The organism is Nonomuraea sp. NPDC049750, assembly GCF_040659625.1.
Lineage (GTDB): Bacteria > Actinomycetota > Actinomycetes > Streptosporangiales > Streptosporangiaceae > Nonomuraea.
The window spans coordinates 1-113,213 of record NZ_JBFANB010000036.1 but is presented as its reverse complement, the minus strand read 5'-3'; the positions used below and the strand labels follow the sequence as shown (position 1 = coordinate 113,213).

The window sequence follows — 113,213 nt, the reverse complement described above, 5'->3', positions numbered from 1 at the left end:
GAGTGACAACACCGACGTCCGCGTCGGTATCTACGCTTTGCGACGCATCGCTGACAACTCCCCGTCGGATCGCAACACAGTCCAGTTCATGCTCGGAGCGTTCATTCGCACCCATGCAGCCTGGCCGGTCGGCATGCCCGACGGCCCCGAGCATCCGACCACCGCAGTGGATCAACATCTACCCTGGCTGCATATCCGCGCCCCTGACATTCAGACCGCCATGGAGGTGCTGGGGAATCGTCCTACGTCGCCAGATACACGAAGACTCTACTTATCTCGCGTGGACCTACGCAGTGTCCAACTGGACGGTGCGCGCCTGATCGGCACACAGTTACGCCACGCCAATCTTGCGCGGGCCTGGCTACGCGGCATACGGCTGGATCATAGCGACCTCAAGTCGACTGACCTCCGGCAGACGAATCTAGAGAACGCCAGCCTCGTAGAGTCCAACCTCCGTGGTGCTCATCTGGAGGGTGCAAATCTGAGGGGAACCGACTTCAGTAGGGCTGATCTCCGCAGAGCTGATCTTCGCGGCACCAATCTCGCTGACGCCACACTGGTTGGCGCACTGGCCGACCCCACAACAGCCTGGCCTCTCGACTTCGACACCAACCACCTTCGCCGCGCTGGAATACGTCTCATCAACGACGAGGGCGAGCCGTCAAACACCGCAAACGAGTAGAGCTCGACAAGTCGGATTCCGTAGAAAGGACGGCAGATCTGTGGGCTGATAGCGCCACGAGCAGCCCGAGCGACCCCCGGCTTATACAAGAACACCCGCACCTGAATAGCGGGTGCCGCAGGTTCGAATCCTGCCGGGGGCACGCACCAAATCTTCGGCACTGGCACTCGCGACCTGCCATCAGCAGGCCGAACAGGCACCTCACCAACCGGTAGACCAGCGATAACAACCTTGCGATGGTCGCAGCCGCCGCTCTGATAGCGCAACTAAACCCCAGCTCGGAGCACGAAATCGTGTTTCCGAGCGGGACACCGTCCTGGCCGGGCTCATGGCTGTACCCGCCGTCCTCATCTCCTCCCCGCGGACTCGAGCGCGTGGCACCCACCAAGCCGGGACGCCCTGTCGACGGCACAGCGCGGTGGCCGGCACAGTCCCACGTGCCGACGCTGGTCACAGCCCGCATCTCCCGGCGGTGAGTGCGGTGATCGCGCACTCGGCGGCGTGCTGTGCCGCGAATGCGGAGGGGAAGGGGGCACAACTTCGGGAGCCGCGGCCGGCCGGTCCGCCGGTGATCCTCCACAGCCAGGCGGGGCGTGGGGGGTGACGATGCCAGACGGGCGCCGCCGCCGGGGGAGTGCTCCGAGCTGTCCGGACCAGTACGTCGTGTGTCACCCCGCGCCCCGCCGTGGTGGCGCAGTACCGGCGGCCGCTGTCGTGAACGGTCCAGTCCAGGGGTGTCGGGGTGGAGTCCGACACCTCCAGGAGGGTGTCCGCGAGGTCAGCCAGAATCCGATACAGCGCGGCTCGTACCACCTCGGTGTGGTCGCGGCCCCAGTGGCACGGGGACCGTTCGGCGACCTCCTGCGCGAGGGTGTGCGCGGCGAGTTCGCGCAACGGATCTCCGGCGCCGAGGTATCCCGGCGCCAGGACTGCGGCGGCGCCCCGTAGGAGGTCGTCCCGGGTCATCGCGGTGCCGCGGGCCAGCTTCCACAGGTCGGCCGGGCCGACACCGTCGACCGTGCGCCGGATGCAGAGGGCCGCCGTGTCGGAGGGGGCCGGGACCTCGGCGTTCAGGAGACCCGCCTGTACGTCCGTGGCCGCGTACACATCGCCCGGCTGGAGCGCGCCCGGAGGTACCGACCCCACCGCCTGAAGGACCCGCTCGTGGATGCGGCGTACGGGATGGGGCCCAGGAGGAGGCGCCGGTCGTCCGGCAAGTACGCACAGAGCGTCGGGCAGGTGCGCCGGCGCGACCCTCAGGGCGGCGCACGCCCGTGTCAGATGACCGGCCATGGTGATCAGTCGTCCAGCACGGCCAGGGCGTCGATCTCGACGAGCAGTCCCGGCGGAAGCCGCATGTACACGGTGGTGCGGGCGGGGAAGGGCGCGCCGACAGCCTCCGCGTACGCCTGGTTCATCTCGGCCAGATGGGCGGGCTCTGTGAGGTACACGCGCAGCATGACGACGTCCTCCCAGCCCGCGCCGGCCGCCTTGAGCACGGCATCGACGTTGCGCAGGGTCTGTGCGGTCTGATCGGCGACTGTGGCGCCGACGACCTCGCCGGTGTCCGGGTCGAAGGGGAGTTGCCCGGAGACCTGAAGGATGGGGCCCTTGCGGATGCCCTGGGACAGCGGGGCCCCCAGGATGGGGGCGTTCTCGGTGCTGATGACGGTTCTGGTCATGATGTTCCTCAGCTCCAGACCTGGCGTTCGCGGGTGCGGGGGCCGTCGATTTGGGTCCACTCGGTGTCGATGCGCATGGTCGCTCCGCGTTCGGCGTCGTACGGATCCCAGCCGGGGTCGCCGGTCCTGGCGAACCGGATCCAGGTCTCGTGTACGCGGGCGGCGAGGCCCGCGGGAGCCGTGCCGGGACCGAGCAGGGCGTTGGGGCCGTGCAGGTCGGGCCGGTCCGCGAGGTCGAAGACGAAGGGCAGCTCGACCGCGTGGGTGGCGCCGAGCTCTCCGTCCAGGGCCTGGGAGCGCCAGGCGAACTCGTAGGCGTAGGTGACGGACCCGGGATGGGCGGCGTGTGCGCCGGCCAGAGCGCGGCTGCCCGCGCCGAACAGGGCGTCGCCCATGATGGCGGAGCGCAGTTCCGCGAAGGACGCCTCGGGGCGCGACTCGCGGTATGCCTCGACGAGCCGTGCTGGATCCGGGTGCGAGCGCGCCGCCGCCTCGTCGACGTCGGAGGCGGTCGAGGTGGCGTACTTGCCCACCGGGACCAGGTAGAGGTTCCCCTCTTCGGTGTTGGTGCCGACGAGCAGGTCAACGTCGGCGCTCAAGCCGACGGCGACGGACGCGGCGGGTTGTGTGTCGAGGACCAGGCTGAACGGGCTGAGTCCGATCAGCGGGTCGCCGTGGGTGTCGGTCCGCAGATCGATGCCCGCGAGCCGGGAGGCGGCCTCGACCAGGCGTTCGTCGGAGACGTCGGCGAACGCGCCGGCGTGGGGCTCAATGCCCAGGGCCTCGGCCGCCGCCTTGGTGACGCGGGCGGCCTGCTCGGTGCTGAACGCGCCCAGGCCGCTGCCGCTCTGCACGATCGCCCGGTGGAACAGGCCCGCGGCATCGGAGGTGGCCAGGACGCCGCCGACGATGGTCGCCCCGGCCGACTGGCCGAAGAGGGTGACGTTGTGCGGGTCGCCGCCGAAGGCTGCGATGTTCTCCTGGACCCAGCGCAGCGCGGCGACCACGTCGAGCAGGCCGCGGTTGGCGGGCGCGCCGGGGAGGTCGAGGAACCCGGCGATGCCGAGCCGGTAGTTGAGAGTGACCAGGACGACGCCGTTGCGGGCGAACGCGGAGCCGTCGTACATTGTGGATCGCGTCGAGCCGGCGACGAACCCGCCGCCGTGGACGAACACCATGACCGGCAGCCCGGCACCGCCGGCGGCGGGCGCGAAGATGTTGACCGTGAGATAGTCCTCCCCGCGGCTCCAACCGGCGCCGAAATAGGGGGACATATCCACGCTGCCGAGCTTGCGTTCGGACTGCGGCGCGTTGGGCCCCGGCGCCGTGGCGTCCCGCACGTCCTCCCACGGCTCGTGCGGCCGCGGCGGCGCGAAACGGCCGGCGCCGCGAGGTGGGGCGGCATAGGGGATGTTCAGGAAGGTGAGGGCCGCGCCTTGGCGCAGACCACGGACGGCTCCCTGGGCGGTGGCGACGACGGGGTCAGGGCGGTGATTCACGGTGGTGCCTTTCCGGGGGCTCAGAACTGCTCGGTGTACGGGGCGAAGGGCGCCCAGCCCTTGATCGCGAACTTGCCCCCCTCGCGGATGACTTCAGCGGCACCATGGCCGCCCAGGTGCGCGGGAATGACGAGGGCGTTGTTGTCGACCGCCCAGCCCAGGAGCTTGTGGCGGGTGGCGCGGGCTTCGGCGGGGTCCTCGCAGAAGCAGCTGTTGGAATCGGGTTCGTGGATCTGGAGCGGGCTGTGCAGCAGGTCGCCGACGAACAGCGCCCGGTCCGGCCCGGACTCCAGCGTCAGCACCGACGAGCCCGGCGTGTGGCCAGGGGCGAGGTCGAGGCGCAGATTGCCGTCGATGCGGTGGCTGCCCTCCCAGAGCTGGGTCTGGCCGGCCTCGTGTACGGGGGCGACGCTGTCCTCGAAGACATTCTGGTTACCGCGGCCCAGCATGGGCTTGTGGTCGTTGGCAGGGTTCCAGAAGTCGAAGTCCGTCTTGGACATGAGATAGGTGGCGTTGGGGAACGTCGGCACCCAGGTCCGGCCATCAAGGTAGGTGTTCCAGCCGACGTGGTCGATGTGCAGGTGCGTGTTGATCACGATGTCGACGTCTTCAGGACGGACCCCGGCGCGGGCGAGATTGTCCAGGAAGGCGGTGTCCAACCGGTTCCACACGGGTGCGTACGGGCGATCCTTGTGGTTGCCGACGCCGGTGTCGACCAGGATGGTTCTTCCCTCGCTGCGCAGCACCCAGGTCTGGATCGCCGAGTTGACGATCCGGGTCTCGGCGTTCAGGAAGTGCGGCGCCAGCCAGGAACGGTGGGCCTCCCATGCCTGCGCCGGGCTCTTCGGGAAGAACGCCTCAGGCGTCATGTCAACAGGGCCGAAGTACTCCCAGACCCGGGTCAGCGTGACATCGCCCAGGGTGATGGTGTCCACGATTGTCTCCAGTTCGATCGGTTCCGCGTGCTCGGCCGCGGCATGGCTGAGCGGCCCCTCATGACGGGTTCAGGGGGTGCCGCGCTCCTGCGGGGCGGTGTGCCGGTGGTGCTGTGACCCCGGCGGAGGCGTCCCCGTCCTCAGGGGGTTACGCCTGCTCATCCATGGTGCGCCGGCCGTGGTGGACAGCGGTATGAGTCACCTGACTGCATCTGGGCACAACGCGGTGTGCCGACCCGCTCAGCAGGCGGCGCCGGCGGGTCAAAGGCTCGTGCGAGCGCCGTCAGAATCAGGTCGATACGGTTCAGATGGAGCAGCAGGCGCTCCTGCGGCGACAGTGGCCCGCGACGCGTACGCCGTTCACCGGAGAGCAGCGACAGCGCTCCGGCGATCTTGAGGCGTTCCGGGTGGGAGGCGGTGCGCCGCCGGCGTCGCGCGAGGCGGATCAGGCGCGTCACCCTCCCCTGCGTGCGGTCGGCCGCCGCGGTGACCCGGGTGGCGTACTCGTCGTCCTGCGGGAGGCGCCCGGCCACGACGGCCAGGTTCCGGGCGTGGTAGGCACAGGCTTCCAGCCGTTCCAGCAGGTGGCGAGCTCGATCACGACGGCCGCGCTGGGGATTGAACGGGTGGGTGAGCGGCAGACAGGCTTTGCGGAAGGACTCCAGCGCCCGGTCGAGATCATGGGACGCGCGTATCAGGCTCGTCGTGGTGCCGGTGCTCGGGCTCCGCGTCGTCGCGTCCAGCAGGCGGCTGAGGGCCAGCAGGAAGCGGACTAGTTCCTCGTCGCCGGCCCGGCGGACCGTGAGGGGCGCCACGACCACGGTGGCGAGGACGCCGCAGGCGACTCCCAGCGCGGTCTCCTGCACGCGCAGGACGAGCACGGTCGTCGAGAAGGTGTCCAGCAGCGCGAGCAGCATGCTCAGCATGCCGGTGATGAAGAACGTCACCGCCCAGTAGGCGTCTGCCGGCGTGTAGAAGGTCCCGAACATGCACGCCAGCAGCAGCACCAGAAGCAGCGGGCCGTACGGTCCGGCCAGGGTGGCCAGGCCGTAGCCGAACACCGCGCCGAGAACTGTGCCCGCCACTCGGCGCGCGCTTTGCAGGAGGACTTCGCCGGTGCTCTCGGTGTTGATGAACACGACCCACGTGGCCATGACGGCCCAGTACCAGTGGTCGGGTGACAACAGGTGACCACCGAGGATGGACAGCGTGGAGGCGGCGGTCACCCGGAGGGCCTGCCGGGTCGTTCCCCGCCTCCGGCCTTCGGGGCCCGCCTCGCGGCAGCGCCCGGCGGTCCGCGGTGCGGCGGGCTCGTACGGAGTCGCCCCGATCCTCGTCGGGGAGACGACGCGCGGGCCGGGAAGGCGCATGGCCGCGGCCAGTTCGTCGATCTCCCGAAGACAGTCCGGTAACAGGGCGGGTGCGTCACGTGGTGTGCGAGCCGCGCGGACGGCGAGTACGACGAGTCGCTGGGCGGCCACCTCCGCGCGTGTGACGTGCCGCAGGATCCAGCCGTCGGTGGCCTCGCCGACCGCGCGCTCACCGAGAAAGTCCCCGATCAGGAGCGCAGCCACGTGGAGCCGGTCCAGACGGCGCTCCAGCGACAGGCTCAGCGTGCCGGTGTCCTGCGCGGTGCTGAGCAGGACGGCCGTGTCTCGCAGGACGTCGCGCAGTCGCGCGTTGAAGGTGCGCCGCAGGCGGGCGAGAACACGGGACGACGTCATGAATCCCGTGCCGTAGAAAACGGCCACGACCGCACAGAACGCGACGACTACAGCCCCACCCATCGCCGGCAGCTCGCTCGCTCGTGCCCCGGCGAACTGCGCCAGGAAGAAGCCCATGAAACCGAAGACGCCCACGCCCTGCCCTCTGGCGCCGTACTGGCGGGCGCGGACGGCGAGGTAGATGAGCAGCAGGAACACGATTGCGGCCGTGACCGGGTACGGCCTCAGCACGGCTCCAGCGGCCAGGGCCGCGAGGGACACCGGAGCCCCTATCCCCAGCGTGATGAGCTGGTTGCGCGAATGCAGATCGCTGATGGCCAGCGAGGTCACCATCGCGGTGAACCCGCCGGCCAGCAACGCCGTGCCGGACTGCCCCAGGGCCGCCAGGACGGTCAGGGACGCGGCGGCGCCAAGGACGGCGCGCATCGCGGAGGCCAGCCGCATCAGCCCGGGGTCGGCGGCGGCGAAGCGCTCCCACAGCAACGCCGTCTTTCTTGCCCGCATGACGGTCTCCGTACATCCTTACGTGAGCGAACAGAGGTCCTCCGACGGCCGGGTCAGCTACGGCTGAACCCCGCCCACTCCTTGATCCGGAAATTTCCGCCGCTGCGCGCCACCTCTGCGGCGCCGTGGCCGGGAAGGTGCGCGGGCAGGATGAGGGCCTTGTGATCGGCGGCCCACTCCAGTTCGCGGCGCCGGGTCGCGAGCGCCTGCTTCTCGTCCTCCTCGAAGCAACTGTTGAACTCGGGGTGTTCGAGCTGCAGCGGGGTGTGGAGCAGGTCGCCGATGAACACCGCTCTGTCGTTTCCCGACTCCAGCCGGATTACGGACGAGCCGGGAGTATGTCCGGCGGCGAGGTCCAGCTTCAGGCCGGAGTCAAGGGTGTACGAGCCCTCCCACAGCTTCACCAGGCCCGCCTCATGCACCGGGAGCACACTGTCCTCCCAGACGTTCTGGTTACCCTGCCAGTACTTCGGCCGCACAGGGCCCGCGGGGTTCCAGAAGTCGAATTCGATCTTCGGGATCAGATAGGTGGCGTTGGGGAAGGTGGGCACCCAGTCACGGCCCTCGCGCCGGGTGTTCCAGCCGACGTGGTCGTTGTGCAGGTGGGTGTTGACAACGACGTCGACGTCCTCCGGCCTGACTCCCGCGCGGGACAGACGGCGCAGGAAGCCCGTGTCCATGTACTGCCACTGCTTGGCGTACGGACGGAACTTGTCGTTCCCGGCACCGGTGTCGATCAGGACCGTCCTGCCCCCGCTGCGCAGGACCCAGGTCTGCAAAGCGGAGTAGACCATGTCGGTGCCCGGCTCCCAGAAGTCCGGGCTCAGCCAGTCCTCGTTCTCCTCCCACAGTTCCTTCGGACTTCCGGGGAAGAACTGGCGTGAGGTCATGCCGACGGGTCCGCTGTACTCCATGACACGAGTGACGGTGACCTTGCCCAGCTCGATCGTCTCGACGCGGGTCCGGCTCTCGGAGGCTGCGGCGGAGGCGGTGGTCGGCCGGCCCAGCAGCCCGGCGGCGCCGATGCCCGCCGCGGCTCCGACAAAGCCGCGCCGGCTCAGGGAACGTGAAGTATTGATGCTGTTCATTTCCGCTCTCCGATGGAATCACTGGTCACGGCCTGCGTGTCCTCGCGAGCAAGGAACACCAGGACCGTGACAGGCCGCTTTCTGATGGTCGCGGCCGGATGCTCACCATCGTCCGCAATACGGGCGCGGGCCGGTATCAGTCACTCGACTGAAGAACCGCTGGCAGGGGCATCGGACGGCGGAATATCCCGGACGCCGCACGCGTTGATGACCCCGCGCGATCATTCGAGCACATCTCTGGAGCGTTCGTGGAAAACGGAAGAAGTGCCCGGAGAAAGAGCTCGGCAGACGATCTTGATCTGCCGATGGTGGGCCGGGAAACCGAGACCGCGGAAATCATGCGGCGGATCGCCGCTGACCGGTCCCGCGGCGAAGTCCTGATCCTCACGGGCGACCCCGGTGCCGGCAAGAGCATGCTGCTCGACTTCGCGGCCGGTCACGCGCGGCGCGAGGGCGGACGGGTGCTGCGAGCGGGCGGCAGCGAGTCTGAGGCCCATCTGGGATTCGCGGGCCTCCACCAACTGGTCCGCCCGGTGCTCGGCGAGCTCGACAGCCTGCCGCCGTGGCAGCGCTCCGCGCTCCGGACCGTCCTGGGGCTGGACCAGGGCACCGAGGCCCCAGACGGCGTGCTCACCGGATCGGCCGTTCTCACCTTGCTGTCGGACCTGGCGGAGCCGGCGCCGCTGCTCGTGGTGGTCGACGACGCCCAGTGGATCGACCGGGCATCGCTGGACGTTCTCTCCTTCGTGGCCAGGCGCATGGACGGCGAACCCGTCACGCTGCTGCTGGGTGCACGCGCCGAGGCTGCGGTGCCCGGGTTCGACAAGGGATTCGAGCGCCTGGAGATCGGCCCGCTGAGCGGAGGGGAGGCGAATCGCCTGCTCGACCGGCAGCCAGCGCCGCCCACCGGCCGAACCCGGGTACGGATCCTGCAGGAGTCGGCCGGCAACCCGCTGGCCCTGGTCGAACTCGCCCGCGCCGACGCGACCCGGCCTTCAGGCGGCGGCAGCGTGGCGGGCCCGCTGCCCGTCACCGATCGACTGGAGCGGATCTTCGCGGAGCAGGCGCGGTTCCTGCCGGAGGCGACCCGTCGCCCCCTTCTGCTGCTCGCGGCCGCTGACGCGACGGACGCGCCCACGGCCTCTCGCGGACTCCCCGAAGCCGGCGACAAGGCGTGGGAACCCGCGGAGCGAGCCGGTCTCGTACGCCAGGACGCCCCCTGGATCTCCTTCCGCCACCCGCTCATCCGCTCGGCCATCTACCATGCCGCCTCCTTCGAGGAACGCAGGCATGCGCATCTCGCTCTCGCGGAGCTGAGCGAGGAGCCCGACCGCCGGGCCTGGCACCTCGCCGCCGCGACCACGCGTCCCGACGAGGAGGTGTCGGCCGCCCTGCGGCAGACGGCCGGCCGGGCACGGCGCCGGGGTGGCTACGCGGCCGCCGCCGCCGCTCTGGAACGCGCGGCGGAGCTGAGCCCGCGCCGCGCGGACCAGGCGCGGCTGCTGACCGAGGCCGCCGACATGGCCGTCCTCACCGGTCAGCTCGGCTGGGTGGAACGGCTGGCCGCCGAGGTTCGCGAGCACAGTGACGACCCGTCACTGATCGGCAGTGCCGCGCTGGCCACCGGGCGGCTCAGGTCCCTGCGCCGGCCTCATGCGGCGGCCTTCGCCCTGCTGACCCGCGTCGCCGACGAGGCGGCGGCCGTTCACTCGCCCCGCGTGCTGGACGCGCTCGCCGCGGCCGCGGTGGTCCGCTACTACTCGGGCGAGGAGCCACAGCGGCAACGGATCGAGAGCCTGCTCTCCGCCGTGCCGGACCTCACCGCCAGGGGCCCCTTGCGCGCCTGGGTGCAGGCCGTCTCCGACCCCAACGGCGCGGGGGCCTCCCTGGCTCCGGCGCTGCCCGGACTCATCGCCGAGGCCAGGGACGACGCCGGCAGTCTGACCACGCTCGCCATCGTGGCGTGGATCCTGGACCAGACCGCCCTGGCCGCCAGGACCTTCGACGAGGCGTACGACCGGTGGCAGGCCCGTGGCTCGCTGCCGGACGGCCTGGGCTCCGCCGTCGGCTGGACCTACCTGGATCAGGGCCGATGGACCGAGGCCCGTTCGGTGGCCGCCGACATCTCGGCGGTGGCGTCAGCGGCCGGGCTGGACCACGCCGAGGCATGTGCGTACGCGCTGGACGCGACGGCGCTCGCGCTGCTCGGCGAGACTGGCGACGCGCGACACGGTGCCGAGCGGGCACTGGCCCTCGTCGACCCGATGGAGAGCCGCTCCATCGTGGTCTTCGCACGCCGGGCCCTGGGCCTGGCGGCCGTGGCCGAGGGCGACTACGACACCGCGTACGCGCAGTTCCGCTCCGCCTTCACCGGCGACGGCGATCCGGTTCACTATCACGTCTCCTACACCGTCCTGGCCGAACTCGCCGCGGCGGCCGTCCGCCTGGGGCGGCGGGAGGACCCCGCCGACCTGCTGGAGCGATCGGCGTGGCGCCTGGGTACCGGCATGTCGGTACGGATCACCGCACTGCTCAACCGAGGCCGCGCCCTGCTCGCCGAACGGGACCACGCGGAACCGTACTTCCAGGCGGCGCTGGCGGACGATGCGGGGGAGCAGTGGCCGTTCGAGCGGGCACAGACACGGCTGGACTACGGTGAGTGGCTCAGGCGGCAGCGTCGCATCGCCGAGGCCCGCCCGCTGCTGACCATGGCACTCGACACCTTCCAGCGGCTCGGCGCTCGGCCATGGATGGAGCGGGCGAAGGCGGAACTGCGCGCCGCCGGCATCGAGGCCGCCGACAGTGTGGCGCCCGGCGCTCTCACTGAGCTCAGTCCCCAGCAGCAGCAGATCGTCCAGCTTGCGGCCCGCGGCCTGACGAACCGTGAGATCGGAGAGAGAATGTACCTCTCGCCGCGCACGGTCGGCTCCCACCTCTACCGGGTGTTCCCCAAACTGGGCATCACCGCCCGCGCACAACTCCGCGACGTGGTCGAAGACGCCCTGTCGAGGGTCGGCGGCCAGGGCCGGGATCCGGTCTGACACATGCGTGGACCGGAATGCTGCTGCCTATGCTCAGCCGCAAGGGTCGCGCCGGCGTCGCCTACCGTTGTCCTCCAGCAACCGGCCGCACCCTCCGTCTGCCTGAAGGGTGTCAAACTGGGCCTAAGTGGTCTCGCCTGGAAGTCTCTCGGGGGTTGACTTCTGACTGATCGGCGACCTCATCGGCGAGTTCATGGTGAACGCCGGGGTGGCCGACGCGGTGGTCGATGGCGCCGTCCGCGACGTCCGGGCGCTGTCGGCGGTGGGCCTGACCGTTTACGCGCGGGCGGTCACCCCCGCTGGGCCTTTCAAGGACGGGCCTGGCACCATCGGCGTCCCGGTGGCGGTCGGCGGCGTGGTGGTGGCGGGGCCGGTGACGTGCTCGTCGGTGACGCCGACGGCGTCGTCGTCATCCCACGCCACCGCGTGAAGGAGGTCGTGGACGCGGTCGACGGGATCGTCGAGAAGGAGGAGGTGCTCCGGCGGTGCATCCTCGCCGCGCGCTTCGGGCATACGGCGGTGAGCCGATGACCGGTCCGACGACCACCGTGCCGCCGGCGTTCCGGATGGGGGGGAACTACGCCGCCAATCACGGCGCCCGGCCCTGACCCCGGCCCCTCCGGGAGCCGTCTCCCTCGCCATGGGCGAGCCGGACTTCCCGACGCCGCCGCCCGTGATCGAGGCCGCCGCGGCCGCCCTGCGCGCGGGACACACCCACTACGCCGACCAGAAGGGCCTGCCGGAGCTGCGCGCCGCGCTCGCCGCGAGGTTGCCAGGGTGCCCCGGCCGGACCTGGACCACGGACGACATCCTGGTCACCCACGGCGCAACGGCCGCGCTGGCGGCCGTTGCGCTCGCGATGATCGGCCCCGGCGACCGCGTGGTCATCCCCGAGCCCGCCTACTCGCTCTACGCCGACCTGGTCGTCCTGGCCGGGGGGACCGTGGACTTCGTTCCGCTCGCCCCGGACCTGCACTGGGACCTCGACGCCTTGGCCGAGGCCCTTCCCGGCGCCGCAATGTTGATTTTCTCGAATCCGTCGAACCCGACCGGTATCGTGCACTGCGAGCAGGAGCTCAAGGCCCTCGGGGATCTCCTTGACGGCTCTGGCATCCTGGTCGTCAGCGACGAGGCGTACCACCGGCTGGTTTACCCGGGGCATGTGATGACCTCGGCGCTGGAGGTCGAATCGCTGCGCGACCGCACGGTGTACGTACAGACGTTCTCCAAGACGTACGCGATGACCGGCTGGCGGGTGGGCTACCTGACCGGGCCGCGCGAGGTGGTGGACGCCGCCGCCCACGTGCACCGGACCCGCAACGGCTCGTTGAACACGGCGGTCCAGCACGCGGCCCTTGCTGCCCTTGAGCTGCCGGACGGCATCGTCGGACGCCATGGTCGAAAGGTACCGGCAGCGCCGCGAGCTCAGCGCTGATTTTGCTGGTGAGTAGTAGGAGCGTTTGCAGTGTCAGGCCCTGATCTCCTCGGCCAGCCCTCTGAGGGACTCGAGCGGGTGCTCGACTTCGATCCACGGCGGGGTGAGGTCGGTGGGCTCGAAGCGGGACCGTGCCCGCCCAGGACCTGCTGACCCCCCGTATCGACGGCCTGCTCTGCGAGCGGCGCCTCGCGATATGAGTCAGCAGGATGGGAGCGTCGCGGAAGGGGAAGCCGTGATGTGAGAGGGCGTTTGATTTGAGTAGATTGCGGCTTATGTTCTAGTAGGTGCCTCGCCAGGTTGGAGTGGTCTCGTCCGTTATACGCTTGATCAAATTGTTGATCGACGCGATGTGAATCACGGCTTGGGAACTGGCGGGTAGAGTCTCATATTATTCCGCGATCGGGGTTATCCCGAGCTGACGCTGTCGAGGTGGGGTGGCGGATGGCCCGGTCGGGATAATTCGGTGTCTTCGTGTCCTGTTCTGCCGGGGCCTCTGTCTGAGTGGGTGGAGCTCAGAGGGGAGGACATTCATGTACGTACGTGATCCGTTACGAGTAGTGGTGCCAGAGTCGCTGGGGGCGTACGCGGCCGGTTTCTGTGGAGCGTTGCAGCAGCAGAGCTATGCGGCGCACCCGGCGTGCGAACTGGTCCAGCTGATGGCGCATCTCAGCCGCTGGCTCGACGAGCGTCGGCTGCGGCCGGAAGACTTGACCGAGGAGGTCGCCGACCGGTTTCTGAGAGACCGACGGGGCGAGTACCGCAAGTTCCGCAGCAGGCGAGGGCTTGCACCGCTACTGGTTCATCTCCGGCAGATCGGCGTGGTGCCGCCGCCGGAGCCGGTGCCGCTGGACCTCCGCCCTGACGTGGCAATGCTGGTGCGGGAGTATCGGCAGTTTCTCGTGCATGAGCGTGGGCTGGCCAAGGTCTCCATCCGCCGCTACCTGATCGCTGTCCGCACCTTCCTGACGCTGCTGTCCAGCCCGTTGGACGGCGGGCTGGACCGGCTGTCGGCGGCCCAGGTCTCCCAGTTCGTGCTCGACCAGGCAGGACTGCGTAGCGTCCCCGACGCCAAGAGCATGGTGACCGCGTTGCGGTCGCTGCTGCGCTTCTTGTTCGTGACCGGCCGGATCAATCGGGACCTGGCTACGGCGGTGCCCACCGTTGCCAACCGCAGGCTGAGTTCTCTGCCCGGGCGGTTGCAACCTGGGCAAGCCGATCTGCTGCTGGCCAGTTGTGATCGCGACACCGCTCTCGGCCGCCGCGACTTCGCGATTTTGACCGCGCTGTCCCGGCTGGGACTGCGTGTCTGTGAGGTCGCCGCCATGCAACTCGGCGACATCGACTGGAGAAGGGGACAGATGGTCATCTCGTACGCCATGACGTGCGGGACCAGCCACTTGCCGAACTGGCCGCCGATCGGCCTGGCCGCCGCGAACCCGGCCCGGAAGGTGGCCGCGTGGTCCTGGTCGTAGTCGTCGCCGCTGGGCAGCAGCAGCAGGTCGGGACGGAGCCGGTCCATCCGCTCCTGTAGCAGGTCCACCAGCTCGCGCAGGCCGACGGTGTCCAGGCGCTCGGTGAGCTGGCGATCCCCGTAGGCGATCTCGTAGCCGAACCCGAGCAGCTCGCTCACCTTCTCGATCTCGGCCGTGCGCTGCGGGAACGTCGTCGGGCCCGCGAGGCCGTAGTGGCTCATGCCGTCGACGGCGAGGTAGAGCACGTGAACGTCGCAGCCGTCGTCCGCCAGCCTGGCGAGGAGGCCACCGCAGCCGAGCACCTCGTCATCGGCGTGCGGCGAGACCAGCAGAACACGGTCAAAGCGGCGCATAGCGCCCCCTGACGTCCTCGCGGGTCTCGTAGTAGTCCGCCGTGGTCCTGATGAGCTCGTCCAGGTTGACCGACGGCTTCCACCCCAGGGTGGTCGCCGCGCGCAGCGCCGGCATCTTCTCGAACGACTCCGCCTCGGCGTAGGCGTCGCCGTGCAGGCGCCGTCCGTCGGTGTGCGTGATGGGCGAGTCGCTGCCGAGCAGGTCGCGTACCCGCTCCGCGAGCCTGCCGATCGTCGTGCGATTGGCGGGGTTGCCGATGTTGATGATCGGCTCGCCGGCGTCGATCGCGGCGTCCATGTAGTCGAGGACGAAATGGGTGAGGTCGTCGGCGGCCGTGAACGCCCGCACCTGCTTCCCGTCGCCGAAGACGGTCAGGGGCCGCCCGGCGAGCGCCTGCTGCACGAAGGTGGGCATCACGAAACCCCCGGCGCGCGACTGCCGCTGCCCGGCGACGTTGAACGGGCGGATCACCACCGCCCGCAGCCCCCGGGCCATGCTGTTGACCGTCATCGCCTCGACCATGGCCTTGGCGACCCCGTACTCGATCCTGGCGTTGTAGGCCGTGGGCATCCGGAGGGGGTCCCGTTCGTCCAGGACGCCGCTGCGGCCGTAGACCTCCGCCGAGCTGAAGACGCACAGCGGGACGTCGGCCGCCAGGCACGCCTCGACGACGGCGCTCGAACTGGCCACGATGTCGTATCCCAGCGTGCCCGCCCGGGGCAGGATACCGGCGGGGCCGACGTGCGAGGCGGCATGGATCACACGGTCGACCTCGGCTGCGGCACCGGCAGGCAGGCCCGCGCCCTGGCCGCGCGCGGCTGGACGGTCACCGCCGTGGACTACGCCGCGCCCGCGGTGGCGGCGGCGCGGCGTCTCGATCCGGGCGCGTCGGTGACGTGGCGGACGGCCGACGTCACGGACCCGGCGAGCGTCGACCCCGGCGGCCGGCTCGGCGGCCCCGTCACGCTGGTGCTCGACAACGGCTGCCTGCACGGCATCCCATCCCGGCGGCGGCCCGGATGGGCCGCCACGGTCGAGACGCTCGCTGCACCCGGCGCCGATCTGCTGGTACGGGCCGCCGCCCCGCGCCGCCTCGGTGTCGGCCCGGCCGGGATCGACGCGACCGATCTCGCCGCGCTCCTCGGTGCGCGCTGGTCACCCCGGCCCGCACCGGACCCCGGCTGGTACCACTACCGCAGGCGGGCGTGATCGCGCTGCCCGGCCCGTGAACGGGCTGGCGGGGAAGCACCGGCCAGGTTCACCGGCTGCACCCAAGGAGCCGGATTCACCGGCCGCTCCCGGCCGCACCCGAGGCGCCGGGAAGCGCCGGGTCAGGTTGACCGGCCGCTACCGGCCGGACCCGAGGCGCGGAAGGTGCGCCGGTACGCCGACGGGACGACCCCCGCCTCCGCCGCCAAATGCCGCCGCAGTGAGGTGGCGGTGGCGAAGCCGACCTCGTGGGCGACCCGCTCCACCGGCAGGTCGCTGGACTCCAGCAGGTGCCGCGCCCGCCGCAGCCGCTGCTGGGTCAGCCAGCGGCCCGGGCTCAGACCGGTCTCCTGCCGGAAGCGCCGGGCGAAGGTACGGGTGCTCATCGAAGCGTGCGCGGCCAGCTCGTCCAGCGACAGGGGCAGCTCCAGCCGCCGCAGCGCCCAGTCGCGGGTCGGCCCGGTGCCGGCTTCGCTCGCCGGCGGCAGCGGCCGCTCGATGTACTGCGCCTGCCCGCCGTCCCGGTACGGCGGCACGACGCACTGGCGGGCGACCTGGTTGGCGACCTCGCTGCCGTGGTCCTGGCGCACCAGGTGCAGGCAGACGTCGACGCCGCTCGCCGCCCCCGCGGAGGTCAGCACGTCGCCGTGGTCGACGAAGAGCACCCCGGCGTCCAGCTCGACCCGGGGGAACAGCTCCTGGAAGATCTCGGTGAGCGCCCAGTGGGTGGTGGCCCGGCGCCCGTCCAGGAGACCGGCGGCGGCCAGCAGGAAGGCGCCGGTGCAGATGGACACCAGGCGGGTGCCGGGGCGGACGCGCGACAGGGCGGCGAGAGCCTGCTGGTCCGGGGCGGTGGGCGAGGTCACGGAGATCGCGCACGGAGGGATGATCACCGTGTCCGCCTCGGCCAGCACCTCGGGACCGTGCCCGGGGACGATCGTCAGGTCGGCATCGGTACGCACCGGCTGCCCGTCCACGCTCGCCGACAGCACCTCGTAGCGGCCGTCGGCGGAGCCCAGCACCCGGTGCGGGATGCCGAGCTCGAAGGGGTAGACGCCGTCGAGAGCGAGGACGACGACCTTGTGGGCATCGGGTCGCGGGGGCGGGGCCAGCGCGGCCGCGCGGCAGGCGAGCTCACGGAGCCGCTGAGGTGCGGGACGGGTGGAAGGATCGGCAGGCATGGCATGAATGTATCGGAGGCTGACCTTCTTGCCATCGACCCGGGCGCGACCGTACGGCCAGGATCGAGGCATGACGACGACGTACAGCAGTGCTGCCCCCACCATGCTCGCCCTGCACCAGACGGCCCTCGGCGGCCCGGAGGTGCTGCGGCTGACCGAGGTTCCGCGGCCCGTGCCCGGTGTCGGGGAGATCCTCGTGGCCGTGCACGCGGCGGGGCTCAACCCCACGGATTTCAAGCACCGCGCCATGAGTATTTTCCTGCCGCCCCCGCCGCTGACCCTCGGCTGGGACGTCTCCGGCACCGTGGTGGAGACCGGCCCGGGTGTCACGCTCTTCCAGCCCGGCGACGAGGTGTTCGGCATGTTGCCCTACCCGCACGGGGCGGGCTCCCACGCCGAGTACGTGGCCGGCCCCGCCCGCGCCTTCGCCGCCAAGCCCGCGGAGATCGACCACGTCCAGGCGGCCGCCCTGCCGCTCGCCGCGCTCACCGCCTGGCAGGCCCTCGTCGAGACGGCGGGCCTGCGGGCCGGGCAGCGGGTGCTGATCCACGCGGCGGCCGGCGGCGTCGGTCATCTCGCCGTGCAGATCGCCAAGGAGCGCGGCGCGCACGTCACCGGTACGGCCAGCGCCCCCAAGCACGACTTCCTGCGCGAGCTCGGCGCGGACGCCTGCGTCGACTACCGCGTCGAGGACTTCGCCGGCACCGAGGAGCGCTACGACGTCGTCCTCGACGCGCTCGGCGGGGAGACCACCACCCGTTCCGTGGACGTGCTCCGCCCCGGCGGCGTCCTCGTCTCCCTGCTGCGGGGCGCCGAGGACACCCGCGCCGCGGCCGAGAAAGCGGGGGTGCGCGCGGTCACCCTGATCGTCGAGCACGACCAGGCGGGGATGCGCGCCATCGCCGACCTCGCCGCCTGGGGCAGGCTCCGCGCGCACGTCTCCGGCACCTTCCCCCTCGCTGAGGGCGCCCGGGCCCACGCTCAGGGGGAGACGGGCCGCACGACGGGCAAGCTGGTCATCACCGTACGCTGAGGCGCAGACGTCGCGGGCCGTCCCTGAAGATCTCGAACGTCACGCCGGCGGCCGGTCGAGCTTGGCGGCCACGGCGTCAAGCACCCAGTCGAGGCCGGTCGCGAAGGACGTCTCGGCGTCCACGTCCATGCCGTCGTGCACGAACTTGGCCACGGCCGGGAAGCGGCCCGTGGCCAGCATCTTCGTCACGTGCGGGCCGCGGGCGTGCTGCCAGTCGCGCACGGGTTGACTCCTGGCGGCTGCCGGGATCGGAGACGAAGCGCGATGAGCTTGCGCGCGCCTACGGCGCCGATGGCTATGCGCTGGTGGAAGCGGTGTATGCGCCGTTCTCCCCGGCCTGGTTACGGAATCTGCCCGCGGTGCAGGCGCTGCAGGTCATGTTGATCCAAAACTATGTGCGCGTCACCGACCACAAGGGGCGGGAGGTGGTTCAGCGGCGGCGGCCCCTCGAAGACGGCGGAGAGGGACTGCCGCCGGTCAGAGTGCGGCTGACCTCCCCCTACGACACTGATGCCCGGTGGGCGGCCAAGGGCGACGACATGTTCTGGAACGGTTACAAGCTGCACGTCAGCGAGACGTGCCACACCCCCGCCGGCACGAACGGCAAGACGATCGTGCCGCCCAACCTGATCACGAACGTCGCCACCACGGACGCGACCGTGCCCAACAGCCAGATGACCGAGAAGATCCATCAGATGCTCGCGGCACGCAGGCTGCTGCCCGGCGAGCACTACCTCGATTCCGGCTACCCGTCTGCGAAACTCCTCGTCGATGCCCGCAAGAGGTTCGGGATCGCGCTCATCACCCCGGTTCTGCTGGATCACTCATCGCAAGCCCGCGCCGCCGCCGGCTACAACAGTGCGGCGTTCACCATCGGCTGGGACGCCGAACAGGTCACCTGCCCGCAAGGACGGGCGAGTTCCTCGTGGAGCCCGTGCGCCCAGCGCGACACCGAGGCGATCGTGGTCAAATTCAGCGGCGAGATCTGCCGGCCGTGCCCGGTTCGCTCCTTGTGCACCTCGGCCAAGAAGGGCGGACGCCAGCTCACCATCCGCGCCCGCCCCCTTCAACAAGCCCTTGACCAGGCACGTGCTGATCAGACCACCAAGGACTGGCAGGACAAATACAAGCTCCGCGCCGGAGTCGAAGGCACCATACGCCAGGCCGTCGCGGTCACCGGAGTCCGCCGAGCCCGCTACCGAGGCCTGGCGAAGGTTCACCTCGAACACGTCTTCTCCGCCGTGGCGCTCAACCTCATCCGCCTGGACGCCTGGTGGAACGGGAACCCGCTCGACCGGACCCGCACCAGCCACCTTGCCCGCCTCGAACTGGCAGAACTCGCTCTCGCAGCCTGAGGCGAGTTAACCAGCAGGGTCCGCGATCTCGGCGTACCAGGCGTCGCTCGCCGCCGTGGCCGGGCCGTGGACTGGTTGGGGCGAGCACGAGCCGTCCAGTGTGGTCGAAACCGAGGAGGCTGGTCGGCATCAGACAACTGCTCGACGAACTCGCCGCGACCCGAGCCGGGTTCCAGGCGCACATGACGGTCACCGGTGACTACCCCGCCCGAAGTCCGCGGGGTCAGCTACTTCTCCGACGCTTCCCTCCAGCAGCCCGCGGCCGGCGTTCCCACTCTCCTGTGCGGCCCGGCGACCCGAACCTCACGCACCAGACCGACGAGCGGGTCGACGTCCGGGCGCTGGAACACGCCGCCGAAATCCTCACGATGCTTCCTTTGGTTCTGGAGGCACCGGAAGCCGCGTGACAGTCGGTGGGCCGGCGCCCGGCCACCTCCCGTCCGCTCAGCAGGGGGAGCCGTTTGTCAACTCGGTGACTTGGTTGCGGGGGCCCGCGAAGATCACGCCGACGATGTCGGAGTTGGACTCGGCCGGGGTGGCGAGCTCGGCCAGGTACGCCTCGTAAGTGCGGGCCCGGAGGCCAGTTGCTCCCGCTCGCCGGCGAAGCGGTAGAGGCGGGTCGGCTAGGCCGGGTCCGCGGTCAGGATGGGCACCGGCGCCGGTGCCGAGGACGGTCGCCGCGTTGACCGTCTGGTTGGTGGGTAGCGCGGCTCGGGTGACGAGCTTCCGGGACGTGGGGCCCTACCGCTGAGATGCGTGCCAGAACCCAGGTCACAGGTTGTCGACGAGCCCCTCGAGATCCCGCTCGCCGTCACGGGTCTGCACGCCCGCGGCCAGCTGCTTCCGGGCGATCTCGACCATGTCCTCGGTGAACAGTGAGTACAGGAAGGCGTTTTCGACGACGTAGGCCGTGTTGGGGGCGGGCGGGGTCGCGGCCCTGACGGTGGCCTTGATCGCGGCGACGACCTCGGGGCGTACTCCCGCGATCCGGCGGGCCAGGGTGTCGACGAAGGAGTCGATCTCGTCGGCGGGCAGAGCCCGGTTCACCAGGCCGTAGCGCTCGGCCACTTCGGCGCCGACGAGCTGGCCACCGATGAGCAGTTCCAGGGCCCGGGCCGGGCCGAGCAGGCGGGTCATGTTCACCGTGCCACCGCCCCCGGGAAGGATCGCCAGGGTGGACTCGGGCTGGGCCTGACCCGATTTGCCGATCGCGGCGAACCGCATGTCGAGGGACATCAGGAACTCGTTGCCGGCGCCCCGGGCGAAACCGGCCACCTTGCCGATGGTGACCTGCGGGAGGTCGCGGACCTCGGCTCCCATGGCTTGGAGGATGTTCAGGCCGTCGGGGATCACGGCGCCCGGCGCGGCGTCGATCGCGGCCTGGGTGGCGGCGGGCAGGGCCTCCGGGTCGGTGAGGTAGGCCATGTCGCCGTGAGCGCTGAAGAACTCCGGATCGGCGCTCTGAAACACGATCACCCGCACGTCCGCATCGGTGCGCACCTGATGTGCGAACCCACGCAGTGACGGCAGCAGCACGCCGTCCATCAGATTGAGAGGCGGATGGTCGAGCGACACGGTGGCCACACCGTCCGCGACGGTGATCTCGAGGCCTGCCCAGCTGTGGTAGTCCATGGTGACTCCTTCTCGATGATGCCGGATGTGAGTCCCGGCTCCCAAGACCATATGTGGCAATCACTGAGGCGAACCATGCCCGCACAGCTCAGATGATTGATTATCTGCCTCATCTGCGTCTGATCAAGGTGCTAACGTCGACGTTATGGATCCACTGACCGACGCCCTGGCGATCTCGGGCGTCAAAGGGGCACTGAGCACCCGTGTCGAAGCAGGCGGCCGATGGGCGATCACCCTGGACGACTATCCCGGGGCGGCCCTGCATGCCGTGACCGCAGGCAGTACCTGGCTCACGGTCGCCGGACACGAACCGGTGGAACTAGCGGCCGGCGACGTGGTCCTGCTGCCCGCCGACACCCCGCACGGCCTCACCGACGACCCCACGGACACGGGCAGCGCCAGACGCGGTCGATGCGAGCATGTGGCCGCTCGCGGGCGCGGCACCGGTGAGGTGATCAGCCTCGGGTCGCAGCCCGCGACCACGCGGATCGTCACCATTCACTACGACTGCGACCCGGCCGCGCTCACCCAGATCCTGACCCTGTTACCAGGTCTCGTGCACGTGCGGGCCGAGGCGGGGACGCCCGGGCTGACCGACACGGTGCGCATGCTCGCCCGGGAACTCGCCCAACCGCAGCTCGCCACGCCTGCCGTACTGAAAAGCCTCATCGACATCATGCTCGTGCAGATGCTGCGCGCCTGGCTCGCGGTGAATCCTCCTGAGTGCTTCGGCACCTGGCTGGGTGCCCTCTACGACCCCGTCATCGGCAAAGCGCTACGGCACCTGCACGCGAATCCGGCCATCCCCTGGACGACCTCGACGCTCGCAAAAGCCATCTCGGTCTCCCGTGCGACCCTCGCCCGCCGCTTCCCGGCAGCCACGGGATACACCCCCGCGGCGTACCTGGCGAACTGGCGCATGGATCTGGCCGCCGTGCAGCTACGCGACAGTCATGGCTCCCTCGAGACCATCGCCGAGGCGGTCGGTTACAGATCGGTACCGGCATTCACCCGCGCCTTCACCCGAGCCCACGGACGCACGCCCGGGCGCTACCGCAGCGAGACACGCAGCCACAACGGTACGGCCTTCCAGTTGGAGACGCCCGCCCCGTCGAGCCTGACGATCAGTCATGACCTCATGAAAACGCCGGCCGGAGAGCCGCCCCCTTGATCATCTTCGGGCATTCGACTGCGCCCGACCCGATGGGGATCCTTCCGCCAACCAGGGCTTCCGCCTGTGGCCGCCGCGGGTCATACGCTGCCCAACCTGGGTCGCCGTGGGTCGCGAAGGCGACCCAGGCGCCGTGCACGCGGGCTGCGAGCCCGGCAGGCGCCGGGTCGGGACCGAGCAGACCGGCGTCGCCGTGCAGCCACGGTTCATCGGCGATGTCGAAGACGAAGCGCAGCTCGACCGTGTGGGTGGCACCCAGCCGCCAACCCAAAGCCGTCGAGCGGTAGCCGAACGAGTAGGCGTGGGTGCGGCCACCAGACAGCCGGGCGTGGGCCTCGGTCATCCGCGCGGTGCCGGCCAGGAAGAGGTCTTCGCCCAGCACCGCGGAGCGCAGCACGCCCGGGGTCGCCCCCGGCCGGGCCGCCCGTTGGGCGGCGACGACGGCGGCGGGGTCCGCGTCGACCTTCGCCGCGACGGCGAGCAGATCGTCGTCCGTCGAAGATTCCAGCTTGCCCTGCGGTACCAGGTAGAGGTGGCCCTCCTCGGTGTTGGTGCCGATGAGCAGGTCGATCTCTCCCGCCGGCCCCTCCGCCAGGGTGTCGGCCGGCTGCATGGGCAGGACCAGGGAGAACGGGCTCAGCTCGACGAGTGGGTCCGTGGCCGTCGCGGTCCGCAGGTCGATCCCCGCGAGATCCGGCAGGACCTCGAGGAACCTGTCGTCCGGGATCTCGGCGAAGGCCTCCGCGGTGGGCGGCACGCCCAGCGACCGCGCGGCCACGGCCGTGACCCGTTGCGCCTGCTCGGGGGTGAAGGCGCCGGTACCGCTGCCGCTCTGGACGATCGCGCGCCGGAACAGCCCCTTGGCCTCCGGCGTCGCCAGCAGGGCTCCGATGATGGTGGCTCCCGCGGACTGGCCAAACAGCGTGACGTTCCCGGGATCGCCACCGAACCCGGCAATCGTGTCCCGCACCCAGCCGAGCGCGGCGAGGACGTCGAGCAGCCCGCGGTTGGCGGGGGCACCCTTCAGGTCGAGGAAGCCGGGGATGCCGACGCGGTAGTTCACCGTCACCAGCACCACGCCGTCGCGGGCGAACGCCCGGCCGTCGTAGAGCGCGGCGCGGGTGGAGCCGGTGACGAACCCGCCGCCGTGCACGAAGACCATGACCGGCCGCTTCCCGCCGTCGGTGCCGGGAGTCCGGACGTCGACGGTCAGGTACTCCTCGCCGCGCACCCAGCCCGGGCCGAAGTAGGGGATCATGTCGAGCCGCCCGAAGTCGCGGGTCGGCTGCGGCGCGGTCGGCGAAGGCGCGGTGGCGTCCCGGACACCGAACCAGCCCGGGTGGACACCGGGGGCGCGAATCGGCCGGCGCCCGTGGGGGCCGCCGCATACGGGACGGCGCGGTCGAGCTCGCCGAAGCGGTCACGAACACCGCGCACGACGCCCGCCGGGGTCTCGACGATCGGATCTGCCTGCTGGGACACGGGAAACGCTTCCTCTCTCGGGCTGTTGCGGAGCCGAGCGACGAAGGGGTGGAGCCGACCGGCCCCAACCGGGCTCAAGCGATGCGGGAGAAGCCCGCCCACTCCTTGATGGCGAACTTCGACCCGTCACGCTCGACCACGGCACCGCCCTGGCCGCCGAGGTGAGCTGGGAAGACCAGCGTGTTGTCCTCGGCCGCGCGGCCGAGGAGCTTGTGGCGGGTCGCCCGGGTCCCGGCCGGGTCCTCGCAGAAGCAGGAGTTCGTCTCCGGCTCGAGGAGCTGCAGCGGGTTGTGCACCAGATCGCCGACGAACAGGACGCAGTCGCCGCGCGACTCCAGGGTCAGCACGGACGACCCGGGGTGTGGCCGGGCGCGAGATCCAGCCGGAGGTTCCGGTCGATCCGGTACGAGCCGTCCCACAGGTGGGTCAGCCCGGCCTCGTGCACCGGGGCGACGCTGTCCTCGAAGACGTTCTGGTTGCCGCGACCCAGCCACGGTTCGTGGTTGTTGGCCGGGCTCCAGAAGTCCAGATCACAATGGGCCCAGTAGCCGCCGGCCTCGCCGGCGGGGGGTGCGGTCATCGCGTCAATCCCTTCAGGCGGGCGGCGGCACGCTGCTGACCTGCGATCCACGCGTCCTCGATGTGAGTGCCGGGGACGTGAACGTACTTCATGGTCGTGGCCAGCCAGGCGTGTCCGAGGACGGCCTGGATGGCCAGCAGGTCCATCCCGCCCAGGTAGAGCTGCGAGGCGCAGAAATGCCGCAGGACATGCGGCGTGACGGGGTCGGGCCAGTCCGGCAGGTAGCGTTCGGCGGTGACTGCGAGCGCCGCCCGGAGCGTCTCATCGCCGACCCGGGCGGCGCTGCCGTCGGTGTTCTTGCGTTCCGAGGGCAGCAGCGGGACCCCGGGCCGGGCGTGGTCGTCGCCGAACTGACCTCACACGTCCTCGATGAACCACCGCAGGGTGGCTGCGGCGTTGTTGATCAGCGGGACCATCCGCTCGCGCGGACCGGAGCCACGGGCTCCCTTGCCGTGACGGACGTGCAGCTTGCCGAAGTGGCCCAGGTTCCACTTGATGTCGGATAGGTCGAGCTTGCAGGCCTCGTTGACTCGCAGCCCGACCTCGCTCATCAGCTTGGCGGCGGTGTAGTTGCGGGCGGCCGGCGCGAACTTGCGGCAGCTGGTCAGCTCTTCGCGCCACCCGGCGAACAGCTGGCCCACCTGGTCGGCGGTGGGCGGGATGCGCAGCCGGGCCTCCTGACGGCCGCGGGGCCGGTTCATCTCATCGATCGGGCATTCGACGACACGGCCGGTCATCTGGCGAATCTCGATCTTGTGCCGCAGATCAAGGAACAAGAAGTAGGTCTTGATGGCCTGCGCTTGCGCCTGGCGGCACCGCGCAGCACCTTGCCGAAGTACACGTCGGCGTCGGTGGGCTCCATCTCCCACAGCGACCGCCCGAACCATGCGCGCACCTGCTCCAGGTGCATCACGTCCGAGGCGATCGTGCCGTCCGACAACCCTGCCGCCACTCGGGCCAGTACGAACCCGGCCAGCACATCGGTCTCCAGTGCCTCCAGGTCCTCGGCAGTGGCCGGGGCACGGGCCACCCGAAGATCCTTAACTACTGCCAGCGCCAACTCCGGCCACCTCGCCTTCACCATCACAGCAAGACGAACGACCTGGACGATAGACCTTCAGAAACCCTGAAATCTCATCAACACCCGAAGAAGCCGGAGCACCAGCAGATAAGCCCAGGTCCTGCGGCTAGAGAGACCCAAGAGGCTCAGACGAACTCAAGAGATATTACACAGTCGGCTTCTGACCATCCCGCGTGATTGATCGATCACCGCCGTGGGACGGGTCGTTCCGCGGGCCCGGTCAGCGCTTGGCTTTGGCGAAGCGGCTGGTGGCGTCTCGTGGCGGGGAGAACGGCAGGAACGCGAGCTTGATCTCGCGGTCGGGGTCGCCGTTGGCATGCATCACGACGTCGATGCGGCCGTCGTTGTCGTGGGCACCGCGCCGTTTGTAGTTGGGGTGGGCTTCGATGGCGGCCGTGGCGGACTGGACGGTCGCCGTCACGTCCTTGGTCCGAATGAACATCAGCAGGGCGGCCTTGGATCGCGCCACACCAGAAAGCCGAGCAGAGCCCCGGCCGGCCCACCGGACGACTGATCTTCACCGCCCTGGAACGCATCCGGCTCATCTCCGCCACCGCCACCAGCCCACCCCAGGTCCTGATCCCTGACCTTCTGCAACACCGGCTGCTGGAGTTGCTGAACGTCGATCCCACCCGATCACGCTGGCTGATGTTGTAATCATGATCCAGACGATCAGCCAGCGACAGCATTCACCTACCTGCGAAGAATCGGGCTAGGGCGCCACGCCGTTCGCCCACTCGGACGCGTGGTCCTGGACGAACTCGTCGAAGGAGCGGGGCGGGCCGCCGGTCAGGTCCAGCACCGCGGTGCTGACCAGGTCGTCCCGGCCGGCGCTGAGGCCGGCGTCCACGGCGGCAAGGGCGGCGGCGAATTCGGCCGGCATGCCGGCGGCCCGGTAGCCGGCCGCCAGCTCGTCGGTTTCGACGGGCAGCACCTGAATCGGCCTGCCGGTGCGGGCGGTGATGATCGCCGCCGCGTCCCGGTAGCTCAACGCTTTCGGCCCGGTGAGCAGGTAGTCGCGCCGGTCGCCCGGCCCATCACTGAGCCACTCACCCCGCCTCTCACTGGGCCACTCACCCTGCCCTTCACTGGGCCTCTCGCTGGACCCGTCATCGGGGTTGGTCAGCAGGGCGGAGGCGGCGGCCGCGATGTCGCGCGCGTCGATCCAGCCCAGCCGGCCGCCACCGGCGGCGGTGTGGATCTCGCCGTGCCGCCGGAGCCGCTCGCCCAGCGGATGCGGGCGCAGGAAGTTCTGCATGAACCCGGACGCGCGCAGCACGACCCACCCGGACCGGGTCCGTACCCGTGCGGCCAGCTCAAGCGCGCCGGGGGCGTTCGGCAGCACGATGGCCGAGCCGAGGAGCACCACGCGGCGCACGCCGAGCCGCTCCGCCTCGTCCAGGAACGGCTCGACCAGCGGCATCGGATTCACGGCGTTCACCGGAGGCACCAGATAGACGCGGTCCATCGCGTGCAGCGCGGCCCGATGCGTGCCCGGGTCGTTCCAGTCGAACCGGACCGCGTCAGGATCCCCGGCAGATGGGTTGCGAGCGGCCACCCGGACCGGTACGCCCTTGCCCCGCAGCAGCTCCGCCAGCACGCTGCCGGTCTTCCCGGTGCCGCCGGTGACCAGCACGCCGCTCATCGGGCGGCCCCCGAGCGCAGCGAGCCGAGCAACTCGGGCAGCGTCCCGGTCGCCGAGGCGGCGGCCAGCGGGCTCCAGTAGTCCCGGTAGTGCGTGATCAGGCCATCACGGACCGTGATCACGGAGATGTAGTCCATGCGGTAGGGCTCGCCGGTGCGCACCGTGTACCCGTGCGTGGTGAACTCCACCACGATGGTGTCCGGCCGTTGCGTGTGATGCACGGTCACTACAGGTATCTCCCGTACGTCCATCCGTTCCGGATATCCGGCCAGATAGTCACGGACGGCCTCCCGCCCCGCCAGCCGCCGCGGCGCGTCCCCCGCAGCGAACGGGAACTCGCCGGTGCCCTGCTCCGCCCACAGATCGGCGATGGCATCCATGTCCTTGGCCAGCAGCAGATCCAGCAGTCGGCGGATCGTCTCCTCAGGAGTGCGTGGCATGTTCGTCCTCCGGTGTCCCGTGAAATGTGGTCATGCCAGCCTGGCCGCGGATCCGGGCGCCGCGGAACGGACGGGTAAGCCCCGGACCCCTGGTCCGTGGCTAAGGCGGCCGCCACTGTGGCAGCCTGGACGGGTGAGCAGAGCTGAACTGGCCGACTTTCTCCGTCGCCGGCGGGAGGCGCTGCGCCCAGACCAGCTGCCGGCCACGGCCGTCCACCCGCCAGGCCGCCGCGCCCGCCGTACTCCCGGCCTGCGCCGCGAAGAGGTGGCCACGCTGGCCGGGGTCTCCACCAGCTACTACGAACGACTTGAGCAGGCCCGCGCTCCGCATCCGTCCCCGCAGGTCATAGCCGCGCTGGGCACGGCACTGCGGCTCACCGACGCCGAGCGCGAGCACCTGGCGCGGCTGGCCGGGCAGGCCCCGCCCGCCCCGGAGACCGGCCGGGCGCCGGTGCCCGCCTTCGCCCGCGAGCTGCTGGACCGGCTCGGGCCGGTGCCCGCCTACCTCACCGACGAACGCCAGGACATTGTGGCCTGGAACAACGCGGCAGCCGACCTGATCACCGACTTCGGATCGCTGCCCGCTGGGGAACGCAACGCCGTGCGGCTGTCCATCCGGCTGAACGGCACCCTCTGCTCGGCCGCCGACGGCTCGCAGGGCGAATACGCCCGGCAGACCGCCGCCCAGCTGCGCGCGGCCAGCGCCCGGTACCCGGCCGAACGCGTACTTGGCGAGCTGGTCAACGAGTTCGCCGCGCACAGCCCCGACTTCGCCGCCAGCTGGCGCAACCACGAGGTACGCCCCATACCGACGCTGCGCAAGCACCTGCACCACCCCAAGCTGGGCGCCCTGGAGCTGGACTGCCAGACTCTGCTGCTGCCCGGCACCGATCTGCGGATGGTGATCTACACCGCGCGACCGGGCAGCCCCAGCGCCGCCGCGCTCGCCCGGCTCGCCGCACGCGACACGTAGATCGAAGTCACGCTGTGAGATCGATCGGAATCCGGCGCAAGCCTCCTCCGTAAGCGGGAGTCAACAAAGACTCACTGACCAGTGGAAACCCCCGTTGACGCCGGATTTCGTTCCACATCGGGTATCCAGCCGAGATGCGGCCAGAACGGCCATGACCCGATCTTGGCACACCTTTCGGCCGGTAGGCGTACGTACGGTCAGCGGTCAACCGTGATCAGTTTGAGTCGCCACCGTATAGTTGCCGGTTATCCAGAGTCGACTGGTTGACGACGCGGACGAGGGCGTTGATGTCGGCGCGTAGCCGGGACAGCTCGTCCTGGTCTTCCTTGCGGAGTTCCTTGAGCTTGGCCACCTGCTCACGCAGGCGTTCGCGCGCTCCACCCGAGCACGGCCAGAAGGAAGACCAGCGGAACCGCGATCACAAGCTTCGTCATGGCTGCCATGATGGCCCGGTGGCGATCGCGCGGCAGAGCCGGTCCGCGTCCCACGCGGGTTCTCCCAGGTCGAGCCGGTCCGGCGCCCGGAACCCGTCCAGCGCCAGGTGAACGTGGCGCCGCCACAGGGACGGGGCGGCGTGCCGGGTGGCCTCGGCTACCGTGCTGCTCGCCCACAACAGCAGGAAGAGGTCGGCGCCGGTGACGTCCGGGCGGACGACGCCGGCCGCCTGCGCCCGCCCCAGCACCCGTTGCGCGAGCGCGCAGATCTCGCTGTGCGCGGTCTCGGTGCGGTCGTCGCCGGGGAAGCGTCGCGCCAGGAAGTCGGCGAACGCCCGGTCCCCGGCCTGGGCCGTACACAGGACTTCGAGCAGGCCGCGGAAGGCCTGCCACGGCTCCTCCAGGCCGAGCGCGGCCTCCACCTCCTCGATCACGTGGCGCAGCTTCGGCTCGAGCACCGCGCACAGCAGGTCCAGGCGCGTCGGGAAGTGCCGGTAGAGGGTGCCGACCACCAGGCCCGCCTCGCGCGCGATGCCGTCGAGGGCGGCCTGCGCGCCCTGCCCGGCGAACGCGCGCCGGGCACACTCGAGCAGCCGCTCGCGGTTGCGGCGGGCATCCCGGCGAGCGGGCAGCGGGTTCCCCGTGGCAGGCATGAGGTCACCGTAGCAAAGTGCGACACGTCTCAACTTTGAGGGTGCTCTCATCTTCGCTACAGTGAGCAGCACCCAAAAGATGAGAGCATGCTCATTTTTCGAGACAAGGAGAGCGACATGGCGAAGCTCGGCGGGAAGGTCGCGGTGATCACCGGCGCAACCTCTGGGCTGGCACTGGCGACGGCGAAGCTGTTCGTCCAGGAGGGCGCGCACGTGGTCATCACCGGCCGCCGCCAGGACCGGCTGGACGCGGCGGTGGCCGCCATCGGCCACGGCGTGACCGGCGTGCTCGGCGACGTCGGCCAGATCTCCGACGCGGCCCGCCTGGCCGAGGTCGTGGCGGTCGAAGCGGGCCGGGTGGACGTGCTCATCGCCAGCGCCGGCGTCTGGACGTGGAACGAGCACATCGGCGACGTGACCGAGCAGTCGTTCGACGCCGTGTTCGGGGTGAACGTGCGCGGGACGTTCTTCACCGTGCAGAAACTGCTGCCATTGCTGTCCGACGGCGCCTCGATCGTGCTCATCGGGTCGGGCGCCGCGGACAAGGGCGATCCGGGAACGACCGTCTACGCCGCGAGCAAGGCGGCGCTGCGGTCGTTCGCCCGGACCTGGACCACCGACTTGAAGCAGCGCGGAATCCGGGTCAACGTCCTCAGCCCCGCCGCGATCGACACCGCCGCGTTCGCGGACCTCCCGCCGGGGTTCAAGGAGCAGATTGCCTCGCGGGTGCCCATCGGCCGCCTCGGTGACGAGCACGAGATCGCCACCGCGGCGCTCTTCCTGGCCTCCGCGGACTCGAGCTTCGTCACCGGCATCGACCTGCCCGTCGACGGCGGGATCGGCCAGGTCTGACCACCGGCAAGGCGCTGAAGGTCAAGAGGCGGGGCTCCGTCCATACCCCCCGCGGGCCCGGGCTCCACCGCCGGCCCCTGCTCCGGCACCGCTCCCGCACCGCCTCGGCCAGGCGGTCGCGGCTCGTCTGGACGAGGGCCAGTACCAAGTACGAGAGAAAGGGGCAGTGTCCTGCCCTACCTGAGAGATCGCTGATCAGTGAGTACGGCGGCGAGGTGCCAGGACCTCGGTGACCCTGGCGATGGCTTCGGCGCCGGGTTTGACGTAGCGCATGGCGGTGCGGGGGTTCTTGTGCCGGGTCTTGCCCATGATGAGCGGCTCTGTCGCTGATCTTGGGACGGGTTGGGGATCATGTTCGGATCAGGATCCGCTTCCGCAGGAGATCGAAGTTGGCTCTCTCGTAGCCCTGCCGCTTGACCAGCTTCACTCGCGTGTTCTGCCCTCGGCCTGTCCGGAGTTCCACGGAACCGACAGGCCGGCGATGATGGCGTCCAGGTCGTAGCGCAGGCCGTGGGCGAAACGGTGCAGGTGGGGCAGGTCCTCTTCAGGAACTGCGTCGATCCAGGCGGGCAGACGGTCACCGCGAAGGTCGCGCATCATGGTGGCGAAGCTGCGGACATGGCGAAAGTGGCATCCAGTTCGGGGCAGGCCTCGCGGACCTGCTGAAGGTCGGGCGCGTCGTCGGGACGAAGATTGTCGGGATGAGTCACGATCCAGGCTGTGATCTTGCGGGGTTTGGGCGTGGGCCTGGGTGGCGGCGGCGCGATACTGCCCTTGCGCAGCAGCCGGATGTAGCGGTCGACCGGGCTCGCACTGCCCTGGTATCCCTGTGCCCGGATCTCACAAAACAGCAGGCTCGCGTTGTGACACCCCTGGCTGAACCGCTCATACAAATACGGCTTGTAGGCATCCAGCAGCGTGGTCCGGTGCGTAGCGGCGACCAGCAGCTCCTCCAGGCCAGCCGCGCGGGCGTAGCGGCGTACGGCGTAGTAGTCGAGATTCAGATCCCGGCTGATGCCCCTGAGCGAACGGCCCTGAGCCACCAGCTCCTGAACCTCGGCATATCGCCTGGTCGTCCGAGCCACCAGGGCTCGCTCGTGGCCGTGAACGTCCAGATAGCCGTCCGGCGGCTCGGGCGGGACCGCGAGCTCGCCACCGTTGCCGGGCAGCTCGGCATACGCCTGCTTGACGCAGCCGTGGTGCGCACCGACCGTCTTCTCCACGGCTTCGGTCAGGTTGTTCCACACGGTACTGGTGGGCCGCTGACGAGGTGCCTGCTGTGCAGGTCCTTCTTCAGCGACCCCCAGCCCGAACGACGCGTGCGACTTATCACCGCACGTCGCTCTCCAGTGACTACTCCGTGAGTGCTGGGACAGGGTTCTTGCCGTGGATGTCCGCGTGGCAGTTTCCGCAGACCACGAGGGTGAAGGGTGTCAATATTCTGTTCATGGTCGTGAGCTGCCGGTTTGTCTCGGCTTCCTGGTCGGAGCAGTGGCCTGGGTCAGGCATGCTCGAGGCTCGTGACGCTCCGTCTCTTCTATATGATCTTCTGCCGCATCGTGGGTTGGCTGACGCTGCTGCACCGTAGCGACGCGTCCAAGAACATGGAGATCCTCGTCCTGCGGCACGAGGTCACCGTGCTGCGCCGTCAGGTTCACCGTCCAAGACTGTCATGGGCGGACCGAGCAGTGCTGTCCGCGCTGGCCCGAGGACTGCCAACGGTGCTGCGTGCCCACCGACTGGTAACACCAGAGACGCTGCTGCGCTGGCACCGGCGTCTGATCGCACGCCACTGGACCTACCCGCACCGGAGGATAGGACGGCCAGCGACCGATCCAGCGGTCGTGGCGTTGATCCAGCAGTTGGCACGGGAAAATCCTCGCTGGGGTTACGAGCGCATCCGAGGCGAACTGCGGCATCTGGGCCATCAGGTGAGCGGTGCGACGATCCGCCGGGTCCTGAAACGGGCGCGCCTGGGTCCGGCGCCGCGACGTACCGACGACCGCTGGCGCGATTTCGTCCGCGCCCACGCCGCGAGCACGCTGGTCTGTGATTTCTTCGCGGTGGACACCGTCATGCTGCGCCGGCTGTACGTCTTCTTCGTGATGGAGGTCGGCACCCGGTTCGTGCACGTGCTCGGCGTGACCGCCCACCCCGATGGCGCATGGGTTACCCAGCAAGCCCGTAGCCTTCTCGTCACTCTGGACCACCGGGCCGGCACGTTCCGGTTTCTGATTCGGGATCGGGACACGAAGTTCACCCGCAGCTTCGATGAGGTGTTCACCGGCGACGACATTCAGGTGCTGAAGATCCCACCTCTGGCGCCTCGCGCGAATGCGTTCGCCGAGCGATGGGTACGGACGACGCGCACGGAGTGCACCGATAGGCTGCTGATCTTCGGCGAGCGGCACCTTCGTACCGCGCTGGACGAATATGTCGATCACTACAATCGGCACCGGCCGCACCGCTCTCTCGGGCTTCGAGCCCCCACCGATGACTCCGACGTGATCCCGCTACCGGTGGGCCGGATCGAGCGCCGCCAAGTCCTCGGCGGGCTGATCAACGATTACCAGCGAACTGGCTGACCAACGAGGCGCCATCAAGAATGCGCAGGTCAGCACCTTGGACCTAGTTTTGACACCCTTCAGGGCGAGCACGGATGGAGCACGCAAGCGCTAGACGAAAATTCTAGAACGCATCCGATCCCGCATAACAGCAGGTCAGGACATGATCAAAGCGCGCCCTGCAGGATTCGAACCTGCGACCGTCGGATGAGAAGTCCGCCGCGCCGAACCCGCCGGTCAGCCGGCCGTACCGGGCGACAACTGCGCCTCTATGGCGGTCACGGCGTGGGCGCGGTGCGCGGCCAGCACGAGCACCACGGCCTCCGCGTCGCGGCGGCGCAGGAGGTCGAGCGTGGCGCGGTGCTCCTCGATGACCCGTTGCCTGTTGGGCTCCTCGCCGTAGTACAGGGACCGGTAGGCGTCGGTGGAGTCCCACAGCGTCCTGATCAGCCGGACCAGCCGCGGCAGCCCCGACCACTCGAAGATCGTCATGTGAAAGCGGCGGTTGGCCTCGGCCATCTCCAGCACGTCACCCGCCGCCGCGGCCCGCTCGACCTCGGCCTGCGCGCGTTCGGCCGCCGCCAGCCCGGCGTCGGTGAGGCGTTCGACCGCGCGGCGGACCGCCTCGGCCTCCAGCAGCTCGCGGATCAGGTAGACCTCGCGCAGGTCGTCGAGCGAGAGCCGCTGCACGCAGTAGCCGCGATGCGCCTTGTACGTGACCAGCCCCTCGCCCTCCAGGGTCTTGAGCGCCTCGCGCAGCGGGACCCGGCTGACGTCGAACTCCTCGGCCAGCGCCTCCTGCCTGATCGGGTCGCCTGGACGCAGCCGGCCGGTGGTGATCGCCCGCCTGAGCTCCTCCAGGACGAACTGCTGGGCCGTGGGCGGCCTGCGGTGCCCTTCTACCGAGGTCATTGCCCCAATATCTCACGGACCCAGTCCGCGTCCTGCCCGAGTGAGGGCGGCGGGAGGCGGTACTCCGGCGGCGTCGCGCCGAGCCCGATGGGGTTGGCCACCTGATCACCGGCCAGGGGCTCCAGCCCGAGCTCGGCGGCGAAGGCGAACGCCGCGTCCAGAGTGTTGATCGGCCCGCACGGCACCCCGGCCGGGGTGAGCGCGGCGAACCACTCGTCGGCCGTACGCGTCCCGAGGGTCCGGTCGAGCTCGGCCACGAGCTCTTCCCGGTCGGCGACCCGGCCGGTGTTGGCGGCGAACCGGGGGTCGTCGGCCAGGTCGGCCCGGCCCAGCACCTCGCACAGGGCGCGGAACTGCCGGTCGTTGCCCGCCGCGATGACGATCGGCCGGTCGGCGGCCTGGAACACCTCGTACGGCACGATGCTGGGATGCCGGTTCCCCATGGCCTTCGGCACCACCCCGGCGGCGGCGTACCCGGAGGCGTGGTTGGTCAGGGCCGACAGCAGCGACGACAGGAGCGACACCGAGACCCGTTGTCCCTGCCCGGTGGCGTCGCGGTGGCGCAGCGCGGCCAGCACGCCGAGCCCCGCGTGCAACCCGGTGATCACGTCGACGAGGGCCACGCCCGCCTTCGTGCCTGGGCCGTCCGGCTCGCCCGTCACGCTCATCAGCCCGCCGACGGCCTGCGCGATCAGGTCATACCCGGGCAAGTCCGCGCCCTTGCCCGCGCCGAACCCGGTGATCGAGCAGTAGACCAGACCTGGGTTAACCTCCCTGAGCGCATCATGGCCGAGGCCCAGCCGGTCCATGGTGCCCGGCTTGAAGTTCTCGACGAGCACGTCGGCGCGGGCGGCCAGCGCGCGGGCCACCTCCAGGTCGGCCGGGTCGCGCAGGTCGAGGGCGATCGAGCGCTTGTTGCGGTTGACGGCCAGGAAGTAGGTCGCCACTCCCCCGGCGTGCGGCGGCCCCCACGAGCGGGTGTCGTCGCCGGCGCCGGGGCGTTCCACCTTGACGACGTCGGCGCCGAGGTCGGCCAGCAGCATGGTCGCGTACGGACCGGCCAGCACCCGGCTGAAGTCGGCGACCAGCAGCCCGGAGAGAGCGCCGCCGCTGTGCTCGCCGGTTCGCCCGGTTCGCCCACTCACGCCGGGGCGCCCAGGTAGACGGTCACGGTCTGGGTGAAGAACTCGCGGGCCGCGCGCCCCTGCTCCCTGGGCCCGAAGCCGCTGAGCTTGCGCCCGCCGAACGGCACCCAGGGGAAGGTGCCCGCCGACTCGGAGTTGATGTGCAGCACGCCGACCTCAAGGTGTTCGACGGCTTGGAGGGCGGCGCCGAGGTCCCTGGTGAAGATCGCCGCCGACAGGCCGTGCTCGCTCCGGTTGGCCAGCCGCAGCGCCTCCTCTGGACCCGAGGCCCGAACGGCGCCCACAACGGGCCCGAACAGTTCCCTGCTCCACACGTCCACGTCCGTGCCCGGCAGCGCGAGCACCGTCGGGGGCGTGAACCAGCCGGCCGCGAGGTCGCCGTCGGTGTACGGCCGGGCGCCCGCCAGCACCGTGGCCCCCTGCCCGAGCGCGTCGCGCACGCCCGCCGCCACCCGGTCCCTGGCCGCGGCGCTGACCAGCGGGCCCATGTCCACCCCGGCGCCGAGCGGATCCCCGACGACCAGCTCCTCCGCCTTGGCGGCCACCTTGCGCAGCAGCTCGTCGGCGACGGACTCCTCGACCACCAGCCGGGAGGTCGCCGTGCACTTCTGCCCGGTGGACCGGAACGCGCCCATACACACCTGCTCGGCGGCGTGGTCGAGGTCGGCGTCGGCCAGGACGACGGCGGCGTTCTTGCCGCCCATCTCGGTCTGCACCGGTTTGGCCAGCTCACCGCAGCGCGCGATGACGGCCCGGCCGACCTCGGTGGAGCCGGTGAAGGAGACCACGTCCACGCCTGGGTGATCGATGACGGCCGCGCCCACCTCCGCCTCGCCGTACACGAGGTTGAGCACGCCCGCAGGCAGGCCCGCCTCGACCAGCGCGCCTGCCAGGCGGGCGGCGAGCAGCGGGACGAGCGAGGACGGCTTCCAGACGACCGTGTTGCCGTAGGTGAGCGCGGGCGCCAGCTTCCAGGCGGGGATCGCGATCGGGAAGTTGAACGGGGTGATCACCCCGGCGACGCCGACCGGTTTGCGCATGACGAGAAGGTTCTCGCCGCGGCGCGGGGAGGCGTAGATCTCGCCGCTCTCCCTGTCGGCCTCGGCGGCGTAGTACCGCAGGATCCTGGCCGCGCCGCGTACCTCCGCCACGCCCTCGGGCAGGGTCTTGCCCTCTTCGCGGCTCAGCTCCCGCCCCCACTCCTCGGCTGACTCCTCGACCAGGGCGGCGGCCGCGGTGAGGACGGCCGCGCGTTCGTGGTGCGGGGTGGCCCGCCAGCCGGGCGCGGCGTCGCGGGCCGCGCGGATCGCCTGCTCCACCTGCTCGGGCCCGGCGGCCCGGCCGCGGGCGACGATCTCGTCCGGGCGGGCGGGGTTGGTGTCGGCGAACTCCGCGCCGGATCCCTCGATCCAGCGACCGTCCACGAGGTTCAGGATGTCCATGGTCAACGCACCCTAACTGTGTCATATTGGATAATCAATATTGGATCCAAAATACGGAGCTGGGACATGCATCCTTCCGCCCTCTTCGCCATCGACGGCCTGCTCACCGACGAGGAGCGCGACATCCGCCAGGCCGTCCGGCAGGTGTGCGACCGGGAGATCCGGCCGTACGTCGCCGACTGGTTCGAGGCGGGCGCGCTGCCCGCCCGCGAGCTGGCCCGCTCGCTCGGCTCCGTCGGCGTCCTCGGCATGCACCTGGACGGGTACGGCTGCGCGGGCCTCGGCGCCGTCGCCTACGGCCTGGCCTGCCTGGAGCTGGAGGCGGCCGACTCCGGGCTGCGCAGCCTGGTGTCGGTGCAGGGGTCGCTGGCCATGTACGCGATCTGGAAGTACGGCAGCGAGGAGCAGAAGCGGGAGTGGCTGCCCGCGATGGCGGCCGGTGAGCGCATCGGCTGCTTCGGCCTGACCGAGCCCGACTTCGGCTCCGACCCGGCGGGCATGCGGACCACGGCCGAGCGGGACGGCTCCGATTGGGTGCTGAACGGCACCAAGATGTGGATCACCAACGGCTCGGTGTCCGACGTGGCCGTGGTCTGGGCGCGGGCCGAGGACGGCATCCGCGGCTTCCTGGTGCCGGCGGGCACGCCGGGCTTCGCCGTACACGATCTCAAGCGGAAGGTCTCCCTGCGCGCGAGCGTGACGAGCGAGCTGGTGCTGGATGGTGTACGGCTTCCGGAAGAGGCGATGCTGCCCGGCGCCCGCGGCCTGTCCGGGCCGCTCGGCTGCCTGAACGAGGCCCGGTTCGGCATCGTGTTCGGGGCGATGGGCGCGGCGCTCGACTGCCTGGAGACCGCGCTCGCCTACGCGGCCGAGCGGGAGATCTTCGCCCGGCCGCTCGCCTCCTTCCAGCTCACCCAGGAGAAGCTCGCCGACATGGCGCTGGAGCTGGGCAAGGGCCTGCTGCTGGCGGTGCATCTGGGGCGGCTGAAGGAGCGGGGCGAGCTCACCCCCGAGCAGGTGAGCGCCGGCAAGCTGAACAACGTGCGCGAGGCCCTCGACATCGCCCGGACGTGCCGCACGCTGCTCGGCGCGAGCGGCATCACCCTGGAGTACCCGGTGATCAGGCACGCGGTCAACCTGGAGTCCGTGCTGACCTATGAGGGCACCTCGGAGATCCACACGCTGGTCCTGGGCAAGGCGCTGACCGGCGTGCCCGCCTTCCACTGACGCCTTCAGAATGACTGACGGGCTCAGAAGGTCTGCCAGGTCGAGGCGGTGACCTGGCAGAGCCTGCCCTTGTGCACCCGCATCTCGGACGCGGTCACGTCCAGGCTGACCACCGCGAGCGTCTCCCAGCGCTGGTCGAGCGGGAGCGCCGGGTCGGCGTGCGCGCACACGGGCGCCACCGGCGCGTGACAGGTCATCGCCCGCGCCCTGGCCGTGACGTCCGGGTCGCCCAGCTCGCCGGTCCGTTCCTCCAGGTGTTCGAGCCTGGCGTACGTGGCCGGCCGCTCGGTGCCCAGCCGCTCCCCCGCGCTCAGCGCGCCGTCCAGGAAGTGGTTGGCGTGCAGCAGTACGCCGGCGGTGTCCGCCTCGACGACCGCGACGCCGTCCGGGCAGATCTCCAGCGACCTGGCCCCCTCCGCCGTGACCACGGTGATGACCGTGGACGCCGACGTCTTCGCCGACCTGGCGATCTCGGTGGCCTGCTCCAGGGTGGCGGCCTCGTCGAGGATCCGGCGCGCGACCACATGCACGGGCACGCCGACGTTCGCGTGGTCCGACTCGTGGCGCAGGATGTTGAAGTGCGCGCCCAGGCCCGCGCTGTTCACGCCGATCTTGGCCAGCACCCCGAACTCGGTGAAGGTGCGTACCTTGTGCCCTTCGCGCGGCTCGTACGCCCACAGCACCGGCGCGTCGCGCAGGTGGTCGTGCCAGTCCCAGGTCTGCGTCGTGCGCGGGGGCAGCCCGCCGCCGAGCACGACGGCGGTGGAGCACTCGCCCTCCCCGTCGTGGCGCAGCGCGGCCAGGATCTCGGTCCGCGCGTTGACGACGGCCACCTGCCAGTCCGCCAGGCCGCAGCCCGCCGCGATGCCGCCGATCTCCTCCGCCAGCTCCGGCGCCCACGCGGCCGTGCTGTCGAGTGCCCGCTCGCCGAGCTCTCTGACCCGCCCATGGCTTGCGCCGCTCACCTCGAACAGCCGCAGATAGCCGTCGAGGTTGGCATGTACGGCCTCGCGCCAGCGGGCGCCGAACTGCCGTCCCCGTCCCGCCGCGTCGAGGCAGGTGGAGGTGTAGGTGGGAAACGTGGTCATCTGGGGGTTACCTCGTCCATCAGTGCCGCGACGGCGGCGTCCGCGTCGCGGTGGACGCGGTGTCGCTGCTCGTCGTCCTTGTCCTGGCTCAGCTTGAACACGCTCTGCTCGGCCGTGACCCGCACCCGGAAGGCCGCCACGCCGGGCACGAGCTGGGCGAAGCGCTCCTCGGAGGCCGGGGTGGGGCGCCAACTGGGCGTCCGTGCCGACTCCAGCTCCGCCACCGTGCGCCGTACCACTTCCAGGGGCTCGGGGTGCGGCTCGATCAGGCCGGTCAGGTGGACGGCCGCGTAGTCCCACGTCGGTACGGCGGGATCGACCGCGTAGCTGGTCGGCGAGACGTAGCCGTGCGCGGCGGAGAAAACCACCAACGCCTCGGGCGCCACGGGCCTAGTGGCGGACGGCGCGGGCCCGTTGCTAGCGACAGGCGGGTCCCAGGCGTGCCACTGCGGGTTGACCCTGGCCATGTGGCCGAGCAGCGTCGCGCCCACGAACGTGGACTCGCCGCCGCTCTCCACGATGACGGGCACGTGGCTGGCCACGGGCACGCCGCCGGTCGCGGTGATCACGAGCGCGAACGGGTGCGTCCGCACCAGCCGCGCCACGTGCGCGTGGTCCGGCGCCGCGAAACGCGGGAAGCTGTACATTCCTCCTACTCCACGCTGCTCAGGATGGCGTCCCAGGCGACCTCCGACGCCAGGGCGCCCAGCCCGGCGGGCTTGAGGCCGCCCAGGTCCACCTCGTCGGTGGTCAGCGCGAACAGCACGTCGCCGTCGTTCTGGGTGTGGAACGGCTGGATGCCCCGGTGCATCGAGCCGTGTACCTGGCGGCTCAGCTGGGTGAGCTCGATGTCGGCCAGCCGTACGTTGGTCACCAGGACCGTCAGCGTGGTGTTGCCCATGACGGCCGGAGCGTCCGACGCGATCGCGTAGTCCACACTCGGGTGGCGCCTGGTGCCCTCGTCGGCGTGGTAGTTGCCGCGCAGGATCGTCCCGTCACGGCCGACGACCACGCCCACCGAGTTGACCACGGTCGCCACCAGGACCTTGACCGCCCCGAAGGTGCCGAAGGCGGCGCCCTGCCCGGCGAACTCGGCCCTGGCGAAGTCGACCTTGCCCGCGCTGGCGCTGCGTCCGGCGCCGCACCGCCCCACCGGGAACTCACCCTCGACGGCGGCGCGCAGGGCGGCGCGGCCCAGCGGCCCGTCGGGGTGTACGGCGTTGTCGCGCGTGGAGAAGTCGTAGATCACCGCGCCCGAGACGAGCTGCAGCTCGTCCCATTTGGTCTGGTTGCTCCGGCGGGCCAGCAGTTCCTCGCTCACCCCGGCCACGGCCGACATCCCGTACACCGATCCGCCGGTCAGGCAGATGGCGTGGTTGTAGTCGTAGCCGCCGCTCAGGCCCACCGCGCCGCCGCGGGCGTCCACGGCGGTCCGCGCGCCCGCCGGGACGTGCACGACGGTGCAGCCGGTGGGGCCCTCGCCGTACTCCGCCGTGCCGACGAACACACCGGGCAGGTCGAACGCGACCGAGCCGCGCCCCGGGCTGGGCTGCGGGGTCAGCGGGAGGTCGGAGTTACCGGGCACGCCGGCGGCGAAGGCCGACACGGGAGCGAGGGTCACAGGGACTCCAGGAGTTGTCGCGAGTACGGATGTTCGGGGGCGGAGTAGAAGGTGGCGGCGTCGGCGGTCTCGACGACCTCGCCGCCGCGCATGACGGCGATCCGGTCGGCCACGTAGCGGACGGCGCCGAGGTCGTGGGAGATGAACAGCGCGGCGAAGCCGTACTCCGCCTGCAGGTCCTTGAGCAGGTTGAGGATCTGCACCTGGACGGAGACGTCCAGGGCGCTGACGGCCTCGTCGAAGACGATGAAGCTCGGCCGGGTGATCAGCGCGCGGGCGATGGACACCCGCTGCCGCTGGCCGCCGGACAGCTCGTGCGGGTAGCGGTCGGCGAAGCCGGGCTCCAGGCCGACCTGTTCGAGCGCCTCGGGTGCCAGCTCACCGGCGGACTTTCCCAGTACGGCGAGTGGCTCGGCGACGCTCTGCCCGATGCGCATCCTGGGGTTCAGCGACCAGTGCGGGTGCTGGAGCACGGCCTGCATCCGCCCGGCCAGGTCCTTGCGCCGCCGGGGGAAGGGGCGGCCGTCGAACCTGACCGTCCCGGTGGTGGGCCCTTGCAAGCCGAGCGCGACCCGGCTGGTGGTCGTCTTGCCCGAGCCGGACTCGCCGACCAGGCCGAGCGTCTCGCCCTCGGCGACGGAGAGCGAGACGCCGCGCATGGCGTCCAGCCGGGTACGGCGCAGCGGCGGGCCCGTGGTGAAGGAGACCGTGACGTCGGTGAGATCGAGGATCACGCGATCACCTCCAGCTCGGCGGCCCGGTGGCAGAGCACGTCCTTGGCCCCGACGCGAACCGGCTCGGGGCGTTCGGTGGCGCAGCGGTCCTCGGCGAAGGGGCAGCGGGGCGCGAACGCGCAGCCGGGCGAGGGACCGGTCAGGACCGGCGGGCGGCCCGGCACCGGCTCCAGCCGTACCCCGGGAACGGCCACAGCGGGAGCCGACCTGGCCAGGGCGGCGGTGTAGGGGTGCACGGGATCGCCGAGCACGTCGGCCGCCGGGCCGCTCTCCACGACGCGCCCGGCGTACATGACCGCCACGCGGTCGCACCTGCGGGCCACGGCCGGCAGGTCGTGGCTGAGCCAGACGATGCTCGTGCCCGCCTGCCGGGCCAGCGCGAACACCACGTTCAGCACCTCTTCGCGCACCTGGCTGTCGAGCGAGGCGGTCGGCTCGTCGGCGACCAGCAGTTCGGGCGAGGCGGCCATGGCCAGCGCGATCGCCACTCGCTGAGCCATGCCGCCGGACAGCTGGTGGGGGTAGGCGGCGGCCACGCGCGGGTCATCGAGCTTGACCCGCCCCAGGTGAAACGCCACCTGAGCCTGAAGACCCGCACGCCCGTCCGCCCCCTCGGAGCCGTCGCGCCCGTCGCGGCCGGGTGCGCGGAGGACGAGCCGGAGTTGGGCGCCGACCCGCATGGTCGGGTCGAGCGAGGCGATCGGGTCCTGGAAGACGAAGCCGAGCCGCTGCCTGCGCAGCCGCCGCAACGCGGTGGGCGGCAGGTCCAGCACCGGCTCGCCGGCCACGCGCACCGTGCCGGCGGCCACCACCGCCTGGCGGGGCAGCAGGCGGCCGATCGCCGCGCCGAGTGTGGACTTGCCCGACCCGCTCTCGCCCACCACCCCGACGGCCTCGCCCGCCGCCACGCGCAGGTCGGCGCCGTCGAGGGCGCGGGCCGTCCCGTAGTCGACCTCCAGGCCGTCCACTTCGAGCAGCGCGCTCATATCAGTGACCTCGTCTCCCTCGGTTCGAACCGGTCGCGCAGCCCGTCGCCCAGCACGTTGATGGACAGGATGGCGAGCACCAGCACGACGCCGGGCCCGATGATCAGCCAGGGAGCGGCCATCATGTAGGTGCCACCCTGGCGGATCAGCACCCCGAGCGACGCCTGCGGCGGTTGCACGCCGAAGCCGAGGAAGCTCAGGCCGCCCTCGACCGAGATGCCGACCGACAGCGCGTAGGTGCCCTGGACCGCGATCGTGCCCGCCACGTTCGGGAGTACGTGGCGGCCGAGGATGCGGGGCAGTCCCGCGCCGCTGATGGCCGCCGCGGTCACGTAGTCGCGTTCGGCCACGGCGACGGCGGCGGCGCGTACGAGCCGGGTCATCAGCGGGATCGTGACCAGCACGATGCTGGCCACCGCGGCGAGCTGGCCGGGCCCGGCGACGGCCGCCACCAGGATCGCCAGGACGATGGCGGGGAAGGAGTAGAGCAGCTCCACCACCCGCATGATCAGCTCGTTCAGGTAGCCGCCCCGGTATCCGGCCAGGATGCCGAAGCCCGCGCTGAGCGCGGCGGTCACCAGGACGGCGGCCGAGGAGAGCAGCAGCGTGGTGCCGACACCCTCCATGACGCGCGGCAGCATCGAGCGGCCCAGGTTGTCGGTGCCCAGCCACCAGCCGGGGCCCGGCGGCCGCAGGCGCGGGCCCACGATCGCGTCGGGGTCTCCACCGGCGTGTACGAGCGAGCCGAGCGCGACCAGGACGAGCAGCAGCAGGCAGCCCAGACCGGTCAGCGACAACGGATCGAGCCGCTGTCTTGGCCGCCTCCTCTTCACACCCACCGTCTCCTTCTCGCCAGCCGTCTCCTTCTCGCCAGCCGTCTCCTTCATGCGCGTCTCCCGAGCCTCGGGTCGACCAGCCCGACGAGCAGGTCTATCAGGACGTTCATCACGATGAACACGGTGGCCGCCAGAAGCACGCCCGCCTGCACGACCGCGTAGTCCCTGCGCCCCACCGCCTGGACGACGTACGAGCCGATGCCCGGCAGGTTGAACAGGTACTCCACGATCAGCGCGCCGCCGAGGAGGTAGGCGGTGATCGTCGCGGTGAGCGTCAGCACGGGCCCCGCCGCGTTGCGCAGGATGTGGTGCCGGACGATGAACCACGGTGTCTCGCCCCGGGCGACGGCGGCCGTGACGTGCGGCTCGACCAGCACGTTCAGCACGGCGTCGCGGGTGGTCCTGGCCGTCGCCGAGATGGCGAAGATCGACAGCACCGCGGCGGGCAGCAGGTAGCCGCTGGTCTGCAGGCCGTACCGGGAGACCACGAACACCACCAGGCTGCCCAGCGCGAACTCGGGGACGCTCACCCCCAGCCCGCTCAGCAGCCGCCCCGCCGCGCCGCCGCCTCCCGGGCGGGCGCGCAGCGCGGTCAGCACGCCGAGCGGCACCCCCGCCAGTACGGCGGCGGCGACGGCGAACAGCGTGAGCTGCCCCGTCACGGGCAGCCGGGCCCACAGCTCGGCCGCGACCGGCTGCCTGCTGATCATCGAGGTGCCGAAGTCCCCGGTGCCGACCGCCGCCAGCCAGTGCCCGTACTGGGCGAACACCGACTGGTCGAGCCCGTACCTGGCGGCCAGTTCGGCCTTCTGCGCGGGCGTGGCGAACGGGCCCAGGATCGTCTCGGCGAACCCGCCCGGCATCAGCCGCAGCGCCGCGAAGATCAGGACGGAGATGCCGAGGAGGGTGACGGCCGAGCTCAGCGCCCGGCCCGCCCACCACAGCAGGAGCCGCATCGTCAGCCCTTCTTGACCCGGGCGTCGGCGACCAGCCGGAGCAGGTTGCCGTAGCCCTCGGTGGCGTACAGGCTCGGGCTGACCCCGTCGGCGCGATAGGCGATCGTGGCCGGGCGGGTGACCAGCGGGATCATCTGCGCGTCGGTGTCCACCTTGGCGCACACCGCGGCCAGTGCCTTGTCGCGCTCGGCGCCCGACGGGGTCTCCGTCGCGGCGGTGATCAGCGAGTTGAGGTCCTTGTCGGCCTGCATGAAGCCCGCGTTGAAGCCGGCGACGTCGGGGTTCCACCAGGTGGTGACCATGCCGGGGTCGGCGTATCCGGCGAACCACGACAGCGCGGCGTCGAACGTCGCGGGCACCTTGCCGTACACCTTGCCCGCCCAGCTCGCCTCGTCCATCTGCTCGATCTTGACGGTGACGCCGGCCTGCTGGAGGTTCTGCTGGATCACCTGGGCGACGGCGGGGGCCGGCTCGGTGGAGTAGATGCTGAGCGTGAACGACAGGTTCGCGATGTCGGCCTGGGCGAGCAGTTCCTTGGCCTTCGCGGCGCCGCCCGCCGTGGCCGAGGGCAGCGTGGCCGGGTCGCAGGCGCCGGGCAGGCCGGCCGGGGTGACGCCGGTGGGCTTGCCCTGGCCGCCGAGGGCCACTTCGGCCATCTGCTTGCGGTCCAGCGCCATGTTCAGCGCCTGGCGGACCCGGGGGTCGGCGAACTTGGGGTTCTTGGAGTTGAGCATCAGGTAGTAGAAGTCGGTGGTGGCCTGGGTGGCGACCTTGACGTTCGCGGCGCCGGCCAGCATCGCGGCGGAGTCGACGTTGCCCAGGGCGGCCAGGGCGGAGCTGCCGTTCTGCACCGCGGCGACGCGGGCGGCCTCCTCGGGCGCGATCGTGACGGTCAGGCTGTCGGCGGCTGGCTTTCCCTTGTCCCAGTAATGCTCATTGCGGGCGAAATTCCAGGACACGTCCTGGCGGTGCGCCTGCACCTTGAACGGCCCGGTGCCCAGCATCTCCTTGGCCGGGTCGAGCGTCTTCGCCTCGATCTCCTTCATCGGCAGGATCGCGGCGGGCACATTGGCGAGCGCCGCCAGGAACGGCGTGTACGGCTTGGTCAGCGTGACCTTGACGGTGGCCGCGTCGACCTTGGTCACCTTCTCGACCGGGCCGAGCTGCCCCCGCCACACCGACTTGGCGGCCAGCAGCCGCTTCAGGCTGCCCACCACGTCGTCGGCGGTCATCTGCCTGCCGTTGGAGAAGGCGACGCCCTTACGCAGGTGGAACACGTACGTGGTCGGGGTGGGGTTGTCCCAGCTCTCGGCGAGCCGCGGCTGCGGGCTGAAGTCGGGCCCCACGGTGACCAGCGTCTCGTAGACCAGCGACATCAGCTGCCAGGAGGTGGCCACGTCGGCGAGCTGCGGGTCGAGCCCGGTCGCCGCGCCGCTGTCGATGTGCACCGCGACGTTGAGCGCGCCGCCCGCGGGCAGCTTGCCGTCTGCCACGGCCAGGTAGCCGGGGGCGGCGGCCGAGCCGGTCGCCGCGGTGCCCGGCGGGGCCGCTTCCGTGCCGCCGCCGCAGGCGGAGGTGGCCAACACGACCGCCGCGACGCTACCGGCCAGTCTGTATCGCATGACGCCTCATCTCTAGTGGCAGGAGCCCTGGCTGCTCGGCGGGACGTCGAGCGTGGGGTTGCGATCGAAGAACCCGACGGGCTTCAGGGTGAATCCGCACGTGTCGACGGGCATGATCGGCCAGTCCTCGGTACGGGGGAAATGGGTCAGCCCGAACGTGTGCCACAGCACGATGTCCTGGCCGTCGATGTCGCGGTCCGCGGCCGTGTACGCGGGCAGCCCGGCGCCACCCGGATGCTGATTGACCAGGTCACCGGCCGGATAACGCTCCTGCGGATGGTACCTGGTGACCCAGAGGTGGCTGGTGGCGAACTCCGCCCTGGCGCGGATCGAGGAGTTCTCGTGGGCGAGCAGGGTGGGCAGGCCCTCGGGGTACAGCGCGTAGCCGACGGGGTCGCCCAGGCGGTTGGTCACCTCCGGGTTGACCACGTGCCAGGTCCGGCCCATGGCCAGGTCCGCGTCGCGCCTGCCCTCCGCTTCGGTGCGCAGCCTGGTGGCCTTGCGGCCGAAGGCGTTGCCGTACGGGTTGCGTTCGTCCATGGGCAGGCGTACGACCTCCACCTCGTCCACCGCGTTCGCCGGGCCGTCGACCATCATGTCCAGCCGCGCGGAGAACAGGTGCTGGTGGTAGGGCGCCGCCAGCCCCGGCGCGACCTGCGAGCCGTACGGCGCGGCCCGCTCGTCGTAGGCGCCGGTGAACACGATGCCGGTGGCCTTGACCTCCAGCTCGATGGTGCCGTCGAGGTAGAGGTACCAGTAGAAGCCGTAGTCGTAGTTGCCGACGGTGACGAAGAAGGAGATCACCAGCCGCCGCTGCCGGCGTGTCTCGCGGGAGTCGTTGGCCGGGTCGGTGTGCTTCCACAGCACGCCGTAGTCCTCCTCGTGCATGCAGATCGCGTTCGGCAGCACCTTGGGCGAGCCGTCGCCGCCGGTGACGGTGACGTCGAAGTAGGTGATCTCGCCCAGGCAGTCGCAGCCCAGCTCCAGCGCGTTGGCCAGCTTGCCGAGCTGGTATTCGCCGGTGTCGAAGTAGTTCTGCCAGAAGCGGACCGGGCTCGGGTCCCCGTAGGGCACCAGCATCTCGGCCACCGACGCCCGGTAGACGATGGGCCGGCCGTCGAAGCCGATCTGGTGCAGGACCAGGCCCTCGCGCATGTCGTAGCCGAGGCGGACGTTCCACTTCTCCCAGGTGACGAGGTTGCCGTCGATGCCGAAGCTGGGGCCCTCCGGCTGGGTGATGTGGATCGGGCGCTGGCTGGTGCGGTGCTCGCGCTCCAGGTGGTAATCGCCCGCCTCGGCGGGGATGGGCAGCACGCCGGTGTCGACGATCTCGATCATTACGCCCTTGAGCAGGTCGACGAAGGCCACCAGGCCGTCGATCGGGTGCGCCCAGGGCAGGCTCTCCTCGGTCGGGCGCAGGTGGGCCAGCACGCGGGCGATCCGCCTGCCCTCCTCGCCCGGCAGGCCGTAGCTGCCCGCAGACAGGGCGGCGAGCCACACCAGGGCCGTGTCGTCCAGGCCGCGCCGGGCCAGCGCCGCGGCCCACCCGGCATCGGCGCCGAGCACTCGCCTGACCAGCTCGTGCTCCTCATCCAGCATGGGGACCTGGCCGTCGGTGATCGGGTCGATCGGCCGGCGCTCCACCACGTGTCCCTCGCTGAGCGAGACGACGACGTCCTGGGCCTGCTCGCTCGCCAGGTCGAGCACGAGGGCGCGGGCCCGCCGGGCAGCGGGCGCGTCGCCGAGCACGTCCTCCTTCGGGGGCTCCTCGATCCCGAGGTAGGCCACCCGGCCGGTGGCGGCCAGCACTCCGTCGTCCGCCATGATCCGCTTGGCGTCCTCGATCTCCTGCGCACTGAGCGGGTCGAGCGGATGCGACCGCTCCCCGACCCCGAGAACCCGCCGTCCAGCTGCCATCCGGCTTTCCGCCCCTTTCTTGCCGGAACGTTCCGGCATGCGGGCCAACATACTTCCGCCTCAGGACGAGGACAAGACCTTTCGCCAGGTCGATACGTGGCGGAAACAGATCAACGGTGGCGCTAGCATCGGGGCGTGCGCGCAGACGAGCCGGCCACCATCCTCACGGTCGCCAAGACGGCAGGGGTCTCCAAGACGACCGCGTCCGACGCGCTCCGGGGTTCCGGCCGGGTGTCGGAGGAGACCAGGGCCAGGGTGATGGAGGCCGCCGACGCCCTCGGCTACGTACCCAACGGGTCGGCCCGGCACCTGCGCCGCGCGAGCACCGGCACCATCGGCCTGCACGTGCCGGAGGTGCTCACCCGCTCGTCCTACTACATGTCGTTCGTGTTCGGGGTCGTGCAGGGGGCCGCCGACAACGACTACGACGTCACGCTGATCACCTCGGGCCGCCGCACCCCGCGCGTCGACGGCCTCGTGCTCGGCGACCCCCTGGGGGACGACCCGATCGTGGCCAAGCTCATGGACACTGGCCTGCCCACGGTCACCTGCGAACGCTTCACCGGCACCGGCCGGGCCGACGGCGTGGTCCGCTCCGAACACGCCGAGATGCTGGGCCGCCTGATGGACCACCTGCGCGCCTCCGGCGCGACCCGTCCCGCGCTCATCGTGGCCGGCGACGTGAGCGACTGGGCCGCCTCCGTACACCGGGGCTTCCGCGACTGGTGCGTCCGGCACGACGTGGACCCGCTCGTCCGTACGGTCCCCTTCGACTGCTCGGCGGGCGAGGTCCACGAGGCCGCCCGCGAGCTGCTGGCACTGGAACCGCGCATCGACGCGCTGGTGTGCGGGCCCGCCGGTTCGGCCACGGATCTGCTACCGCTCCTGCGCGAGGAGGGCCGCGACCTTCTCCGCCGTGAGGAGGGTCGCGAGCTGCTCCGCTGTGAAGACGACAGCGACCTGCGTCGCGAGGGGGGGCGCCACCTGCTGCTCGCGTCGTGCGTCGACAGCCCCGCCATGCAGCTGGCCGACCCGCCCATCACCGCCATCGACCTGCGCCCCAGAGAGGCGGGCGTACGGTGCGCGGAGCTGCTGTTCGACCTGCTGTCGGGCACGGCTTCGGTGGGGACGGAGCGGATCCACCCCATCGAGCTCACCCTGCGAGCCTCCACGCGGGGTTCATGATGACGCGCCTTCGGCATCGTGGACGACCAGGGCGAGCTGGACCCGGTTGTCCAGAGCCGCCTTGGTGAGGATGCGCGAGATGTAGCCCTTGACCGTGCCGACGCTCATGTGCAGCTCAGCGGCGATGACCGCGTTGGGCTTGCCCTGCCCCACCGCCAGCGCGACCTCACGCTCCCGCTCGCTGAGCCGGGCCAGCACCGTCCGGGCGTCGGCACGGCGACGGCTCTCCTCCTCGGGCACCAGGTGGGCGATCAGCCGCCGGGTGACGCTCGGGGACAGGATCGGCTCGCCGTCCACGACCCGGCGGATGGCATCGACGATCCCCTCCGGCGGGGTGTCCTTGAGCAGGAACCCGCCGGCCCCCGCCCGCAGCGCCTTGAACACGTGCTCGTCGGCGTCGAACGTGGTGAGCACGACCACCTCGGGCGCCTGGGGCCGGCTACGCAGCCGCCGGGTCGCCTCGATGCCGTCGAGGCCGGGCATCCGGATGTCCATCAGCACCACGTCGGGAGCGTGCGCGTCGACCGCGGCCACCACCTCCCCGCCATCGGCCACCGCCCCCACCACCTGGAGGTCGGCCGCGCCTTTGAGCATCAACGCCAGACCGGCGCGGACGAGCGCGTCGTCGTCGACGATCAGCACGCGAATCGACGACCGGGACGGCTGCGGTGGCACCGCCTGCGGTTCTTGCGTGGGTTGCTGAACGGACGGCTGCTGCGGCGATTGCTGCGCTGGTGGCTGCTGCGGAAGTGGCGGCTCGTTCACACGGGCCATGGTAACCAGGCCACCAGCCGGAACCCCCCGCCCGCCACTGGCCCGCACGCCAACCGCCCACCCGCCAACTCCGCCCGCTCCGCCAACCCGGCCAGCCCCGCCCCCGCCCCGGTCGTCCCGAGGCCGGCGTTCCCCACACCCGGATCTGATGAAGCCGTTCCGCCGGGCGGCGAATTGTGCACCTCGACTCGCAGCTCGGCGCCCGCCGTACCGGAGATGACGACCGTGACCGGCTGGCCGGGCGCGTGCTTGCGCGCGTTCGTGAGCCCTTCCTGGACGATGCGGTAAGCGGCGCGCCCGGTGACCTCCGGCAGGTCGGCCAGCCGGAGCCCGTGATCGCGCAGCTCGACCCGCATCCCGGCGCTCCGGGACTCCGCCACGAGCGGCGTGAGATCCGGGCGGCCGGGCGACAGCGAGCCGTCATCGGACGGGGGCGCCTCGCGAAGCACCGAGATCACCGCTCGCAGCTCCTCCAGCGCCAGCCGCGCGCTCGACCGGATCACCCCCGCCGCGTCGGCCACCTCCCCCGGCGTGGCGTCCGCGTTGAACTCCAGCGCCCCCGCGTGCACCGCCAGCAACGACAGCCGGTGGGCGAGGACGTCGTGCATCTCCCGCGCGATGCCGATCCGCTCGGCCCGGCGCGCCTCTTCGGCGCGCAACCGCTGGTCGGCCTCGGCCCGGCGGGCCCGCTCGGCCAGCGACAGCACCAGCTCCCGCCGGGTGCGCGCCAGCATCCCCCAGCCGGTCAGCGCCCCGCCGAACAGCACCCCCACCAACGCCCACACCGGATAGGGCGCCAGCCCCGGCGGCCGCCAGGCGAACCTGCCCAGCGTCGCGGCCACCCCCGCCACCCCCACCGCGATAGCGGCGGGCGGCTTCCGGTAGAGGGCCACGATCAGCGTGGCGATCCCGGCCGCCACCGAGGCGGCCGCGGCGGGCACCGACAGCGCGATGACGGCCAGCCCCACGCTCACCGGCCACCTGCGGCACAACCACAGCCCCGCGCAGGCCAGAGCGCCGCCCGCCACGTCGGCCACCAGATACCAGCCCGGTGTGCCGCCCGTCAGATCACCCCAGACGACCCCGACCGCGCCGGCGAGGGCGAGCATGAACCCACCCGCCCCGACCGCCCAGTCGCGCCGCGACCGAATCCAGCCGGGCCGTACGTCTTCCGCACCGGCCACGAACATGACCGCTGATGCTAGCCCGCCACCGACCCGTGCGTAAGCAACCAAAGTCACTGCCGGAAGACGACCAAGGCTGCCATGGAGCGGTCTTCCGGTAGCAGCGGTGATCACCCGTCGCGCGGCACCGTGGCCGCATGACCACAACAGACTCCAGCGGACGCCGCCGATGGGCCGCGCTGCTGCTCGCGGTGATCACTCCGCTCGTCGCCGAGCTCACGCTGGGCAACCCGCCTCTGAGCCAGATCTGGCTGATGCTCCTGTGGGTGCCGATCTACGGCGCGGGCACCGTGCTGATCCGCGAGCTGGTACGCCGGCGCGGCGCGGGCTGGCTCTCGATCCTGCTGCTCGGGCTCGCGTACGGCATCGTCGAGGAGGGCCTGGCGTTGCAGGCGCTCAGCAGCCCCACCCTGTACGGCGTCGCCGGGTGGGCGCCCAGGATCCTCGGGCTGAACAGCGCGTACACCGAGCTCAACCTCCCCTACCACGCCGTGTTCAGTGTGGCGCTGCCGATCCTGCTGGTCGACCTGGTGTTCCCGGGCATGCGGGACCGGCCGTACCTGAAGCGGACCGGGCTGGTGGTGACCGGGGTGGTGTTCGTGCTGGGCGCGGCGCTGCTGCGGTTGAGCGTGACGGGCTTCATCGACCCCGGCTACCAGGCGCCGCTCCCGGTGGTGGCGGGCTGCCTGGCGGCCGTGGCCCTGCTCGCGGTGCTGGCACTGCGCGTCGTCCCCCGCGCCTCGCACTCATCGGCGCCGACCGCCGGTACGGGCGCGGTGCCCGGTTCGTGGGCAGTGGCGGCTTTCGGGGGCCTCGTCGCGTTCGGCTATCTGGCGCTCCTGTTCCCCTTCGGCGGCGCCACGCAGCCCGCCTTCACCCGGGGCAACTGGGTGATGGTGCCGATGCTGGCCGCCGCGGCCCTCGCGGTGCTCGCGTGGTGGCTGGTCCGCCGCTGGACGACGAGCGGCGCGTGGACGGACCGGCACAGCCTCGCGCTGGCCGGCGGGGCGCTGGTGGCGCACACCGCCTTCGGAGTGCTGGCCAACGCCGCGACCCTCACCGAGCGGGCCGAACTGACGGCGCTCGGACTGGTCATGATCGGCCTGCTGGCACTGCTCGGCCGCCGCTCACGGGTCAGCCGGACAGCTCCCACAGCTGGATGATCTTGTCTTCCGCGACGGTGGCGAACAGGTGCCCGTCGGGGCTGAAGGCCGCCGCGGTGGACCACCGGCCGTGCGGGACCCGCAGGATCTCCCATACCTCCGTGCCGTCCCCGACGTCCCAGAGCCGGACGTCGGAACCGTATCCGGCGGCGGCCAGCAGGGTGCCGTCGGGGCTGAACGCGACGCGCCGGGCCGGCTCGCGCAGCGTGACGAGGGCTGCACCAGAGCCTGCGTCCCAGACGCGGGTGACGTCGGAGCCCGCGGTGGCCAGCAGCGTGCCGTCCGGGCTGAACGCCACATCACGCGTCCACGAGAACAGCTCGGTAGCCGATGCGTGCAGCCGCAGCAGCGCTATGCCGGTCTCCGAGTCCCAGATCTCCGCCTCCCAGGTCCGGTCGCGTCCCCAGGAGCTGGAGGAGGCGGTGGCCAGGCGGGTTCCGTCGGGGCTGAAGGCGAGGCCGTGAGGGCCGCCGACGTGCGCGATGCGCAGGAGTTCGGTGCCGTCCGTCACGTCCCAGATGCGGGTGGCGGCCTCGGTGTCGCTGACGGCCAGGCGGGCGCTGTCAGGGCTGAAGGCCATCGCCTGTACGCCGCCTTCGTTGCCGAGTTCCACGAGCTCGGCGCCGGTGGCGAGGTCGGCGATCCAGATCTTGCCGGCGATGGCGTCGTAGTCCCTGAGGCCCAGGCGTTCCCTGGTGAAGGCGATCAACCGGCCGTCGGGACTGATCGCCGCCATCGGTCCCGTGTCCAGCAGGCGGGCGATCAGGCGGCCGCTGTGACGGAAGACGCGCTCGGGGCCGCCGGTCAGGTCCGCCAGCGTGGTCGTGCCCCCGCCGGTCCAGGTCAGGCGGGTGCCGTCCGGGCTGAACGCGAGGCCGCTGACCTTCCGAGGGGTCTCGATCGTACGCAAGGGCACGGGGGTGACCATCCGGCCGGCGCGGCGGGGCACGGACGGTCGGGGCGTGATGGCCTGCCGGGGGGCGGTAACCGGCGTCCCACGCCCGGCGAGATGGTCGTGGAACTCGGCGTGCCGGAACTGGTAGAGCGGCCCGACCGCGCGCAGCAGCCCGAGGCGGTGCGCGTCGTCCAGGAACGCCATCAACCGCCGCGGCAGCCGCCCCTGCCGGGCCAGGCGGAAGGCGGCCAGCTCGTAGACCGGCCAGGCGTGGTGCTTGCCTGACACGAGTCCGTATGTCATGCCGACCATGGCCGCGACCAGGGTCGCGACCGCCATCTCGCCCGCGGATCCGTCTGTCGCCCAGATCAGGGCCGCGCCAATGATCGCGCCGAGCGCCCCTCCGGCGAGCAGCCGTACGCGGTTGAGCCTGCGGTCCGCGCGCCAGCTCGTGAGCGGCGTACTGGCCTGCCTGTCCATCACCGGGATCTCGGCCCACTCGGCCACCGCGTCCGTCATGAAGACGAGCAGCATCCCCGGTCCGAACACCACCGCCCCGACGTATGCCTCCACCAGCGAATCCGTGAGCGCGGCGCCCGTGACGAGATCGACCACCGCCTGCACGACGCCGCCCAGCAGCGCGGCCCCGAGCGCTATCCCGCTGGCTATCGAGAAGCTGGACAGCAGCTTGTTGAGCAGTGGGAAGATCCGCCGCCTGATCCGCAGGTCGGCGTAGCCGGGCCGGTCATACACCCAAGACGGGTTGTCAGACCTCTCCCGATACATGGCGATGATCCCCAGACCGCCGATGAGGAACCACCACGTGAAGGTATCCAGCGCCAGTGTGGCGAGTACCCCTCCCCAGGCCACGCTCGCCACCAGCACCAAGAACATGACTCCCGGACCCGGGGGCGGCCGGCGCATGGTCAAGGCCGCGAGCCGCCACCAGGCGAAGTCCCGGACCCCGATGCTCTTGCCGCCCAAAGGCACGGCCTCGGCCTCGACGGGGGTGCGGTCGAGCAGTGTGGCCAGGTAGCTGAGCCATTGGGTGACCTGTTCGGGCTGGTAGGCGCGGCTGGGCCGGAACAGGTCGGCCTCGTCCTTCCGCGCGGGAGGCCGGGCCTCGATGAGCGCCGGTACGAGCCGGTCGAACAGGTGGGCGCGCAGCTCGGCCGCGGTGGCGAAGCGGGCGGGGTCGAGCAGCCGGGACGGATCGGCGGCCGGTCTGTAGACGGTGCGCAGCAGCCACAGCCCCAAAGGGCTGGACACAGTCTCGGAGAGCGGCGTCGGCCCGTCGTCGCGCAGCCGGTCGAGCAGAGCTGCCCAGCCGGGATGCGGAGGGGTCCGTACGAAGGTGCCGTCCAAGTAGTCGGCGGCGGCAACGGCCGACATGGGCTCCGCCTCGACCACGGCGGCCAGGCCCAGCGCCTGCGCCGCGGCGGTGTACTCGGTGGTACGGCTGGTGAGGACGAGCTGGGTCTCCGCGGGGAGCGTCTTGTTGAGCTCGGCCAGCGCCCCGGGTAACGAGGCGGCCGGCATCTCGTCCAGCCCGTCGAGGACCGGCACGATCTTGCCGTCGCGGAAGAGCCGGCGTGCCATGTCCTTGCCGTACGCGGGCAGCGCCGGATAGGTCTGCTCCAGCCGGTCGGCCAGCCAATCCTCGAAATACGGATACTCCTTGACGTCCCAGCCGTTCATCGTCAGCAGCACCGGCACCGAGCCGTCCTGACTCTTCAGCAACTCCCGTACGAGCTGGATCGCCAGCGTCGTCTTGCCCGCGCCGGGGCCGCCCAGCACGACCAGGCGGCGGCCTGACGCGCGGAACCGGTCGGCCAGCCCTTTGATCTTGTCGCCCGATCCCGACCAGGTGATCTCCCCTCCGATGCGCGGGCCGGCGATGAAGCGTGCCTCGTCGCGCAGGTTCCACCGTACGGGCATCGGGTCCAGCCCCAGCCCGAGCACCCGGTCGGCCTCGTTGCTCCACTGGTCCTTCACCAGCTTCCTGAGCATGGCGAGCGCGGGCTCCACCGGCGTGACCTGGGCGACCTCCCCGACGTCAAGTGCGCCTCTCACGACGACCAGGCCGATCAGGCCGGTCAGGCCCCAGATGAACGGCTTCCACCACCACGCGTCTACTTCGACGGTGTCGGTCGCCATGCCGCCCACCAGGCCCAGCGCGACGCCCGCGGTCGCCCGCGTGATCCGCGACACCGTCCCACGACCGCCCATGCGCACAAGCATCGGGGCTGGAGCCCGCCTGGATCAACAGGGTTGGCAGCGCCGAGGACGTCCGCGACCTCCTCGGCGCTACCCGAAGCGAAGCTCGCTATCCGAAGGTGAGGCCGGGAGCCTCGGAAAGCGCCTTCGGGTTCGAGGAGGAGCCGATCTCCAGCTGAAAGGTGCCCGGCTCGACGACCCAGCGGCCCGCCGCGACGTCCCAGTGTTCGAAGGCGCGCCGCCGGACGGTCACCGTCACCGCGACCTCCTCACCGGGGGCCGCGTCGACCGTGGCGAACCCGGCCAGCCAGCGCCGGGGACGCTCGACGGCGCTGCCGGGGCGGCTCGCGTACACCTGCACGACCTCACGCCCGGGCCTGTCACCGGCGTTGCGCACGCGAACGGTGACCTCGCCCGCCGCGCCATCATCGACGTGGCGGACCTCTGCGGCGCCGTATTCCCAGGTCGTGTAGCCGAGGCCGTGGCCGAAGGGGTACAGGGCCTCGATCTGGCCGCGGTAACCGATCGCCGGCCCCTCCTCGTAGGCGAGCACGCCGTCGACCGGTTGCGTGGCGGAGTGGTCGCCCTCGTGGAGGGGCCATGAGGTGGGCAGCCGCCCGCCGGGCTCCACCCGGCCGAGCAGCACGTCGGCCAGCGCGTTGCCGTACTCCTGCCCGGGGAACCACGTGAGCAGGACCCCGGCGACCTCCTCGTGCCAGGGCAGCAGGACGGGGGCGCCGGAGTTGACCACGACGATCGTGCGCGGGTTGGCGGCGGCGACGCGGCGGACGAGTTCGTCCTGCCGCCCCGGCAGCGCGAGGCTCGTCCGATCGAACCCCTCGCTCTCGACCTCCTCGTTGGTGCCCACGACCACCACGGCGACGTCGGCGGCGCGGGCCAGCGCGACGGCCCGCTCGATCTCCTCCTCGTCCGTGCCGTGCGGCGTCTGCAGGTTGAGCTGGAGCGCGGGGCCGGGCAGCCCGCCTTCCGTACGCTCGCGATCATGTACCAGCGTGACCTCGACGCTCTCGCCCGCCGCGAGCCGGACGGGGTGGGTCCGCTGCGGCGGCGTCAGCATGGCCTCGACCATGTCCGCGCCCGGCGGCAGCGTGAGCACGGCGTCGTAGGCCTCCTCCCCCGCGACGAGGAGCCGGTGCCGGCCGAGGCCGGCGGAGCCGATCAGGTACGTACCCGCCTCCGTGGCCCTGATCAGGGCACGGACCTCGATCGCGGCGAGCCGCTCCGGCACGACCCCCTCCGGGTAGGAGCCCATCACCCAGTTGAACGCGCCCCCATCGCGCCGCTCCACCGCGAGCACGGAACCGTCCCCGTCGAGGTATCTCACCTCAGCACCGTGATCCGTACCGTCGGGCAGGCAGAGCCAGGGGGCCCGCGCGATCGGCGTACGGGTGTGCGCGACGACGCCGATGGCGTGCGTCACCTCGACACCGTCGCCTACCGCCGCCCGCAGGCCGTCCAGCGGGGAGACCGTGTAAGGCGGGAACACGGTGGCGCTCCCACCGCCCAGGGTCCTGGCGACCTCCGCGTTGGGCCCCAGGACGGCGATCCCGCGCAGCTCGGCGGGGGCGAGCGGCAGCGCCCCACCCTCGTTACGAACCAGCACGAACCCGGCGGCCGCCGCAGCACGCACCTCCGCCGCGACCCGCTCCTCCGTGTACGCCGCGCCGGCAGCGGTGCCGGCGGTGTCGGCGGTGTCGGCGGTGTCGTTGTCCAGGGCGCCGACCCGGGCGGCCAGGTGGAGGATGCGCAGCACCTTCTCGTCGACGGCCGACTCCGGAACCGTGCCCGCCCGTACCGCCGCCACCAGCGCCTCGCCCCACGGGCCCGACGGCCCGGGCATCACCAGGTCGAGCGCCGCGTTGCCGGCCGCCGCCGTCGAACGGGTGGCGAACCAGTCGGACATCACGACTCCGTCGAACCCCCACTCGTCCCGCAGGACGTCCTGCAGCAGCGGGTTCTCGGTCATGGTCGCGCCGTTCACGCCGTTGTAGGCGGCCATCACCGCCCACACCTCGCCCTCCCGGACGATGGCCTCGAAGGGCGCCAGGTAGAGCTCGCGCAGCGTCCGCTCGTCCACCCGGGCGTCGAGGGTCATCCGCTGGGTCTCGGAGTCGTTGGCGACGAAGTGCTTGACCGTCGCGCCCACTCCCCCGCCCTGCACGCCCCGTACGTACGCGACGCCGATCCTGGCCGTCAGCAGCGGGTCCTCGCTGAAGCACTCGAAGTGGCGCCCGCCGTACGGGGACCTGTGCAGGTTGACCGTGGGGGCGAGCAGGACGTCCACCCCCTTGCGCCGCGACTCGGCGGCCAGCAGTCGGCCGATCGCCTCGACGCGGGTCTCGTCCCAGGTGGCGGCGAGGGCGGTGGGCGAGGGCACGTTCACGGAGGTGTCGCGCTCGTCCCAGATCTCGCCGCGGACACCGGCCGGGCCGTCCGAGACGACCAGCCGGCGCAGGCCGACGGCCGGTTCGGGGTGAAGCGACCAGAAGTCGGCGCCGGTGAGCAGCCTCACCTTCCGCTCCAGGGGTAGGGCGGCGACAAGGCTTTCCAGCTTCATGAGGGGGTCCCTGAGGTCGGGGGTGACGGCGTGGGGGTACGTCTTTCACTCCCATTACTGATACGTAGAAGTGAGACGTATCCGTAAACGTAGCCGCAGCCCCGAGAGGAGCACAAGAGTCCGGCATTTGGTTACATGGGTATAATTGTTATATGCCAGCAACTAACGAGCCCGTCGCCACCCTCCAGGAGACCGGGCCACCCGGCCCGGACCGCCGGCGGCGGCTGCTCATCCTCGCGATCTGCTGTCTGAGCCTGTTCATCGTGGGCCTGGACAATACGATCGTGAACGTCGCGCTGCCCGCCATCCAGCGTGACCTGCACGCCTCCGTCTCCGGCCTGCAGTGGATCATCGTCGCCTACACGGTCGTCCTGGCCGGCCTGCTCATGCTCTCCGGCTCGACCGCGGACCGGTTCGGGCGACGCCGCACCTTCCAGACCGGCCTGGCGCTGTTCACGCTGGGCTCCCTGCTGTGCTCGCTCGCGCCGAGCCTCGGCTGGCTGGTCGCCGCGCGAGCGCTGCAGGCGGTCGGCGGCTCCATGCTCAACCCGGTCGCCATGTCGATCATCACGAACACGTTCACCGATCCGCGGGAGCGGGCGCGCGCCATCGGCGTGTGGGGTGGCGTGGTCGGGATCAGCATGGCCCTGGGGCCCGTGATCGGCGGGGCGCTGGTGGATTGGGGCACCTGGCAGACGATCTTCTGGATCAACATTCCCGTGGGGCTGGCCGCGCTCGTCCTGTGCGCCTTGTTCGTGCCCGAATCGCGAGCCCCGCGGGCCCGCCCGATGGATCCCGTCGGGCAGCTCCTGGTCATCGTGCTCCTGGCCGGGCTGACCTACGGTGTCATCGAGGCGCCGTCCGCCGGGTGGGGCTCGGGGCAGACCATCGCCTTCTGCGGGGCGGCCGCGCTGGCACTGGCGCTGCTCATCCCGTACGAGCTGCGCCGGGCGCAACCACTGATCAACCCGAGGTTCTTCCGCAGCGTCCCCTTCGCGGGGGCGACGGTCATCGCGATCTGCGCGTTCGCCTCGCTCGGCGGGTTCCTCTTCCTCAACACCCTCTACCTGCAGGACGTCCTCGGCTACTCGGCGCTGCACGCGGGTCTGCTGACCCTGCCGATGGCCGGGCTGACGGTGGTGTGCGCGCCGCTGTCCGGGCGGATCGTCGGCGGCGCCGGGCCGCGCGTGCCGCTGATCGTCGCCGGCGGCGCCATGTCCGTGAGCGCGCTGATCCTGACCGGGCTCACCGCCGACACCCCGACGTGGCAGCTCATAGCCTCGTACGTGGTCTTCGGGCTCGGCTTCGGCATGGTCAACGCCCCGATCACGAACACCGCCGTCTCCGGCATGCCGAGCGCCCAGGCCGGGGTCGCCGCCGCCGTGGCCTCCACCAGCCGCCAGATCGGCCAGGCACTCGGCGTCGCGGTGCTCGGATCATTGGTCGCCGCCGCCGTTCAGGGGCCATGGCGTACGGGTTTCCCGCAGGCCAGCCACATCGGCTGGTGGATCTGCACGGCATCCGGCGCGGTCGTGCTGGTGCTCGGTATCCTCACCACGAGCCGCTGGGCCAGGCGCACCGCCGAGCACACGACGGAGCGGCTGACCCACAGGATGGCGGGCACCGTATGAGCGACGCGACGAACGACGGCGGTATCGGCGAGGCCGCGCAGGACGCCGTCGCCCGTTCCTGGGCGGCCATGTGCTTCCTCGTCCTGAAGCAGGAAAACCGCCGCAAGGAGGTCGCCGACACGCTCGGCATGAGCTTCTTCCGGGCCAAGGCGCTACGCCGCCTGCTGGGCGGCCCGCTCACCATGCGCGAGCTGACCGCCCGCCTGGGCACGGAGAAGCCGTACACCACGCTGGTCGTGGACAACCTGGAGCAGGCGGGCTACGTCGAGCGCAGCGTGCATCCCGACGATCGCCGCTCCAAGCTCGTCACCCTCACCCCGGACGGCGTCGCCGCCGCCGAACAGGCCGAACGCATCCTGGCCCGGCCACCGCGCGCCCTGCTGGCGCTGGAGCCGGCGGAACTGGCCGCCCTCGACCGGATCATGGCCAAACTTCAGTCACCCGCCGAGGTGCCGAGCGAACAAGCGCCCTGAGACGGCCGGAAGCGCCCTGCTCGGCCGGATTGCGGACAATCCACGCCGAACAGGGCGCCATCGTGCTCAGGGACAGGTCGGCTCGCCGCTCTGCGCGGGTACGTTCACCCCGCTCCAGGCCGCCTTGACGACGTTGAACTCGACACAGCCGGTGAACAGCGTCTTGGCCGCCCGCAGCGTGGCCACGCGGGCCTTGGCGTGCGTCCACGGCGCCGTCTTCATGTTCAGGCCGGTCTGGAAGATCTGGCCCGCCTTGCGGGCGCCGACGCCGGTGATGGCCGCGCCGCCGTCACACCGGGTGCTGGCCGGCTTTCCGCTCGGGTTCGTGCCCTCGGCCAGCAGGTAGAACCAGTGGTTCTGCGGTCCGGCCGCCGCGTGCACCTCGGTGCTCGGGATGGAGGAGCTGTAGCAGTTCGGGTCGCCCTCCGCCGACGGGTTGTACATGTTCCTGATCTCGCCGCTGCCCACCAGGTTGACCTCCTCGCCGACCAGGTAGTCGGGCGGGTCGAGGCTGGCCGGCTCGTTGGCGTACGCCTCGGTCAGCGCGCCGAAGATGTCACCCGTCGACTCGTTCAGGCCGCCGGCCTCGTTGCCGCTGCCGCTGCTGCCGCCGGAGAACTGGAAGATGCCGTGGCCGAACTCGTGCCCGACGACGTCCATCGAGGTGGCCTGCCTGGTGCTCGCGGAGTTGCGGCCGAAGGAGGCGTACGACCCGTTCCAGAAGGCGTTGGCGTCGTTCAGCCCGACCCTCGCGGGGTAGCCGCGGCCCGAGCCGTTGATGCCGTTGCGACCGAGCCACTCGCTGAGCATGCTCCATTCGTGCTGGACCGCGAACAGCGCGTCGACGCAGGCCGTCTCCAGGTTCGTGCCGCTGCCGTTGCCCCAGCTGTCGGTCGTCTTGGTGTACACCGAGCCGTTCTGGCCACCGCACTGGACGCCGGTGCGCGTGGGGTCGACCATCCGGTACGACGGGGACGTGGCGATGGTGACCGGATTGCCGTTGTAGTAGCTGTTGCCGGTGCCGTCGACCACCTGGTCCCACTTGTCGATGACCTGGCCGTCACGCGCGTCCACGTACACGTGCATGATGCTCGACTGGTCGGCGGTGGCGGCCACGACCTCCCACGCCAGGCGTGGCGTGGACGTGGCGGCGTGCACCACGAGAGTCGGCGTGCTGATCGAGGTGGCCTTGGGCGCCACGTTGCGGGCCGTGTCCGCCGCCGCCTGCGCGGCGATCGTCGGCTTGGTGTCCAGGGCGATCTTCGCCTGCTGGCCGGTGTCGATCGTGCTGACGGCCTTGCCGGCCTTGTCGGTCGTGACGACTACCTCGCCGCCGTAGACGGGCAGGCCGGCGTAGGTACGCGTGTACGTGAGGTGCTGTATGCCGTTGACGCCGGCGATGCTCGACGACAGGGAGAAGGCGTCCTGGTCGGCGGCCAGAAGCTGCGTCCGGTTGGACGCGATGACGCTCTGCGCGGTCGCCACCGCGGTGCCGCGTTCCGAGGGTGAGGGTGGGTCGGCCGCCTGGGCGTTCGCGCTTGTGACGCCCGCCGGTGCGGTGATGGTCAGGGCTAACGCGAGTATGGCGGCAGCGCCCAACCTGAGCTTGGGGTTCACGCTCGTGGCTCCTCAGGGGGGTGGAGTGGACGAGCCCCGGCCGGCTGGGGTCGCACTCAGACTCGCATCGCGAGTGACCTAAGTGATACCTCCCAATTTGCCCATAACGCCGTGGTATGGGGCGCAGCGCGCGCGGTCAGGTGGCGTCATCCAGCTGTTCGGCCACCCGCTCCAGGCCGTCCTTGATGAGCCGCCCATAGTCGTCGTCGCCAAGCACTCCGATCCCGGCTCGGGCCTGCTGGAGGTGCTCACGGGCGCGAGCGAGATCGCCCAGCTTGCGATAGCACTCACTCAAGTTCAGGTGCAACGACGGATACAGGCCCGCCACCGGAAGCGCCACCCCGACCTGCGCCACCTGCTCATCGGTGACCCGATCGGCGGCGGCGAGCGCCCGCAGATCCCACATCAGCTCCTGGCGCACGTCGTCCTGCACATCGGCCATCGAGTGGGCGAGAACGCAGACATGCAGCGGATCGCCTTGCTCACCACCGATGTCATCCCAGATCTGCGCGAACAGCTCGCGAGCGGCGTCAGGCTGACCTCGGTGGTGATGTAACTCCACCCCCTGGCCGATCCGGGCCATCGTCGGGTCGGCGGTCATCAGCGTCTCCTTCACTGGTCGGCAAGCAGCGGCCAGCCTACTCAGTCGTCGTGGGCGATGTGCATGAGCTGCCGCCACAGCAGCACGACGAACACCGCCGAGCCGGCGAAGGCGAACCAGAAGGGCGCCGCGACACCGAAGCGGGTGGCCAGGACACCGCCGATCAACGTGCCGACCACCAGACCGGCGTAGACGCAGATGGTGTAGACGCTGCCCACCCGGCCCTGGAGTTCGTGCGGGACCGCGCGCTGGCGGACGGTGGTCGAGGTCGTGCCCCAGATGAAGGCGTGCGCGCCGAAGGCCAGGAAGATGGCTCCGGCTACCCACGGTGAATGGGTCAGGGCCAGGCCCAGGTGGGTGAGGGTCTCGATGATGAGTCCGATCCGCATCAGGGCGCCGAGACTCACTCTACGGGTGATGGTCCCGTACAGGCCGGTGCCGATCAGGCCGCCGATAGCGCCGACGGTGGTCATCAGGCCGAACCCCATCGCGCCCAGACCGAGCTGTTCCTGGGTGTAGAGGACGAGAACCGACCAGGCCGCGCCGAACGTGAAGTTGAAGATCAGGATGGTGAGCGCCAGCGTGCGGACCGGCGCGTGCCGCATGGTCCAGGTGAACCCGGCGATGAGTTCCCGTACGGTATCGGGCTTGGGGCCGTCGGCCTGTCGGCCGTGCGGCGGCAAGGTGATCCGCGAGACCAGGACGATCCCCGCCATCACCAGGAGCAGCTGGCTCGCGAATGGCCAGGTGAAGCCCAGGCCGAACAGCGCCGCGCCGATCGGCGGCCCGGCGAGCTGATTGAGCGTGATGAACCCCGTGCCCAGGCGGGCGTTGGCGATGACGAGATCGTCCTTGCCGACCATCATGGGCGTCAGCGTGGCCGTCGCGTTGTCGGCGAACACCTCGGCGATGGATCGGAGCGTGAGCGCCGCCAGTGCCGTCGCCACGGTCACGGTGCCGGTCACCAGGAGCGCGACCAGCACCGTTAGCACCATGACCCGTACCGCGTTCGCGACGAGCACGATCCTGCGCCGGTCGCGCCGATCCGACAGCACGCCCGCGTACAGGCCGAACAGCAACGGCGGCGCCCAGCCCACCAGGGCCGACAGCGAGATCAGCAGCGGGTCGCGAGTCAACGTCGCGATCAGCAGCGGGCCCGCGGCCGCCGCGACCCCGTCACCGAGATTCGTCAGCCAGCTCGAGGCCAGCAACCACCGAAACCCTGTCCCCAGCCGGGCAGGCAGGACCCTCTCCACCACAGTGACCACGAGCGCAAAACCATACGTTTCGCGGGGATTTACGGCAACGCGTTTTCGCGTCTACGCGCTACGACGCGAGGAGCCGGCCGCTCTCTCTCGGACCCCGAGTCAGGCGGACTCGCGGATCACCAGGCTCGCGGTCTCCGTCCGGGGGGACTGCGGGGAGCGCGCGCCGTCAGCCCGCAGGATCATCTCCGTCAGGTGCTCGGCCACCGTCTGAGTGTGCTGGTCGACCGTGGTCAGGGGCGGCACGGCGAAGGGCGCGAGCGGGATGTCGTCCACGCCGATCACCGCGAGGTCGCCGGGGGCGGCCAGGCCCGCCGCCCGCATCCCGGCCAACAGCGCGAACGCGGTCTCGTCGTTGTAGGCGCAGACGCCGTCGACGCCCGCCTCGTGCCAGCCGCGCGCCACCTCCGCGGCCGTGGCCGTGTCGAGCGGCACATCGCGTACGTCCGGCGGCTCCAGCCCCAGCTCGGCGCAGGCTTGGCGGACGCCGCCGAGACGCAGGTGGTAGAAGTCGCGGACGCGTGGATCGTCCGGCGCCGCGTAGCCGATGCGGCGGCGGCCGGTGGCGGCGATATGTCCGGCCTGAAGGCGGCCGATCTCGGTCTGCGGCAGCGTCAGGACGTTCTCGCCGCCGCCGTCGAGCCGGGTGCTGACCACCTTGATGCCGGCCGCCCGCAGGCTCGCCCGGTCTTCGGGGGAGATGGCGGTGAACGCGACGATGGCGGTCGGCTCCAGCTCGCGGGCGAGCGCCGTCACGGGCAGGCGGCGTTCGCGCCGGGTGATCGCGGTCAGGCCGTGTCGTTCGAGGTCGTCGGTGAGGTGCTCGACGAGCTGGGCGAGCGTGGCGCCGAGCGGCACGTCGGACAGCACGATCAGCACGAGGTCGCTGCGGCCCCGGCGCAGGGTGCGCGCGGCGGCGGAGGGGGCGTAGCCGAGTTTGTCGACCGCCGCGAAGATCCGGCTCCGGGTCTCCTCGGAGATCTTCTGGTGCGGCACGTTGTTGAGCACATAGCTGACCGTGGTCTGCGAGACCCCGGCTTCCCTGGCCACATCGATCGAGGTGATCCGGCGCTGCCTGGCTGCCATCCGACCCCTCCAGTACGGCTCCGGGCTGAATCGTAACAGTGGTGCCGACGGGGACCGTCCGGGCGTATCTGAGTCAGTTATCCAACTAACTATGGACAAGCACTCTGCGGACGCACTAGGGTTTTTCTCAGTCAGCCAACTAACTAAGGACTACATCATGATCGTTGTCACGGGCGCCACGGGTAACGTCGGACGCGAACTCGTCAGCGTCCTCGCCGCCGCGGGCGAGCAGGTCACGGCCGTGTCCCGCCAGTCCGCCCAGTTCGCCGAGGGTGTACGGCACATCCGGGCCGACCTGAACGACCCCACGAGCCTCCGCTCCGCGCTGGAAGGCGCCGACGCGCTCTTCCTCCTCGTGGCCGGAGACGACCCGCACGGGATCCTGAAGGAGGCCGCGGACGTCAAGCGGGTCGTCCTGCTCTCCTCGCAAGGAGCGGGCACCCGTCCCGAGGTCTACCGGCACCCGGCCCTGTTCGAGCAGGCGGTGCGCGAGTCGGGGCTGGACTTCACGATCCTGCGGCCCGGCGGCTTCGACTCCAACGCCTACGCCTGGGCCGAGTCCGTCCGGACGCGGCGCACCGCCGCCGCGCCCTTCGGGGACGTCGGGCTGCCGACCATCGACCCGGCCGACATCGCCGCGGTCGCGGCCGCGGTCCTGCGGGAGTCCGGGCACTCCGGCCGTACCTATGAGCTGACCGGACCCGCGCTGGTCACCCCGCGCGAGCGGGCGGCGGCGCTCGGCGCGGCGCTCGGCGAGCCGGTGCGGTTCGTGGAGCAGACCCGCGAGGAGGCACGCGCGCAGATGCTCCAGGTGATGCCCGAGCCCGTCGTCGAGGGCACGCTCGCCATCCTGGGCCAGCCGACCGCGGCCGAGCAGACCGTCAGCCCCGACGTCGAGCGCGTGCTCGGCCGCGCGCCGCGTACCTTCGCCGACTGGGCCGCGCGCAACCTCCCCGCCTTCCGATGAGCCCGACCCCCGGCCTTCCGAACCTACCGGCAGGTGCCACTCGCCTGCCGGCAGGCGCTCCTCACCTTCCGGGAGATACGGCTCGCCGCCTTCCGGTGGGCGTCGCGGGTTTCCTCGCCGAGCCGCACGTCGCCACCCTGACCACCCTGCGTCCCGACGGCTCGCCGCATGTGGTCGCGGTGCGCTTCACCTGGGACGAGGCGGCGGGGCTGGCCCGAGTCCTGACCGTCGGCAGCACCCGGAAAGCCAGAAACCTCGCCGGGCAGGGCGGCCGTGTGGCGCTCTGCCAGGCGGTGGGGTTCCGGTGGGTGACGCTCGAGGGCCTCGCCACTGTGCACGACGTACCCCATCGGGTGTCCGAGGGCGTCAGGCGCTATGCCGAGCGATACGGAGCCCCGCCACCCCATCCACCTGGCCGCGTGGTCATTGAGATCGCGGTCGATCGCATCACCCAACTCAACCTTGGCTAAGGACAGAATCATGGCTTTTCACCGCGTTCTCGACTCGACCCTGCACTACCGCGAGTCCGGCACCGGGGCGCCGATCGTCTTCCTGCACGGCAACCCGACCTCGTCCCACCTGTGGCGAGAGGTCATGCCGGCCGTGGGACCCGGTCGGCTCCTGGCCCCCGACCTGATCGGCATGGGTGAGTCGGGCAAACCCGATATCGACTACACCTTCGCCGATCACGCCCGTTACCTGGACGCCTGGTTCGACGCGCTGGACCTCCAGGACGTGGTGCTGGTCGGGCATGACTGGGGTGGCGCCCTGGCCTTCGACTGGGCCACGCGGCACCCGGGGCGGGTGCGCGGCATCGCGTTCACCGAGACCATCGTCAAGCCGATGACCTGGGAGGAGTTCCCCGAGGGCGGCCGCGAGCTGTTCCGGGCGATCAAGACCGAGGGCGTCGGCGAGGCGATGATCCTGGACGACAACGCCTTCCTCGAGCAGGGATTGCCGGGCACCGTCGCCACACCGATCTCCCAGGGAGACCTCGACGTCTACGGCAAGCCGTACCCGACACGCGAGAGCAGGCGGCCGCTCCTGCAGTGGCCGCGCGCGATGCCGCTGGGCGGCGAGCCCGCCGACGTCGTGGCCAGGGTCGAGGCGTACGACCGGTGGCTGGCGGCCAGTACGGACGTGCCCAAGCTGCTGCTCACGTTCGCACCCGGGCCGGGAGCGATGATGCACGAGGACATGATCGCGTGGTGCGCGGCCAACATGGCCGCCCTGGAGATCGAACACTCCGAGGAGGTCGCCGGCCACCACACCCCGGAGGACCACCCCGTCCTGATCGGCACGGCCATCTCGGCCTGGGCGGACCGGCACGGCCTCCGCTGACCAGAGCCACGGTCACCCGACGGCCTCTTCGCCGTCGGCAGGCGAGGGAGATGGAGTGTTTCTCTCATGGGAGAGCTTCTCGTGTCGAGATTCATCACATGAAGTCGGGTGACTGGGGTACGAGGCCAGATGGTGTGCAGTCTCGGCTCATGACAGACATTGACCGGATCGATCACTCGGTCCTGTACACCACGGACATGGACGCCACCGCCGCCACCTACGAGGCATTGGGCTTCACCCTGAGCCCGCTGTCGATGCACATGGGTTCCCATCGTCCCGGCGGCGAGCGCGAGCCCATGGGCGCCGGTAACCGGTGCGCCCTGTTCGGCGGCAACTACCTGGAACTACTCGGCCTGTTCGGCGACGGAAGCATCGATCCGTGGAACATCCGCTCGCTGATCGCTCAGTACGAGGGCCTGCACGGCAACTCGTTCGGCTGCGCCGACGCGGCCGTGACCGAAGAGCGGCTGCGCGCGGCCGGGCTTTCCTCCTCGGGTGTCCTGCCCCTGCAGCGCGAGGTGGAGACCCCGGACGGCACCGCGACGGCACGATTCCAGGCCATCCACCTGGAGAGGGCGCTCACGCCCGAGGGGCTGGTCCACGCCGCCTGCCATCTGACGCCCGAACTCATCCACCAGTCCCGCTACCTGCGCCACGCCAACGGAGCCACCCATCTGGAGAGCGTCCTGCTGGTGGTGGACGACAGTGACCTGGCCGCCACCGTGCAACGGTATGCCCGCATCCTGGATGTGACGCCGGTCGCCGACGGGCCGCGCCAGGTGCTGCGGCTCGCGCTCGGGCAGATGGAGATCGTCCCGGTCTCCGGCTTCGCCGAGGTGCTGCCCGGCGAGGGCGTTCCGGCCCTGCCGTACATGGCCGGACAGACGGTGGCGGTCGCCGATCTCGCCGCCGCCCGCACACTGGTGGAGGGCAACGGCTTCGCCACGCGGGACCTGCCGGGCGGCGGGTTCTTCGTCGGCGCGGCCCAGGCACGCGGCGCCGCGCTAGCCTTCCGCGAGGTGCGGTCATGAGCCTCACCGCCACGCTAGCCTTCCGCGAGGTGCCGTCATGAGCCTCACCGCCACGCTAGCCTTCCGTGAGGTGCGGCCATGATCCTCACCGGCGCGTTCGCCGGCATCCGGTACGGCAGGGCCGACCGGCTGTCGGCGCCACAGGCCGCACCGGACCTTGGTGACGTGCCTGAGGCTCTGCTGCCTGGGCGGGCCGCGCCGCAGCCGGCCTCCCGCCTGGCGCACGTCATGGGCCCCGGCAGCGGGCTCGAGCAGGACGAGGACTGCCTGTCGTTGAACGTCTGGGCTCCGGGCGGCAGCGGGCTTCCCGTCCTGGTGTGGCTGCATGGCGGCGGGTTCACCAGCGGCTCGGGCGGCGAGGCGTGGTACGACGGTGCGCTGCTGGCCCGGCGCGGCGAGATGGTGGTGATCACGGTCACCTATCGGCTGGGCGCTCTGGGATACCTGTACCGGCCCGGCGGTCAGGCCAACCTCGGCCTGCTCGACCAGATGCTGGCGCTGCGGTGGGTGCGGCGGAACGTCGCTCGCTTCGGCGGAGATCCGGACCGCGTGACGCTGGCCGGCCAGTCCGCCGGTGCGATGTCGGCGCTGGCCATGCTGCGCCATCCGGACTGCGGCGAGCTGTTTCAGCGGGTCATCCTGCAGAGTCTGCCCGCGGGTGTACGCCCCTACGACCTCGAACAGGCCACGTCCATCGCCGATCTCTTCCTCGAGGTGCTGGGCGCCGATGTCATGACGGCGCCGACCGCGTCGATCCTGGCCGCCCAAAGCGAGGTCGCCCGGCGCACCGCCAGGCCGGGTGAGGTCACTCCGCCCTTCCAACTGGTCGAGGACCCGGCGCTGACCGCCGCTCCCCGGGACATCCCCACATTGATCGGAACCACCCGGGATGAGGCCAGGGCGTTCTTCCCCGGCCCGGCGGAAGAGGAGACCGATCGGCTGTTCCGCCACGGCAGCCTGGAGCTGGCGGCGGCCATGACCACCGCCCACGCCTACCAGTTCGACTGGTCTCCCGCCGGTAGCGCGCTCGGGGCCTGCCACTGCGTCGAGTTGCCGTTCGTGTTCGGCGGCCTGCGGGCGTGGCGACACGCGCCGATGCTGGCCGGGGCCGACCCGGCCGACCTGGAACGCCTGGTCAAGCAGGTCCAGCGGCCCTGGATCGCCTTCATCCACCGCGAGTCACCCGGCTGGCGTCGCTACGACCAGGGCTCGTTCGTGCATCACTTCGCATAGTCGCACCGACCCGTTTGCTGCTGCGGATGATCGGCGCGCTCTCCAACTGCCGGACGCCCGGCAGGGTGCCGATCCCGGTCTCCAGGTACTCGTAGAGAGCGGGCACATCCCGGCAGGCCGCGAATACCAGCAGGTTCGTCGTGCCGGTGGTCGCCGCCACGAAGGCGACCTCGGGGTGCCCGGCCACCGCCTCGGCCGTCTGCCGTAGCGCGGATGGCTCAACGGTCAGCCACAGCATCGCGATCGTGTCGTATCCCAGAAGCAACGGGTCGATGTCCACGTCGAAGAAGACCGCCCCGGCCCGGCGCAGGTACTCCAGCCTGCGCCGGGCCGTCATCTCCGAGGCCCCGATCGCCTTGGCCAGCTCGGCATATCCCGCCCGCCCGTCCTGGGCGAGCACCGCAAGCAGTTGCTCGTCCTCCTCGCCCGACACGACGGCCTTCCCGGACAAGTCGCCTGGTCCGGGTACCAGCGCCGCGATCTGCCCGGAGGTGAGCGCGTCGGCCCGTCCGTGCCACCCGGTCGGACCGCCGGCGAACACCCGCAACACGCAATGGGCACTGACCCCGGTGACCTGCGGCGTACGTGGCAGCTGTCCGAGGAGCAGAGCGTCTCGTCGCCGCCGATCCCGCGCCTGGACGACACAGACGATCTGCGTGCCGCCCGAGGTCAGGCTCACCCATGAGGTGTCGTCCCTGCGCGCCAGCGCATCGGCGATCGCCGTGGCAGCCTCCGGTAGAGCCTGGATCCGCAATACCCACTCCACCCAGCCCAGCCGCTGCGCCACCGGCTGCCCCACCACCCGCAACGCACCGGCCGAACGGAGCCGCCGATACCGTCGGGCCACCGTCTGATCCGACACCTCCAGCACGGCCGCGATCTGCCTGAACGCCGCACGTCCATCGACGTGCAGCGCGTGAACGATCGCTCGATCAAGCTCATCCAGGACAACTGGTTCCACCCAGACAGGCTAAATGTCCAGGCGATGCCGCTGCGGCCGCCTCAGGAGGCAGCCGCCAGAGCCGCGCGTGGTTCACGGTACGGCGTATTGGTCGTGCGCGGCATAAAGCTCAGTCCATTCCTCGTCAGTGCCGGTGTCGCGTCCAGCCATCGCTCGCCGTCGTACAGCGAGACCGTCCCCTCCAGGACGAAGAACGACTCGGAAAAGGTCCGGTGAAAGTGGGCGCCGGGACCGTTCGGGATCGCGGCCATGTCCCAGCGGTAGAGACCGAATTGGCCATCGGTGCTCGCACCGGCCGCCAGATAACCGACCCGGGATTTGACTCCGATCGTCAGGTCCGGCGGCGCGTCGGCTGTCACCTCACATCGCGCGAGGCTACGTCGTCCTATCCATGAACCGTCCTATCCATGAACCGAACCCGAAGGAGTGAACCGACCATGGAACCCGTCAAGGTCGCGATCATTTACTACAGCGCCACAGGCACCGTGCACGCTCTGGCGCAAGCCGTCGCCGAGGGCGCGGAGAAGGCCGGCGCCCACGTACGGCTGCGCAGGGTCGCCGAAACGGCCCCGCCGGAGGCGATCAGCGCCAATCCGCTCTGGGTCCAGCACCGCCAGGACACTGCCGACGTCACCGAGGCCGGCCACGACGATCTGGAGTGGGCCGACGCGGTGCTGTTCGGCACCCCCAGCCGCTTCGGCAACCCGGCCAGCCAGCTCAGGCAGTTCATCGACACCACCGGTCCCCTGTGGTTTCAGGGCAAGCTCGTGGACAAGGTGTACTCGGCTTTCACCGCTTCCAACACCGCCCACGGTGGTCAGGAATCCACCCTCCTGGCGCTGGGGAACACCTTCTATCACTGGGGCGGCATCATCGTGCCCCCCGGCTACGCCGACCCCATCCAGTTCCAGTCGGGCAATCCCTATGGCACCTCCCATGTGGGCGGCGATGGCCCGCCCAGTGAGGTGATCTTGCAGGCGGCTCGCTTCCAGGCCCGCCGCGTCGTCGACACCGCGGCCTCACTCAAGGCCGGCCGCGCCGCCTGATCCGGCACGGGATTGATGAATGGAGGATGCGATGACTTCGAACGAGTCCGAGATTAGGGCGCTCTTGGAGAGCCGAGTCGATGCCTGCCAGACAAAGGACATTGACCGTCTCATGTCACATTACTCTTCTGACATTGTTTATTACGATGTCGTGCCGCCGCTCCAGTCCGCGGGATCCGATCAGGTCCGCGGCAACTTTGTGCGTTGGTTCGACGAATACGATGGCCTACGGACTGGAAACGCACGACCTTTCCATTGCGACGGGGGCGGATATCGCGTTCGCGCCGGGGTTCGAGCCGGCCTGACCGTTTGGCCGGAAGGGGGCGCCGCACTGGCTGCGGCGCCCCAGGACACGACAAGAACGCGTCAGCCTGTCGTCCAGGGCCGGAGCTTCTCAGGGTTCCGCACTCCCCACATGTGCTTGATCCGGTCACCCGCGACCTCGAACGCCATTACCGCCACGGTGACGTCGTCCAGCTGAAGCACCAGACCGGGCTGACCGTTGACCGTACGCTCCAGAAGCGTCAGACCGGGTGCCAGGTCGGCGATTTCGACGCAGTAGCGCGCCACCTGCTCGCTGCCCTCGATCGGGTGGAGCCTGGCGCTGACGAGGCCGCCGCCGTCGGCGATCGCCGTGGCGTCGGGGTCGAGCAGGCCGATGAGGGCGTCGATGTCCTTGGCTTCCCAGGCCTGCTTGAAGTCCCTGACGATGCCGGCCCGCTGGGCCGCCGGAGTCGAGGGAGTCTGCGCGGCGCCGATGCGGCGGCGGGCCGAAGTGGCCAGCTGGCGACAGGCCGCCGGGGTACGGCCGACGATCTCGGCCACCTCAGCGAAGGAGTAGCGGAAGACATCGTGCAGGACGAGCGCGACGCGCTCGGCCGGGGTCATCGACTCCAGCACGACCAGGAAGGCCATGGTGATCGACTCGTCGAGGGTGACACGGTCCACCGGGTCGGCCGACCGCCCGGTGATCCACTCCGTGGGGTCGGGCAGCGGCTCGGGGATCCATTCGCCCACGTAGCGTTCGCGCCTCGCGCGTGCCGAGCCGAGCAGGTCCAGGCAGATGCGGCTGGCGACCGTCGTCAGCCAGCCGCTGGGGGATTCGATGGCGTCCTGCTGCGGCTGGGTCATGGCGTACCAGCGGGCGTAGGTCTCCTGTACGACATCCTCGGCATCGGCCAAGGAGCCCAGGAGGCGGTAGGCGAGATTGATCAGCTTGCGCCGCTCGCTCATGATCGTGCTCAGGCCCGGATCGAGCCGGCCGCCTCCTGGCTCGGGTGGGGTGGTCATGGTGTCGCCGACTTTCCGTTGTCCCATGTGTTCTCCCCAGTACGACGAGACAACACCACGGAATGTGAGGCGGCGCGCTAGCCGGCGATCTCGACGTTGTGCCGCCGGTCGCGCAGTCGCTGGACGGCCTCGGCCGGCGCGCCCGCGTCCACCACGATGACGTCGAACTTCTCCAGCGGCGCCACCCGGTGCAGCGCCACCCGGTCGAGCTTGGTGTGGTCCACCGCGAGGACGCAGCGCGTCCCCGCGGCCACCATGGCCCGCTTCACCAGCACGATCTCCTGCTCCTGGTGGAAGGCGTGCCGGTCGGAGATGGCCGAGGTGGAGACGATCACCATGTCGGTGTTCATGGCCTGGACGGAGTCGACGCATCCGACGCCCAGGAACGAGTCGTGCGTCGGATGGTATTCGCCGCCCAGCGCCATGAGCCGGATGCCGGGCACGGGGGCGAGCAGCTTGATGGCCTCGAGGAAGTTCGTCACCACGGTCAGGGGGGCCACCTCGTTGAGATGGCGGGCGACGGCCAGCGCGGTCGTGGAGTCGTCGATCATGACCGAGCTGCCCGGCTCGATCAGCCCCACCACGTGACGGGCGACCGCCTCCTTCTCCTCGGTCTGGGCCGTCAGCCGGTAGGCGATGTTGCTCTCGAAGACGCTCGACGCCTGCGCGCTCGCGCCGCCGCGGTATTTGCGCACCATGCCCTGGAACTCGAGCTCGTCGAGGTCGCGGTGGACGGTCATCACGCTCACGCGGAACACCTCCGCGAGCTCGCTCACCGAGGCGGAGCCGTGCCGCATGAGATGCTCCGCCATCGCCTGGCGCCTGACGACTCCCCTGTCCGAGTGCTGACGTGATTTCACCCGCGCCCTCCCGGTCTAGATGACAGAACGATGACAGCGCGATGGCAGCTGTGATGACAGCGCATCGTAGCGCGGCGCGCACCCTTGACACCCCTGCGGAACGGCTCGTAGTCTCCTCGCACCTTCACAACTTCACACGTTTTAACGTTAGATGTAACTCATTAAAACGTTCGCATCCCTCGGGAGCCCCCCAATCCCGTCAGACCGAGGAGACAGTGCTATGACCGAGCTACGCGACGCCAGGCTGAGCCGCGTTCAGTTCTTCCGCATGATGGGCGGTCTCGCGGTCGCCGCCGCGGCGACCGCGTGTTCGACCAAGCCACAGACCACCGGCTCCACCGGCCAGGGGCAGGCCTCCGCCGTCGAGCTGCGGTTCGTCGGCGTGGCCGACCAGAAGGCGCCGATGGACGAGCTGGTGGCGGCCTACAAGCAGGCCAAGCCGGGCGTCACCCTGGCCACCTCGTTCGCGCCGACCGACCAGGTGCAGACCTCGCTGCGTACGCAGCTCGGCGCGGGCAACGCGCCCGACGTGCACGTGGTCTACCCGGGCAGCGGCAGCGCAATGTCGATGGACCAGATCGCCGGGGCCGGACTGCTGGCCGACCTGTCCGACCAGTCGTGGACGCAGACGATCCCAACCGGTTTCAAGCCCGCCTTCCAGAAGGACGGCAAGACTTACATCTACTCGGCCGGTTCCTCGGTCATCGGCGCGATCTACAACAAGAAGGTGTTCCAGGAGGCGGGCGTGGACGCGCCGCCGACCACCTGGACGGAGTTCCTGGCGGTCTGCGACAAGCTGAAGAAGGCCGGCAAGACGCCGATCGCCCTGGGCGCGCAGACGCCGTGGGTCACCCAGCTCATCACCTACGCCCTCGTCCCCTCGACCGTGTACGCCAAGGACCCCACCTTCGACGACAAGCAGGCGGCGGGGCAGACCAGCTTCGCCAAGTCCGGCTGGCGCGAGGCGATGGAGATGTACCTGGAGCTGCAGAAGCGCGGCTTCTTCAACGACAAGCCGAACGGCACCACCTTCGAGCAGCAGATCTCGATGGTGGCCACCGGCAAGGCGGGCATGGCCATCCAGGTCTCCGCGGTGCTGCCGGACTTCCGCAAGTCGGCGGGCAGCCCCGACGACCTGTCGATGTTCCCGGTCCCCGGCGCGGACGTGGCGGACCAGGTGTGGATCCCGGCCGGCGTGGTGGTCGGCCTCGGTGCCGCGGCCAAGGGCAAGAACCTGGCCGAGGCCAAGGCGTTCATCGACTTCCTCGGCAAGCAGGAGAACATCAACCGCTGGGCCAAGGCGATCGCGGCCATCCCGCTCACCCAGGACGCCTCCTCCACCATCGACCCCGCCGTGCAGTCGTTCCTGCCCTTCACCAAGGACCGGGCCGTGCCGTTCATGGACCAGCGCTGGCCCAACGCCGAGGTGCAGCCGGTCCACTTCGCGGTGATCCAGGACCTGCTCGCCGGCAAGATCAAGATTGACGACGCGCTACGGAAGATGGACGAGGCCTACGCCAAATGACCATGACAGCGACGCCCGTCGGACGATCCACCGCCGCGGCCGGCAAGCCGCGGCGGCGGTTCGCCGCGCTCTCGCCCTCGTGGCTGTTCGCGGCGCCCGCCCTGGTGGTGTACGCCGTCGTCGTGCTCTATCCCAGCCTGGCGGGCATGCTGTACGCCTTCACCGACTGGAGCGGCATCGGCGCGGACAAGTCCTTCGTCGGGCTGGCGAACTTCCAGACGCTCCTGCGCGACGACCAGGCGATGGACTCGATCGGCAACACGCTGCTGCTGACCGTGGCGATCGTCGTCGTGCAGAACGCGGTGGGGCTGCTGCTCGCGCTCGGCGTGCACGCCAAGCTGAAGAGCCGGGCGTTGCTGCGGGTGATCTTCTTCGCGCCGGTCGTCGTCAGCCCCGTCATGGTGGCCTTCCTGTGGAAGTACATCTACAACCCCGACCCGTCCGCCGGGCTCAACGGGCTGCTCGGCCTCAAGATCGACTGGCTCGGCGACCCGTCGCTCGCGCTGTGGTCGATCGCGGCCACGGTCGTGTGGCAGTACGCCGGCTACTCGATGGTCATCTTCCTGGCCGGGCTGGAGGGCGTGCCGAAGGAGCTGCACGAGGCGGCGATGATCGACGGCGCGAGCACCCTGCAACGCTTCCGGTACGTCACCTGGCCGCTGCTCGCCCCGGCTCTGACGATCAATCTGATGCTCTCCACGATCGGCGGTCTCAAGCTGTTCGACCAGGTCTTCGCGGCGACCAACGGCGGCCCCGGCTACGCCACCGAGACGCTGTCGACCGTGCTGTACAAGCAGGCGTTCGTGTTCGGCAAGTTCGGCTACAGCACCGCGATCGCCCTGGTGCTCGCGCTGTTCGTGGCCGCGGTGTCGCTCGTGCAGGTCTACTACCTGCGCGGCCGGGAGGTGGCCCAGTGAGGCGGACGTTCCTGCTGGAGCTCGTCATGATCGTGGTGGCGGTGGCGTTCCTCTTCCCGGTGTACGCGCTGATCACCCTGTCGCTGAAGGACCCGGCGCAGATCTCGCAGACGCCGCTGGCGCTGCCCGCCCCGCCCACGACGGACAACTTCACCAAGGCATGGTCGGCGGCCGCGCTCGGCCCGTCCCTGATGAACAGCACCGTGATCACCGCGGTCAGCCTGGTCGCGCTGATCGCCCTAGGCTCCTTCGCCGCCTACTACCTGGCCAGGGCCAAGAGCCACCTGGGCTACGGGCTGTACGTGCTGTTCCTGCTGGGCATCGTGCTGCCCTTCCAGCTCGGGATGATCCCGCTCTACCAACTGGTGACCGACCTGGGGCTGATCGGCACGCACGCGGGAATGATCCTGTTCTACACGGGGATCCAGTTGCCGTTCACGGTGTTCCTCTACACCGGGTTCATCCGCGCGCTGCCCCGCGAGTACGCCAGCGCCGCCCAGATCGACGGCGCCTCGCATCTGACCGCGTTCACCAGGGTCGTCTTCCCGCTGCTGCGGCCGATCACCGGCACGGTGCTGATCCTCAACGCCGTCTTCATCTGGAACGACTTCTTCACTCCCCTGCTCTACCTGGGCGGCTCGGGGTTCGAGACGGTGCCGGTGAGCGTCTTCGCCTTCGTCGGCCAGTACGTCTCCGACCACGGCCTCGTCTTCGCCGGGCTGGTGCTCGGGGCGCTGCCGATCGTGGTGATCTTCCTCCTCCTGCAGCGCTACGTGATCAAGGGCTTCTCCAGCGGGCTCAAGGGCTGAGGCAAGCTCACCCGGAGACCACCTGACCGCCCTGCACGACGTGGCGGATGTGCTTGGGCTCGGCGAGCACCCCGAGGTCCCGCAGGGGGTCGCCGTCGAGCACGAGCAGGTCCGCCCGCGCGCCCACCGCGAGCGTGCCGATCTCGCCGGCCAGCCCGACGAGGTCGGCCGCGTTGACCGTGGCGGCGCGCAGCACGTCGATCGGCTGCTGCACCTCGCCACGCAGCCGGAACTCGTGGTTCTGGTGCCGGTGCATGCCGCCCAGCAGGTCGCTGCCGTAGGCCAGCCGCACGCCCGCGCGGGCGGCGCGCTCCAGCGCCCGGAGCCCGGCGCCGAGCACCTCGTCGACCTTGCGCCAGCTGGACTCCGGCAGGCCGAAGGCCATGCCCTCCTCCTTGAGCGCCCAGTACGTCACGAGCGTGGGCACCAGGTAGGCGTCGTGCCGCAGGAACAGCTCCACGCTGTGGTCGTCGAGCAGGTTGCCGTGCTCGATCGAGCGCACCCCCGCCTCCAGGGCGCGGTTGACCGCGCGGGCCGTGTAGGCGTGCGCGGCGACATAGCGGTTGGCGGCCTCGGCCTCCTCGACGATCGCGCGCAGCTCGTCCATGGAGTACTGGGTCGAGTCGATGCGGTCGGTGGGCGAGGCGACACCGCCGGAGGCCATGACCTTGATGTGGTGGGCGCCCTTGCGCAGCTCGTCGCGCGCGGCGGTGCGCACGGCGTCCACCCCGTCGGCGACCCGGCCGAGACCGGCGCAGCAGGACTGGTCGACGCCCCCGTTCTGGCCCCGGCCGCGCTGGTCGCCGTGGCCGCCGGTCTGGCTCAGCCCCTTGCCGCAGAACAGCAGCCGCGGCCCGCGGATCAGGCCCTCCTCCTGGGCGTCGCACAGCCCGTAGTCGGCTCCCGAGGCGTCCCGGACCGTGGTGAAGCCGCGGTCGAGCATCTGCCCCATCAGGCGGGCGCTGTGCGCGGCGACGTAGGAGGGCGACATGGCGGGCAGCCCGCCCAGGTCGGCGGTCGCGGCGGTCACGTGCACGTGCGCGTCGATCAGCCCGGGTACGACCACACCGCCGGCCACGTCGATCACCCGCGTGCCCGCGGTGCCGACCAGTCCCGGGCCCGCCTCGACGATGCGGCCCTCCTCCAGGCGCAGGTCACCTTCGGCGTAGTCACCGGCGACCACGTCGAGCATGAGGGCGTTACGCAGCAGCAGACTCACTTCATACCTCTCAGATTCTCTCGGTTGCAGCCTCTCTCGGTTGCAGCCTCACTCGGCGGTTCCATGCACGGCGGCGCGCAGGGCGGGCACCGCGAGCGGCGCCAGGGACGCGGCCACGGCGACCGACTCCTCGTCGTAGCTGCCCTCGGCGTCCAGGATGTTCAGCACCCCGAGCACCTCGTCGCCGTCCATCACGGGCACGTTGACGATGGCCCCGCAGCCCAGGCTCTCGATCAGCTCGTGGTCGGCGAACACCTCCCGCACGGCGGCCCGGTCCGGGCCGAAGTACGGCTCCCCCGCCTCGATGCACCGGGCCAGCCAGCCCCGGGCCACCTCGCCGGTCTTTTCCCTGACGGTCTTCTCCCCGCCCACGGGATAGCGCTCGGGGTCGCTGCTGTGGACGCGCCGCAGCGCCTGCCGTTCGGGGATCCAGGCCAGGACCGTGAACAGCCGCACCCCCACTGACTCCCGGACTTTGTCCTCCACATCCCTCAGGTCGGTCATTTCGCCATCTCCCCCGCTGTGTCGGCGGGATCGCCCCGCTCGGTCAGGTCTTCGAGTGACCGTCCGGCCGTGGACAGGCCGAAGACGATCACGCAGATCACCCCGGCCACCAGCACGGCCGTGGTGAGGCCGAACACGCCGGCGAAGCCCAGGCTCGCGGCCGACAGGCCGATGATCGTGGGCGCGAGAATGCTGCCGACGCGGCCGAACGCGCTGGACAAGCCGGTGCCGGTGGCCCGGATCCAGGTCGGGAACACCTCGGGCGTGTAGGAGTAGACGCCCGCGTACGTCCCGTTGAGGAAGAAGGACAGCACCGCGCCCGCGATCGTGATGGCGACCGGCGAGTCCATCTGGGACAGCCAGAACGCGCTGATCGCCGAGCCCGCGAGGTAGAGCGCGATGGTGTTCTTGCGGTCCAGCCGCTCCGAGAGCCAGGCGGCGGAGAAGTAGCCGGGGATCTGCGCCAGATAGATGATGATCGAGAATTCGAAGCTCTTGGTCACCGTGATGCCGCGCCCCACGAGCAGGGTCGGGATCCAGGAGAAGAACCCGTAGTAGGAGAAGGTGATCACGAACCAGATCAGCCAGATGACGGCGGTCCGCTTGGCCATGGCCGGGCTCCACAGGAACCGCAGCGCGCTGATCAGGTTCACCTTCGGCGTCACGGTCGCGACCTGGGCGGTGGTGGCGGGCACGGGCGGGAGAACCTGCCCGGTGGCTCGCTCGACGCGACGTTCGAGGTCGACGACCACCGCCTCGGCCTCCGCGTGGCGGCCCTGCTGGAGCAGGAAGCGCGGCGATTCGGGCAGCGAGCGCCGCCACCACAGCAGCATCACGATCGGCACCGCGGTGATCAGCTGCGCGACGCGCCAGCCGTCGTCCATCGTGGGGACCACGAAGCGGCCGATCAGCGCGGCCATGACGAAGCCGAAGGAGAAGAACCCGGCCAGCGCGCCGATGAACCAGCCGCGCCGCTTGGCCGGGACGAACTCCGACAGGAACGGCGCGATGATCGCGCTCTCGGCGCCGGCTCCCGCCCCGGCGAGGATCCTGGAGCCCAGGAATGCCTCGTAGTTGGGGGCGAACGCGGCGACCACGGAGAAGACCGCGTAGAACGCCAGCGCGTACATCATGACCTTCTTGCGGCCGATGCGGTCGCCGAGCAGGCCCGCGATGGCCGCTCCGAACAGGAACCCGAACGGGCTCGCGGACCCGATCAGCCCGAGCTGGCCGTCGTCGAGCCCCCATTCCGCGCGGGCGCTGGGCAGCAGGAAGGCGACCACGGCGGAGTCCATGCCGTCGAAGGTGTAGCCGAGTCCGCCTATGAGCAGAAGGAGATAGTGCGGACGGCTCAGTGGGAGCCGGTCCAGACGGGCCAACAAGGTCATGCCAACGCACCTTCCCAAGGTCACAGCCCTGTAGAACGATTGCCTGGCAACGTATAGTGCAAATAGCGGCAATTGCAATGTTCTTTGCGCATTGTCCATGTTGCGAACGCGTAGCATGGCTCCTCACCCCACGGGAGAGGATCAGTTGGCAGAGCACGTCACGGACAGCTTTCAGGACTGGCTGCGCGACCGGGTGCCCGAGCGCGGGCTGCGCCCCAAGGCGGCCGCGCTGCTGGAGGTGCTCCTCTCGCAGCCGCGCCGGGCCTCCTTCGGCGCGGCCGTCGAGCTGGCCCAGCTCGCGGGCGTGAACGTGGCGACCGTGACCCGCACCGCGCAGGCGCTCGGCTTCGCCGGATGGCCCGCGCTCCAGCAGGAGTTGCGTGCCCGCTACCTGTCCTCGCTCAGCGCGCCCCAGGTCGCGGCCGAGCACAGCGGCGCCGGCTCGCCCAGCTCCCGCTCACTCCGGCGCGACCTGGACAGCCTCGCGCTGCTCAACAGGCGCCTGGACGAAGGCGTGCTGCGTACCATCGCCGAGGCCGTCGCCGCCGCGGGCCGCACGGTGATCGTCGCGGACGGCAGCTACGCGGCGGTCGGCATGGCGCTCGCGCACAACGCCCGGCTGGCCGGCTACCCGGTCGCGGCTGTGACGAGCGGGGACGCCGAGCTGGCCAACTCCGTCGCTGCTATCGGCCCGGGTGACGTGCTGATCGCCATCAGCTTCTGGCGGCTGTACGAGAGCACCGTGCTGGCCGCCAACGAGGCGCGCGCCCGTGGCGTCCGCGTCTTCGCCTTGACGGACGCGGCCAGCCCCGCCCTGGCCAACGCCGCCGAGGAGGTGGTGATGGTCCCGGCCGAGGGGGTGGCGTTCTTCCCGTCGCTGACCGCGGGTATGGCCGTCGCGCAGGCGCTGGTCACGCAGCTGGCCACCGTGGACCCGGCCCGGACGGCCGCCTCGATCGAGACGGCCGAGGGCATGTGGTCGAAGTTCGGCCTCCTGCACCGACGCCCTGCACCACCCGCCCCCGTCGACCAGCACAACGACGAACCCGGCGACCAGCCTGGCGCGGGCCCGTAGCGGGCCCGGCCCGTACTAAGAGGCCGCCACCGACTTGCGCGGCAGCAGGATGAAGGCGCCCAGGTAGAGGACGGCGGCCACGATGAGCAGGCCCTTGTAGCCGATCACCAGCGCCAGGTATTCCAGGCAGCCGCCCACCATGGCCCCCAGGAGGTTCGCGCCGAAGGACGTCGTGGCGTCCGCCGAGTCGGAGAAGCGCTTGGCGAAGACCACGTTCGCCGCGAAGATCGGCAGGAACGCCACCGTCACCGCCGCCACCGCCCGCAGGGGCAGTGGCAGCGACAGCAGCCACGTGTTCGGCACCAGCCAGGCCAGTAGCAGGCCGCCGAACAGCACCCCGTACATGACCGGCAGTGGCGGTGTGCGGAAGCGGCGGGTGATCTCCACGGCGGCCAGCACGGCGACGAGCACCCCGGCGAACACGATCGCGTTGACCACCCACGTCGTGCCGAACAGCAGCGCGAAGCCCGTCACGCTCTTGGTCTCCAGCAGCAGGAACGCCACTCCGAGCAGGAACAGGTCGGCGTAGGGGCGCATCCGCCGGTAGGGCCCGGCGACGACGCGGACGGCGATCAGGCTGACCGCGAGGATCAGGCCGAGCGTGATGAGGTAGAGGGACGGGATGTCGCCGTCCTTCAGGTAGAGGAACGGCCGGTCGTCACCGGTGGGCGGCGGGGTGCCCGCGGCGGCGCCCGCCCACTCCCCCGCGCACCGCTGCGCCGACGCCGTCGCGCCCGCCGTGATCACGGCCTGCTGGCCCGCCGTGCTGACCACGTCGACGCACGGCTTGTGGCCGAAGGCGTTCTGCACGGTCGAGGCGAGCCGGTCGACGAGCCAGCTCTCGCGGTAGTAGTTGTACATCGAGAAGGTCCCGGTGGGCTTGAGGTGCGCCCGGGCGGCCTGCATGGCCTCCTCGGTGAACAGGTAGCTCTCCAGCCGCAGCGAGCTGGCCCCCGACACGAGCGTGAGCGAGTCGGGCAGGGCGAACAGGATCAGGTCGTACTTGTCGCCGGTCCGCTCCAGGAAGGCGCGGCCGTCGGTGACGTGGGTGGTCACCCGGGGATCGTCGTAGGGCTTGTCGGGGTGCAGGGAACCGCCGAGTTCGCGAAGCTTGGGGTCGATCTCGACGGCGTCGACGTGGGTGGCGCCCTTGGCCAGGGCGATCGCCACGTCCGTGCCGCTGCCCGCGCCGACGATGAGCACGTTCTTGGGCGGGGTGCTCGCCCGCTCGTACGGCAGGCCGTACTGGCGCTCCCACTGCAGCCGGGCGGCGGCGGGCACCGCCTGCTGGTGCGGGATGCCGTTCACGGAGATGTCGGTGACGGGCACGCCGAGCTGCTGGAACTGCTTGTAGGTGACCTTGTAGTACGGCGACCAGAACGCCCCGGCCGTCAGCGTCTCGGCCAGCAGCAGCCCCACGACCGCCAGCGACGGCACGGTGACGAGCCCCAGGTAGATGATCCGCGGCCGGGGCACCAGCAGCACGCCGTAGGCGGCGGCCGCGATCAGTCCCCAGAACACCGGCGGCGCGCTCAGGAACGACAACGCGGTGAAGACCGCGATCCCCGACAGGCTGCCGATCAGGTCGTAGCGGTAGGCCTCCAGGCGGGGCAGCTCGGGAAAGCAGCGCCCGACCAGCTCGGCCGGGCCCATCAGCACGAGCGCCGCCGCGCAGAAGATCACCGGCAGGATCAGCCACGCGGGCGGCCCCGTGGTCTGCAGGCTGGTCCAGTAGAGGACGCCCTCGGTGTTGCGGTCGACGGTCACCGGAAAGGTCAGCACGACGAAGACCAGGCCGAACAGGATGACCGGCGAATAGTACGGCTGCCGCCGCGCCCGCCCAACGCGCAGGAACCCCAGCCCGATGCCGAGGAACGACCCGAGAAGCACGAAATTGGTGAAATAGCTGAGATGCACGATGTTCGATCCGGTCCACCGGATCAGCGCCAGCTCCAGGAAGAGCATGAACGCACTGGCGAGAATGAGCCTCGGCCGCACCGCCAGCCAGTGATCGCCGTCCTCGCCCGCAACCGTCTTTTGTGCCTGGAGCGTCATGCCGCCTCACGCTAGTGAACGGACCGAGAACAAGGAAGCCTGACAGCGGGAATGAATATCGTCCCCTTGGCGGCTTTTACGGCATTTCAGCAGGTCAAAGCCCATGAGATGTGCTGGACACGCCCGAACAGATGAAGGAATCTTGGGAGGTTCATTTCCCTCCGAACATTCCGGTGGTGCCCATGCGCGTTCTGATCCAGCTGCGCCCCTCCCTCGATCTGGTCGCGGCGGTCGCCGATCCCGGCCAGACCGCCACCACGGCCGATGTCGCGGACGGTCTGCCCGGAGTCGAGCTCGACAACGCCTTCACGCCCGTGCCCCTCCCCCGGCCCGTCCCGCCGCCCGGCGGCGACCCGCTGTCACTCAACCAGCCGCTGGACTTCTCCCTGGCGGCCGAGGACGCCTCGGTGCTGGTTCGCGGCACGATCTCCGACGACGAACTCCTGACCCGCGTGACCCTCCTGCCCACCCTCCGGCCCGACGTCGTGGGCGTCTACGCCGATCCGGTCGTCGAGTCCTCGCTCACCTGCGGCGGCGACGCGCCGTTCGGCGACTGGCACGACGTCGAACGACTGCTCAACGTCCCCGGACTGCACGCCGAGGGGCTGGACGGCTCCGGGGTGACCCTGGCCGTGCTCGACACCGGCATCAACGCCGCCCACGTCGCCAGGCAGCTCGGCCGGGGCGTCACGCTCGACGCCCAGCGGAGCTGGAACCCCACGGGCGTCGACGGCCGGGCGGGCGAGTTCGAGGTCGCTCATGGCACGATGTGCGCCTTCGACACGCTCATCGGCGCGCCGCAGGCGTCGCTGATCGACATCCCGGTGCTTCGCTCCACCCGTCCGGGCGGCTCGGCGCTCGACGGGCTGCTGTCGGACGCCGTGGCCGCGTTCGCGCACCTGCGCATGGTGCTCGAGGCGCAGCCCGAGGCGTCGAGGGCGCTGGTGATCAGCAACTCGTGGGGGTCATTCTCCCCTGAGTGGGATTTCCCCGTCGGCCATCCGGGCAACTACTCCGACAACGCGGCGCATCCGTTCAACCTGATGATCTCCAGCCTCGACAGCGCGGGCGCCGACGTGCTGTTCGCGGCCGGCAACTGCGGGCGCGAGTGCCGCGACGGCCGGTGCGCCTACCCGAACCGGCCGATCACCGGCGCGAACTCCCATCCCAGGGCCCTGTCGATCGGCGGCGTCGACGTGAGCGGCACCCGGGTCGGCTACTCCTCGCAGGGGCCGGGGCGGCTGACCGCCCGCAAGCCCGACATCTGCGCTTACACCCATTTCTCTGGGTCCAAGGCGTTCGGCGATGCCGAGCCCGATTCGGGTACCTCGGCCGCGACTCCGGTCGCCGCCGGGCTGGTCGCGGCGATCCGTACGCGCTGGCCCGCCTCGCGGCTGCGGCCCGCGCAGTTGCGCGCGCTGCTCCGCCGTACGGGCGAGGACCGCAGCGAGGTGGGCTTCGACTACGACTACGGCTACGGGATCGTCGACACCGCCGGGATCATCGCCGCGCTCCAGCGCCGGGCCAGAAGCATGTCCTGACGGGTGCCGTGATGGCGGCGACCGCGCCCGCCGCCAGCTCAGGCTCGGCTCAGGCGTTCTCCTGGTTGAACACCCGCGTCCCGATCGTGACGCTGACCAGGGCGAAGACCACGGTCACCGCCACCCCGACGCCGACCGTGCCGGTGGCGTAATGTCCGGCGAACAGCTCACGCAGCGCCTCCAGGACATACCGGAACGGGCTGATGTGCGAGAGCGCGTCCAGCCAGCCGGGCGCCATCGACATGGGCAGGAACGCGCCCGACAGCAGGACCAGCGGCAGCACCGCGGTGCTCATCACCGGCGCGAAGAGCTGGTCATTGAGCGTCAGCGCGACCGCGTACGACAGCGCCGCCAGGCTGAGCCCGAGCACGACCACCAGCACGAGCCCGGCCACCACTCCCGCGGCCGGGGCGCGCAGGCCGAAGGCGTAGCCGACCGCGACCAGCAGCACGGCCTGGATGATGAGCGTGACCGCGTTGTTGAGCACCCGGCCGAGCAGCAGGGCCAGGCGGCTGGCCGGGGTGACGCGCATGCGCTCCAGCACGCCCGAACGTTTCTCGAAGACCACGCCGAACCCGGCCATGCCGGTGCTCATCAGGCCGAGCTGGATGATCAGGCCCGGCACCAGCGTCTCCCAGGTGCCGATCGTGGCGAAGATGGGCCCGAACAGCACGAGGAAGACCAGCGGTTGGATGACGCCGAAGACGATGGCGATCTTCTGCCGCAGCGTGGCGCGCAGGTTGTGACGGAACAGCAGATAGGTCTCGCGCAGCATCAGACGCCCGCCTCCTCGCGCAGGGACCTGCCGGTGATGTCCAGGAACACGTCGTCGAGCGTGCGCCCGCCGGTCTTGAGCTCGGCCGGCGCGCCCTCGGCCACGATGCGGCCGTGGTCGATGATCAGCAGCCGGTCGCACAGGGCGTCGGCCTCGTCGAGGTAGTGCGTGGTCAGGAAGACCGTCACGCCCTGCTCGGCGCGCAGCGCCCGGATGTGCTCCCACAGGTTGGCCCGGCTCTGCGGGTCGAGCCCGGTCGTCGGCTCGTCCAGGAACAGCAGCACGGGCCGGTGCAGCAGGCCGAACGCTATGTCGAAGCGGCGCCGCTGGCCGCCGGACAGGGCGCCGCCGGGTCTGGACTCCAGGCCGGTCAGGTCGAGCCGGGCCAGCACCTCGCGCACCCGGGGCCCGGCTTCGTCGCGGGACAGGCCGTACAGCATGGCCTGGAGTTCGAGCTCCTCCCCGAGCGGGGCGGCCGGGTTGACCCCTCCGCCCTGCGACACGTAACCGATGCGGCGGCGCACCTCGCGGGCGTCGCCCAGCAGGTCGTGGCCCGCCACCGTGGCGGTGCCCGACGTGGGCTGGAGCAGCGTGGTCAGCATGCGCATGGTCGTGGTCTTTCCGGCGCCGTTGGGCCCGAGGAAGCCGACGATCTCGCCTGGCTCCACCGATATGTCCACACCCTTGACGGCTTCGACGCCGCCTTTGAAGGTCTTGCGCAGACCTACGGTCTTGATCATTTTCATCGCCTCCAAAAATAGAGTAGCCACAAGTTTGGTATGACTGCAATATTGGTAGCATGGAGGCATGGATGAGGGGCTGCGCGAGCGGAAGAAGCGGGAGACCAGGCAGCGCATCGCCGACATGGCGATGGGGCTGTTCATGGTCCACGGGTTCGACAACGTCACCGTCGCGCAGGTGGCGAAGGCCGCCGACGTGTCGGTCAACACGGTGTTCAACTACTTCGGCACGAAGGAGGACCTGTTCGCCGACCGGCAGAGCGAGGTGGTGGACCTGTCGAGCAAGGTGGTCCGCGAGCGGCGGCCCGGCGAGAGCGTCGTGGCGGCCTTCCGGCGCGACTTCCTCGACGCGCTCGACACCGGCGACTGGCGCTACGGGATGAGCGAGGGCTCGGAGGTGTTCGGCCGGCTGGTCAGCGAGAGCGCGGCGCTGGTCGCCAGGATGCGCGAGGTGGAGCACCTCGCGGCCGTCAACCTGTCGGCCACCATCGCCGAGGAGACCGGGGCCGGGCCCGATGACCTCACCCCGCAGCTCGTAGCCGACCAGATCCTGGCCGTGACGCGGCTGCTGTCCCGGCACGCGACACGGCGCAAGGCGGCAGGCGAGGACTGGCCCGAGATCCGGGCGGACGTGCGCGCGCAGGCCGTGAAGGCGTTCGACCTGCTGGAGACGGGGATCGGCGGCTACGGCCGCCGATCGCTAGTCGTCGAGGCCGCCGAGGATGGCGGCGCCACCGAAGACCACCAACATGATCGCGTAGAGGCCGAACACCGCTAGCATCAGGCAGGTGCTGACGATGCCGCAGACGCGGCCGGCCGACACCATGCCCCGGTTCTCATAGATGTAGCCGCTCTGGTCGATCTCCCGGAGCGCCTTGGTGCCCATCGACCAGGCGAAGGGGCCGATGAACGTACAGACGACCAGGCTCAGGATGCCCAGGACCAGGATCGTGGTGCCGTTCGGGTGCGTCTGAGGCGGTGGCCCGTAGTAGGAGGGGCCATAGTTGGGATAGGACATCTGCACTCGCCCCCGTTGTCGATTAGGCGGTTTTTTATACCACAGGCGCTCTGCCGTCCGCAGTTGACCAAACGCTTGCTACACTCGCCGCATGCTCCGGGTTCTGAGGCTCTTCCTCCATCGGCTGGCGGCGGCCAAGTGGTTCATGAAGGCCGGTCCCAAGTTCATGCCGCAGCTCGACCGGACCGTGCACCGGCTGACCCGGGGGCGGCTGCTCAGCAACAATCCGGTCATCCCGACGCTGATCCTGGTCACCACGGGGGCCAAGTCCGGCCTGCCGCGCAGCTCGCCGCTCGCCTGCCTGCCCGAACCCGAGGGCACCCTCCTCGTGGTGGGCAGCAACTTCGGCCAGGACCACCACCCGGCGTGGAGCGGCAACCTGCTGAAGACACCCACGGCCACGGCCAGCTTCCGAGGGAAGGACTTCCCCGTCACCGCCACGCTGCTGACCGGCGCCGACCGCGAGGCGGCGTGGCCGTGGCTGATCGAGCGGTGGCCGCTGTTCGACCGCTACACCGAGGTGTCCGGGCGGGAGCTGCGGGTCTTCCGCCTGACACCGACATAGTGATCTCCTGCGTCATCATGGTGGGGCAACTTATCCGTCTTTAGGAGCCCCTTCCCGTGCGTGAACGCACCCGAGCCTTCGTCGAGCACCAGCGATTCCAGCGGTTCATCGTCGGCGTCATCCTGCTCAACGCGGCCACCCTTGGCCTCGAAACCGTGCCCGCCGTGGTCGAGAGCTACGGTCACCTGCTGACCGTGGTCGATCACGCGGCGCTCTACATCTTCGTGGCCGAACTGCTCGCCAAGATCTATGTCGAGCGCTCGCGCTTCCCGCGCGATCCGTGGAACATCTTCGACACCGTGATCGTGGCGATCGCCCTGGCCCCCTTCACGAGCGGCCTGTCGGTGCTGCGGTCCCTGCGTATCCTGCGGGCGCTGCGCCTGCTGTCGGTGGTGCCCAGCCTGCGCCGGGTCGTCTCGGCCCTGCTGCGCGCGATGCCCGGCATGAGCTCGATCGTGCTGCTGCTCTCCCTGGTCCTGTACGTGGCCGCCGTCATGGCCACCAAGTTGTACGGCGACACGGCGCCGAACCGCTTCGGCAGCCTGCCCACCTCGCTGTTCACCCTCTACCAGACGATGACGGGCGACGACTGGGGCAACATCGCCAGAGAGGTGATGAACACCCACCCCACCGCCTGGATCTTCTTCACGATCTTCATCCTGGTGTGCACGTTCGTCGTGCTCAACCTGTTCATGGCCGTCGTGGTGAGCGCCATGGAGGAGGAGTCGGCCGCCGAGCGCGCGGAGCAGGAGGTCGACACCGCGGCCTCGCTCCAGCTGGTCCTGGCCGAGCTGACGGCACTGCGCAAAGAGGTCACCGAGCTGCGCGAAGAGCAGAACGTGCTACTCGACCGGGCGGAGGCCGCAGTGGCCGCTCAGCCGGGCGGGAGCGGGAACGGGAATGGGAGCGGAAACGGAAGCCGGAACGGGAACGGGAGCCGGATAGGGAACGGGGGCCGGAACGGGAACGGGGGCCGCTCGGTCAAGCGGGGGCGGCGGTAGGCGCGGCGGGCTTGTAGACCACCCGCCAGAGGGCGACCACCAGCAGCAGCGCCACCACGCTCCACGCCGGCACCAGCCCCGCGATCGCGGCGACCAGCAGCGGCACCACGATCGAGGGCACGGCCCAGCCCCAGATCCACCGGCGCCCGGCGCGGCTGGCGACACCGAGCACGGTGGAGGCGGCGAAGTAGACGGCCAGGCCGCCACACAGCACCCAAGAGATCCCGCCGTGCAGATGCTCGGCGGGCGCGGACGCCACCACCCCGAGCCCCGCCGCGGTCGCGGTGATGCCCGCCGTCATGGCGTAGTGCGCGGGCAGCGCGATGTACGGCTTGAGCCCCCGCTCGTGGATCTCGGGCACGGCGCTCAGGCCGTACTGGAGGGTGAGCCACCACAGCGACACGACCAGCCCGAACCCGGCCACGGCGGCCAGGCCGAGCGGCCAGTCCCAGTTGAGCCCGGAGGAGGCGATCACGACCTGCATGACCGCCTCGCCCAGCACGATGATGACGAACAGCCCGAGCCGCTCGCCCAGGTGCGCGGGGTCGAGTACGGCGACCTTCGGCGCCTCCAGGTAGCGCGCCTCAAGGATCTTCCCGCCCCTGGCCGCCCGGCGCAGCTCGCGCGCCCTGAGCCGGTCGGCCTGTGCCGTCATCTCCTTGACCAACCGCTCCGGCCGGCGGCTCTGCAGGATGGAGAAGGTCACGTCCAGCGCGATGCCGAGGCCCCACAGGTAGTAGCGCCACTCGCCCTCCACCCCGAGCGAGGCGAACCACGGTGTGAGGCCCGCGCCGAGCTGGGCCGCGGGCCAGGCGGTCATCACCGTGCTGGCCGCCTGGAGCGAGCGGGAGGCGCTGACCCGGCAGGTGATGTAGGCGGCGATGAACCACTTGTCGTGCGTGCCCACACCGGGGATGGCGTGGGCGACGTCGGGGGCCGCCGCCGCCATGACCGCGATGCCGAACATGCCGATCAGCATGCTGCGCAGGTGCGTCTTCTCGGCGCGGACGTTGGAGTAGAGCGTCAGGGACGTCCAGATGCTCCACACCGCGTAGTAGAGGATGACGAACAGCGCCACATCGCCCCAGGTCGGGTGCTGCAGGCGGTGCGCCAGCTGGGCGACCGCCACCACCACGACGAGGTCGAAGAACAATTCCAGCCAGCTGGCATGCCGCTCACCCACGCCGCTCGCGGCTTCCGCGACTTCCGCGCCACTCGCGGCACCTACATCACTCACGGCTAACGAGAATAGAACTCCACGACCAGTTGCTCGTCCACCGGTACGCTGATCTGCTCGCGCTCGGGCCTGCTGACCAGCGTGAACCGCAGGTCGGAATGATCGACGGACAGGTAGGCCGCGATCCGCTCATCGGCGTACACACCCTCGGCGGCGGCCACGAACGGCTGCATCCGGCGTGAGCGCTCCCGCACGGTGATGACCTGGCCGGGCTTGACCAGGTAGCTGGGGATGTCCACCTTGCGGCCGTCGACGGCGATGTGGCCGTGGTTGACGTACTGCCTGGCCGCGTAGATCGACGGGGCCAGGCCGGCCCGCAGCACCAGCGAGGCCAGGCGGGTCTCCAGCAGCGTGACCAGCTCGGCGCCCGAGGCGCTCGGCTTGCGCACGGCGAGGTCCCAGTAGCGGCGCAGCTGCCGCTCCGACACGTCGTAGTACCAGCGCAGCTTCTGCTTCTCCAGCAGCCGCAGCCCGTAGTCGCCGGAGTTGCGGCGGTTGGTCTTGCGGCCGTGCTCGCCCGGCGGGTAGGGGCGCTGCTCGAAGTAGCGGACGGCCTTCTTGGTCAGCGGGACGCCCGCGCGACGTGACAGTCGCACCTTCGGACCGGTGTAGCGCACGTTCACCTCATGTGGTTAGGTAGTCCTTACTTAGGTAAGGCTAACCTATAGCTGAGTGAGATCTCAAGGAGGCGCCATGCTCACGATCCCCGAGCGGATCCGCACTCTTGCCGCGTCGGCGAGCGTCGGCCGGCTGTCCGTCGACGGCGCCCCCGCGCCCGCCCGCGGCGGGGTCGACGAGCGGGGCCGCCCGGTGCTGCTGGTGCGGCCGGGCGAGATGCTGCACGGCCTGCGCGACGACGCCGTCGTGGCGGTGAACCTGACCGCCATGCGCGTGCTCGGCCAGGTCTCGCATCCCCGTGGGCTGCTCGAGGTGCAGGGATGGGCGCAGGCGGTGCCCGAGAGCGAGGCGCGCGGGGCCGCCGTCGCGGTCGCGGCGCACACGGCCGACGAGGCCCTGTTCGAGGCGCTGGAGAGGTACGGCCGGCCGGACGCGCCCCGGCTGCTGCGGCTCGACGTCGGCCAGGTGGTGTACCTGACCGGGCACGACTCCGGGGTGTTGGACGCCGACGACTACCTCGACGCCACCCCCGACCCGCTGGCCACCACCGCCGAGCGCGTGCTGGCCCACATCAACGAATCGCATAGGGCCCAGCTCGCGGGCGGGGTGGCCAAGCAACTGGGCGGGGACGCCGGGGACGTGTGGCTGTGGGAGCTGGACCGCTACGGCGCGACGGTCCGGGCGGACGAGCAGCTCGTACGCTTCGCGTGGCCGACGCCCGCGCACACCGCCCTCTGCCTGGAGACCGCGCTGCGCGGCCTGCTGTGCGCGTGCTGACCGCCGGGGAACTTGATCACGATTCGCCGGGAGTCACCCGAGATGGGGTTCCGAGTTACTATCATCGGCGCCTGTGGATCACAGAGAGCGGCGCAGGCGGATTCTGATGGTCGCCGGACTGATGGCCGGTTGCCTGATGCTGGCCACCGCGGCGATCCTCGTCGGCGGCGTCTTCACCGGGACACAGCTCACTATGGCCAGCCTGCCCGACCGTGGCCACCACCCGGGCCCGGCGCGGCGCGAGCCGGGAGTGATCGAGTCGAAGCTCGCCCGCTATCGCGTCCCGGTCACGCGTCCGGTCCAGTCCACGCCGCCCCCCGCGGACCCCGTGCCCACCCGCCGCGCCAAGAGGACCGCCCCGGCCACCCCTGACGCGACCCGGGCGACCGGCACCCCGCGCCCCCAGGCGAGCCCCACCCGGAGCACGTCACCGACTCCGCGGACCACCGGCACGGCCATCGCCACGCTGCAGCCCGCGCTGCCCGAGGCGGCCATGGGCCGCACGCAGCCACCGAGGAGCATCCCCTCGGACCGGATCACGCCACCGCGCAAGACGAAGAAGCCCTGGCCGAACCGGCATCCTCACCGGTGAGAGCCTGACCGAACCGCATCCCCAGCGGTGCGGGCCTGACCGCCGCCGACCGCCAGGAAGCGGCCCTGAGGCTGAGGCCGACCGTCAGGAAGTGACCTTGAGGCGGGCGATCATGCTCTCGTCGACGGCGTCCGGCGAGAGCACGTGGTCGAGGACCATGACCGCGCACCCGCTGATGCCCGCCCCGGCGCCCAGCCTGCTGGGCTCGATGCGCAGCCGGCGGGTGGCCAGCGCGGTGGAGCGGCGGTAGACGACCTCGCGGATGCTCGACACCAGCGGCCCGAACGCCTCGGCCACGTCGCCGCCGAGCACCACGACCGACGGGTTGAGGATGTTGACGGCGATGGCCAGAACCTCGCCGATCTGACGGCCCGCCTCGCGGACGATCGCCATCGTCTCGGCGTCCCCGGCGCGCACCAGCGCGGTCACGTCGGCGATGGTCTTGACGTCCTTGCCCGCGGCCCGCAGGTCGCGCAGCAGCGCGGTGCCGCTGGCGACCGAGTCGACGCAGTCGATGTTGCCGCAGCGGCAGAGCACGCCGCCGCCGTCGCGCACGGGGATGTGGCCGATCTCGCCCGCCGCGCCGAGCGCGCCGCGCAGGATCTCGCCGCCCGCGATGACGCCCGCGCCGATCCGGGTGGACACCTTGACGAACATCAGGTCGTCCAGGTCGGGATAGGCGCCCCGATGCTCGCCGATGGCCAGCAGGTTCACGTCGTTGTCGATGAGTACGGGCACCGGGAAGCGCTCGCGGACCACCGGCGGGATCACCACGCCCGTCCACGAGGCCATCACCCTGGCGCTCTCGGTGCGGCCCTGCGCGAACTCGACCGTGGCGGGCATGCCCATGCCCACGCCCCGCAGCATCGAGCGCGGCCGGTCCCCGAGGAGTTCGTCCCAGGTGTCCATGACGAGCGGCAGCACCACGTCGGGGCCCTGCTCGACGTCGATGGCGAAGTCGCGCCCCTCGAGCTCGCGGCCCGCCAGGTCGCAGACCGCCACCCGCGTACGGGTGGCGCCCAGGGCGGCCACCAGCACCACGCCGCCGACGGCGTTGAACTCCAGGCGGACCGGCGGCCGGCCGCCGGTGGACGGCGCGTCGGCCCGCTCCACGACCAGACCGCGGTCGAGCAGCTCACCGACCCGCAGTTGCACCGCGGGGCGGGACAGGCCGGTCACCCGGCCCAGATCCGCTCGCGTCACGGCCTCACCGGTGCGGATGAGGCGGAGCACCTCGCCACTCGTGGCGAGCGTCGCGGCGGTACGTCGAGGCATCCGCCAAGTGAATCACAGGAGGTTAGGTAATGAAAAGTCTCGACTTTTTTATCTCAAATAGCAAAACTCTGCTTGTGTAGTTACCCAACTCTTACTAGTGTCCGTTCTGTCCCTGCTTGGTAGATCATCGGAGTTCCCAGCCGTGTCCCCCTCTCCCACCCCCGCCACCGCGCACGCCGCCGACCTTGTCGTCTTCGGCGGTACCGGCGACCTGTCCATGCGCAAGCTGCTCCCGGCGCTGTACCACAGCGACGTGGAGGGCCGGCTCTCGCCCGAGACGCGGATCATCGCCATGTCCCGGGGCGGGCTGACCGACGAGGACTTCCGCGGCAAGGTGGACGCCGAGGTACGGGACCAGGTCCCGGCCGACCTCGGCGCGTGGCAGCGCTTCCTCGGCCGCCTGCACCACGTGTCCGTCGACGTGGGCGGCACGAACCGGTCCGGCTGGCGCGCGCTGGCCGCCCTGCTGGGCGGGCACGAGCAGCGCGACCGGGTGTTCTACCTGGCCAGCCCGCCGATGACGTTCGGCCCGTTCTGCCGCGAGCTGGACCAGGCGGGCCTGGTGACGCCGCGCTCGCGGGTGGTGCTGGAGAAGCCGCTCGGCCGCGACCTGGCCAGCGCCCAGCGGATCAACGAGGAGGTCGGCGCCATCTTCGACGAGGCGCAGATCTTCCGCATCGACCACTACCTGGGCAAGGAGACCGTGCAGAACCTGCTCGTGCTCCGCTTCGCCAACGCCTTCCTGGAGCCGATCTGGAACTCCCTCTGGATCGACCACGTGCAGATCACCGCCGCCGAGACCGTGGGCACGCCCGGCCGGCGCGGCTACTACGACCAGGCCGGCGCGCTGCGCGACATGGTGCAGAACCACCTGCTCCAGCTGCTGTGCATGACCGCCATGGAGCCGCCGGCCCGCAACGACCGCGAGGCGATCCGCGACGAGAAGGTGAAGGTGCTCCAGGCGCTGCGGCCCATCACCGGCACCGAGGTCGACCGCTTCACCGTGCGCGGCCAGTACACCGAGGCCGACGGCATGCCCGGCTACCTGGACGAGCCCGCCTCCACTCCGACCACCGAGGCCTCGCGCCGGGTGGAGACGTTCACCGCGATCCGCGCCGAGGTCAAGAACTGGCGGTGGGCCGGGGTGCCGTTCTACCTGCGCACCGGCAAGCGCCTGCCGCGCCGGACGTCGGAGATCGTGGTGCAGTTCAAGGACGTGCCGCACTCCATCTACCCCGGCGGCTCGCCGAACCGCCTCGTCCTGCGGCTGCAGCCGGAAGAGGGCATCGAGCTGCACATCATGGCCAAGGAGCCGGGAGCGGGCGAGGTGGCGCTCAAGCCGGTGCCGCTGAGCCTCAGCTTCGGCAAGACCTTCACCGCGCGGGTACCCGAGGCGTACGAGCGGCTGCTCATGGACGTGCTGGCGGGCAACCCGACGCTGTTCATGCGCCGTGACGAGGTGGCCGCGGCCTGGCAGTGGATCGACCCGATCCTGGCCGCCTGGGAGTCGTCCGCCGAACTGCCCGAGCCCTACCCCGCCGGGTCCACCGGACCGGCGGGCGCCCACGAGCTGCTCGCCCGCAGCGGTCGCGAGTGGCACGAAGAGGACCAAGCGTGAACAAGCCGACTTGGGGTCGAGGACCCACTGAAGGAGGGTCGATGCACCCCATCGTCCAGGAAATCACCGACAGGATCACCGAACGCAGCCGAGCCAGCCGCACCGTCTACTTGGAGCGGATCCGGCGTGAAGGTGAAGCCGCCCGCGCCAAGGGCCCGGCCCGCGCGCACCTCGGCTGCGCCAACCTGGCACACGGCTTCGCCGCCGCGCCGGCCGCCGACAAGCCCCTTCTGATGGGTACGGCCAAGCCCGGCGTGGCGATCGTGACCAGCTACAACGACATGCTCTCGGCCCACCAGCCGTACGAGACGTACCCGGCCGAGTTGAAGGCGGCGGTGCGCGCGGCCGGTGGCGTGGCGCAGGTGGCGGGCGGCGTGCCCGCGATGTGCGACGGCATCACTCAGGGCCGCGCCGGTATGGAGCTGTCGCTCTACAGCCGGGACGTGATCGCCATGTCGGCCGCGATCGCGCTGTCGCACGACATGTTCGACGCGTCGCTGCTGCTGGGCGTCTGCGACAAGATCGTGCCGGGCCTGCTGATCGGGGCGCTGCACTTCGGGCACCTGCCCGCGATCTTCGTGCCGGCCGGCCCGATGACCTCGGGGCTGCCGAACAAGGTCAAGGCCCGCACCCGGCAGCTGTTCGCCGAGGGCAAGGTGGGCCGGGAGGAGCTGCTCGACGCCGAGGCCAAGTCGTACCACTCCCCCGGCACCTGCACCTTCTACGGCACCGCCAACTCCAACCAGGCGCTGATGGAGGTCATGGGCCTGCACCTGCCGGGCTCGACGTTCGTCAACCCGCACACCGAGCTGCGGCACGCGCTGACCGAGGCGGCCGGGCGCCGGGCCGTGGAGATCACCGCGCACGGCCCCGAGTACACCCCGGTCGGCGAGCTGGTCGACGAGAAGTCGATCGTGAACGCCTGCGTGGCGCTGCTGGCCACCGGCGGCTCCACCAACCACACGCTGCACCTGGTCGCCATGGCCGCCGCCGCGGGCATCGTCCTGACCTGGGACGACCTGGCCTGCCTGTCGGCCGCCGTGCCCTCGCTGACCAAGATCTACCCGAACGGCCAGGCGGACGTGAACCACTTCCGCGACGCCGGCGGCATGCAGGTGCTCATCGGCGACCTGCTGGACGAGGGCCTGCTGCACGCCGACGTGCTGACCGTGGCGGGGCACGGGCTGGACCACTACCGGTCGGCTCCGACGCTGTCCGACGGGAAGCTGACCTGGTCGGAGGTGACCGGCGGCAGCGCCGACCTCGACGTGCTGCGGCCGGTGGCCGCGCCGTTCTCCGCCGATGGCGGCATCCACATGGTCGAGGGCAACCTGGGCCGGGCCGTCAGCAAGGTGTCGGCGGTCAAGGCCGAGCACCTGGTGATCGAGGCGCCGGCCAAGGTGTTCGACGACCAGCTCGAACTGCTGCGCGCCTTCGAGGCGGGCGAGCTGGACGGGCAGGACTTCGTCGCGGTCATCCGCTACCAGGGGCCGAGCGCGAACGGCATGCCCGAGCTGCACAAGCTCACGCCGCCACTGGCCGTACTGCTCGATCGGGGGCAGCGGGTGGCGATCGTGACCGACGGCCGCATGTCGGGCGCCTCCGGCAAGGTGCCCGCGGCCATCCACCTGTCGCCCGAGGCGGCGGACGGCGGGCCGATCGCGCTGGTCCGCGAGGGCGACGTGATCAGGCTCGACTCGGCGGCGGGGACGCTGGAGGTGCTGGTCCCGGCCGAGGAGCTGGCCCGGCGCACGCCCGGCGGCCGGCCGCTGAGCGACGCGCAGTGGGTGGGGACCGGGCGCGAGCTGTTCGCGACGTTCCGCCGCATGGCGGGGCACGCGGAGCAGGGGGCGGGGATCTTCGGGATCAGCGGCGCCGAGTCGCCGGACCACGGCCCCGGGCTGGGCTTCCCCGCCGAGGCGGGCGCCTCGCACCTGGAGTCGGGCGCTCCTCGCGGGCGGCACGCGAGCATCGCCAGGTGAACATCGTGTCCTTTGATTGTCCGCGGCGCGTCGGCGAGCTGTCATGAGCACATTCCCTCTGCCGTGGCTCGTCGCCGACATCGGCGAGCCGTCGTGAGCGCGTTCGATCTGCCGTGGCTGGTCGCCGACATCGGCGGCACCAACGCCCGGTTCGGGCTGGTCACCTCGCCGGGAGCGCGGCCGTCGCACGTCGCGGTCCTGGCGGGGGCCGACTACGCCACTCTCCCGGAAGCCGTAGCCGCCTACCTCGCGCAGCACGCGGGCGGAGTGCGGCCGGGAGCGGCGTGCCTGGCCGTGGCCGGACCCGTCGAGGGCGAACGTTACGCGCTGACGAACTCGGCCTGGAGCGGCTCGGCGAACGACCTCGGCCTGCCGTACACGATGATGCTGAACGACTTCGAGGCGCTGGCCGTCTCGCTGCCCCGGCTGGAGCCCGGCGACCTGGCGTCCCTGGGCGGCCCGGAACCCGCCCACGGTGTCAAGGCCGTGCTCGGGCCCGGAACCGGGCTCGGCGTCGCCGGGCTGGTGCCCACCGACGGCGGCTGGACGCCGGTCTCCGGCGAGGGCGGGCACGTCACGGTACCGGTGCGCGACGACCGGGAGCGGGAGATCGTCCGGGTGCTCCGCGCCGGGGGCCTGGACCACGTGGTGGCCGAGCACGTGCTGTCGGGCCCCGGCCTGGTGGTGCTGCACCGGGCGCTGGCCGAGGTCAACGGCGTCGACGCGCCTCGCCTGTCGTCGGCGGACATCGTGGCGCGGCTGGACGACTCGCTGTGCGCGGAGACGGTCGAGGTGTTCTGCGGGATGCTGGGGAGTTTCGCCGGGAACGTGGCGCTGACCCTCGGAGCCCGGGGTGGCGTCTATCTCGGTGGCGGAGTGCTGCCCCGTATCGTGGAGCGCGTGCGTACCAGCGACTTCCGAGCCAGGTTCGCCGACAACCCGGACATGGCCGGCTACCTGTCGGCCATCGCGACCACGCTCATCGTCGCCCCGCAACCGGCGCTGACGGGCGCCGCCGCCTGGCTGGCGCAGCGCGCCGCAGGGGAGCGGCTGCCCCATGTCACTGAGCTGTACCCATTGAGGAGAGAACTTTCATGAGCCTGCTCGATCTCGCCCCCGTCATCCCCGTCGTGGTGATCGACGACGTCGAGACGGCCGTGCCGCTGACGCGGGCGCTCGTCGCGGGCGGCCTGCCGGTCATCGAGGTGACCCTGCGTACGGCGGGCGCGCTGGAGGCCATCGCCAGGATCGCCGCCGAGGTGCCGGAGGCCACGGTCGGCGCCGGAACAATCCGGACTTCTGCTGATATTGCGGCGTCTTTGGCGGCGGGTGCGAAGTTCCTGGTCTCGCCCGGGACGACGCTGACCCTGGCCGACGCGATGGACGCGAGCGGGCTGCCGTACCTGCCGGGCGCGGCGACCGCCTCCGAGGCGATGGCGCTGGCCGAGCGGGGGCTGAAGGAGCTGAAGTTCTTCCCCGCCGAGCCCGCGGGCGGCGTGGCGTACCTGAAGGCGCTGTCGGCGCCGCTGCCGGACGTGCGGTTCTGCCCCACGGGCGGCATCAGGCCGGCCACCGCGCCCGACTACCTCGCGCTGCCGAACGTCGGCTGCGTCGGCGGCACCTGGCTGACCCCGGCCGACGCCCTGGCCGCGGGCGACTGGGGCCGGGTGGAGAAGCTGGCCTCCGAGGCCGCCGCCCTCCGCTGAGGCACCCGCCCCCAACGCGATCTATACGGCACCTATACGGCCGCTGAGCAGCCTTAGCCTGACTGGCTTATCGCGTCGCGGCGGAGGTGGACGGTGTTCAAGAAGCCTTGGGGGCCACCGCTCTCCGTCGCCCCGCCGCTGACGCCCGGTGCCTACTCGGAGAGCATAGTGATCACTCCTCGCTACACCTACGACCCCTTCAGCCGCCGCGGCTGATTTCCGGAAGGGAACCCGCGACTCCATCGCTCTGAACTTCTTCCTCGCCGTGCCCGCCGCCTTCGGCTGACAATCGGGCTTGACATCGGCGGGAGCCGTCATAAAGGCTTCCGTCGATGTTGGCGTTGCATGGGTTGACGGGAAAAGAACCATCGTGCACATTTAAGCGACTTTGATCTTCTTTGTGCACTTTAGTCTTGTCCGGGGGCGCGATGGAGTTCGCCGTTCTGGGGCCGCTTGACATCTCGGCCGATGCCCGGTCCCTACCGCTCGGCGCCGGAAAACAGCGTGCCCTGCTCGCCGAACTCCTCTGCCGTCCGGGGCGCCCCATCTCCCCCGCCACGCTCATCCAGGCGCTCTGGGGCCAGAGCCCGCCCCGCACCGCGCCGGACAACCTCCGGCTCTACGTGCACCAGCTCCGCAGGACGCTGGGCCATGACCGGATCACCCGCACCGCCGCGGGCTACGTCCTCACCCTCCATCCGGGCGAGCTGGACGCGGACAGCTTCGAGGAGCTGGCCGAGCAGGGCAGGAGCGCCCTGTCCGCCGGCGAGCACGAACGGGCCGCCGAGCTGCTCAAGCAGGCGCTGGACCTGTGGCGCGGTCCCGCGTACGCGGAGCTGAACCTGACCGTCGGGCTCAGCGACCACGCGCATCGCCTGGAGGAGGAGCGCCTGATCGCGCTGGAGAACCGGATCGAGGCGGACCTGGCCCGCGGGGTGCACGCCGCGCTCATCGCCGAGCTGACCGGGCTGGTCGGCGAGCACCCCCTGCGGGAACGGCCGCGCTGGCAGCTCATGCTCGCCCTGGCCAGGTCGGGCCGCCAGGCGGAGGCGCTGGCCACCTACCGCGACGCCCGCCGGGTCTTCGCCGCCGAACTCGGCCTCGATCCCGGCGCCGAGCTCCGGCGCCTGCACCAGGCCATCCTCACGGGCACCCTGCCCGTCGAGTCCGCCACCGTGCCGCCGGACGACCCCTCTCCCCGCTCCCCTGCCCAGTTACCGGCCGACATCTCCGACTTCACCGGACGGAGCGAGCAGCTCGCCGAGCTGACGGACCTCCTCGGCGACGGCCCGCCCCCTGGACCCGGGCCCGTGCGCGTGTACGTCATCGCGGGAATGGGCGGGGTCGGCAAGACGACGCTGGCCGTACACGCGGCCCATCTGATCGCCCAGCACTACCCCGACGGGCAGCTGCACACCAACCTGCACGGCGCCGAGTCCTCCCCCGCCGATCCCGCCCAGGTGCTCGCGGCCTTCCTCACCGCGCTCGGCGTGCCGCGGCCCACCCTGCCGGAGACCCTTGAGGAGCGGGCCGCGGTCTTCAGGAGCCGGCTGGCGGAGCGCCGGATGCTCATCGTGCTCGACAACGCCGCCTCGGAGCAGCAGGTTCGTCCGCTGTTCCCCGGTACGTCCGGCTGCGCCGTCATCATCACCAGCAGAACCCGGCTGACCGGCCTGTCCGGCGCGGCGGTGGTCGAGCTCTCGGTGCTCCACCCCGAACAGGGCGTGCAACTGCTCTCCCGGATCGTCGGCGCCGACCGGGTGGCCGCCGAGCCGGAGGCGGCGGCCGAGCTCGTCCGGCTGTCGGACGGCATACCCCTGGCCGTCCGGGTGGCGGGCGCCCGCCTGGTGGCCCGGCCGCACTGGCCGCTGACCCGCCTGGCCGGGCAGCTCACCGACGAGCGGCGGCGGCTGGACCAGTTCACCACCGGCGACCTGGCCGTCCGGGCCAGCCTGGCGCTCAGCTATGTGGGGCTGGATCCCGACGCGCGCCGGGCGTTCCGGCTGCTCGGCTCGCTGGACGTACCCGACTTCGCGGGCTGGGTGGCCGGGGCGCTGCTCGACCTTCCCGTGGCGGCCGGCGAGGAGCTGGTCGAGACGCTGGTGGACACGCAGCTGGTGCTGTTCAGCGGGATGGACGCGGCGGGCCAGCCGCGCTACCGCTTCCACGACCTCGTCCGCCTGTACGCCCGCGAGCGCGGTGAGCTCGAGGACGAGCCGGAGGCCGTGGCCGTGGCCCTGAGCAGGGCCTTCGGCGCCTGGCTCGCGCTTGCCGAACGCGCCACCGAGCGGGTGCCGGGCACCTCCTCGGCCATCATCCACGGCACCGCCCCGCGCTGGAACTCCCCCGACGGCGCCCCCTGGGACGGGCCGGCCGTACAGGATCCGATGGCCTGGTTCGACACCGAGCGGACGGCGCTGATCGCGGCGATCCGCCAGGCGTGCTCGCTGGGCCTGGCCGAGGTCGCCTGGGACACCGCCTGCTGCGTGGAGCGCTACTTCGACGTGTGCGGGCAGTTCGACGACTGGCGCGGGCTGCACGAGCGCGTCCTGGAGGTCTGCCTCGCGACGGGCAACAGGCTCGGCGAGGCGGTGATCAGGCGCGGGCTCATGCACGCCACCACGTGGATGGAGACCGGCGGCGAGGCCATGGCCGCGCAGTACGAAGGGGCCGAACGGCTGATCACCCTGTTCTCCGAGCTGGGCGAGGAACGCGGGCTGTCCGACGCGTACGTGCTGCGGGCCTGGGGCGAGGCGGCCAGGGGCGACATGGCGGAGGGCCTGCGGTCCGGCCAGATCGCCCTGAGCCTGGCCGAGAGCAGCGGCCACCAGAGTGGGCAGGCCAGGGCGTTGGTGTGCATGGCGGTGGCGTACGGGACGCGCGACATCAAGATGGCCATCGTGCACCTGCTGCGGGGCCTGGAGCTGGCCGAGAAGCTCGGCAATCCGCGCTTCGAGGCGACGACGCTGCAGTTCCTGGGCTTGGCGCACGCTCATGCGCAGGAGTTCGACGCCGGGCTGGAGTACCTGGTCAGAGCCCTGGCCATCTACCGCCAGATCCGCGATCCACTGCTGGAGGCGATGGGCCTGGTCGCCCTGGCCAGGCTGTACGCCGGACACCACGACCCGAGGGCGCGGCCCGCGGCCGAGGCCGCCGAGATGCTGAGCCGCTCACACCGCCTGGCCCACCACCAGGCCGACGCACTCTGGGTGCTCGGCGGGGTGGACCTGGCGGAGGGCAGGATCGACGAGGCGGTCGCCCATCTGGAGGAGTCGGTCAGGCTCTGGCGTACTCGGGGGTGGCAGGAGTTCCTGGCGGGCGCGCTGGCCGACCTCGCGCAGGCCTACACCGCCGCCGGCGACCTCACGGCGGCCGCCGCCGCCAGCAGTGAGGCGACCGCGCTCACGGGAGCTACCTAGGCCGGATGAGTATCACGGCGGATGGTGGGAAGGTCCGTCGCCGATCAGTATGGCCTTCACGCCTCATCTTGGGGAGTCTCATGACCCGTTCCGTCCTTGTGTGGGCCCTGGTCCTCGTCGTCGTGGGAGCCGTCGCCGTGGCGCTCTGCGTCGCCACCTCACCCGTGGCCTCCGCCGAAGCCCCGCGTGAGTTCTTCGACTCGCCCTTCCTGCTGCCCGCGTTCCTCGTCCTGGCGGTGCTGGCCGGTCTGGCCGGGTGGTTCGCCCCTCAGGTGGGCCTCCTGTGGGGCCTGCTCGCCGCCGCTCCGTTCTACATCTACTTCGCGTCCGGCGTGGTCAGGGAACTGCGCGGCGGTGGCCAGGGTCTCTGGCCGGTCGGCCTGCTGTACCTGGTCGGCCTCACGCTCATCCCACTGATCGCGGCCCTGGCGACCTCGCTGGTCGCCAGGGCGCGCGGGTGACTCACCCCTTGTAGTTGAAGATCTGGCGGAGGGTGTGCTGAACCGCCACCAGATCCTTCTGGTCCGCCATCACCTGGTCGATGGACTTGTACGCCTCAGGATGCTCATCGACCAGCGCGGCGGCGCGGTCCGCGTTCCAGATCCGGCCGCTCATCGCCGCGGTCAGAGAGGCCGCTGACAGCTCCCGCTTCGCCTTCGTACGGGACATGCGGCGGCCCGCGCCATGCGAGCAGGAGTTGTACGACTCGGGATTCCCCCGGCCGCGCACGATGTACGAGCGGGTGCCCATCGAACCGGGGATCACGCCTTCGTCGCCGGTGTCGGCCTTGATGGCTCCCTTACGGGTGATCCACAGGGACTTGCCGTAGTGCGTCTCCTGCTGGGTGAAGTTGTGGTGACAATTGATCGTACGAACCCGCTCACCCTGGCCCGCGACCCGGAACAGGGCGTTGACCAGGACCTTGTCCATCCGGGCACGCGAGGCCATGGCGTAGCGCTGGGCCCACAGCATGTCCTCGATGTAGGCGGTGAACTCCGGCGTGCTCTGCACGAGGTAGGCCAGATCCGGGTCCTCCAGGCCGATCTCCTGCTTCTTCATCAGCTTCTTCGCGCCCGTGATGTGCGCCTGGGCGAGCTGGTTGCCGATGCCGCGCGAACCCGAGTGCAGCACCGTCCAGACCCGATCGCGCTCGTCCAGGCAGACCTCGACGAAGTGGTTGCCGGAGCCGAGGGTGCCGAACTGGTCGGACACCTTCTTGGTCTGCTTCGGGTTGAGATCGGTGTGCGGCAGGCCGAGGTCGCTGAGGGCATGGTCCATCGACGGGTCGTCGTGGCCCTTCCCGACACCGGCCGGGATGCGGTGCTCCACCATCGGCATCAGGGCGGCGAGGGTGTCGGGCAGGTCGGCGGCCGTCAGCGTCGTCTCGGTGGCGACCATGCCACAGCCGATGTCCACGCCGACGGCGGCGGGGATGATCGCGTTCTCGGTGGGAATGACCGAACCGACCGTGGCGCCGATGCCGACGTGGGCGTCGGGCATGAGCGCGACGTGTCCGGAGACGAATGGCAGGCGGGCGGCACGAGCGGCCTGCGTGATCGCGCCTTCGTCGATCTCACTGGCCCACGACAACAGGTTCGGTGCGGGCTGGTTCGGCATGGGATAGATCCCCTCGCTGATTCGTGATCAGTTTGGCGTGACCAGAGAGGAGTTCCCACTTATTTTATCGATTTCGTGGTTTTCAAGCGGTGCGGGTCCGTCGTTCGGCACGCGGGCCAAGGTCGACCCGAGCGCGCGAACCGCTGCTAGAGGCCGGCCTGTGCCAGGACGTTCGCGAGTCCGGACGCGTCCAGCTTGGTCGAGACGTACCAGGCGGTGCCCGCGCCTACCTGGTGCCGGGTGACCGCCGGGCCGCCGTCGGCGTAGGTCACGGTCGCCGTGGCGCCGGTCAACTGGACGCTCTCGCTCCAGAAGGCGCCGGCCGTCCCGTCGGACAGTGCGACGGGGCCGGTCAGGGGGCGGAACTCCTCGACACGGACGCCGAGCAAGTCGCGCAGCGCGCCAGGGTAGCCGCCCAGCCGGACGCGGGTGTCGGGGTCGGCGATGCCGCTGAAGTACGACACGATCAAGGTGCCCCCGCCCTCGACGTACGCGGTGAGGTTGGCCACGGCCTCGTCAGAGATCAGATACAGGGACGGCATCAGCACCACCCGATAGCGCGAAATATCGTGTGAAGGGTGGACGAAGTCGGTGGCGAGGCCCCGCTGCCACAGCGCCCGGTGCGTCTGCTCCACCGACGCGCGGAAGTCCAGCCCGGTCACGGGCAGGGCCGGGTTCCGCAGCGCCCAGGCGGCCTCGTCGTCCCAGAGAATGGCCACCTCCGCCTCGGCGGGCTCCGCGGGCGGAAGGGCGCTGAGCGTCCGGCCCAGGTCAGCGATCTCGCGGAAGACCCGGCTGTCGGCGCCCGCGTGCGGGACCATGCCCTGGTGCCACTGCTCCGCCCCGCCCTGGGAGGCGCGCCACTGGAAGTGCAGCACTCCTCCGGCCCCGCGGGCCGCGTACTCGAGGCTGCGCCGCGTGTGCTCTCCCGGCTCCAGCGGGAGCGTCCCATCGGGGGTGTACATGGCCGCGACGCCCTGCTCCATCAGCAGCCACGGCTTCCCGCGCGCCCAGGAGCGGGCCAGGTCGGCGGCGAAGGCGACCTGGGCGAGCCCGCCGTCGCCGGGCTCGTCGGTGTAGTGGTCGATGCCCACGAGATCGACCTCGGCCGACCATTTCCAGTGGTCCAGTGGCGTCCACCCCGCCATGACGTAATTGGTGGTCACCGGCTGCCGTCCATGAACGCGCAGGATGTCACGCTGCTCGCGGTAGTGGGCGAGCAGCGCGTCGGAGCAGAAGCGGCGGTAGTCCAGCAGGTGGGCGGGGTTCGACCGGTACTGGGTGGTCCGCGGTGGCATGATCTGCTCCCACGCCGAGTAGTGCTGGCTCCAGAAGGCCGTGGTCCACGCGTCGTTGAGCGCGTCGAGGGACTTGTGCCGCTCACGCAGCCAGGCGCGGAAGGCCGTCGCGCAGTGATCGCAGTAGCAGGTCGTGCCGTACTCGTTGTGCACGTGCCACATGGCCGTCGCTGGATGGGCACCGTACCGCTCGGCGAGCGCCGTCGCGATGCGGCGCGAGGCCACCCGGTAGGCGGGCGCGTTGACGCAGTACGTGTCACGACTGCCATGTGTGAGCCGAGTCCCGTCGGCCCGCACCGGCATCGCGTCCGGATGGGCCAGGCCGAACCAGGGCGGCGGACAGGCCGTCGGGGTCGCCAGGTTGACCTGGATGTCGTTGTCGTGCAGCAGGTCCATGACGCGATCGAGCCAGCCGAAGTCGTAGACGCCCGCCGACGGCTCAAGCCGAGCCCAGGAGAAGACCCCCACGGTGGCGAGGTTGACCTTCGCCTCCCGCATCAGCCGGACGTCCTCCAGCCAGACGTCCTCTGGCCACTGTTCGGGATTGTAGTCTCCGCCGAAGTACATGCTCTCTCCAACTGGGGGTGTCACGGCCGCTGATCAGTCGCTGCCGGTTACGAAACTCTGGATGGCCACGACCGCGCCGCCACGGGCCCATTCGCGAAAGTCGTCCACTTCGATCAGCACGTCGACCGAGTTCGCCTGGCCGCGCCGGTTCGCGCTGAGCGCCCGGTCGAGACCATCCTTGGCGACGCGGGCCAGCTCCACGCCCTCACCGGCCACGATCACCGTCTTGACCATGGAGAACGTCGCGACGTGGGCGATGAGCCTGCCGAGCGCGTCCGCGGCTTCGGTGACGACGCCGAGGCATGCCTTGTCCCCTTCCGCGGCCAGGCGCATCACCTCCTCGTAGGCCACCGGCCGCCGCAGCCCCTGCCCGGCGGCGGTCACGATGGACCCGCTGGCCAGGTAGGCGGAGGCGCAGCCGCGGTGGCCGTCCCCGCACATCGGCCCGCCCGCGTTCAGCACCAGGTGGGCGAACATGCCGAGGTCCGACTCGGCCGCCGTCACCAAATGATCGTGTACGACCAAGGCGTAGCCGATTCCCGCCCCGATCGAGACGAGCGCGAAGTCGCGCAGCCCGCGGGCCGCCCCGAACCAGTGATGCTGGTGGCCCAGCGCCGCCACGTCGTTCTTGACCACGCACGGGACGCCCAGCGCCTGCTCCAGCAGCGACTTGAGCGGCACCTGCCGCCAGCCGAGATACGAGGAGTCGACCAGCCGCTCACCGCCGAGCTGGACCGCCGAGCGGGCGTCGCCGCCGAGCGTGACACCGGCCCCGACAGGCGTCCGCTCGCCGTCGGACAGCTCATCGAGCAGCTCCCGGACCTGGCGGCACACGGCCTGGGGGCGGTGGTCGGAGATCGGCTCGTCGCGAGCCGCGACGATCTGGGCGCGCAGGTCGGTGACGACCGCGTGGACGCGGTCCGCGGTCAGCTTGACGCCGAAGAAGCTGTGCTCGCCCGCGGCCACGTCCAGCGGGCGAGTCGGGCGGCCGTTGACCGGGTCGTGGACCACGTCGCCTTCGACAAGGAGCCCGGCGTCGACCATGGGCTTGGTCAGCCGCGTCAGGCTGCCGGTGGACAGGCGCAGGATCCTGGCCAGCGCGGTCCTGGACTGCGGACCGTGGATGATGAGCTCCTTGACGATGGAGCGTGCCGCGTCGGGCAAGACGTCCCACATGCCGCACCATCCTTGAGGCTCCACCCGCATCAGCGCCAGCCTCTCTCACTTGATTTCGTAGCAAAGCTAGCATGTCCGGTACGTAACCGCACGTTCACATAACACGCAGGAAATCTGTGCACAAGTAGTGACATGCCTCTCACCTTCTCCCTAGGTTAGCTCTGTTACAAAGCCACCTGCTTTGCAACAGAGGAGGCACGAATGCGTATCACGAGGCTCGCCGGCTCGATCGCGGTGCTCGGCACGGCCGCCGTCCTTGCGGCCTGCTCGTCGGGCGCGCCTGGGAGCACCAGCACGCCGACAGCGGCCAGTGGGCCGGTCACGCTGGAGTTCTGGTGCTGGGGCACCACTCAGAAGCCCAAGGTCGAAGCGTTCAACAAGTCCCACCCGGACATCCAGGTCAAGCACACCGATGTGGGAGGCGGCACGGACACCGCCGCCAAGCTGCTCACGGCGACCCGGGCGGGCAATGGCCCCGACGCCGCCTGCCTGGAATACGAGACCCTGCCTTCCATGATCGTGGCCGGTGCGCTGGCCGACATCTCCGCCCACACCGGCGACGTCAAGAGCGCCTTCAGCCCGGAAGTGTGGGACCTGACCAGCTTCGACGGCGCCGTGTACGGCGTGCCGCAGGACGTCGGCCCGATGGTCCTGGTCTACAACAAGAAACGCTTCCAGGAGCTGAAGATCGAGCCGCCGGCCACGTGGCAGGACTTCGCGAAGGTCGCGGCGGACGTACGCAAGAAGGATCCGGACACCTACCTCGCGACCTTCGCACCCGCGGAGTTCGGCAACTTCGCCGGGCTGGCCCAGCAGGCCGGCGCGTCCTGGTGGAAGGTCCAGGACCAGACCTGGACCGTGGGGATCGCCGACCAGGCCTCCCTCACGGTGGCCGACTTCTGGCAGGGGCTCATCGACAAGGACCTCGTCAAGGCCGAGCCGCTGCTCACCCCGGAGTGGAACAACAAGCTGAACCAGGGCAAGATCCTCACCTGGCCAAGCGCGTTGTGGGCGCCGGGCGTGCTGTATGGCATCGCGGAGAAGCAGGCGGGCGACTGGGCCATCGCGCCCCTGCCCCAGTGGAAGGAGGGCGACGACCGAGTGGCCTTCCAGGGCGGCTCCGCGCTGACCGTCACGAAGTCCTCCAAGCACGCCGAGGCCGCGGCCACGTTCGCCAAGTGGATGAACACCGACAAGGCGGCCAACGACATCCAGATCAAGCTGGGCGAGTACCCGGCGTCGCTGGCCGGTCAGCGGGCCGCGAGCAGCAGTTCGCCGCCCAAGCTGACGGCGAACCAGAAGGACTACTGGGACATCGCCACGAAGGCGGCTCAGCGCACGATTCCGCACATCAGCTGGGGCCCGAACGTCAGCACCGCCAGCAGCGCCTACCAGGACGCCGTCGCCGCCGCGGTCCGTGACCACACCCCGCTGCGGGACGCGCTGACGAAGACGCGCGACCTCGTGGTGGAGGACATGAAGACCACCGGCTTCAAGGTCGCCGGCCCGTGACCGCCCCGCCCAGGGCGGAGCGCAGATCCCGGGCTCCATATCTCTTCGTGGCGCCCGCCGTGCTGCTCTTCGTCGCCTTCCTGGCGGTCCCCATCGGCTACGCGATCTACCTCAGCGCGCGCGGCCTGAGGCTGACCGGCAAGGGCATCTTCGGCACGCGCGAAGAGGTTTTCGTCGGGCTCGACAACTACGTCAAGACGCTCACCGACCCCGAGTTCTTCGCCGGCTTCGGCAGGCTCGCGCTCTACGGCCTGATCAGCGTGCCGCTCACGCTCGGGCTGGCACTGCTCTTCGCGCTGCTCCTCGACCACGCCGGTTCGCGGGCCAAGAGGTTCTCGCGCACGGCGATCTTCATCCCGTACGCCGTACCCGGCGTGACGGCTTCGCTGCTGTGGGGCTTCATGTACCTGCCCTCGACCAGCCCGTTCAGCTACCTGACCCGGGAGCTGGGGCTGGGCGAGATCCCGTTTCTCGGGGCGGGCGGCATCTACCCGTCGCTGGCCAACATCGCGGTGTGGGGCGGCGTCGGCTTCAACATGATCATCATCTTCACGTCGCTGCGCGGCATCCCCTCAGAGTTGTACGAGGCGGCGCGCATCGACGGAGCCTCCGATTGGCAGATCGCCTGGCGGATCAAGATCCCGTTGGTGGCGCCCGCCCTCGTGCTCACCGGGTTGTTCTCGCTGATCGGAACGCTACAGGTCTACGGCGAGCCGACCACCTTGAAACCGATGACGCCGGAGATCTCCGGGGACTGGGTGCCCTTGATGCACATCTATCGCGACGCCTTCTTCCGCGACGACCTACCGCTGGCCTCGGCCGCCTCCGTCCTGCTGGCGGTGGGCACGCTCGTGGTCTCGGTCGTGCTGCTGAAGGTCACCCAGAAGCGCGCGTTCGGGGGCATGCAGTGAGCGCCGTCGATCGCACGCACCGGCGCGCCCAGATCCTGCCCACCATCGTCCTGCTCCTCGGCGCGATCTACTGCCTGGTGCCGGTCGCCTGGGTGCTCGTGGCCTCGACCAAGTCGAGCGGAGAGCTGTTCTCGACGTTCACCTTCGCGCCGGGGACGGGCCTGCTGGACAACCTGCGCGACCTGTTCACCTACGGGAACGGCCTCTACCTGCGGTGGACGGCCAACAGCGCCCTGTACGCGATCGCTGGCGCCGCGGCCTCGACCCTGATCTCGGCGCTGGCCGGGTATGCCATGGCCAAGTACGAGTTTCGCGGCCGGAACCTGCTGTTCTACGCCATTCTGGCCGGCGTCCTCGTGCCCGGCATGACGCTGGCCATCCCGCAATATCTGATCATGTCCGAGCTCGACCTGGTAGGCGGCTACTGGTCGGTTCTGTTGCCCAGCCTCATCTCCCCGTTCGGCATCTACCTGGCCAGGGTCTACGCGATGGCCTCCGTCCCGGACTCGACGATGGAGGCGGCCAGGATCGACGGAGCGAGCGAGTATCGCATCTTCGGCTCGATCGGGCTGCCCATGATGGTGCCCGGCATGGTGACGATCTTCCTGCTGCAGTTCGTCGGGATCTGGAACAACTTCCTGCTGCCCTACATCATGCTGTCGGATGACAGCAAATTCCCGATCACGGTGGGCCTGTACACCGTGCTCAGCAAGGGCTCGGGCCAGCCCGCCCTGTACGGCATCGCCATCGTGGGCGCCGCCGTGTCGGTGATCCCGCTCATCGTCCTGCTGCTGAGCCTGCAGCGCTTCTGGCGGCTGGACCTGCTCAGCGGAGGACTGAAAGGATGAAACCGCTGTCCATGGAGACTCTGCACTTCAGAGCCGCCGGCGTGTCCGTGGTGATCGAATGCCCGCCCGATGCCCTGCCCGCGATCCTGCACTGGGGTCCGGACCTGGGCCCGCTCGACGGTGCGGCGCTGGCCCACCTGGCGGCCGATCTCCGTCCGCGGCTCGACGTCAGCGTGGACGTGCCCGTACGGATCCCGCTGGTGCCCGAAGCGCGTACCGGCTGGATGGGCGTGCCCGGCCTGTCCGGGCATCACCTGGGACAGAACTGGTCCCCCGCCTTCACCAGCGTCGCCTACCAGCGGACCGGGCAGACCCTCACCGCCACCGCCAGGGACGAGCACGCCCGCCTCGGCCTCACGATCACGATCGAGCTCGGCGACTCAGGCCTGCTGAAGGCGCGGGCGGACCTGCGCAACCAGGCCGAGTCCCCCTACACCCTGGACGCGCTCAACCTCGCCTTCCCCGTGCCCGGCACCCCCACGGATCTGCTCGACCAGGCCGGACGGTGGGCCAAGGAACGCATCCCGCAGCGCCGCCCCCTCACCACCGGCATCCACCTGCGCGAGAACCGCCGCGGCAGGACCGGCCCCGACGCCGCCACCGTCCTTTTTGCGGGCACCTCCGACCTCGGCTTCCGGCGCGGCGAGGCATGGGGCCTGCACGTCGGCTTCAGCGGCAACCACCGCCACTACGCCGAGCGCACCTCCAGCGGCCGGACCATGTTGGGCGGCGGCGAGCTGCTGCTGCCCGGCGAGATCATCCTGGCGCCGGGTGAGAGCTATCGGAGCCCCTGGCTCTACGCCACCTACGGGCGCGGCCTGGACGCCGCGGCCCGCCGCTTCCACGAGCACCTGCGGGCCAGGCCCGCGCACCCGTCCGGGCCCCGGCCCGTGATGCTCAACACGTGGGAGGCCGTCTATTTCGACCACGACCTCGACCGCCTGCTGGAGCTGGCCGTCCGGGCCGCCAGGATCGGGGTGGAGCGGTTCGTGCTGGACGACGGCTGGTTTCACGGCCGCCGCGACGCCCGGGCCGGGCTCGGTGACTGGACCGTGGACGCCACTGTCTGGCCGGACGGGCTGACGCCGCTGGTCAAGCAGGTCAGAGAGCTCGGCATGCAGTTCGGGCTCTGGTTCGAGCCGGAGATGATCAACCCGGACTCCGACCTGGCCCGCGCCCACCCCGGCTGGATCATGCAGACCGGCGACCGTCTGCCGCCGCTCGCCCGCGATCAGCAGGTGTTGGACCTGACCAACCCCGAGGCCTACGCCTACGTCAGGACGCGGCTGCTCGCCCTGATCCGCGAGTACGACCTCGACTTCATCAAGTGGGACCACAACCGCGACCTCGTGGACGCGGGCTCCACGGCGAGAGGCGGCCGGGCCTCCGTTCACGCCCAGACCCACGCCGTCTACCGGCTGCTCGACGAGATCAGGGCCGAGCACCCGCGCCTGGAGATCGAGTCCTGCTCGGGCGGCGGCGGCCGGGTGGACCTCGGCATCCTGGAGCGTACCGACCGTATCTGGGCCAGCGACTGCATCGACCCGGCGGAACGCCAGCAGATCATGCGCTGGACCGGGCAACTGCTGCCGCCCGAGCTGATCGGCAGCCACATCGGCGCCGGCCGCTCCCACCTCACCGGCCGCCGCCACGATCTCGCCTTCCGTGCCGCCACCGCGTTCTTCGGCCACTTCGGGGTCGAATGGGACCTCACCACGCTCACCGACGGCGAGCTGGACGAGCTGGCCTCGTGGGTCGCCCTGCACAAACGGCACCGCCACCTGCTGCACACGGGCGTGGTGGTCCGCGTGGACGACGCTCCGGAGAGCGTGCGGGCCCATGGCGTCGTCGCCACCGACGCCTCCGAGGCCGTCTATGAGATCGCCATGCTGGACCGCCCGTCCACCTGGCCGCCGGGCCGGCTCCGGCTGCCCGGGCTCGACCCGGCGACCCTCTACTCGGTTCGCCCGCTCATGCCCGTGACCTCGCACGGGACCGCCCCGGCCTGGACGACCGGCGACTTCACCCTGCCCGGCTCCGCGCTGGCCGGCTCGGGCATCGCCGTACCGCCGCTGTTCCCCGACGAATCCGTGCTGGTCCACCTCCTCGCCAGGAGCCGCTGAGAAGGTCGCGGGCAATCCCGAGCCGCTGCCCCACGCGTTCCAGGAAGCGAGCCCCAAACCCGTCCAAACTCAGTGGCCACCGGGTGACCCGTTCCTCCGTTAGAGTCTTGGGGAACGGGCATGCCGGGCGGAGGATCGGTCGGTTGAGGCAACACGGCAACGAAGGCGAGAGGAAAGCGACGTTGGGGCAGCAGGGGCGCTCCGCAGGCACTCCGCTGACGCCGGAAGACCCGTCGGCGATCGGCCCCTATGAGCTGATCAGCCGCCTCGGCTCGGGCGGCATGGGCACCGTCTACCTGGCCAAGGCCGCCGACGGCGTACAGGTCGCGCTCAAGGCGATCCGCCGCGACTACACCACGGACCCGGTCTACCGGGCGCGCTTCCACGAAGAGGTGTCCAACGCCCGCAAGGTCGCCTCGTTCTGCACGGCCCGCGTCCTCGACCACGGCGAGCATGACGGGGTCCTCTACCTCGTCACCGAGTACATCGAGGGCGTCTCCCTCGAGAACCACCTGATCGAGCACGGCCCGCTGACACCGTCCGTGCTGCACTCGGCGGCCGTGGGCGTGGCGGCGGCGCTGACCGCGATCCACGCCGTCGGCCTGGTGCACCGCGACCTCAAGCCCGCCAACGTGATGCTGACACTGGGCGGCCCACGGGTGATCGACTTCGGGCTGGCCCGCTCGTCCCACGTCTCCACCCGCCACACCAACGCGGGCATGGTGATGGGCACGCCCGGCTGGATCGCTCCCGAGCAGGTCTTCGAGGGCCGCACCAGCCCGGCGGGCGACGTGTTCGCCTGGGGATCGCTGATCGCCTACGCCGGTCTTGGCGGCCACCCGTTCGGCGAGGGCGACGCCTACGTCATGGCGGCGCGCGCCCGCACCGCCCCGCCGGACCTGCGCGGCCTGCCCGCGCCGCTCGACCGGCTGGTGGCCGCGGCCATCCACCCGGACCCCGCGCGCCGCCCGGCGGCCAAGCAGCTCCTGCTCGAACTCGTGGGCGCTGCCGACGAGCCGGCCGCCCAGCTCGCCGCGACCCGCCACCTCACCAGCTCGTGGAACCCGTCGGAGTTCCCGCCGCTGGCCGAGTTCCCGAACAATCCGCAGGTACGCCAGGCACCGCCGGGCTGGACCCCGCCGCCACAGCCCCACCAGCCGTCGGCCCACCAGCCCCAGAGCCACCAGCCGTCGCCTCACCAACCATCGTCTCACCAGCCTCAGGGGCACCAGCAGACCGGTGTGGGGCCGCTGCCGGGACGCGGGCCGGCACCACACCCGCCCGCCCAGGCGCCGCCCCCGCCGCCCCGCCAGTCACCTCCTCGCCAGGCGCCACCCCGCCAGGCATCGCCACCTCCTGGTCCGGCGAGCCAGGTGCCACCGTCCCTCCAGACGGGACAGGTGCCACTCTCCGCTCGTCAGACGGGACAGGCGCCACTCTCCGCTCGTCAGACGGGACAGGCGCCGCTTTCCGCCCATCAGACAGGGCAGGGGCCGCTGCCGCCTGGGCCGAGGGGCCCGGTGGCGTTCCCGGTCAAGCGGAAGAGGAGCGTGTTCACCGGCTGCGTGACCGCCATCGTGGTGGCCATCGTGCTGTTGGTGCTGCTGCTGGCCGTACTGGCGTGGGCGCTCAGGTCCCCCGACCCGGTCGGCGCGGACAGCCCGGTGCAGGACGGGAAGCTGAAGTTCGCGGTGACGGGCACCAAGTGCCCCAAACCGGCCAAGGGCGCCAAAGAGCGCACCTGCCAGGTGAGCCTCAAGGTCAACAACGTCGGCCAGGAGGCCAGGGTCCTCTACCCCGGTCAGCAGAAACTGCTGGACGCGGACGACGCGTTACACGGCGGCACCAAGCTGCTCGACAAGGCGGGCGCCGAGGTCACGCCGGTCCGCATCGGGCCGGGTCAGTCCTTCAGCGGCGCGCTGCTGTTCGAGCTGCCGAAGGAGGCCCAGCCCGCGGGACTGGAACTGCATGACTCCGGCCTGAGCACCGGAGTGCGGGTCAGGCTCGATTAGACGGGATGCGGGTCAGGGTATGAACCGTTCTTCATATTCGCTAGGAAAACCTGGGATTCTGCTCTGGGGTCGTGGTCCGTGCTGTGCCGGTGGAAGGTGATCCGCGGGATGGATTGGTGTCCGGCGGGCGTGTATCGCTCACGTGTTCTACCCAAAGCCGTCAACTCTTGGTAGCGTTACGATCACACATCGTTGTTGGGGGGGG

The 113,213-nt window shown here is 70.6% G+C and carries 104 protein-coding genes, 1 tRNA gene and 2 pseudogenes (1 of these 107 running past the window's edge); 45 read left to right on the top strand and 62 right to left on the bottom strand.

The features are described from left to right. Positions 1–682: the 3' portion of a pentapeptide repeat-containing protein gene (locus AB0J16_RS50725; protein WP_358553706.1), read on the top strand. 263 nt of this gene lie to the left of the window's left edge; only the last 682 of its 945 coding nucleotides appear in the window; its start codon lies beyond the left edge, outside the window; it ends in the stop codon at positions 680–682. Positions 683–1,132: 450 nt separating this feature from the next. Here AB0J16_RS50725 and AB0J16_RS50720 read toward each other — a convergent pair whose 3' ends face one another. The 6 genes from AB0J16_RS50720 to AB0J16_RS50695 form a co-directional block, all read right to left on the bottom strand. Then, positions 1,133–1,828 carry a hypothetical protein gene (locus tag AB0J16_RS50720; protein ID WP_358553704.1) on the bottom strand — a complete coding sequence of 232 codons (696 nt, stop codon included), beginning with the start codon at positions 1,826–1,828 and terminating at the stop codon, positions 1,133–1,135. A 152-nt stretch (positions 1,829–1,980) separates the two neighbouring features. Further along, complete coding sequence (locus tag AB0J16_RS50715) at positions 1,981–2,364, bottom strand: Rid family hydrolase (RefSeq protein ID WP_358553702.1); 384 nt, start codon at positions 2,362–2,364, stop codon at positions 1,981–1,983. A gap of 8 nt (positions 2,365–2,372) precedes the next feature. Further along, a complete protein-coding gene (locus AB0J16_RS50710; RefSeq protein ID WP_358553700.1) occupies positions 2,373–3,863 on the bottom strand; it encodes a carboxylesterase family protein in 1,491 nt (496 codons plus the stop codon). Positions 3,864–3,883: 20 nt separating this feature from the next. After that, positions 3,884–4,789, bottom strand: a complete 906-nt coding sequence (locus tag AB0J16_RS50705; RefSeq protein WP_358553720.1) for an MBL fold metallo-hydrolase — start codon at positions 4,787–4,789, stop codon at positions 3,884–3,886. A 167-nt stretch (positions 4,790–4,956) separates the two neighbouring features. Beyond that, on the bottom strand, positions 4,957–7,026 hold the full coding sequence (locus AB0J16_RS50700; protein WP_358553698.1) for an FUSC family protein: 2,070 nt from the start codon (positions 7,024–7,026) through the stop codon (positions 4,957–4,959). 53 nt (positions 7,027–7,079) lie between these two features. Next, positions 7,080–8,114, bottom strand: a complete 1,035-nt coding sequence (locus AB0J16_RS50695) for an MBL fold metallo-hydrolase (protein ID WP_358553696.1) — start codon at positions 8,112–8,114, stop codon at positions 7,080–7,082. A 305-nt stretch (positions 8,115–8,419) separates the two neighbouring features. Between AB0J16_RS50695 and AB0J16_RS50690 the strand changes: the two genes are divergently transcribed. The 3 genes from AB0J16_RS50690 (at position 8,420) to AB0J16_RS50680 (ending at position 12,590) form a co-directional block, all read left to right on the top strand. Continuing rightward, entirely contained in the window at positions 8,420–11,155 is a 2,736-nt protein-coding gene (locus AB0J16_RS50690; RefSeq protein WP_358553694.1) for an AAA family ATPase, read from the top strand. A 166-nt stretch (positions 11,156–11,321) separates the two neighbouring features. Then, a complete protein-coding gene (locus AB0J16_RS50685; protein ID WP_349451446.1) occupies positions 11,322–11,585 on the top strand; it encodes a hypothetical protein in 264 nt (87 codons plus the stop codon). 210 nt (positions 11,586–11,795) lie between these two features. Further along, positions 11,796–12,590, top strand: coding sequence for an aminotransferase class I/II-fold pyridoxal phosphate-dependent enzyme (locus tag AB0J16_RS50680; protein WP_358553692.1), 795 nt, complete (start codon positions 11,796–11,798; stop codon positions 12,588–12,590). Between the two features lie 280 nt (positions 12,591–12,870). Here the strand turns inward: AB0J16_RS50680 and AB0J16_RS50675 are convergent. From AB0J16_RS50675 to AB0J16_RS50665, 3 genes and pseudogenes are all read right to left on the bottom strand, one after another. Then, a pseudogene (locus tag AB0J16_RS50675) lies at positions 12,871–12,993 on the bottom strand (IS5/IS1182 family transposase); the annotation flags it as partial. Between the two features lie 537 nt (positions 12,994–13,530). Continuing rightward, on the bottom strand, positions 13,531–14,418 hold the full coding sequence (locus AB0J16_RS50670) for a PIG-L family deacetylase (protein ID WP_358553690.1): 888 nt from the start codon (positions 14,416–14,418) through the stop codon (positions 13,531–13,533). Beyond that, positions 14,405–15,181: an NAD-dependent epimerase/dehydratase family protein gene (locus AB0J16_RS50665; RefSeq protein ID WP_358553688.1), complete on the bottom strand. Its 777-nt coding sequence runs from the start codon at positions 15,179–15,181 to the stop codon at positions 14,405–14,407. The genes AB0J16_RS50670 and AB0J16_RS50665 overlap by 14 nt, the downstream gene beginning before the upstream one ends. On the opposite strand from AB0J16_RS50665, the gene AB0J16_RS50660 reads away from it, so the two are divergent. Continuing rightward, complete coding sequence (locus tag AB0J16_RS50660) at positions 15,173–15,628, top strand: methyltransferase (protein ID WP_358553686.1); 456 nt, start codon at positions 15,173–15,175, stop codon at positions 15,626–15,628. The genes AB0J16_RS50665 and AB0J16_RS50660 overlap by 9 nt on opposite strands. Before the next feature lie 122 nt (positions 15,629–15,750). On the opposite strand, the gene AB0J16_RS50655 is transcribed toward AB0J16_RS50660, so the two are convergent. Next, positions 15,751–16,740, bottom strand: a complete 990-nt coding sequence (locus AB0J16_RS50655; protein WP_349451445.1) for a helix-turn-helix domain-containing protein — start codon at positions 16,738–16,740, stop codon at positions 15,751–15,753. A gap of 139 nt (positions 16,741–16,879) precedes the next feature. Between AB0J16_RS50655 and AB0J16_RS50650 the strand changes: the two genes are divergently transcribed. Then, a complete protein-coding gene (locus AB0J16_RS50650; protein WP_358553684.1) occupies positions 16,880–17,842 on the top strand; it encodes an NADP-dependent oxidoreductase in 963 nt (320 codons plus the stop codon). Positions 17,843–17,881: 39 nt separating this feature from the next. On the opposite strand, the gene AB0J16_RS50645 is transcribed toward AB0J16_RS50650, so the two are convergent. Further along, on the bottom strand, positions 17,882–18,064 hold the full coding sequence (locus AB0J16_RS50645) for a hypothetical protein (protein WP_358553682.1): 183 nt from the start codon (positions 18,062–18,064) through the stop codon (positions 17,882–17,884). An 83-nt stretch (positions 18,065–18,147) separates the two neighbouring features. Here AB0J16_RS50645 and AB0J16_RS50640 point away from each other — a divergent pair, with 83 nt between their 5' ends. Both AB0J16_RS50640 and AB0J16_RS50635 read left to right on the top strand, forming a co-directional pair. Beyond that, entirely contained in the window at positions 18,148–19,197 is a 1,050-nt protein-coding gene (locus AB0J16_RS50640) for a transposase (RefSeq protein WP_358553680.1), read from the top strand. 281 nt (positions 19,198–19,478) lie between these two features. Beyond that, positions 19,479–19,604 carry a hypothetical protein gene (locus AB0J16_RS50635; RefSeq protein ID WP_349451412.1) on the top strand — a complete coding sequence of 42 codons (126 nt, stop codon included), beginning with the start codon at positions 19,479–19,481 and terminating at the stop codon, positions 19,602–19,604. A 364-nt stretch (positions 19,605–19,968) separates the two neighbouring features. On the opposite strand, the gene AB0J16_RS50630 is transcribed toward AB0J16_RS50635, so the two are convergent. After that, positions 19,969–20,829 carry an enoyl-CoA hydratase/isomerase family protein gene (locus AB0J16_RS50630; protein WP_349451411.1) on the bottom strand — a complete coding sequence of 287 codons (861 nt, stop codon included), beginning with the start codon at positions 20,827–20,829 and terminating at the stop codon, positions 19,969–19,971. A gap of 145 nt (positions 20,830–20,974) precedes the next feature. Here AB0J16_RS50630 and AB0J16_RS50625 point away from each other — a divergent pair, with 145 nt between their 5' ends. Beyond that, a complete protein-coding gene (locus AB0J16_RS50625) occupies positions 20,975–22,000 on the top strand; it encodes an AraC family transcriptional regulator (protein WP_358553677.1) in 1,026 nt (341 codons plus the stop codon). Here AB0J16_RS50625 and AB0J16_RS50620 read toward each other — a convergent pair. The 8 genes and pseudogenes from AB0J16_RS50620 to AB0J16_RS50585 form a co-directional block, all read right to left on the bottom strand. Continuing rightward, positions 21,966–23,360, bottom strand: a complete 1,395-nt coding sequence (locus tag AB0J16_RS50620; RefSeq protein WP_358553718.1) for a carboxylesterase family protein — start codon at positions 23,358–23,360, stop codon at positions 21,966–21,968. The genes AB0J16_RS50625 and AB0J16_RS50620 overlap by 35 nt on opposite strands. 196 nt (positions 23,361–23,556) lie before the next feature. Further along, positions 23,557–23,829, bottom strand: coding sequence for a hypothetical protein (locus AB0J16_RS50615; protein WP_358553675.1), 273 nt, complete (start codon positions 23,827–23,829; stop codon positions 23,557–23,559). After that, positions 23,823–24,062 carry a hypothetical protein gene (locus AB0J16_RS50610; RefSeq protein ID WP_358553673.1) on the bottom strand — a complete coding sequence of 80 codons (240 nt, stop codon included), beginning with the start codon at positions 24,060–24,062 and terminating at the stop codon, positions 23,823–23,825. The genes AB0J16_RS50615 and AB0J16_RS50610 overlap by 7 nt, the downstream gene beginning before the upstream one ends. Next, positions 24,059–24,763: pseudogene (locus tag AB0J16_RS50605) on the bottom strand (site-specific integrase). The gene AB0J16_RS50610 and the pseudogene AB0J16_RS50605 overlap by 4 nt, the downstream one beginning before the upstream one ends. Positions 24,764–24,795: 32 nt before the next feature. Then, the gene (locus AB0J16_RS50600) at positions 24,796–25,092 is read right to left on the bottom strand and encodes a hypothetical protein (RefSeq protein ID WP_358553671.1); all 297 of its coding nucleotides are present in this window, start codon (positions 25,090–25,092) and stop codon (positions 24,796–24,798) included. A 271-nt stretch (positions 25,093–25,363) separates the two neighbouring features. After that, entirely contained in the window at positions 25,364–25,612 is a 249-nt protein-coding gene (locus AB0J16_RS50595) for a hypothetical protein (RefSeq protein WP_358553669.1), read from the bottom strand. A gap of 243 nt (positions 25,613–25,855) precedes the next feature. Next, positions 25,856–26,788, bottom strand: a complete 933-nt coding sequence (locus tag AB0J16_RS50590; RefSeq protein WP_358553667.1) for an NAD(P)H-binding protein — start codon at positions 26,786–26,788, stop codon at positions 25,856–25,858. After that, positions 26,785–27,228: a nuclear transport factor 2 family protein gene (locus AB0J16_RS50585; RefSeq protein WP_358553665.1), complete on the bottom strand. Its 444-nt coding sequence runs from the start codon at positions 27,226–27,228 to the stop codon at positions 26,785–26,787. The genes AB0J16_RS50590 and AB0J16_RS50585 overlap by 4 nt, the downstream gene beginning before the upstream one ends. A 133-nt stretch (positions 27,229–27,361) precedes the next feature. Here AB0J16_RS50585 and AB0J16_RS50580 point away from each other — a divergent pair, with 133 nt between their 5' ends. Beyond that, positions 27,362–28,201, top strand: coding sequence for a helix-turn-helix transcriptional regulator (locus AB0J16_RS50580; protein ID WP_358553663.1), 840 nt, complete (start codon positions 27,362–27,364; stop codon positions 28,199–28,201). A 214-nt stretch (positions 28,202–28,415) separates the two neighbouring features. Here the strand turns inward: AB0J16_RS50580 and AB0J16_RS50575 are convergent, their stop codons facing one another. Together AB0J16_RS50575 and AB0J16_RS50570 are read right to left on the bottom strand one after the other, a co-directional pair. Continuing rightward, positions 28,416–28,553: a hypothetical protein gene (locus tag AB0J16_RS50575; protein WP_358553661.1), complete on the bottom strand. Its 138-nt coding sequence runs from the start codon at positions 28,551–28,553 to the stop codon at positions 28,416–28,418. 78 nt (positions 28,554–28,631) lie between these two features. Then, positions 28,632–29,288, bottom strand: coding sequence for a TetR/AcrR family transcriptional regulator (locus AB0J16_RS50570; RefSeq protein ID WP_358553659.1), 657 nt, complete (start codon positions 29,286–29,288; stop codon positions 28,632–28,634). Between the two features lie 87 nt (positions 29,289–29,375). Between AB0J16_RS50570 and AB0J16_RS50565 the strand changes: the two genes are divergently transcribed. Further along, positions 29,376–30,140: an SDR family oxidoreductase gene (locus AB0J16_RS50565; RefSeq protein ID WP_358553657.1), complete on the top strand. Its 765-nt coding sequence runs from the start codon at positions 29,376–29,378 to the stop codon at positions 30,138–30,140. Between the two features lie 423 nt (positions 30,141–30,563). Here the strand turns inward: AB0J16_RS50565 and AB0J16_RS50560 are convergent, their stop codons facing one another. Then, positions 30,564–30,740, bottom strand: a complete 177-nt coding sequence (locus AB0J16_RS50560) for a hypothetical protein (RefSeq protein ID WP_358553655.1) — start codon at positions 30,738–30,740, stop codon at positions 30,564–30,566. After that, positions 30,737–31,363, bottom strand: coding sequence for a hypothetical protein (locus tag AB0J16_RS50555; RefSeq protein ID WP_358553653.1), 627 nt, complete (start codon positions 31,361–31,363; stop codon positions 30,737–30,739). Before AB0J16_RS50555 ends, AB0J16_RS50560 begins: the two co-directional genes overlap by 4 nt. A gap of 297 nt (positions 31,364–31,660) precedes the next feature. On the opposite strand from AB0J16_RS50555, the gene AB0J16_RS50550 reads away from it, so the two are divergent. Next, on the top strand, positions 31,661–32,725 hold the full coding sequence (locus tag AB0J16_RS50550) for an integrase core domain-containing protein (RefSeq protein WP_358553651.1): 1,065 nt from the start codon (positions 31,661–31,663) through the stop codon (positions 32,723–32,725). Positions 32,726–32,880: 155 nt separating this feature from the next. Here the strand turns inward: AB0J16_RS50550 and AB0J16_RS50545 are convergent. The 4 genes from AB0J16_RS50545 to AB0J16_RS50530 form a co-directional block, all read right to left on the bottom strand. Beyond that, positions 32,881–32,972, bottom strand: a tRNA-Arg gene (locus tag AB0J16_RS50545). After that, a complete protein-coding gene (locus AB0J16_RS50540) occupies positions 32,942–33,616 on the bottom strand; it encodes a GntR family transcriptional regulator (RefSeq protein ID WP_358553649.1) in 675 nt (224 codons plus the stop codon). The genes AB0J16_RS50545 and AB0J16_RS50540 overlap by 31 nt, the downstream gene beginning before the upstream one ends. Next, entirely contained in the window at positions 33,613–34,761 is a 1,149-nt protein-coding gene (locus AB0J16_RS50535; RefSeq protein WP_358553647.1) for a CoA transferase, read from the bottom strand. Before AB0J16_RS50535 ends, AB0J16_RS50540 begins: the two co-directional genes overlap by 4 nt. After that, positions 34,758–36,203, bottom strand: a complete 1,446-nt coding sequence (locus AB0J16_RS50530) for an aldehyde dehydrogenase family protein (RefSeq protein WP_358553645.1) — start codon at positions 36,201–36,203, stop codon at positions 34,758–34,760. The genes AB0J16_RS50535 and AB0J16_RS50530 overlap by 4 nt, the downstream gene beginning before the upstream one ends. A gap of 66 nt (positions 36,204–36,269) precedes the next feature. Between AB0J16_RS50530 and AB0J16_RS50525 the strand changes: the two genes are divergently transcribed. Beyond that, on the top strand, positions 36,270–37,430 hold the full coding sequence (locus AB0J16_RS50525) for an acyl-CoA dehydrogenase family protein (protein WP_358553643.1): 1,161 nt from the start codon (positions 36,270–36,272) through the stop codon (positions 37,428–37,430). A gap of 23 nt (positions 37,431–37,453) precedes the next feature. On the opposite strand, the gene AB0J16_RS50520 is transcribed toward AB0J16_RS50525, so the two are convergent. From AB0J16_RS50520 to AB0J16_RS50480, 9 genes are read right to left on the bottom strand one after another with little or no spacing between them, the layout of a single operon-like run. Then, the gene (locus AB0J16_RS50520) at positions 37,454–38,518 is read right to left on the bottom strand and encodes a C45 family peptidase (RefSeq protein WP_358553641.1); all 1,065 of its coding nucleotides are present in this window, start codon (positions 38,516–38,518) and stop codon (positions 37,454–37,456) included. Next, positions 38,515–39,165: an FMN-binding negative transcriptional regulator gene (locus tag AB0J16_RS50515; RefSeq protein ID WP_358553639.1), complete on the bottom strand. Its 651-nt coding sequence runs from the start codon at positions 39,163–39,165 to the stop codon at positions 38,515–38,517. Before AB0J16_RS50515 ends, AB0J16_RS50520 begins: the two co-directional genes overlap by 4 nt. Before the next feature lie 5 nt (positions 39,166–39,170). Continuing rightward, the gene (locus AB0J16_RS50510) at positions 39,171–40,139 is read right to left on the bottom strand and encodes a P1 family peptidase (protein ID WP_358553637.1); all 969 of its coding nucleotides are present in this window, start codon (positions 40,137–40,139) and stop codon (positions 39,171–39,173) included. Continuing rightward, the gene (locus AB0J16_RS50505; protein WP_358553635.1) at positions 40,136–40,873 is read right to left on the bottom strand and encodes an ABC transporter ATP-binding protein; all 738 of its coding nucleotides are present in this window, start codon (positions 40,871–40,873) and stop codon (positions 40,136–40,138) included. The genes AB0J16_RS50510 and AB0J16_RS50505 overlap by 4 nt, the downstream gene beginning before the upstream one ends. Continuing rightward, positions 40,870–41,859 (bottom strand): ABC transporter ATP-binding protein, encoded by a 990-nt coding sequence (locus AB0J16_RS50500; RefSeq protein ID WP_358553633.1) that lies wholly within the window; start codon positions 41,857–41,859, stop codon positions 40,870–40,872. Before AB0J16_RS50500 ends, AB0J16_RS50505 begins: the two co-directional genes overlap by 4 nt. Then, entirely contained in the window at positions 41,856–42,746 is an 891-nt protein-coding gene (locus AB0J16_RS50495; RefSeq protein WP_358553631.1) for an ABC transporter permease, read from the bottom strand. The genes AB0J16_RS50500 and AB0J16_RS50495 overlap by 4 nt, the downstream gene beginning before the upstream one ends. Further along, positions 42,743–43,651 carry an ABC transporter permease gene (locus AB0J16_RS50490; RefSeq protein WP_358553629.1) on the bottom strand — a complete coding sequence of 303 codons (909 nt, stop codon included), beginning with the start codon at positions 43,649–43,651 and terminating at the stop codon, positions 42,743–42,745. Before AB0J16_RS50490 ends, AB0J16_RS50495 begins: the two co-directional genes overlap by 4 nt. Positions 43,652–43,653: 2 nt before the next feature. Then, positions 43,654–45,273 (bottom strand): ABC transporter substrate-binding protein, encoded by a 1,620-nt coding sequence (locus AB0J16_RS50485; protein ID WP_358553627.1) that lies wholly within the window; start codon positions 45,271–45,273, stop codon positions 43,654–43,656. Positions 45,274–45,285: 12 nt separating this feature from the next. After that, entirely contained in the window at positions 45,286–47,229 is a 1,944-nt protein-coding gene (locus tag AB0J16_RS50480; protein WP_358553624.1) for a primary-amine oxidase, read from the bottom strand. 96 nt (positions 47,230–47,325) lie between these two features. Between AB0J16_RS50480 and AB0J16_RS50475 the strand changes: the two genes are divergently transcribed. Then, entirely contained in the window at positions 47,326–48,375 is a 1,050-nt protein-coding gene (locus AB0J16_RS50475; protein ID WP_358553622.1) for a LacI family DNA-binding transcriptional regulator, read from the top strand. On the opposite strand, the gene AB0J16_RS50470 is transcribed toward AB0J16_RS50475, so the two are convergent. Together AB0J16_RS50470 and AB0J16_RS50465 are read right to left on the bottom strand one after the other, a co-directional pair. Further along, positions 48,370–49,050, bottom strand: a complete 681-nt coding sequence (locus AB0J16_RS50470) for a response regulator transcription factor (RefSeq protein ID WP_358553716.1) — start codon at positions 49,048–49,050, stop codon at positions 48,370–48,372. The genes AB0J16_RS50475 and AB0J16_RS50470 overlap by 6 nt on opposite strands. Positions 49,051–49,136: 86 nt before the next feature. After that, positions 49,137–50,339, bottom strand: coding sequence for a histidine kinase (locus AB0J16_RS50465; RefSeq protein ID WP_358553620.1), 1,203 nt, complete (start codon positions 50,337–50,339; stop codon positions 49,137–49,139). 131 nt (positions 50,340–50,470) lie between these two features. Between AB0J16_RS50465 and AB0J16_RS50460 the strand changes: the two genes are divergently transcribed. Continuing rightward, complete coding sequence (locus tag AB0J16_RS50460; RefSeq protein WP_358553618.1) at positions 50,471–51,496, top strand: hypothetical protein; 1,026 nt, start codon at positions 50,471–50,473, stop codon at positions 51,494–51,496. Here the strand turns inward: AB0J16_RS50460 and AB0J16_RS50455 are convergent. Both AB0J16_RS50455 and AB0J16_RS50450 read right to left on the bottom strand, forming a co-directional pair. Further along, positions 51,468–54,620, bottom strand: a complete 3,153-nt coding sequence (locus AB0J16_RS50455; RefSeq protein ID WP_358553616.1) for an NACHT domain-containing protein — start codon at positions 54,618–54,620, stop codon at positions 51,468–51,470. The two genes, AB0J16_RS50460 and AB0J16_RS50455, sit on opposite strands and share 29 nt — an antisense overlap. Positions 54,621–54,717: 97 nt before the next feature. Next, positions 54,718–57,186, bottom strand: a complete 2,469-nt coding sequence (locus tag AB0J16_RS50450; protein WP_358553614.1) for a glycoside hydrolase family 3 C-terminal domain-containing protein — start codon at positions 57,184–57,186, stop codon at positions 54,718–54,720. A 152-nt stretch (positions 57,187–57,338) separates the two neighbouring features. On the opposite strand from AB0J16_RS50450, the gene AB0J16_RS50445 reads away from it, so the two are divergent. Beyond that, positions 57,339–58,817 carry an MFS transporter gene (locus tag AB0J16_RS50445; protein ID WP_358553612.1) on the top strand — a complete coding sequence of 493 codons (1,479 nt, stop codon included), beginning with the start codon at positions 57,339–57,341 and terminating at the stop codon, positions 58,815–58,817. Next, complete coding sequence (locus tag AB0J16_RS50440; RefSeq protein ID WP_358553610.1) at positions 58,814–59,290, top strand: MarR family transcriptional regulator; 477 nt, start codon at positions 58,814–58,816, stop codon at positions 59,288–59,290. Before AB0J16_RS50445 ends, AB0J16_RS50440 begins: the two co-directional genes overlap by 4 nt. 66 nt (positions 59,291–59,356) lie before the next feature. Here AB0J16_RS50440 and AB0J16_RS50435 read toward each other — a convergent pair whose 3' ends face one another. The 4 genes from AB0J16_RS50435 to AB0J16_RS50420 form a co-directional block, all read right to left on the bottom strand. Next, positions 59,357–60,907: a M4 family metallopeptidase gene (locus AB0J16_RS50435; protein WP_358553608.1), complete on the bottom strand. Its 1,551-nt coding sequence runs from the start codon at positions 60,905–60,907 to the stop codon at positions 59,357–59,359. Positions 60,908–61,043: 136 nt separating this feature from the next. Further along, the gene (locus AB0J16_RS50430; RefSeq protein WP_358553606.1) at positions 61,044–61,508 is read right to left on the bottom strand and encodes a hypothetical protein; all 465 of its coding nucleotides are present in this window, start codon (positions 61,506–61,508) and stop codon (positions 61,044–61,046) included. 41 nt (positions 61,509–61,549) lie between these two features. Further along, on the bottom strand, positions 61,550–62,719 hold the full coding sequence (locus AB0J16_RS50425; protein ID WP_358553604.1) for an MFS transporter: 1,170 nt from the start codon (positions 62,717–62,719) through the stop codon (positions 61,550–61,552). A 156-nt stretch (positions 62,720–62,875) separates the two neighbouring features. Then, positions 62,876–63,859: a LacI family DNA-binding transcriptional regulator gene (locus AB0J16_RS50420; protein ID WP_358553602.1), complete on the bottom strand. Its 984-nt coding sequence runs from the start codon at positions 63,857–63,859 to the stop codon at positions 62,876–62,878. A 157-nt stretch (positions 63,860–64,016) separates the two neighbouring features. On the opposite strand from AB0J16_RS50420, the gene AB0J16_RS50415 reads away from it, so the two are divergent. The 5 genes from AB0J16_RS50415 (at position 64,017) to AB0J16_RS50395 (ending at position 68,431) form a co-directional block, all read left to right on the top strand. After that, entirely contained in the window at positions 64,017–64,826 is an 810-nt protein-coding gene (locus AB0J16_RS50415; RefSeq protein WP_358553600.1) for an NAD(P)H-binding protein, read from the top strand. 95 nt (positions 64,827–64,921) lie between these two features. Beyond that, a complete protein-coding gene (locus tag AB0J16_RS50410; protein WP_358553598.1) occupies positions 64,922–65,296 on the top strand; it encodes a TIGR03618 family F420-dependent PPOX class oxidoreductase in 375 nt (124 codons plus the stop codon). 10 nt (positions 65,297–65,306) lie between these two features. After that, a complete protein-coding gene (locus AB0J16_RS50405; RefSeq protein ID WP_358553596.1) occupies positions 65,307–66,167 on the top strand; it encodes a haloalkane dehalogenase in 861 nt (286 codons plus the stop codon). 149 nt (positions 66,168–66,316) lie between these two features. Then, positions 66,317–67,198, top strand: coding sequence for a VOC family protein (locus tag AB0J16_RS50400; RefSeq protein WP_358553594.1), 882 nt, complete (start codon positions 66,317–66,319; stop codon positions 67,196–67,198). A 78-nt stretch (positions 67,199–67,276) separates the two neighbouring features. Next, complete coding sequence (locus AB0J16_RS50395) at positions 67,277–68,431, top strand: carboxylesterase family protein (protein WP_358553592.1); 1,155 nt, start codon at positions 67,277–67,279, stop codon at positions 68,429–68,431. Here the strand turns inward: AB0J16_RS50395 and AB0J16_RS50390 are convergent. Then, positions 68,364–69,392, bottom strand: a complete 1,029-nt coding sequence (locus AB0J16_RS50390; RefSeq protein WP_358553590.1) for an AsnC family transcriptional regulator — start codon at positions 69,390–69,392, stop codon at positions 68,364–68,366. The genes AB0J16_RS50395 and AB0J16_RS50390 overlap by 68 nt on opposite strands. Before the next feature lie 41 nt (positions 69,393–69,433). Further along, positions 69,434–69,751, bottom strand: a complete 318-nt coding sequence (locus AB0J16_RS50385) for a hypothetical protein (RefSeq protein WP_358553588.1) — start codon at positions 69,749–69,751, stop codon at positions 69,434–69,436. A 78-nt stretch (positions 69,752–69,829) separates the two neighbouring features. Here AB0J16_RS50385 and wrbA point away from each other — a divergent pair, with 78 nt between their 5' ends. Further along, entirely contained in the window at positions 69,830–70,438 is a 609-nt protein-coding gene (wrbA, locus tag AB0J16_RS50380; protein ID WP_358553586.1) for an NAD(P)H:quinone oxidoreductase, read from the top strand. A gap of 366 nt (positions 70,439–70,804) precedes the next feature. Here wrbA and sigJ read toward each other — a convergent pair whose 3' ends face one another. Next, on the bottom strand, positions 70,805–71,755 hold the full coding sequence (gene sigJ, locus AB0J16_RS50375; RefSeq protein WP_358553584.1) for an RNA polymerase sigma factor SigJ: 951 nt from the start codon (positions 71,753–71,755) through the stop codon (positions 70,805–70,807). A gap of 50 nt (positions 71,756–71,805) precedes the next feature. After that, positions 71,806–72,540 (bottom strand): DeoR/GlpR family DNA-binding transcription regulator, encoded by a 735-nt coding sequence (locus AB0J16_RS50370; RefSeq protein ID WP_358553582.1) that lies wholly within the window; start codon positions 72,538–72,540, stop codon positions 71,806–71,808. A 268-nt stretch (positions 72,541–72,808) separates the two neighbouring features. On the opposite strand from AB0J16_RS50370, the gene AB0J16_RS50365 reads away from it, so the two are divergent. Genes AB0J16_RS50365 through AB0J16_RS50355 form a run of 3 tightly spaced genes read left to right on the top strand, consistent with a single transcriptional unit; the run spans position 72,809 to position 75,839 of the window. Beyond that, positions 72,809–74,113, top strand: a complete 1,305-nt coding sequence (locus AB0J16_RS50365; protein WP_358432439.1) for an extracellular solute-binding protein — start codon at positions 72,809–72,811, stop codon at positions 74,111–74,113. A gap of 2 nt (positions 74,114–74,115) precedes the next feature. Continuing rightward, positions 74,116–75,030, top strand: coding sequence for a sugar ABC transporter permease (locus AB0J16_RS50360; RefSeq protein ID WP_358553580.1), 915 nt, complete (start codon positions 74,116–74,118; stop codon positions 75,028–75,030). Then, complete coding sequence (locus AB0J16_RS50355; protein WP_225294860.1) at positions 75,027–75,839, top strand: carbohydrate ABC transporter permease; 813 nt, start codon at positions 75,027–75,029, stop codon at positions 75,837–75,839. Before AB0J16_RS50360 ends, AB0J16_RS50355 begins: the two co-directional genes overlap by 4 nt. 7 nt (positions 75,840–75,846) lie before the next feature. On the opposite strand, the gene AB0J16_RS50350 is transcribed toward AB0J16_RS50355, so the two are convergent. From AB0J16_RS50350 to AB0J16_RS50340, 3 genes are read right to left on the bottom strand one after another with little or no spacing between them, the layout of a single operon-like run. Further along, a complete protein-coding gene (locus tag AB0J16_RS50350) occupies positions 75,847–77,058 on the bottom strand; it encodes an amidohydrolase family protein (protein ID WP_358553578.1) in 1,212 nt (403 codons plus the stop codon). Between the two features lie 48 nt (positions 77,059–77,106). Next, on the bottom strand, positions 77,107–77,562 hold the full coding sequence (locus AB0J16_RS50345; RefSeq protein WP_358553576.1) for a GAF domain-containing protein: 456 nt from the start codon (positions 77,560–77,562) through the stop codon (positions 77,107–77,109). Then, entirely contained in the window at positions 77,559–78,950 is a 1,392-nt protein-coding gene (locus AB0J16_RS50340; protein WP_358553574.1) for an MFS transporter, read from the bottom strand. Before AB0J16_RS50340 ends, AB0J16_RS50345 begins: the two co-directional genes overlap by 4 nt. A gap of 145 nt (positions 78,951–79,095) precedes the next feature. On the opposite strand from AB0J16_RS50340, the gene AB0J16_RS50335 reads away from it, so the two are divergent. Then, entirely contained in the window at positions 79,096–80,025 is a 930-nt protein-coding gene (locus tag AB0J16_RS50335; protein WP_358553572.1) for a MurR/RpiR family transcriptional regulator, read from the top strand. Positions 80,026–80,040: 15 nt separating this feature from the next. On the opposite strand, the gene AB0J16_RS50330 is transcribed toward AB0J16_RS50335, so the two are convergent. Further along, positions 80,041–82,080, bottom strand: coding sequence for a spermidine synthase (locus tag AB0J16_RS50330; RefSeq protein ID WP_358553570.1), 2,040 nt, complete (start codon positions 82,078–82,080; stop codon positions 80,041–80,043). A gap of 182 nt (positions 82,081–82,262) precedes the next feature. On the opposite strand from AB0J16_RS50330, the gene AB0J16_RS50325 reads away from it, so the two are divergent. Further along, entirely contained in the window at positions 82,263–83,621 is a 1,359-nt protein-coding gene (locus tag AB0J16_RS50325; protein ID WP_358553568.1) for a S8 family serine peptidase, read from the top strand. A gap of 49 nt (positions 83,622–83,670) precedes the next feature. Here the strand turns inward: AB0J16_RS50325 and AB0J16_RS50320 are convergent, their stop codons facing one another. Together AB0J16_RS50320 and AB0J16_RS50315 are read right to left on the bottom strand one after the other, a co-directional pair. Next, positions 83,671–84,396: an ABC transporter permease gene (locus AB0J16_RS50320; protein WP_358553566.1), complete on the bottom strand. Its 726-nt coding sequence runs from the start codon at positions 84,394–84,396 to the stop codon at positions 83,671–83,673. After that, positions 84,396–85,136 (bottom strand): ATP-binding cassette domain-containing protein, encoded by a 741-nt coding sequence (locus AB0J16_RS50315; protein ID WP_358553564.1) that lies wholly within the window; start codon positions 85,134–85,136, stop codon positions 84,396–84,398. The genes AB0J16_RS50320 and AB0J16_RS50315 overlap by 1 nt, the downstream gene beginning before the upstream one ends. A 67-nt stretch (positions 85,137–85,203) precedes the next feature. Between AB0J16_RS50315 and AB0J16_RS50310 the strand changes: the two genes are divergently transcribed. Continuing rightward, positions 85,204–85,914 (top strand): TetR/AcrR family transcriptional regulator, encoded by a 711-nt coding sequence (locus tag AB0J16_RS50310; RefSeq protein WP_358553562.1) that lies wholly within the window; start codon positions 85,204–85,206, stop codon positions 85,912–85,914. Here the strand turns inward: AB0J16_RS50310 and AB0J16_RS50305 are convergent. Further along, positions 85,837–86,154, bottom strand: a complete 318-nt coding sequence (locus AB0J16_RS50305) for a DUF4190 domain-containing protein (RefSeq protein ID WP_358553560.1) — start codon at positions 86,152–86,154, stop codon at positions 85,837–85,839. The two genes, AB0J16_RS50310 and AB0J16_RS50305, sit on opposite strands and share 78 nt — an antisense overlap. Before the next feature lie 91 nt (positions 86,155–86,245). On the opposite strand from AB0J16_RS50305, the gene AB0J16_RS50300 reads away from it, so the two are divergent. Together AB0J16_RS50300 and AB0J16_RS50295 are read left to right on the top strand one after the other, a co-directional pair. Further along, complete coding sequence (locus AB0J16_RS50300) at positions 86,246–86,719, top strand: nitroreductase family deazaflavin-dependent oxidoreductase (RefSeq protein WP_358553558.1); 474 nt, start codon at positions 86,246–86,248, stop codon at positions 86,717–86,719. A gap of 56 nt (positions 86,720–86,775) precedes the next feature. Next, positions 86,776–87,720 carry an ion transporter gene (locus AB0J16_RS50295; protein ID WP_358553556.1) on the top strand — a complete coding sequence of 315 codons (945 nt, stop codon included), beginning with the start codon at positions 86,776–86,778 and terminating at the stop codon, positions 87,718–87,720. Here the strand turns inward: AB0J16_RS50295 and AB0J16_RS50290 are convergent. Beyond that, the gene (locus AB0J16_RS50290; protein ID WP_358553554.1) at positions 87,701–88,957 is read right to left on the bottom strand and encodes a low temperature requirement protein A; all 1,257 of its coding nucleotides are present in this window, start codon (positions 88,955–88,957) and stop codon (positions 87,701–87,703) included. The two genes, AB0J16_RS50295 and AB0J16_RS50290, sit on opposite strands and share 20 nt — an antisense overlap. Before the next feature lie 2 nt (positions 88,958–88,959). Beyond that, the gene (gene rpsD, locus AB0J16_RS50285; RefSeq protein WP_358184842.1) at positions 88,960–89,574 is read right to left on the bottom strand and encodes a 30S ribosomal protein S4; all 615 of its coding nucleotides are present in this window, start codon (positions 89,572–89,574) and stop codon (positions 88,960–88,962) included. A gap of 76 nt (positions 89,575–89,650) precedes the next feature. On the opposite strand from rpsD, the gene AB0J16_RS50280 reads away from it, so the two are divergent. Next, a complete protein-coding gene (locus tag AB0J16_RS50280) occupies positions 89,651–90,352 on the top strand; it encodes a DUF2470 domain-containing protein (protein WP_358553552.1) in 702 nt (233 codons plus the stop codon). A 73-nt stretch (positions 90,353–90,425) separates the two neighbouring features. After that, positions 90,426–90,944, top strand: coding sequence for a hypothetical protein (locus AB0J16_RS50275; RefSeq protein WP_358553550.1), 519 nt, complete (start codon positions 90,426–90,428; stop codon positions 90,942–90,944). Positions 90,945–91,028: 84 nt separating this feature from the next. On the opposite strand, the gene AB0J16_RS50270 is transcribed toward AB0J16_RS50275, so the two are convergent. Then, positions 91,029–92,219, bottom strand: coding sequence for an ROK family transcriptional regulator (locus AB0J16_RS50270; RefSeq protein ID WP_358553548.1), 1,191 nt, complete (start codon positions 92,217–92,219; stop codon positions 91,029–91,031). A gap of 142 nt (positions 92,220–92,361) precedes the next feature. Here AB0J16_RS50270 and zwf point away from each other — a divergent pair, with 142 nt between their 5' ends. The 7 genes from zwf to AB0J16_RS50235 all read left to right on the top strand — a co-directional run bounded on the left by zwf (position 92,362) and on the right by AB0J16_RS50235 (position 101,405). Further along, a complete protein-coding gene (gene zwf, locus AB0J16_RS50265; protein ID WP_358553546.1) occupies positions 92,362–93,837 on the top strand; it encodes a glucose-6-phosphate dehydrogenase in 1,476 nt (491 codons plus the stop codon). Positions 93,838–93,878: 41 nt separating this feature from the next. Continuing rightward, positions 93,879–95,819, top strand: a complete 1,941-nt coding sequence (edd, locus tag AB0J16_RS50260; protein ID WP_358553544.1) for a phosphogluconate dehydratase — start codon at positions 93,879–93,881, stop codon at positions 95,817–95,819. 93 nt (positions 95,820–95,912) lie between these two features. Continuing rightward, a complete protein-coding gene (glk, locus tag AB0J16_RS50255) occupies positions 95,913–96,917 on the top strand; it encodes a glucokinase (RefSeq protein WP_358553542.1) in 1,005 nt (334 codons plus the stop codon). Beyond that, the gene (eda, locus tag AB0J16_RS50250) at positions 96,914–97,525 is read left to right on the top strand and encodes a bifunctional 4-hydroxy-2-oxoglutarate aldolase/2-dehydro-3-deoxy-phosphogluconate aldolase (RefSeq protein WP_358553540.1); all 612 of its coding nucleotides are present in this window, start codon (positions 96,914–96,916) and stop codon (positions 97,523–97,525) included. Before glk ends, eda begins: the two co-directional genes overlap by 4 nt. A gap of 93 nt (positions 97,526–97,618) precedes the next feature. After that, positions 97,619–97,741, top strand: coding sequence for a hypothetical protein (locus AB0J16_RS50245; RefSeq protein WP_358553538.1), 123 nt, complete (start codon positions 97,619–97,621; stop codon positions 97,739–97,741). Positions 97,742–97,953: 212 nt separating this feature from the next. Further along, entirely contained in the window at positions 97,954–100,944 is a 2,991-nt protein-coding gene (locus tag AB0J16_RS50240) for a BTAD domain-containing putative transcriptional regulator (protein WP_358553536.1), read from the top strand. A gap of 80 nt (positions 100,945–101,024) precedes the next feature. Continuing rightward, a complete protein-coding gene (locus AB0J16_RS50235) occupies positions 101,025–101,405 on the top strand; it encodes a hypothetical protein (RefSeq protein ID WP_358553534.1) in 381 nt (126 codons plus the stop codon). A 1-nt stretch (position 101,406) separates the two neighbouring features. On the opposite strand, the gene AB0J16_RS50230 is transcribed toward AB0J16_RS50235, so the two are convergent. The 3 genes from AB0J16_RS50230 to AB0J16_RS50220 form a co-directional block, all read right to left on the bottom strand. Next, on the bottom strand, positions 101,407–102,561 hold the full coding sequence (locus AB0J16_RS50230; protein ID WP_358553532.1) for an RtcB family protein: 1,155 nt from the start codon (positions 102,559–102,561) through the stop codon (positions 101,407–101,409). Between the two features lie 146 nt (positions 102,562–102,707). Then, a complete protein-coding gene (locus tag AB0J16_RS50225; protein ID WP_358553530.1) occupies positions 102,708–104,426 on the bottom strand; it encodes a beta-galactosidase in 1,719 nt (572 codons plus the stop codon). Between the two features lie 33 nt (positions 104,427–104,459). Continuing rightward, entirely contained in the window at positions 104,460–105,602 is a 1,143-nt protein-coding gene (locus AB0J16_RS50220; protein ID WP_358553528.1) for an ROK family transcriptional regulator, read from the bottom strand. Between the two features lie 201 nt (positions 105,603–105,803). On the opposite strand from AB0J16_RS50220, the gene AB0J16_RS50215 reads away from it, so the two are divergent. The 5 genes from AB0J16_RS50215 to AB0J16_RS50195 all read left to right on the top strand — a co-directional run bounded on the left by AB0J16_RS50215 (position 105,804) and on the right by AB0J16_RS50195 (position 113,008). Then, on the top strand, positions 105,804–107,114 hold the full coding sequence (locus AB0J16_RS50215; protein ID WP_358553526.1) for a sugar ABC transporter substrate-binding protein: 1,311 nt from the start codon (positions 105,804–105,806) through the stop codon (positions 107,112–107,114). Beyond that, positions 107,111–108,025, top strand: a complete 915-nt coding sequence (locus AB0J16_RS50210) for a sugar ABC transporter permease (RefSeq protein WP_358553524.1) — start codon at positions 107,111–107,113, stop codon at positions 108,023–108,025. Before AB0J16_RS50215 ends, AB0J16_RS50210 begins: the two co-directional genes overlap by 4 nt. Further along, entirely contained in the window at positions 108,022–108,873 is an 852-nt protein-coding gene (locus tag AB0J16_RS50205) for a carbohydrate ABC transporter permease (protein WP_358553522.1), read from the top strand. The genes AB0J16_RS50210 and AB0J16_RS50205 overlap by 4 nt, the downstream gene beginning before the upstream one ends. Positions 108,874–108,884: 11 nt before the next feature. Continuing rightward, positions 108,885–110,996, top strand: a complete 2,112-nt coding sequence (locus AB0J16_RS50200) for an alpha-galactosidase (protein ID WP_358553520.1) — start codon at positions 108,885–108,887, stop codon at positions 110,994–110,996. Positions 110,997–111,178: 182 nt separating this feature from the next. Then, the gene (locus AB0J16_RS50195; RefSeq protein ID WP_358553518.1) at positions 111,179–113,008 is read left to right on the top strand and encodes a protein kinase; all 1,830 of its coding nucleotides are present in this window, start codon (positions 111,179–111,181) and stop codon (positions 113,006–113,008) included. Positions 113,009–113,213: the final 205 nt, after the last annotated feature.

Excerpts from the sequence above, each read along its gene's own strand:
- AB0J16_RS50715 (WP_358553702.1), bottom strand. The coding sequence starts at position 2,364 with ATGACCAGAACCGTCATCAGCACCGAGAACGCCCCCATCCTGGGGGCC.
- AB0J16_RS50415 (WP_358553600.1), top strand. The coding sequence starts at position 64,017 with ATGATCGTTGTCACGGGCGCCACGGGTAACGTCGGACGCGAACTCGTC.
- AB0J16_RS50610 (WP_358553673.1), bottom strand. The coding sequence starts at position 24,062 with ATGACCGCACCCCCCGCCGGCGAGGCCGGCGGCTACTGGGCCCATTGT.
- AB0J16_RS50240 (WP_358553536.1), top strand. The coding sequence starts at position 97,954 with ATGGAGTTCGCCGTTCTGGGGCCGCTTGACATCTCGGCCGATGCCCGG.
- AB0J16_RS50625 (WP_358553677.1), top strand. The coding sequence starts at position 20,975 with ATGGATCCACTGACCGACGCCCTGGCGATCTCGGGCGTCAAAGGGGCA.
- AB0J16_RS50500 (WP_358553633.1), bottom strand. The coding sequence starts at position 41,859 with ATGAGCGCGCTGCTCGAAGTGGACGGCCTGGAGGTCGACTACGGGACG.
- AB0J16_RS50200 (WP_358553520.1), top strand. The coding sequence starts at position 108,885 with ATGGAGACTCTGCACTTCAGAGCCGCCGGCGTGTCCGTGGTGATCGAA.
- AB0J16_RS50420 (WP_358553602.1), bottom strand. The coding sequence starts at position 63,859 with ATGGCAGCCAGGCAGCGCCGGATCACCTCGATCGATGTGGCCAGGGAA.
- AB0J16_RS50630 (WP_349451411.1), bottom strand. The coding sequence starts at position 20,829 with ATGGACTACCACAGCTGGGCAGGCCTCGAGATCACCGTCGCGGACGGT.
- AB0J16_RS50670 (WP_358553690.1), bottom strand. The coding sequence starts at position 14,418 with ATGCGCCGCTTTGACCGTGTTCTGCTGGTCTCGCCGCACGCCGATGAC.
- AB0J16_RS50490 (WP_358553629.1), bottom strand. The coding sequence starts at position 43,651 with ATGCGGCTCCTGCTGTGGTGGGCGGGCCGGGCGCTGAGCTCGGCCGTC.
- AB0J16_RS50680 (WP_358553692.1), top strand. The coding sequence starts at position 11,796 with ATGGGCGAGCCGGACTTCCCGACGCCGCCGCCCGTGATCGAGGCCGCC.
- wrbA (WP_358553586.1), top strand. The coding sequence starts at position 69,830 with ATGGAACCCGTCAAGGTCGCGATCATTTACTACAGCGCCACAGGCACC.
- AB0J16_RS50465 (WP_358553620.1), bottom strand. The coding sequence starts at position 50,339 with ATGTTCGTGGCCGGTGCGGAAGACGTACGGCCCGGCTGGATTCGGTCG.
- AB0J16_RS50485 (WP_358553627.1), bottom strand. The coding sequence starts at position 45,273 with ATGCGATACAGACTGGCCGGTAGCGTCGCGGCGGTCGTGTTGGCCACC.
- AB0J16_RS50440 (WP_358553610.1), top strand. The coding sequence starts at position 58,814 with ATGAGCGACGCGACGAACGACGGCGGTATCGGCGAGGCCGCGCAGGAC.
- AB0J16_RS50220 (WP_358553528.1), bottom strand. The coding sequence starts at position 105,602 with ATGTGGGACGTCTTGCCCGACGCGGCACGCTCCATCGTCAAGGAGCTC.
- AB0J16_RS50650 (WP_358553684.1), top strand. The coding sequence starts at position 16,880 with ATGACGACGACGTACAGCAGTGCTGCCCCCACCATGCTCGCCCTGCAC.
- sigJ (WP_358553584.1), bottom strand. The coding sequence starts at position 71,755 with ATGGGACAACGGAAAGTCGGCGACACCATGACCACCCCACCCGAGCCA.
- AB0J16_RS50460 (WP_358553618.1), top strand. The coding sequence starts at position 50,471 with ATGACCACAACAGACTCCAGCGGACGCCGCCGATGGGCCGCGCTGCTG.
- AB0J16_RS50455 (WP_358553616.1), bottom strand. The coding sequence starts at position 54,620 with ATGGGCGGTCGTGGGACGGTGTCGCGGATCACGCGGGCGACCGCGGGC.
- AB0J16_RS50345 (WP_358553576.1), bottom strand. The coding sequence starts at position 77,562 with ATGACCGACCTGAGGGATGTGGAGGACAAAGTCCGGGAGTCAGTGGGG.
- AB0J16_RS50695 (WP_358553696.1), bottom strand. The coding sequence starts at position 8,114 with ATGAACAGCATCAATACTTCACGTTCCCTGAGCCGGCGCGGCTTTGTC.
- AB0J16_RS50450 (WP_358553614.1), bottom strand. The coding sequence starts at position 57,186 with ATGAAGCTGGAAAGCCTTGTCGCCGCCCTACCCCTGGAGCGGAAGGTG.
- AB0J16_RS50520 (WP_358553641.1), bottom strand. The coding sequence starts at position 38,518 with ATGACCACGTTTCCCACCTACACCTCCACCTGCCTCGACGCGGCGGGA.
- AB0J16_RS50540 (WP_358553649.1), bottom strand. The coding sequence starts at position 33,616 with ATGACCTCGGTAGAAGGGCACCGCAGGCCGCCCACGGCCCAGCAGTTC.
- AB0J16_RS50480 (WP_358553624.1), bottom strand. The coding sequence starts at position 47,229 with ATGCCGGAACGTTCCGGCAAGAAAGGGGCGGAAAGCCGGATGGCAGCT.
- AB0J16_RS50320 (WP_358553566.1), bottom strand. The coding sequence starts at position 84,396 with ATGCTGCGCGAGACCTATCTGCTGTTCCGTCACAACCTGCGCGCCACG.
- AB0J16_RS50315 (WP_358553564.1), bottom strand. The coding sequence starts at position 85,136 with ATGATCAAGACCGTAGGTCTGCGCAAGACCTTCAAAGGCGGCGTCGAA.
- AB0J16_RS50405 (WP_358553596.1), top strand. The coding sequence starts at position 65,307 with ATGGCTTTTCACCGCGTTCTCGACTCGACCCTGCACTACCGCGAGTCC.
- eda (WP_358553540.1), top strand. The coding sequence starts at position 96,914 with ATGAGCCTGCTCGATCTCGCCCCCGTCATCCCCGTCGTGGTGATCGAC.
- AB0J16_RS50560 (WP_358553655.1), bottom strand. The coding sequence starts at position 30,740 with ATGATGCGCGACCTTCGCGGTGACCGTCTGCCCGCCTGGATCGACGCA.
- edd (WP_358553544.1), top strand. The coding sequence starts at position 93,879 with ATGCACCCCATCGTCCAGGAAATCACCGACAGGATCACCGAACGCAGC.
- AB0J16_RS50330 (WP_358553570.1), bottom strand. The coding sequence starts at position 82,080 with ATGACGCTCCAGGCACAAAAGACGGTTGCGGGCGAGGACGGCGATCAC.
- AB0J16_RS50430 (WP_358553606.1), bottom strand. The coding sequence starts at position 61,508 with ATGACCGCCGACCCGACGATGGCCCGGATCGGCCAGGGGGTGGAGTTA.
- AB0J16_RS50570 (WP_358553659.1), bottom strand. The coding sequence starts at position 29,288 with ATGCCTGCCACGGGGAACCCGCTGCCCGCTCGCCGGGATGCCCGCCGC.
- AB0J16_RS50525 (WP_358553643.1), top strand. The coding sequence starts at position 36,270 with ATGCATCCTTCCGCCCTCTTCGCCATCGACGGCCTGCTCACCGACGAG.
- AB0J16_RS50340 (WP_358553574.1), bottom strand. The coding sequence starts at position 78,950 with ATGACCTTGTTGGCCCGTCTGGACCGGCTCCCACTGAGCCGTCCGCAC.
- AB0J16_RS50700 (WP_358553698.1), bottom strand. The coding sequence starts at position 7,026 with ATGCGGGCAAGAAAGACGGCGTTGCTGTGGGAGCGCTTCGCCGCCGCC.
- AB0J16_RS50215 (WP_358553526.1), top strand. The coding sequence starts at position 105,804 with ATGCGTATCACGAGGCTCGCCGGCTCGATCGCGGTGCTCGGCACGGCC.
- AB0J16_RS50280 (WP_358553552.1), top strand. The coding sequence starts at position 89,651 with ATGCTCACGATCCCCGAGCGGATCCGCACTCTTGCCGCGTCGGCGAGC.
- AB0J16_RS50515 (WP_358553639.1), bottom strand. The coding sequence starts at position 39,165 with ATGTACAGCTTCCCGCGTTTCGCGGCGCCGGACCACGCGCACGTGGCG.
- AB0J16_RS50360 (WP_358553580.1), top strand. The coding sequence starts at position 74,116 with ATGACAGCGACGCCCGTCGGACGATCCACCGCCGCGGCCGGCAAGCCG.
- AB0J16_RS50310 (WP_358553562.1), top strand. The coding sequence starts at position 85,204 with ATGGATGAGGGGCTGCGCGAGCGGAAGAAGCGGGAGACCAGGCAGCGC.
- AB0J16_RS50445 (WP_358553612.1), top strand. The coding sequence starts at position 57,339 with ATGCCAGCAACTAACGAGCCCGTCGCCACCCTCCAGGAGACCGGGCCA.
- AB0J16_RS50530 (WP_358553645.1), bottom strand. The coding sequence starts at position 36,203 with ATGGACATCCTGAACCTCGTGGACGGTCGCTGGATCGAGGGATCCGGC.
- AB0J16_RS50300 (WP_358553558.1), top strand. The coding sequence starts at position 86,246 with ATGCTCCGGGTTCTGAGGCTCTTCCTCCATCGGCTGGCGGCGGCCAAG.
- AB0J16_RS50495 (WP_358553631.1), bottom strand. The coding sequence starts at position 42,746 with ATGAAGGAGACGGCTGGCGAGAAGGAGACGGCTGGCGAGAAGGAGACG.
- AB0J16_RS50305 (WP_358553560.1), bottom strand. The coding sequence starts at position 86,154 with ATGTCCTATCCCAACTATGGCCCCTCCTACTACGGGCCACCGCCTCAG.
- AB0J16_RS50660 (WP_358553686.1), top strand. The coding sequence starts at position 15,173 with ATGGATCACACGGTCGACCTCGGCTGCGGCACCGGCAGGCAGGCCCGC.
- AB0J16_RS50325 (WP_358553568.1), top strand. The coding sequence starts at position 82,263 with ATGCGCGTTCTGATCCAGCTGCGCCCCTCCCTCGATCTGGTCGCGGCG.
- AB0J16_RS50225 (WP_358553530.1), bottom strand. The coding sequence starts at position 104,426 with ATGTACTTCGGCGGAGACTACAATCCCGAACAGTGGCCAGAGGACGTC.
- AB0J16_RS50690 (WP_358553694.1), top strand. The coding sequence starts at position 8,420 with ATGGTGGGCCGGGAAACCGAGACCGCGGAAATCATGCGGCGGATCGCC.
- AB0J16_RS50395 (WP_358553592.1), top strand. The coding sequence starts at position 67,277 with ATGATCCTCACCGGCGCGTTCGCCGGCATCCGGTACGGCAGGGCCGAC.
- AB0J16_RS50230 (WP_358553532.1), bottom strand. The coding sequence starts at position 102,561 with ATGCCGAACCAGCCCGCACCGAACCTGTTGTCGTGGGCCAGTGAGATC.
- AB0J16_RS50235 (WP_358553534.1), top strand. The coding sequence starts at position 101,025 with ATGACCCGTTCCGTCCTTGTGTGGGCCCTGGTCCTCGTCGTCGTGGGA.
- AB0J16_RS50590 (WP_358553667.1), bottom strand. The coding sequence starts at position 26,788 with ATGAGCGGCGTGCTGGTCACCGGCGGCACCGGGAAGACCGGCAGCGTG.
- AB0J16_RS50365 (WP_358432439.1), top strand. The coding sequence starts at position 72,809 with ATGACCGAGCTACGCGACGCCAGGCTGAGCCGCGTTCAGTTCTTCCGC.
- AB0J16_RS50270 (WP_358553548.1), bottom strand. The coding sequence starts at position 92,219 with ATGCCTCGACGTACCGCCGCGACGCTCGCCACGAGTGGCGAGGTGCTC.
- AB0J16_RS50585 (WP_358553665.1), bottom strand. The coding sequence starts at position 27,228 with ATGCCACGCACTCCTGAGGAGACGATCCGCCGACTGCTGGATCTGCTG.
- AB0J16_RS50565 (WP_358553657.1), top strand. The coding sequence starts at position 29,376 with ATGCTCATTTTTCGAGACAAGGAGAGCGACATGGCGAAGCTCGGCGGG.
- AB0J16_RS50370 (WP_358553582.1), bottom strand. The coding sequence starts at position 72,540 with ATGGCGGAGCATCTCATGCGGCACGGCTCCGCCTCGGTGAGCGAGCTC.
- AB0J16_RS50400 (WP_358553594.1), top strand. The coding sequence starts at position 66,317 with ATGACAGACATTGACCGGATCGATCACTCGGTCCTGTACACCACGGAC.